Raw genomic sequence first — 99,008 nt, 5'->3', positions numbered from 1 at the left:
TCCCATTCAAGCAGGAGAAATTGCATGAGCTGGAAGCCACGTATCATTCTTCCCCACCTCAGCGCCGCGCATCTTCTGCGCAATAAGGCGCAGCGAGTTCTCTTGACTTGCCTGGTTCACCATTATCCCGAACCGGTACTACCCAACCACATCCTGATAGATACGCAGCTCACGCTTGAGCAGTTTTACGGTGCGGTGGATGCCTTGAAAAATCGCGGTTGGCTGGATCACTCATGGACGGCGTACAAGCGTCATCGCCGACGCACTTACCGCCTCACCCAGCGGGGCTACCAGTTAGCACGCGTCATCTGCTTCTTCACACGTGGATCTGTAGACGATCTTCAAGCGCCGCAGCGTAGAGATCGTCTGGACGAGTCTCCGCCGACTCACGTACCTCCGAAACCGGCAGCGGCCACTACGGAGAGTGCTGAGGTCCTGGTCAACGCGGCCCACCGGCGCTTAGAACTGCAACATCAACTGGGACAGATTCTGTCAGAACTGCTCTTGATCAGTGAGGTTGAGCAGAGGCATCGAGAGGGCCACGAAGAGAACCCGTCGGAGCCCGAGCGTGAGCAGCAGTGGAATTGACAGTCAGGTCTGCGACCATCTCATTCCCGAGCTGACTTTAGGCCTGCCACACCTTCCCCGGCAGATTCACTTCATACTGAAAGAGCCAACCTCCTGCACCCACCCCAAGGCTGGTCCCGGCAAGTTCTCTTTCCTGGAGGAAGCTATGCTGACTGCCCGATTCCAGCCTTTTGCCGCCCACCGCCGCCTCTTCCTGTGGGTGGTTGTCGCCCTCACCGCTGCATCACTGGCCCTGTTCGCCCCTATTTGGCTTCCTATGGCCCTGGTGTTGACCGTGGCCGCCATCCTCCCTGTACAGACCGAAGCGCAGCGGGTGGCAGGCATCGTAGGCCTAGGGGTCCTTGCCCTGATGGGGAGCGGCACCCTGGTCATCGGTGCCGTCTGTGCACTGCCCAGTGTCAGCACTCTCGGCTTTCTGGCCGCCACCTCAATTCTCTTGGCACGCAACCGCTAGTCCAGAACCTCATCCCTTCTACAGTCAAGCCATGATGCATGGAGCTCTGGTCGGCCAGGTCACGTCAACACCACTTCCGTTGACAGGCGCTGGCGGCCTTTTTTTTGCGGTGGATGTGAGTGGCTGTTCCTTAGAGATTGTTGTGACGCACGAACTGGCGAACAAAGCCGCTCGGCAGGTGAAACCTGGGAACATGGTGCTGGTACAGGTGCAGGGCGCCGCCACACACCGGCTTGTGGCAAGCGCGTTCGAAGTTCTTGCACCGCACCACGGTTCCATGAACATGTTCAGTGTGTCTGGCACAGTCAGCGCCTGGCCCACGGATCATGACGGTGAGCCACAGGTGCACGTAACAGTGAACGGCCTTACGATGGTCGTGATGGCACCGCACCTTCGGGAGTGGCTGACTTCCCTACGGTGTGGTCACCGCGTCTACGTTATGGGTGCAGTGTCATGCGCTGGAGCAGGCCTGACGCTCCAGGCACACCGGCTTGAGCGCCTCTTGACCTGACACACGGCCAAGCGCTGACGGCGTATAGTTGGGGCAACACTGCAGCGACACCCACTGCGCACAGTGTATTGCCTACCGGCCTTGGTCGGTCTGCTGACCGTCAAGGTCATTGCACAACCTTCGGCACTTCGCATCTCACACGCCTCTGGCGTCGTGAGACGCAGGGGCAGGGGGTTTTTTTGCGTTTGGTTGACCTGGACGTCTTCACGGACGTATTCAGGGCACCCCGACGGGTTCAAGCGGCGCATCTCGATGTGCAGAGCGAAGGAGGGCAGGACCGTCACCGTCTTCTGGTGTACGGTCAGGTGCACAACGTTATCGTTGCGCGCCCTGCTACTACAGCGTTCCGCCCGCAGATGTACCAGAGCAGTGACCATCCCCATGGCCGCCTTCGCAGCGAGCCACGGCCGGTTGTTGCCGTGCCTGAACCCGGAGCCTTCCAGTTGTTTCTAACTGGAGAGGCTTCCCGGGAGTTTCTCTACGCCTATCACCACCAGTGAAGGCAGAAAGACCCTCCATGGTTTGAAGACAGCGCCAGCATTTCTGTTGGCAGCTGACGGATTCATCCATTTGAAGGGGCCTTGAGTTCGTTCAGTTTCGTCGGCGATTCGGAAACGCAGCCTCTCCGCACACTCTGTGCCCTCACCGCTCGCGCGGCTGAGGGACCCCCCACAGCCGCGCGGAAAGGAAATACCCATGACCAGTACCCTGACTTTGCTTGCACCGCTGATGGCCCTCCGCACCCTTCGTAACGCCCTGGCGGACGAAATGGGACGTTCACTCGACCTGCTGGCTGACCTTGTGGCAGCGCAGCGGGTGAAGGTGAATCACCCGGACCGCGCCTTCAAGCACGCGGTGTACACCCTGAGTCTGGAGCATGTGGTGGTGAAGACGTGGATCGAGCGTCTCATCCAGTGCCAGCAGCAGGCTTCTAGCCCTGTCGGTGCTCTGCGTGGAAAGGTGCCGTTTGCCAATAACGACGCCTATCTCATGCGGGTGCGCGACGCTGTCTACGCCACGGTCCGTCTCCTGACTTCAGAACGTGAAGAGGCACTGGGTCCTGTCGGTTCACCGCGGATGACGATGTCCTTCCGGACCCGTCTCGCCCGCCTGACGCCAGCAGACCGTCTGTCTCCCAGTGTCCGTGAACTTCTGGTGGAGTCTTACCAGGTAGATCCGAGATCAGAGGAGGCGCTGGACTGGCTGGATTCCTTAGGTGTCATGCAGGTCATTGACCCGCAAGACGCTGTCGTCAGTAGCCACGACGAAGCATCGCTCATCCCCATGAGCCTGTTTCAACTGGCCGTTCGCGAAGCCCAGCACTTTGGTCTTGTGGACGTATATGACCCGGCTGATCCAGGACACATCATGGAACTGGCTGAGCATCTGGAGCGTGCCTATAACCCGACCCTGGCCTTTCAACTAAGGGCAGCGTTGCAGGTCAGTGGCACTGCACACCAGGCGCGAGCGTACTACCTCCCACACAGTGATATTCGTGTGGCAGAAGAGGTGGCCTGGCATACATCCAGTCACCCCGGTGAGTACGTCGGATCCACGCATCTGCCGTGGAAATCCGCCATGCACTGACGATGTCAGTGTGCGAAAGCAGTTTGCTTTCGCGGCCCTTATTGCCTGAACCGTTTGGTTCTCGCTTTGAGGGTTATTTTTTTGGCCTTTTTGGGGCCAAACCAGGGGTCGCCTACGCTGAATCCATGATTCTTCCCGCCAAATTTGGCAGTATGGTCGACCTGATCGGGTGTGTGGCCCAGATGCCGGAGCCCAGAGGTGACTGCTTGAGCTTCGTGGTAGCCGGCGAGGAACTCGTGACCTTCGCCGACGGCAACACGAAACCGATGGCCTTTTACCAGCGCTGTCTCATTGAACGTTCTCACCTTGACGCGGTGCACGTCATCAAAGGGCAGGCCCTAACTGTGGCCGGCTTTCTACACCAAACCCGCAACACCATCACGCGGGCCCCACGCACAGAGGTCAAGATTCTCAACGTGATGCCGATTGAACGGCACGCCTCGGATCTGGTTCGGGACGTAGGTCAGGGCTTCCGACTGCGAAACGGTTTCCAGCGGGTGGTGTTGAGCGGGCGCGCCGGCGCAGATGCCCAGCGGGGTTTTGTCGACCACACGGCCGTGCTGAACGTCAGTCTAGCCGTCAGTCATCCTGAACGCGCCGAGGTGAACTGGGTGGACGTCTGTAAGTACGGTGACGGGAGTGACGTGACTATCGCTCGGGGGCAGTTGGTGGGTGTCGAAGGACGCATCTGGAACCGAAACAAAATCCTCGCCAGCGGCGCGCGCACGACGTTCACAGCTGTTGAAGCCGCCCATATCTTTGTCGCCCAGGGCAAGGTCAATCGCCGAACAGATCTTCCGGCACTGACGGTGACGCCCTGAGAAGGTCTGCCACAAATGCCTATACCCACCCCCGGCCTTTTCGTTTAAGCTGAATTTGGAAGGAGGCCTTATGTTGACCAACCGTACACGTACCCAGTCGCTCTACGCAGCACTTCGCCCAATGTTCACGCCCTGGGGGCTCTGGGCAGGCGCGCCTGCTCGGTGGCACCGTACGGAAGGCGGCATGAGGCTGCTGCTGGCATGCGGGTATCTCCTGTGCGGGGCACTGGACCTCCTGCGGTATCTCGTGGCGACGGGTGTAGTGATCTTGACGCTGGCTCTGGCCGCAGTCATTGGCGTCGGCTACGTGGCTGTCATGCTGGTGGCCATCGTGGCGATGGGCGTGCTCGGCCTGAACTATTACGCGCCCGAGGGGGGCTACTGCGCGCCAGGCACGCGCCGAGGCGTGCTTTGAAATTATCGATTCAGCGTGAGCGCCTCCTGCGTGAAATGCGCCGCACAGACGTTCCGCATGTGGCACTGCTGCTGGGTCCGTCAGGGTACGGTAAATCGGTGCTTCTGGGCCAAGTGGCGCAGGCCGCGCTGGAAGCTGGCGAAATCGTGGTGCGCCTTGATCTTCGGGAACTCGACAATGACGTGTACTCACTCATTGAAGACCTCGCGCACAGCCTGCAGGGCAGGGCGCCACAGGTCAGTGCCGATATCACGGCCGCCAACGAAACACGTCCGCTCTCTGCGCGTCAATTGGCGAAGCACCTTGCCGCCCTGGAGCGGACGACTTTCTTGCTGGACCATGCCGAACGGCTGAGCGCCGAGAGTGAGGCGTGGCTGGTGGGGTTCATCCGGGCGCTTCCTGAACAGCACCGTCTGCTTATTTCCTCGAGGCAGTTGGATTCGGTCGAGGTGGCCTACTTGGTGGCCACTCAAAGCTTGATGGTTCTGGGGCCGGAGCAGCTGGCCTTCGACGAAGCCGAAGTCGCGCAACTGTCTACGCAAGCTGAGGCGACAGCGGTCAGCGACCTCACCCCTTTGAAAGGGTGGCCGATGGGCGTTGCCCTGACGGTCGCCGGCGCGTACGGCCACTCAGCCCCTGACTTGATCAAAGCCGTGTTGCGGTCGCTTCCTCCGACCCTGCAGCGTGCCCTGCCTCAACTGGCGCCGTACGACACATGGACGTCGTACCTGCCTCATTCGTTGGGGCTGGATTTGCCGGACGACTGGTTGGGGCAGTTAATCCTGCACCGCCTGCCTCTCCTGCATCACTCGGTGGGCGCACAACCACATGATCTGGTGCTGAATGTTCTGAATGAGCAGCTGCGCCAGTCGCCTGACCTGTGGACCGACAGTTACCGCGAAGCCGCGCAGCGGGCCCTCACCGATGAGCGGCCAATCCACGCACTGGATCTCTTGCTGCACGCAAATCTGATAAATGACGCCTTGGACATGGCCGAGCAGGTGATTCCGCCCCTGTTCCGCCGGAGCCAGTTCCTCGTTATTCGGTCCATCTTGGACCGTCTTCCGAGTGAGGCGGTCCAGGCATCGCCTTCCCTGGCGCGCATGTACGGCATCAGTCTCATGGAAACCGAGCAGTTGCAGGCTGGTATGGCCATCCTGCACACCTTGGCAGAACGCCCCGACACCCGGATGACGGTGCTGCCGCCTTTGGCCCACGGTCTGTTCCTTCAGGCCAGAGTGGACGATGCAGCTCAGCTGCTGGACGAAGCCTGGCAGCACTGGAACGCTTATCCAGCCGAACAGCAAGTCATTTTGTTGACCATGGCAGGCAATGTAAGCCGGGAGCGGGGAGACAGCGAAGGAGGCCTTCAAAAGCTCCTTGAAGCGACCAGGCTGGCAGAACAGCACCACCTCGATTACGTCATGGGGGTGGCCTTGATTGGCCTCAACGTGTCCTATCTGCGGCTGGCCCGGCTTGACGAAGCCATGATGGCGGTGCGCCAGGCCCATGTGATTTTCGAGCAGCTGGGCATGACTGCTCGGCTCCCCATTCCCCTTTTGAATGCGGCGATTCTTCACGGCGCCGCAGATGAACTGACTCCAGCCAACGACCTTCTCCAGCGCGCCCTGTGTATTGCCGAGGAGGCGCAGGTCAGAACAACGACCTCCATTCACTTTGCGCTCGGCCACCTGAGGATGAAAGAGGGCAAGTTCGACGAGGCCGTGACCCACCTGATGCAGGCGGTCGAGCGCGCGCGGGCCAGCAGTCGACCAGACCGTCAGTACATGGCTGAGGCCCTCTTGTCTGAGGCTCTCCGTGCGCAGTTTCAGCACGTTGAGGCGGACCGGCGGCTGGCGCTGGCCGAAAGCCTACTGGAAATCCATCCGCAGCTGGCCCAGAGCACTATGTTGGTGGATCTCCTGAAATTTCATCGGGGTCAGCGAGACCTCGCCATGGGCAATCTGGCTGAAGCGCGCGCATGGTTTGAACAGGTGCCGACCGACCTGGGCGAGTTGGCCGAGTGGGCGGTCAGAAGCCGCGCCTACCTTGCTCAAATTCACGCTGAGGAAGGCACCCTGGCTGAGGCGCACATCCGGGATTTCATGACGCTTCATAGCAAGATCAAGTCGCGGCGATACCTCACCCCAGACCTGACCATGGTGCGCCAAGCCCTGCGCGAAGCCGTCAGGCAGGGATGGTATGCAGGGGAGCTGCAGGAGTATGCCTTTGGCCGGTCTGACACCCGGCAGCGGCTGTCGATCCGTACACTGGGCAAGTTAAGTGTCTCGCTGGACGGCAAGCCCTTGCCTCTCAGCGGATCGAATGTCACGCGGGCCCAGGAACTGATCGCCCTGATGGCGCTCTTGCCACCAGCCACTTCCCAAGAACTGCAGCGCACGCTGATTGGCGAGGGTAAAGGCGATCACCGCAACGCCCTTAACACACTGCGGGCCAGCCTGACCAAAGCCACGGGAGTAAACGACGCCATCGTGCAGGACAGCACACGCCGCTATGTGTTTTCCGATGATCTGGACGTGCGGACGGATGTTGACGAGCTGCGGCGGGCGGTACGCACGAACAACCTCTTGCAGATCCGGCAACTCCTGAGTGACGGCACGGATTTTCTGCCTGGCGTCAACAGTGTATGGGCAGCTGACCTCCGCGATACTGAGATCCCAGGCGTCCTTTACAGTGCGTACGGTGTCCTGGGCAAATCAGCGCTGGAGCGGCGCGCCCTCCCCGAGGCGCTGCGGCACTTCGAACATATGCAGCTGCTCGCGCCTACCGAAGACGTGCTGCGCACCATTGTCGAAATCCACCGCAGCATGGGCAACGAACCCCAGTTGGCGCATGCCGAGCGGGACATCCAGCTCCTTTTCGCTCGTTGAATGGTCAATCTGTAGCCGCGGCCTGCCGAACCATCAGCACCTGAATGAAAGGACCGTAGGGTGAATCAGGAGCGACCTGACCGATAAGGCCATGTGGCGGCAACAGGGCGGTGAACGCCTCCAGATCAGATGGAGCTGCATAGGACTGATACACCATCCAGAAGGTGCCCCCCTGATCACGGCAAGGCGCAGCGTGACCCAGATAGACAGCGCGCCACGCTTCAGGCCGACTGTCACGTGCACCTTGTAGCGCACGAGTGACGTTCCGCCGATCTGCCGCCCGGGGGTGGGCATCACGCTGCAACTGCAAAGCGGCCAACGCTGTCTGCTCAGCACTCTCCATTTGCCAGGTAACACTGGAGCGCAGGTCGAGCGCAGCGTGGATCACGTCAGTTCACGGCGAGACAGGAATTGAGAATGGCTCAGGGCTTTCGTCCGGTCCACCTCAAGAGCCAGTCGGCGATTGAGACGGCCAGGCATGAGCATGGTAAGCAGCATAAGACCCTCGGCTTACGTTGTCGTCACAAGCCTACGCTTCAACTAATCACGGCATAGTCAGAACTAAGCAGGCGGGTCTCTAAGGTGCGCGGCATGGGAGTCGCCAGCCTTCAACGCCAAACAGAGCACCGCAGTCTGGTGCTGAATCTCCTGACGACGCATCCGTCCCTCTCACTGGCCGAGATGCGTGAACTCACGAAGTACCCTGCGCCTGTCGGATACGACACACTGGCCGCTGTCACCAAAACGCTGTGTGCCGAAGGCCTGATTGAGCGCCGTGGCGGCAACGGAGGACGCTTCCTTCTGCCGGGACGCCTGGACGAAGCGCAACGCGTTCTGCAAGCGCGTGTGCTCAGCTTTTTACAAAGCCATCCCCATCCAGTTACCTACAACGACATTTACACAGGCTTGCAACTGGACAAAACCTCTCTCACCCTCGCGCTGTCTCAGCTTGTCGAAACGGGCGTGGCCTGGCCCGTGGACAGCACCCTGGGCAAGCGGCTGTATCAGGCGACCTACCTGGAACCGGCAGCGCCGCTGGCGCCAGCCTTCTGCAGTGATCTGGCGCGCCGGATCATCAAAATCCTTCAGCGGCTCCGCAATGCTCTAGCCAGCCACGCTGACTTGACTCGACTGGGCGACCCGGCGGATATCGCTCTCGCACTCCAGCGTCTCGCCGACTACGGTCTGATCGGCCTGCGAACCAGTGATCGTCAGGGGGTCACCTACGCCATCTACAGCGACCTGGCTCACCACAGCAATGTAATCGAGCAGGTGTTGTCACTGATGACCGCTGAACTGAATCAGCCTGCTTCCCCTCTCCCCACCCAGGAGTGCCCCACCCATGACTCAATCTCCAGCGCCGAGCCCATCCAAGCCTCGAACACCCTCTCTTCAGCACCTGTGGTTGAACCTGAAACCTCTGACGGAATCAGCAGAGATGGAGGTAACGGAACTGATCGTGCTGAACGGAGTGGGCCGGAGTTTCCAGTACTGCCTGCCGGCCAATGTGGACCGGGAGACCACCTTGACGGTCGCGTTGATTCAGGCGCTCAAACGGTGCACGGTCAACACGACCGTCAACCTCCACACCCCGCACACCGAATATGTGCGGTTGGCCGACCGGCGCAGCAAGCGACCCCCTCAACTGACCCAACTGCTGAACAGCCGAAACCTCGAATTGTCACTCGCGCGCCGTATCAATGGCGTCGCGCTCTTCGCAGAATACGCGGAGGCGCTGAACGCCCATACCGTACCGCCGCTGCCACCGATGATCGACTACCGGCTGCACACCAGCTGTCTGACCGACGGTCTACAGACCTACGTGGGGGCCGTTCTGGTGGGGGTCAACCGCATTCACACCTGGCGCAACACCGTTAAAGGCGACAGCCTTTTACACTCTGAGCTGCAAGCTGCCCGCTGGGCGTTCAGCGCTCTACCTGACGGCAGCAGTATCGAGTTGCACAACCAAAGTCCGAAAACGCAGCAGCTCTGGCAAGAACCAGAAACCATTCCAGACAGCCTGAAACCGTACATGCTCAGAGTCGCGCAATTGATACAGGGAAAGCAGTTGCGCTTTCACACGCCGAAGCAGGTGATGACCACCGGGCTTTACCGGCGGCACGCGTGCCTCTTGGCTGGAACGCAGTTTGCCGATGTGGCGCGAGAGCGGCCATGAGCGGACAGGTAGACCGGGCCCTGACCGTTGAACGCCAGCAGGCCGCCAATGCCTATCAGGCTGTTCATGGTGGGGACTTTCTGGGCGCCCTGGAGGCGACCTTGAGTGCTGATGAGGTGCAGGCGGTCTGGAGCGAGTTGGCCGCCGAGCGCGGATGGACGTTCTATTCAGACCACCGAAGTCTGAGCAGTATTGAAGGCCACCTGCTGAGCCGGAAGCAGGCCCTTCACCTGGGTATCACCCCTCACCGGCAGGAATACACCGATTGCTGCGTTTTGACTCCAGACCCGGACGTGCCACTGGACCCGATCTACGCAGCCCTGGGGCCACAGGTCAAGCTCTGCCTGGTCCCCCCGTCAGTCTATGACCGGGTGTCACAGTTGACCTACCCGACAGCCCTCTGGGGCAGGCTGACTGAAACCGAGGCGCTGGCACTCGCCACTTCCAGGCACATCGGCCTGTACCTCGGGATGACCATTCAAGGGTGTCTGGAGAGCAAAGTCATTACCCATGACCAGGCTGCACGCGCACAAGCGACCGTGCTGCGGCTGCCTTACGCCGATGTGCGCCGGAGCCCACCTGACCCCACCCTACGGGCCCTTCTGCCTCCTGAAACGCAGCGCCACCTCCGGGTCTATCCGTACCAGTTGATAGACGGGACCCTGACGGTCCTTATGGAGCAGCCTGACCCCGGTGCCCTGCGGCTTCTCGCTATGACCATGCAGCGGGAAGTCCGGCCCGTCATCACGGCGGCCACCACCATCCGGGACCTCCTGAAAGAAGACGCAGATGAGGCGGCCCCCACCCACGCCAAGGAGACGGAGCTTGCCCGGACGTGACCTGATGGACGAGGCGTTGGAGGCGCGGGCTGCCGGCTTGTCGGTTATGCCGGTGAATGCAGGCGGCCTCTACGACAAGCGGCCCCATCTGGTGCTGATGGAGACCGGTCACCGCCGACCCAAGGAAGGCGTGCCGGGGCGCTGGGTTCCCGCCTGGCAGCCCCTAATGGATACGCCCGCCACAGACGACATGATTGCAGTGTGGTTCAGGCGGCCGCTGGGGAAAGGACTCGCTTTCGTCACCGGCCGGTGTTCTGAACGCATCGTCATCGATCTGGACGGTCCGGCCGGCGACGCACTCCGGATTCTATGGAACATTCAACCGCATGTCCGGACAGGCAGCGGCGGCTGGCACCTCCATTTGCCTGCACCAGCTTGGCGCGTTCCTACGCTCAATGGCAAAAGTGCACGCGCCCTGGGCCAGGCTTATCCTGGACTGGATATTCGCGGCGACGGCGGCTACGCCATCCTGCCCCCAACGGTCAGCTGCGCTGGGCCTTACAGCTGGGCGCGTCCGTTAGCAGAACTGGATGACCTGGCAGTCTTGCCACTGCCAGCACGCGTCATGCTGGGCCTGATCGAACCCGTGACCAGGCCATCCTCTATCCCCAAACTGTCGCCGCGGCCGCCGGTCATCTCCACCCCCCTCCGTTCAGCCGACTGGGCGCCGGCCATTGACGAAGCTGTCCAGCGCGCCCATGCCGGACTGGGGCGCAACGCGACTGGATTCTGGCTGGCCTGCCGACTGCGAGATCTAGGCGGCCGTGTGGAGGACGTCAAGGCCATTGCGTTTGACCGGCGTGTGCCGCCACACAACACCAAGGGGGAGCCTGAACCCTACACGGCCAGAGAATGGGCGGCGAGCGTGGACAGCGCGTTCACGCAGCCTGCATGGAACCCGCCCCCGAAGCCTGCGCCTGTGAGCGTGATGGAGAGGTTGACACGGCTGTGGCCAACCCTTGGCGATGGGGAGCGGGCCCTGGCAGTGGCATGCATTGTGGCAAGCCGGGGGGTGTCCGCGACGACACTGGCTGAGCTGTCCAGCCTTGGCGTGTCCGCCGATGCCGTAGCGCAGGCAGCGCGGACAGTTGCGGTCCAGCGGCAACTTGGCCTTTTCCCGCCTGGACTCACAGCGCTCGCCAACCGGCTCCTGCCAGCCTGGCAGGGAGTTGACGGCCGCACGACAATCGGTCACACTGAACCCCACCAAAGGGATTAGCTTGCTGAGCCTTTGGAAAACGCACCTCCCACGTGAGTGGGAGGATTTTTTTGTTATGCTGACCGTGCGTTTTCCAAATCTCAGGAGGTTAATATGAAAGACCTAGTGCGTCGGCCCTTTGGTTTTGCTTCTGCTGTTGCAGTGGAGGCTCTTACGTTCACCGTTCAAGGGAACGTGTCCCCTACGTCGGAGCTGGTCGTTCGCGATCAGTTGCAGCTGACGCGGGATGAGATTCGTCGGCAGTACGTCGCCCTGACCCAGACCGATGTGGTGTGGCAAGCCAATGTGATGGCCACCTACAAGGGTGTGCATGACACTTGGTGGAATGTCTGGTCGGCCACGCCGCCTTACTTGCTTTACCTCGCGTGCCTGAACTGGTATCAGCACGTGCAGGCCTGGCACACGGAAGCCCAGGCTGCTGCAGACAACCTCTGGAGGTTTGCAGCGCCGATTGCTTTGAAGCTCAGCGTGGAAGCTGCGCCGCAGTTCTCAGGGTGGTCGGAGGCCTTCAGCTTCATTGCGAGTAACAGCGTGGATATCATTCACCGCTGGAAGCCCGCCGGAGGAATTGCATTCCTGAAGTACTTCGAAGAGGCCAACCGCGCCGAACTGCCGAAGGGGGTTGCATTTCTCAGAGGACGTGGTCAACACCTTGACCAGCGTCTTCGCACCATTTGGGCTGCACGCGCTTCGCTGTTGGCATATGGAGTTGATCAGGCCATGATCACTCCAGATCTGATTCTCAGTGAGATCAGAAGCCAAGCCAAAGCACGTGGAGAGTCTGTGGCGAAGTTCTGGACGCTGGACAATGTTGCCGAACTGCTTGAAGCGCAGTACGAGCCGGTGTGGTCTTTGAACTACAGCGGTGAGGACGACAACAGGATGTACGGTGAAACCCTTCCTGCCAATGCAGACGTCGAGAATGATTTCGAGACGACCAGCATGCATCAGGAAGCCGGACGAGCTGCGCGCGCTTTGGCACGCGAAGGACTCTGGCCTTTGGCGATGTCTCTGCCTCTCAATGAACTGCTGCAGGCAGCGGAAGCAGGCACTCAGCCTCTTTCTGTGTTCTGCCAGCAATTCAACCTGAAGCAAGACGTTGCCCTTGAGATCGTCAGTCACATTGGCCACCTGCGCCTGTGGAGTGACATCTGAGAGACAGCGGCGCTGTCTGACCGTTCCGGTCACCTCATTTGACCAACACGTTGTGTTGCCAGATGAGGTTCTTTTTTTGGCGTGAACCTGCCTCCACCTAGGGTGAAGGTATGAAGAAAATCCTCCTCGGCCTCTGCCTGCTTTCGTCCGCCTCCCTCGCCGTTGCCATCCCTGCGACACCTGCACTGGGGAACAACATCACCAGCACGTTCAACGCGCTGGACCTTAAAGACCGGCCCCTGATGCTTCAGATCCACCAGGGGGAGACTTGGCAGCTTCAGATGCCCGATGCTGTCGCAAAGATCACGTCGGGTCGTGATGACCAGCTTGACGTACAGGTCGACAGCAACGTCATCTTCTTGAAGGCCATTACCAACTCTGGCTGGGGCAGCATGACGGTGCGACTGGCGAACGGTGACCTCATTCAGGTGGTCTACAGCCTGGCCAGCGCCAGTGGCCGCCAAATCCGCCGGGTAGTGGTTGAATATCCGGCTCCTACCGACACCTTGGAGGCGGACGGCGAGATCAGTACGCCGGCGGTGAGCACCAGCGCGGCCACGCCTACGCCGGAAGTGACTGGGCCGCAGACGGCTCCAGACTGGCTGCGCTTCGGTTTCCTGAACGGCACCCGTTCGGGCAATCAAGTCACCTTGGGCTACCGCATCACCAATGCAGGAACCGAAGCCCTGGTGTTCGACCCCAAAAATGTCCGCATGCAAGCGGGCTCGAAGCCCATGAAAGTCAATGTGACAGGCGAACAAAACACCGTCATCCGGATCAACGCCGGACAAACGGTGTACGGCCAGTTGACGATTGACACCACGGGCAGTGAAGTGGGCACGCCAGTGAGCTGGAGTTGGATCGGTGCCACCCTGAACACGGCACAGCAGTACGAAGTAGGTGGGCCCTTGACACTCGTGCTGGCCGGAACAGGCAATGACCGGTAAACATCTGATCCTGCTGGCGGCGGTCCTGAGTGGTGGGGCCGCCGCACAAGGCATCGTGTCACTGATCGACGCGCGCGTCCGGCCAAATGCCCAGGTGTACCGCAATAGGTCCCTGATCGAAGTCATAGACCTGGCGCAGCTGAAGACATGGCGCGACAACAAGTGCGCCCTGGGCAGCAAGGCCAGTTCAAGCTGTCCCACCTTCGAGTTCAGTGTGCCTTTCTTACTTGATCCGACCAATCCGTTGCGTTCCTCCCTCGACGTGAGCCGCGACGTGGCCGGTGCGCTTCAGTATGAATGGCAACGCTTTCAGGACAAGACTCGGTGGGCGGTGAGTGTCGATCTCAACCGCAGCGTCTCGGCGGCCACTGTCTTCCCCCTTCTGCCTTACGCGACTCGGCCCTTGGGGTGCACCCCCATCTTGAACAGCGCTGGGGAACTGGCTATCGCCGCAGCCAAGGTGCTGGCTGGCAATCCGGAAGACATCACCAAGAAACTGGCGACCTATCAGCTCAGCGTGCCCTCAGGCGTGACCCACAAAGACTTCAAGCTGCCAAGCGGCCTTAAGTTCGAGATGAAGGCTGATGGCGTCGAGCTGCCGAACTACGTTTACCCCCGCGTGCCCCGGAGCGAATACTGCGCGGGACGGGAAGCACCCGATCTGATTCCAGACTCGGCATATCCCCTGCCGGGCACCGTCTACATGCCAAGCTCATCGTTCTACGGCATCTCCGGCCCCAATTACCCCATGCCGGCATACTTTAACTGGGATGAGGTGCGCAGCCGCATTCGCAATACCTGCAACGAGGCCGTGAAACAGTACTACCGCGAATACCAGGAAAACGTTCTGAAGCTGTTGGCCACGAAAATGCCTGAGGCGATGCACTGGAACGGCTACACCAACTGGTCAGGCAACAAGAGCGGGATCATTTTTGCCCCGGTGGCTGGACTGATTCCCAACATCACCAAAGTAGCCAGTGTGGCTCAGAAAGCCCAACTTCCTCAGTTCGCCACCTACCTCACGGCCCAAACAGCAGCGTCGCAGCTGATCAGCAATCAGTCGCGTTCAGGCGGCAAGCTGGTGCAGCTGGAGGAACTCAAGCGGTGGCTGGAGGTGGGCTCCTTGGCCGACGCCTCTACCCAAGGAGCTGTCAATCTGTTTCAGACCTGGCAGCAACTTGAACCGATGCTCGACAAGCGGCCACAGACGTTTTTCGCTCATGCCCGCTACTGCACCTTACAGGGGTGCGTGAATGTGCCCGTGCCTATGCTGATGCCAGACACGGTGGTCACCCCTGCCGGCTGCACGGTCTCCCCTGCCAATGGCGGTCTCGGCACCATGACATTCGCCCTGCCCGCCGCGCACTTCGCCTGGGTTGCTGTCCCGGAAGGGATGCCTATTCCGGGGCTGGCAGGCAGCCCCACGCTGAGGGCACCGTGATTCGGTTCCCCCTCGGGGTCCTCCTGGTCGCCAGCATGTGGGCCGCGGTGGCCGGCGCACAGACCTCAACGAACGCGCGGCCACTGACCTCGGCTGAACGCGCCGCCGCCACACAGCTGTCCAAGCAGTACAACGCGCCGCCCCAGAAACTAGCCGTGCAGGCACCGCAACTGTACGCCAGCCTGAGCCGCGTCCAGGGCGAGGTTCTGGTGATCACATATCAGATGCCCCAGGCGCTGGCCGACGCCCTAGTCAAGGCGGCGCGCGGCGGCGCGCGGGTCACCGTCCTGACGGACCAGCGCGGCGCGCCGCTTCTCCTTCCCTTGAAGAAGGCAGGGATTGCGCTTTACAAGACGGCCTCACCTGTTGACCAGGGGGTAGTGGTGTACGGCTCCACCGTCCTGACTGGCACACTGGTCAATAAGGTTGAACGGCAAAGTGCGGCCTACACCTCGGCGACGACCGCAGAAACCTTTCGGGCCACCTGGCCGACCCTCCTCAAAATCAGTGTCAAGCTATAACCATGAAGACTGCGGCCTGGTTCTCCTTCCTCCTCCTGTGCGGCTGTGCCGGAACGCCTGAAGGCCAGACCGGCACGTGCAGGCAGAGTGGTGAGCACGCGGCCCGGCCCAGCGAAGATGACGCCGAATGCGCCATCACGACGTTTTTGACCACGATGTCGACGTGGACGATGGAAGATCTGAAGGCGGCCGTACCGAACGAAACTGAGCCTGGAAAATACGAGGTCATGCTGGCCACGCTCCAGGCTCCTGGTTACCGGGCCACACCCCAAAGGAACAGCGAAGACGGAACGGTCATCGTGGTACACCGCGCACAGGCGTGGCCCCTCCTGAACGCGAGTGGGCGAGCCGCAGCAGCAGCCCGCCTAGGACCAGGAGCCACACCGGAAGCCATCACACTGGAAAAGAACCGGTACGCCAAGGCTCAGATTGAAACTGGGCAAGTCGAGTCTCTCAGTTTCATTCTGGACCACATTCCTTTTTCTTGGGAGGGACAGCAGTGGGCAGTCAAGTCCGGACCAACGCTGATCGGGTCATTGACCCAGCCCTAATTCCCTACACCACCCATTACCGTGACCTGTCACGCCCACCGAGTCGCCCGGTGGGCGATGATCATGTAGCCCTTTTCCGTGAAATTGACCGCTGGTCGGCTGTCAGCATTCGAGATGTGGCGCAGGCCTTGGGGACAGCGGAGACCCGACTGCTGATTCAAGACCACTACCTCCTGCATGCTCCTACCTTGATCGGCGGCGTCGTCACGCTGGGTCCTGCGGCGCAGCGCCATATTCACCCCGAGCAGCGGCCTTGGGTACAGAGCACCACCGAAGCCATCAACCATGTATACGTCCGCGAAGGTGTGAAAGGGCTGCTGGCGCAGGGCCACGCTTACGACCAGGCGGCCGCCCACCACCGACATTGGATGGTGTCGCCAGAGGGGCAGTCACTGCTCGTTATGGGCAAGTGTGTCGGTGGCGGCTTCAGTCCGAGGGCGATCCGGACAGTCCTCACTCAACACCGATCCTACCTACTGTCGAAAGAGGCTCGCCTGCTGGTCCTGACGCCCCAGTTCGTGCGGCTGGGCAAGGTGGCGCAGGCCGAACCACATCTGGTCACACTGGCCCGGCTCTCGGTAGATGAGGTGGCGGCGCAAACGGCCGTCACCCTTGATCCGACCACCAGTTCAAGTGCAGCACCTGAACCCCATGGGCGCCCAGACGGTCCTGGAGGCGGCGGGCCCGCACGCCGCTGGTAACCCCCCAGACCAAACCAGCGTAGTCCCGAGAGAACTGCTCCAGCTTCTGCTCAATGACCCGCGCACGGTACGACCCGGCGTCGTATTCGATGGCCACCCGGTGCTCCCCCAGCAGATACACTGCATCGGGCTTGTTCGACCGGCCGAGGGCCGCCGCGCCAGACTGCCAGTCCTGAGGCGCGGCGGCCAGCTGAAGCCGAATCTCAGCTGTGCCAGCCAGGTGCCCCACCTGCTCTGCACTCAGCCGGCGCTCCATCGACGCTTCCAAGGTAACGAAAGGGACGACAGTCCTAGAACGCACACTGCGGTAGACGGGTTGCAAGGTCGCACTGAACTGGGTGAAGTCTTTTAGGGGCTGCAACTGCGAGGGGCTCAGGTCAAAGTGGCGCTCAAGCTGCGCGCCGCTCAGCACCCGGTCGGTGCGAAGAGCGGCGCGCAGGCGGGCCAATTTGGTGAGCAGGGGGTTACCGGCCCCCATCAAAGCCTACGAACAAGATGTTCAGGGGTGCGCCGCGGTCGATGTGACCCAGAGTGACCACTGACGCCGTGCTTTCCGGCAACTTGAAACTATTGACAGCGCCGCCCAGCAGGGTCATCCAAAACGGGGGGGCTGTTTTACTCACGGTGGTCTGGCCGTTGGCGATCACCGTCGTCCCCGCCTGCAACTGAGCGTTGGCAGCCTGCTGAACTCCGGTCAAAGTCCCACGGACCGCGTCAATGGCCGCCGAGGGAGCAGATGCACGGTAGGACGGCGTCAGGCCGATGGTGCCGTCTGCCGAGACTCCAGTCGCTCGGATCCGAAGGGCCTGCCCGGTAGGGAGGGCCAGTTCGGTGAAGGTCATCTGCACCCGTTTGGTGGCGTCCAGGGTCGCCGTACCTTTCCACACAAAATTGCCCTGCGCGGCTGGGGTGGTCACGAAAAACTCGACCGTTCCGCCTTCAATCAGATCCAAGGCCACCACCATGCGCGCAGGAATCAGTTGGCCCATTTGAAACGGCGCCTCTACGCTTGGTCCAGCCGACGGCTGGGTTCCTGCAGCACTGACCTCCACTGGCGCTGCCTCCCGCGCAGGTGCAGCGGGGGCGGCGCTGAACAGAACCCGGGTGCCGCCCCGTGCCGTGACATTCGGCGCTTCCGGAGTCGAACCGTTCGCCTGCTGCTGAACTTGCCGCGCCTCTGATGGGGCAGCGGTACCCGACTGACCGAGAGATTTGAAGCCAGCACTGGCCTTCGGATCATAGATGACCTTCAAGGCTGTTCCTGTGGCCGGGCGTACCCCGGTCGCACTCGGGGCTGGGGTATTACTTGCCGGAGCTGATGCTTGAGTGGACGGTTCAGCAGCGCCGGCATTCGACGAATCAGCCGACTGCCCTGCGCCACTTGACCAGACGGACATCCGTCCAGTCTTCTGAACCGCTGGTGACGCCGAGGCCGCGTAAACGACGTTGATGCTGGGCTTTGCAGGCGCTGCCACCGCTTCACGGCCTGGCTGAGTGGTCGGCACGGCTGTTGACGGCGCCGCAACTGTGGCAGTGGACGGCTCGGCCACGTGAACGGGTACGCCGGAAGCAGCTGTCTGCCCGTAGATATCGTCCCAGTTCACGGCGGTCTGTGGTGGTGTCGATGTAGAGGACGGAGGGGTCGCCGCCGTTACGGTGACCGGCGCGACCGGATCAGGCATCCGGGCACTTGAAACGTCGTTGTAGCTGCTGTCTGGCACCGCAGCGCTGCTGGGGGGGGGCGTGTAAACGGAAGTGGGCGGGGGCGCATAGGCCGTCGAAGCAGCAGGAGGGGTGTAAGACGAGCTGGAATCATCGTAGGCCGGTGAGGAATAGGACGGTGTGTTCAAGTCAGATGCTGTAGGTGCCACAGCGGACGCCGTAGGCGCGGTGCCCTGCCCCTGTGGAGGTGGCTGGAGTGGACTGGTGGTCTGCGAAGGATACTGCGGTAGTCCAGAGGGTGCTGTCGCGGTCTGACCTGATTCTCCTGAGGGCGTCTCTGCGGTCTGGGGCATAGGTTTCGCGGCGGTCTTTGAAGCCGACTTGGGCAGAAACATCAAGGCACCCAGCCCAAGAATGGCCACGCCCGCGGCGGCTGCCCCGACCATTCGCATATCGACGACTGGCGCGCCATTCGTGGTTTTGCGGGAAAACCGTCTGGTGACACGCTCAATGAAATTCTCCCGGCCCTGAAGCGCGGCCGCCTGTTCCTGAAGCAGCACGGACGAGTGAAGTTCGGCATCGTCTACCCGGGCCAGGGAGGCCTGGATAGCCAGCTGAGGATCACGGCCTTTGAGGGCTTCGATAACCGTTGCGAAGTCCGGGCTGTTGGGATCTTCAGGAAGCTCGAGCCCGTGAGCGGCAATCTGAGGCCGGAGCGTGTTGATCTGCTCCTGGTCGTAAACGAAATGCGGCTGCGTGTCTTCTGTCATACCGGCAGCCTAGGTGCGGCCAAGTTCTGCCCACCGCTCACCCTTCTTCGGCAATAGAGCGGGAGGGTGACGCGGCGGGAACCTGAATCCTCCTACGGTCAGGGAGTTCGCCTCGGGCGCGAACGTGGAGGAAATATGTACGCACACATGGTTCGCAGTCGCTTCACCCAGTTCAGCCAGAAGTTGGGCGTCTCTCCCCTTACCCTCGTCATCTGGCTGGGCATTTTGTCTATCTTGTTGATGGTGTGTGTTGCTGGAGCAAGCAACACTGGGGGGCCCACCAACCCTTTCGACAGCACCTTTGAGTCACAGGGCAAGATCGGCTGTGGCTGGGTCGCGTCTTTCGTCAGCTCAATTCTGGTGCGGATCATCTTCTTCGGGATGGCGATCATCGGCTTCGTGATGGGTCTAGCCCGCATGCGCAACGGCTGGGCCACCTGCGCGGTGGGCATCGTGGGGGGCATTTTGTCACTGCAGGCTATTCCGCTGGGCAAGAACCTCGGCATCGTGCCCCCCCAGTGCGGGCTGTAATTCACCGTAAGTAGAGGGCGTTATGGAATATGACCGGATCTACCGCTTTGATCAGGAGCCCGAATGGCGGTTTGGCATTACCTGGCCCAAACTTGGAAAATCCGCTGGCGTCGGCACGGTGGTCTTCCTGCTGATTGGCGGCGTGGTCCAGGGCATTCCACTGCTGGCTATCCTCCTGGGGGTGGTCGTGGCGACCTATCTCGCCATTGCCACGTATGAGCGGGCCGTGCCCAAACGTTACATCCAGAACCTCTACTACTACATGACGACGCCGATGGTTTTCTCGGTCACCAACGACAGTCATCCCCTGCCACTCGCGGTGCCCAGGCACCTGGCCTCACCTCAGCGCCCCAAGGCGTTGCACCCCGCCCAGCCTTAAGTCCAACAGTGCAGCCGACCCGTTACCAGCAACGGGTCGGCTTTGTTCTTGGGGCCAACCAGAAAGCTCCTACGGTAAATCCATGTCTCTAATTGCGATGCTCCGAAGTCGGCTCGTGCCCCATCGCCCGTCCAGCTGGACTGAGAAGTCCGTCATGCTGGGCATTCATAAGAACGTGCACTTTGCCCGGAACGGTACATCCGAGATTGGCTTTGAGGTGTTCCTGCCGCCATCACTCTTGGTGGACGGTGTTCGGCGTGACGCCATCAAACACACCCTCAACGTGCTGCTCAGCCGGGCGCTCCCCGTAGGTGCACGGGGACGGTTCATTGTGGACAACGCCGATCTGGAGGAGTGGGAACTGAGGCGCTGCACCTTGGCCGTCCCCCAAGACGCCAGCGTCCTGAGCGAAGTGATCGAGGCCGACAATGCGAGCCTTACCCGCGCCCGAAAGGCCGGAGAGCTCAAGGTGCTGCGCTACTACCTTCTGGTCAAGCTCGACCGCAAGATTCCCAAGGGGCGGAGTTTATCGGAACGGGAACGAGACCTGATGACGGACTACGCCAATGCCTTTGCCAATCGTCTGGGCACGGCCTTGGACGCGGCCGGCTGGAGCCCTCTGCGCATGCAGTCCCAAGACATCGCCGACCTCATCTACAAGTACCGCAACCGGCAATTCGGGCGCATGGCAAAGCCGTTCCGGAGTGTGGTCCCCACGGGCGCCCTGGGTGCCCGCGAACTCCAAGGAAATCCCAATCATGACCTGCCGTCGCCCCGACGCCAGATGTCTGAATCTTCGGTCGACAAATCCAATCCCGGATTTCTCGTCGTCGGCAGCCACCTGGTCAATGTGGTCAGTTGGACGGAAATCGAGGACGGTGGCACCCAGAGCGGGATGCTGGAGCACCTGCTGACAGTCATGCGTGAAGTGGATTTCTTCCTCATGATCGACTTCGTGATGGTGAACCCCACCACCAAGAAAGCAGCACTGTCTTACAAGGCAGAAGGCGCCAAAAACAGCATTGAAGATGGCGGCGGATCGGCCAATCAAGCCATCAACGACGAGATGCAGGAAGCGCTCTACAACCTTACGCGTGGTCACGACAAGATGGTGCTGTTTGGCGTGGCTATGGTGATTTACGCCAAGACCATTGAGCAGCTTCACGACAGCACCCGGCGGGCGCGAACTGAAATGGGTCAGGTGGGCGGTGCCATTGCCCGCATTGGCAACGTGGAAAACATCAAACAGTACGAACTTCTGGAGCCATTCAACGGCCAGAACAACCAGTATCTGTTTGACGGACGCACCCTGAACGTCGCAGCGCTGATCCCGCAGGTTGGGTCCTGGATCGGCACAGAAGACCCCCTGGTGGTCTTTCGCAATCGTCAGGGCGGCTTGACTCCAATCAATCAAGCCGTGGGCACGAACAACTCGGGCACGTTCATCCTCGGGGGCGCAGGCAGCGGCAAATCCAACCTCAACATGACGATGCTGCTCAATGTTTGTGCACTCAAGGGCCGAGTCTATATTCTCGACCTCAAAGAGGATTACAAGACGCTGGTACAGGCCGTTGAAGGCGAAGTAATCACCATTCGACCTGGGGCCAAGCTCCCCAACGGCGATCATGTCCGCATCAACATGTTCGACTTGCCTGTTGGCGAGGTGCGGCCGTCATCCGATAAACGCAACCTGCTGATGGGCATGTTCAAAGCCATGCTGATGTCCAGTGGAGGCCTGGGACCTCTGGACTACACCATCCTCACCAGCGCCATTGAATCAGCGTATGCACTGGCCGTGGGCAGCATTCCAGGGATGGAAGAACTGACGGAGTATTACAAGCCTTTTTACCTCTCAGACTTCGTGCGCATCATGCGGAACCTGCCCACTGTGGCCGGCGTCGCACCCGACGACACCATGCAGCAGGCCATCAAAACGCTGGCCGCTCGCCTGGGGGCCTTCACCGGCAATTCGCCTCTGGGCCCTTTCATGGACGGACCGACGACCGTTCGCGTTCAGGCCGACGTCACCTGCTTTGACATCTCGGCCATGCGCGAGGAGTCCGCACGGGAACTCCGGCGAATCGGCATGATTCTGCTGGTTGACCTGATCTGGCGCAGCGGTCTAGAGAGCCCAGGGGTCATCAAGTACCCCGTCTTCGAAGAGCTGGGGGCCATGGCCGAGATCGAAGAGGCCGCCACTTTCGTGGCAAACATGTTCAAAGTCGGCCGTTCGGCTGGCTTCTGGCCAGTTGCCATAACGCAGGAAATCGGCGACCTGATGAAAGTCAAAGGCATCATCAACAACAGTGCCCTGCGCCTGATCGGCAACGTGTCTGAGGAAGAGGCCGAAGAAATTGTCAAGGCCTTGAAACTGAGCCCGGCGACACACGATGCAATCAACAGCCTGGGCGGCGGCCGCGACTTCCGAGAATACGTGGCGCTTCTGGAGTTGAGCAGCGGCGTTCTGGTGGGCGACGTGATTCAGAACCATTTGCACCCTTTCAAATACTGGCTGACAACCACCAAACAGGAAGACACCACCCGGCTGGCCGCGTACGCAGAGCGGCTCGGCGGCAACCGAGTGGCTGCGGCCAAAGCGCTGGCCGGCATCGTGGCCGCCTAAGGAGAAACCCTATGAAAACGACCCGGCTGTTTATGTTGACCGCTGCTCTGCTGGGCAGCTCCGTGCAGGCGACAGGGATTACCCCACCCACACAGATCAGCAACGCCTACGACTTTTACAAGCGGAACAAGGCCTGGCTGACCTCGCTCACTGACCTACAGTCCATCAGCGACCGCATCTTCAACGAAGACAACATGAAAAATATCGCTGGCGTGATGCTCCAGCGCCTGGCCGATCAGGGCTTCAATACCTTGGGCATCAATCCAGATGGCTTTTTAAATGACATGCAGGCCCAGATTGACGCCATCAAGGCAGAAATCAATAAGGGGCAAGCATACATCGCTTCCGGCGCGTTCATGAAACCGGGCACCAAGGATGTCGACACGTCCATCGCCTTCAACCCTACGTTGCAACAGATGAAGCGCGACAGCGCCGTGCAGCGTCTCCAGGCCGATGAACAGACCAAAGTCCAGCTTCAAAACACGGCTGACAGCGCCAAAACTGTGGAAGAGACCCTTAAAACCTCCGAAACACTTCAAGACCGTGCCAAGGACGTGGCCAGTCAATCGCTTGAGCTGGGCAACACCCTGAACGGGGTCGACAGCACCCGTGACGGCGTCCAGGTGCTGGGCCAGATCATCCTGGAAGACATGAACAATCGCGCCATGAGCGACGCGGCCCTGGCCGCTCAATTCGCCCAGCTGGCCCGCAGCATGGACATCACGAACCAGACCATGGGCGCCGTGGTCAGCGACATCATCGCCAAGAAAAAAGGTGAGGCTCAGGCCCGGCAGCAGATCGTCGAGGAGCAGGTAGCGCAGTCGGTGGCCCGCGCTGACCAGACGGCCCAGACCATCGAGTCCACCGGGGTCACCATCAGCAATCTGACAGCGCCTACGACACCAAGTTCCACCTCTGTTGGTGACCTTCTGCGGGGCAACTGATGTCCCGCAGGACAGCGGCGATCCTGGGCCTGCTGCTGGCCATGTGGGCAGGTCAGGCCCATGCAGTCAATGCCACGCCCGGCCTCTCTCTGGATCTCAGTGACTACATTCAGAATCCGGGCGACTGGCTCAGATTGATTGCAGCAGACATCGGGAAATATCACATCTACGGCTCCCTGGCCCTGTTTGGCCAGTACCTAATCGGCGGCTTGGGCCTATACACGATCTTCTTCAAAGGCATCCTGCGCAGCAACTGGGGTGTTGTGGGCATGACCATGATTCGGACCCTGATCGTGCTCGCCCTCATGAGCAGTACCCGCGCTGGCAATGGCCCCGTATGGGCCGCCATCGATCTGTCTTCAAGCGGTTGGGTGGCGATCTACGACAAGGCCTCAGGCCTCGCAAACCCTCTCATTAAAAATGCGATTGAACCTGGAACAGCTGCCATGGCGGAGGCGGCCCACAAGTACCTGATGGCCGCCGGTGCCGCATCTGGTATTGCGGAAGTCATCACCACCGCCCAGTGGCACAATCCCGGCAACCCCCTCGACGACGCGACGGTGCAGAGCCTCGTCACAGCCGAAATGCAGGCCCGCAAAACCTCTCCGGTGGATCAGGCCAGTTGGATCGTGCAACTGGGCTATCTGCTGATTCTGGGCTTCTTCTCCCTTTACGTGGCGATCATCATGGGGTCGGCGCTGACCCTGGTGCTGACCGGGTTCACGCTGGTGCTGGCCGTGGTGGCCTGGGGCATCAGCGACGGCAAGATGCTGAAGTGGACCCTGATGGCCGTACTTGGAACGTGGCTGACCGCCCTCCTGACGCCCTTTGTCATGGTCTTGGCCGCCAAAACGACGGTGCAATTCCCCCAACACGTGCTGACACGTCAGGTCGAAAACCACACGGCGCAGTTGGAAGCTCTGGCCTACCAGTACCGCGACGCCATGGTGCAGTGCATGTCGAATGTCACAGGCACCGGCAACGAGCTGGGGGTTCCGAAATGGCTGGGCGGTGACTACACCTGTAGCGGCATCAAGGCTTTCTTCCTGCAGATCAATTCCGGGTTGCAGAGCTTCTTCAATATGATTCGGGGCTTCATCATCTTCGTGATTTCCCTGATCATCGGCCAGGCGATGGGCGCCATGTTCTTGCGGCGTGTACCGGCGTATTTCGCCACGGCACTCAGTACGGGCATCGACTCAGCGGTCTCCGGCATTCAGGCCGTTGGGGCCGCTGCGGTGGCCCGCGCCATCGGCGGTCCAGCATCGGCAGCGTCCAGACCCGCAATGGCCCTGGCAGCGTCTGGCGGCCGCGGGCTGGTGGGCGCGGCGACTGCGGGCGAGCGCGCCGCGACCGCAGCAGGCGCGGCAGGCCGTAAAGCTTACGGCACTGCCCGTCTGGCCAACGCCATGAGCAACTCGGTGGACAATGCGCCGGGCCGCACGGCCGCTGGCTCCTACTCTGACGCGGCGGCGCGCCTCCACCCCAGCAACGGCCGCCAGACTGGCCCAAAGGCCGCCTACACGGGCAACCAGGGCACGCACGGCGATACCAGGGGCACCACTGCCGCTGTCGGCGCCAAAGCAGGGCAAACCGGCCGGAAGAAATAACCCCAGCGCAGAGAGGCGGGTGGCCTGTAACCAGGGCCCGCCTCCTTGCTTTGAAAGGAGAGGGAGATGCTACAAAAGCGCCACAACGTCGAGAACGTGCTGCTCAAAAACCTGCCAGCGTGGCTGGTCGCCTGCATGATTGCCTGCGTGCTGCTGTTTCTCGGCGGCTTGATCTACAGCTGCGCAGAACTGGTCCGCGCCATGGCAGAAATCGGGAAACAATTGGTGGAGCTGGGCTGGGGACGCACCTACAATGTCACCCACCCCCTCCTGGTATTTGGCGCTTGCCTGGGCGACGGCACCTGCGCGCCGGGCGCCAATAAAGCCCTTGAACGGGCCATTCCCTATGTCCCTTTTCTCGCCAGCGTCATGCCTCTGGCCCTGGCGGCTGGCCTCTTCGGACGTTACGCCACCAACCCCAACGTGAAGATGCCCGGACAGCAGCGCTGGGCCGTGGCCGAAGACGCCAAGATCAAGCTCTACACCGAGGGGGATCAGGAGCGCCCGGAAAACCGGCGCAGTGGCTACATGGGCTATTTCATGGCGCCTGCAGGCCCCGAAAAATTTGACCTTTCCAAGCTGAAAATGATGATGCCGCCGGTTGAAGACCGGTGCACCAACACCATCATCATTTCGGGGGTTGGCGGCGGGAAGACTTCAGGCCTGTTTATTCCTCAGCTGATGACAGACGCGATCCAGGGCAACAGCGTCATCCTGTTCGACCTGAAATACCCGAACAAGCGCGGTTTCTACAACATGATCGCGTTCTGGCACCGGCTGGGGCGCAATATTCAGCTGTTCACCCCATTCAGCGAAGACACGCTCCATATGCCCCTCCTAGACGCGGTGGTGGACCGGAAAACAGCGCTGGAAGTGGCCGAGAGTCTGATCACACCGCCAGAGCACCAAAACGAGGTTGGGGCGCACTACAAGAACGTGGCGCGCGACACGCTGGCGTCCATCATGCTTGCGGTGGCCAATCACCCTGTGCCGTCCAAACGGACCTTCCGCGAAGTGCTGCGCGTGGCCCAGTCCACCAAAACCGAGCTCGAGCACTGGTACAAGCAAGAGAGCGCCAACAACCCAGAAATCAAAGAGGCCATGAAGGGGCTGTTTGACCGGAGTGCGGCTGCCAACGCGGACATGCTCCGCAGTCTGGTGGCTGACTTGAAAATCTTCTTTGACCCCATCTTGGAACGGGCCACCACAAGCAGCGCAGGACGAAATCTCAACCTGCATCAGGTGTTCCGGGAACCCACGCTTCTGTATATCGGGATCGAGCAGGAGCACATTGAAAACGGGTCCGGCGAGGCCCTGATCAAGTTGATCAAGCGCCTGATTGACCGCATAGGGCAGCAGGAGGCGGCGCGGGTGGGCGGCGTACTCCCTATCCATGTCGAATACCTCTTCGACGAGTTTGCATCGTTCGGAAAGATTGGCAACATGCTCCGTTCGACCGGCACAAACCGTGAGCGCAACATCGGTATGACCTTGGGGGTACAGAACAGCAGCCAGGGCCGCCTGGTCTATGGGGAACTCTTGTATGCCGCCATGACCGACAACGTCATGGGCCACACCATCCTGCTTCCCTACGGCATCACCGGGAAAGACGCCATTTACTGGTCGGAGCTTCTAGGGACCACCACCCGCGTAGTCCCGACGGAAGGCGTGACCCGTGACGCCCTGATGCCCAACCCGTTCAACGCCCGGCGGACCCAGGGGGTCAAAGTCGAGAAGCAGGCGTTTTTGCCGCCAGAAGAGTTCGCCACATACACCAAAAACGAGGGCGTTCTGATCATGATGGGGTGCCCGCCAGTCCGCATTAAATTGCCGCGTTACGACGCATTGGAGGTGGTCAAAGGCGGGCGCTGGGGCCGCAAGTCCGTGCCCAACCGCATCGCGCAGGTGTACCGCAACGTGATGGGAGACACTGCACCAGGCGTCCTCACCGATCAGCTTCTGGCCGACCCGACCTTCCGGCTCAAAGGGCGCGCCATGACATCAGAAACGCTACCCGATACACCAGAGGCCATGCTGCACGCCTGGGCCGATGCCGCCTTGGAGCAAGGGGCCAAGGTGCGTCTGGTTCGCGCGTCCACACCCCATAAGGTGTACATAGAAATCGCCTCATTCTCCAGCCCTTTAGCCGAAGACCAAGTGACTTTCCTAGTCGATCAGAGCAAATGGCTGGCTCGGGGGGCTGCAGGCACAGAGTTGCGTATTACAGACACTGGTCAGGCCCTCCTGGGCGAAGCAAAGATGCAGCGGTTCTTGGATTCGGAAGTCGTGGGCCCGATTGTCCGCTGGATGCGCCAGCGGGCTCAGAATATTGAGCACCACCCTGTTCGTGAATCACTTCCAGATGATCAGCGGCAAGAGGCTATGGCCTACTACGAATTTGAAACTCTGGCCATGCCGTCGACCGATCTGCGCGAGCTCTTGGGCGTAGTGCCTGAATTACCCACCCGCAGGGTAGGAACCCGGAACCTTGTGGTGGTACCCCTGAACGATCCTGCGCGCCTGCGAGAAGCCGTGGAAAAAGCCCGAGAGAAGGCGGCGCAACAGAATGCCGGCGAAGCCACCGGATGGGGCAAAACCCGCGAAGTAGCGGCAGCACAACTGCCTCTGCCCAAGCACCGCGTCCTCAACATCAGCAAGGGCAGTGGCAAGAGTCCGAAGGGGAGCAAGCCCAAAAGCAGGGGCGCTACTCTTCTGCAAGAAGCCGCGCACCGTCAGCAGCAGGAGGCCGACGATATCGCCCTGACGGCCGCGCTAGACCAGGCTGCGCCCGTTCCGCCACCAGTCAGCAAGAAGCGGAACAACACTCCTGCAGCACCCTTGACCCTGTTTCTGCCGCTGCCTCAGCTTCAAGCTGAAACACAACCCTTGGTGCCTGAAGCGCCAGCCACTGCGCCGCAAGCCCCTGTCTCCATTCAATCTCTGGAAACCTCCGAAGAGGCAGGAACCGTCAAACGCAGAAGGTCAGGGCCTGCGCCGAAAGGCGACAAACCGAAAGCAGCCAGAAGTCAAAAAAAGGCCTCGAAACCCGCCGACCAAACCACATCTCCCCTACTGTCCAACGAGGGGCCGAGCAGTGAGGCAGTCACCCCTGACCAGGAAGCGGCCGACGCCTTCGATGTGTTCAAAACCCACCGCCTGAGGAGTGAAGAATGAAGCGATTTGGTGTTGTCCTGACCTTGCTGCTGAGTCCTACCGCCAGCGCCCAAACCTCTATGCAGGTTCCCGTTTTGCAGGCTGCCACATTAATTGAACGGGCGCAAAATTCCCTGCTGATCTACGCCCCGACGATGCAGAACAGCGATGTCACTTCGGCATACCGGAAAGCCTTGGTGCGCCAAGTGGCGACCGTCATCATTACGACCCCACAAGCCGTCCAGAAGGGTGGACGGAATGAGCGGGTGGTGCAGGTGGCCTTTGCCGGGTACGACACCCAGGTGGCAAAGTTGTACGCACCTAAGATCACCAATGCAGCTGAGAGTGTGCCCTTTGTCGTAGTGGACGAAGCCTTCGCTCTTGTTGGCACGAACCTGACACAGGTTCCCCTTCCAGGCGACCCGGTCAGCGTCAGCCTGGTTCGTGATCCCAAGGTGGTGGCTTCGCTGGCTCAGTGGGTCAAGAGCAACGCGCGGGCCAACCCGCCTGTAGACCTCCAGCAGTGGCTGGCGCAGCGCTTGAAACGCCCATGAAGGCGCCTGGGCGGAACCAGGAACCGCCTACGGTGAAAGCGAGGTGATGCAATGAAACGAAGATTTTATCTGGCAGACGTCTTCTGCGCCCTATGCGTGGTCCTTGCCTTTCTGGCCGCTTTTTCAGGTGGAGCGCTGGGGGTCCTGATCGGGATGGTGGTGCTGGGCACAGGATTGGGTCTAAGTGTCGCTCACCGCATCTTGGTCGGGGTGCGGCTCCTGAATATGCCGGCACCGCATATGTCGGCTTTGTCTGGAGACCCCTCCTTGCGTACAGCACGCTCACCCCGAACTGTGCTGACCTCGGATGACCACGGGTAAGGTTCCCGTACGCCTGAGCAGGGCACTGGTCGCGCTCCTGACCAGTGCCCTGTGCGCGTCTGCGTCGGCCTGTGGTGTGGTTCCAGAAACGCTGCACCGCATGACCGTTTTCCAGGCCAGGGCCTTTGGCCTGGATCCGGATTTACTGGTCAGCCTGATCTGGGTCGAGAGCCAGTACTGCGCCCGCGCAGTGAGCGAAGACGGCGCACTCGGGTTAGGCCAGCTGATGCCCGCGACCGCCCAGGAAATGGGGGTGCAGGAGCCCTTCGACCCCAATCAGAATCTCTACGGCGCCGCGCGCTATCTCCGCCTCCAGTGGGACACCTTTCACGACTGGAATTTGGCCCTCGCTGCCTACAACGCAGGACCTGGCCGCGTTCGTCAAGCTGGTGGAGTTCCACCCATTCCCGAAACTCAGACCTACGTCGCCAAGGTGCTAGGCACCTACACCGCACTCAAACGAACCCCACTGCGGTTCTGATTTACCGAGGCCATTTATGACAGTGCTTGACCTGACCACACCGCGCGAATATCAGATGATTCTCGACGCCTTGCCTGATGAACTTAAGCCCTACCTTCAGGGCCGAATGCACTTGGTGGATGACATAGCGCTTGATGTGGGACAACACTTTGCCGTCCTGATGGACGACTTGAGCGTGACCTTTGACCGGGTGATTACGGCACCAGATATCGAGCTGGTGCTGAACAACGTGGGGCGCCCAAGAGCCGATGGACGGCAGGGGATCGGTGGTACCCTGCACCGGTTCAGTGCGGCTACCAACGCAGGGGGCGAGTACACCTCTATTTCCATCCGTGTAGGCCGGTATCTCATGGGTATGCTGGAGCCGCTGCGGCCTGTCATCAGGCAGGCCAGAGGTGTAGCTATTGTCGGTGAGCCGTTCAAGGGTAAGACGGCCACCCTCCGTGACCTGATGCGTCTGCGAGCTGAACTTCAAGGCAAGCGGCTTTCTGTGGTGGATACCAGCGACGAATTGCTGGGGCCAGATGTCAAACCTCACCCCTGCGTGGGCGCTGCTAAGCGGGTGTCAGTCGGTGACCCGGCGCGGCAGAAATCCATGATCGCTTACGCGCTCCAAAACAACAGCCCACGGGAATTGTTGACGGATGAGATCGGGCCTCGCGACGATGTGCCACTGGTGGTGGAATATGCGAACAAAGGCGTGTTCATGAATGCAACTCTCCACGCCCGGGACGCTGGCCAGGCGTTCGCTAACCTCACCTACCGTCCTCTCTGGGGCCTTGATGCCCAGCGGCAACAAACTGGTCTGCCCATTTTCAGCATGATCATTGAAGTGGTGGACAAAGGGGTCTACAACGTCATTGAAAACGTGCCAAAAGCGGTCACATCATGGCTGGAAGGGGAACCCATTGAGCACTACTGTGTCGACACGCGTACGCCTCAAATTACCCCCAGATCGGCCTAATCTTGCCAGCCACAGAGCCGCCCGTCCTGGGCGGTTTTGTCATGGTTTGAGAGACCAGCATTCAGCGGAATAGCGCAGCACGTTGCGTGATTTAAGCGAAGTGTTCGCACAGCAACCCGACTCATCTCTATCTCATTTTAAGCGAATGCGGCTAGAGGCGGGGATGCGAGGCCAGAATGCGAGTTTTACATTTAAGCGCTAATCCTAGAACTCAAGAGATACATGGACTGCACCGACACCGCGCCTGTGCATGCCCTCTTCACTCCACTTTCCATTTCACTTCGCCAATCAGTTGACTTTATAAAGCTTTATCTCTCATGGCTTGCTCATCGCCAGACGATCCTGAGCGCTCGACCATTGGGAAGAACCACGTCCAACGTACTGTCAGGCCATGAAGATTGACGGCAAAGACTATGTGCGGCTGAGTGAAGTGCTGCAACCAGTGAAGAGTGACGCTGGACGGGTCAAGCGCCTGCTCTCGGCCTACGACGAGGCATACCGGAGCAAGGTGTTCGAAGCAGTGTATCTGCGGGACGCACTGCCCAGCGCACAGGGCGGGCGCCGTGACGAGCTGATTGAAGTGACGCCTGGCTTCACCCTGTGGCGCAGCAGGGCCGTCGCCGTGGTCAACGACGAGGGGCCGCATTCAGAGTTGGCCGCTTCTGTCGATGAGTTGACATCCGGCGCGGTCAGATTCGAGCAACTGTGTAAGGCAAGGCGGGCTGGTGGTCACGCTGCCCGCACCACTGGAAGGTCCCCCCGAAGCCGAAAATCGAAAGGGGAGCCTAGCGCTCCGGAAGTGTAAGCAGCGCGCCGGCCTCACCAGAGGTCGGCGCCCTCCATTCAGGGTCGCGCGCTCCGCGCGCGGAGTAGGACTATGCGGAAACAGTTCGAAGTGCAGTACGCCACAGGACGCTCCATCACAGTTCATGACCCCCTGGCCCTGGCAGGCGCGGTGTTTCGGCAAGCGCCCGAGCGGGTGCTGGTGTACTGCGGCTCCACTGGCGAGGTGCTGGAAGAATTGGACGGTCGCCTGCGCTGTGTGTGGTCGGCGCAGCAAGCCCCTGCCCTTGAAGTTGTAGCCAGTCTCTTGAACGGCGTGGCCCTCTTGTCGCCCAGCGCCGACGTTCAGCTGACTTGGGCCGAAGGGGTCACGCTGCTCATGCTGCTCTCGGTCCCAGACAGCGGCCGCCGCGACCGCTTGGCCCAGGGCACGCTGGAAGTGGCGACCAGCGACCAATGTGTCACCCTCACGCTCCACGGCGGCCGCGACACCCTCTTCCTCAGCGCACCTGAAGTGCGGGCGATAACGCGCGCGCTCCGCACCGTCCTTCAGGACTCGGCGACTGGCGCAGCGCTGCTTCAGTCCGCACAGACCCCCCTGGGCTCCTGGGAATACAAGTTGCCCTCGCCCTTTGCCCGGCGCAGTGCGCCGGCGAACAGCTCGGTCGGCGCCGGGCACTACGTGCGGCCGGAACGCAACCGTGGCCGGGTCGGGCGGCGGTGAAGCCAGCAGAGGTCGGACGCGTACCGCGTCCAAGGGCGGAGAGAGGGTGGGCAGCAGCTCACCCCAGGAGGTCATCATGGTGGGACTGAATCGAGTGACATTGGCCGGGCGGTTGACACAGGACGTTGAGATTCACGAGACCCCAGGCGGCCTGACGATCTTGCGGGGCACCATTCACGGGCAGGAGGATCTCTTCACGGAGGCCGGGCCGCGCACCGTGGAGTGGTACCACCGGTTCGAGTTGGCCGGTGGCGCCGCCAAATACGCGGCTCAACGCGCCTGCGGTGCGGGGACAGCCGTGATGCTGGACGGCATGCTCGACTATCAGGAGTGGCCGACGGCAGAGGGCATCCGGCGGGCGCTCCGGGTCAAGGGCCTTCAGCTCTCGGTCCTAGACGTCACGCCGGACGGCCCGTTCGGTATGAACCAGGTCATGGTGGCCGGTCACCTGGGCCGCAACGCGCAGATGCGGGGGCAGGGTGAGCCGGTGACGGAACTCCGACTCGGCGTGTCTGACCGGTTCACCAACAGGCAGGGGCAGGCCCAGTCGCAGACGCACTGGGTCAATGTCACCTTGTGGCGGCAACTGGCCCGCCGCTTCCAGCACCTGCAGAAGGGAGCAGGCGTGGTCGTCACCGGCAAGCTGGTCAACGCCAGTTGGGAGGGAAGTAGCGGTCAGCGTCAGACCGAAACCAAGGTGGAGGCGCAGCGGGTGATGCCCCTGGCGGCCAACCGACAAAACGCCGTGGCCTCGAGCGAAGGCAACCTCGCTCGCGTGTCGTGAAGCGGCGCTGGACAATGACACCAGGGGCAGCGCTCCACCAGGTGTCTTCAGGACTGGAGGTCACGTGACGACAGCGAAAGTGTTCCACTCCGAGCAGCCCGGAGCCGTATGGCCCGCAGGGTTCCGGCAGGTGGCAGAAATTGAGGCGTGTCTCGATGCTGACATGGCATTTCGCCTGACGCAGCACGGCGCACTTGGCCTGCGCCATTGGGCAGAGCAGCCTGGGGTGCACTGCCTGGTCTCTAAGGAACAGGTGCGCAGCACCCGCACTGGCGATGTGGTGGTGCTGGGTGACCAGGCCCTGCAGTGTCTCAGCTTCACGGAAGGCTGGGCAGTTCTGGGCTGAGAGCGCGTCAAGGGGTCCTCCGCGCAGAAAGTCGCGCACAAGGTGCGCTTCAGGTGGGCATGATTCACGACGAGCCCGAGCAGGTTATCGCTGCCTTTCGCGGCACGGACTTTCGCCTCACGCATTCCAACCCCAACTTCCACGAAACGCATTACCGCATCGTCGGCCGCCCCAACACCATGGTGGCGGCCGTCGACGTGCGGTTCAACACACTGGCCGAAGTGCGTGACCTGGTATGGGAGAGTCCGGCACACGCCCTCATGCCGGGTGTCCTGCACTACGCCACCCAGCACCGGGTGTTCAACGGCGGTGTGCTAGGGGGATACGCCGCCGTGCAGACCTACTTCCGGCGCAAATGGTGGGGCATCCGCCGCCTCAATGTACTGGCCCTCTGCCGAGAACTGGACATCGCACCGGACCAGCGCAGCGCCTGGCTTGAAGGTGCACGCGCCTATATCGCGCTGTTCTGGCAGACCTGCGAACACCGAAGCGCGTCGGCCGCGGACTGACGGCAGAGGGCGCGGCGGACGGGGCCGCCGCAGGGGCCGCGCGAGGAGGTGAAGATATGTGGACGTGGCTTAACTGGATGCCCTTCTGGTCGCCGCCCTCCGAGCTGAACATCGGCTCGGAATGGCAGATGCTCTAAGCGCCCGAGGCCTACAACAGTGGGCCTCTCTTTTTTTGAGGTGCGCATGCGCGGAATGTTGAAGTTTTATCGGTTCCTCCTGGCACTGCTGCTGTGCAGCGGCCTGGGCCTGATCGGTCTGGCAGTGTGGCAACTCCATGCGGGGCCGGCCAATGTCGAGTTGATGCTAGGCAAATTCGCAGGCGGCATGGCCCTGGTGCATGTTTGGGCGCTGGGCGTGCCGGTCGTGAAGCGGTTCGAAGGTCGCGCCGTCCCGGCGCAGAGGTAGTGCAGGAGGCGTAGATGCAACCACTGTTTGTCCAGTCCGGCGAGCGGCACCTCTGCACGGTGCCGCTCGCCGACATTGAGCCCCCGCCGCTGCGGGGCACGCGGAACCCCATCGGGCCGAGTGTCAAAGAATTCGGCATCCTCACGCCACTGGAACTCTACGCGGCTCCTCCTGACTGCGCCTTCCGGTACCGCGTCTCCGCGGGGACACGCCGCTTCCATACGGCGGTGGCCGCTGGCTTGGAGACAGTACCTGCTTTCGTCAGCACCGATGCCCAGACCGCGGCCGACATCACCGGCATCGAGAACCTCGGCCGCTCCAACAATCCAGTTGCAGAAGCCCTGGCGCTGCGGGAGAAGCTGGCCCAGGGCTATGACCTGAAGGCGGTGGCGCGGCTATGGGGCGCGCCGCAAGGCACCTTGAAGAAACGGGCGAAGCTCTTGGAGTTGCCAGACTGGGTGCTCCTGGCGGTGGGCGAGCAGGTGGCGGTCAGTGTGGTGGAGGCTCTGGCGGCTATGCGAGAGCCCTACCGGACCGAGGCCGTCGAAGCGTTGCAGCGGAAGCTGGCCGACCCCAGCGCCCAGTTCACGGCTGATGATCTGAAAGCCACCCGCGTCGCCGAGGAACAGGACTTGAGTGCACTCCTCGGCACGGCGCTGCTGGACGCGCCGGCCCCGTTGGTCCAGGTGAATGCCGCCGCCGATCTGGCTGCCCGCGTCCAGGCCATGGCCCGCAACGAGGGCGTTGCACTTGAAGACTTGCTGCTGGCGCTGCGCCCCAGCCCCCCAGTGCCAGAACCGGAAGGGGTGAAAACTCCTCTCCCGAGCACCCTCACTGTAGGCGGGCCGCCGTCACGCATTCGGATGAACCGCCCAGGCGCGGCGTAGGGGCCAGGAAGGGGCCTGGGCGCGTCTGGCCCCTCCCTGCCCGCCGGGCACCATTCTTCCGCCTCTTCCTGACCCGCACAGGCGGCGCCAGTGACCGCACCGGAGCTCTGCATGACCGGACCTTCCCAACTTCCAGTAGAAGCGCACGTAGACCTGCTCAGCGGCCCGCTGGCGACCCTACTGGCGACTGTGGCCGCGCTGCCCATCTCTGCCCGTCCAGGGCTGACCCTGACTCTGCACGGGGCGTGCCTGAGCTGGCAGCAGACGCCGACCCACAGATCGCCGTGGGTGATGATGACCTACCTCAATGCGGACGAGGCCGTCAGCGCGGTGCTCGCAGCCCGGCCACCAGAGGTCTGCGCCACGTGGTCACACCGGTTTGAACCTCCGGGGCTCGCCGCGCTGCGCCGCGCTTCAGCTCTCCGCCAGCTGCTCGGGCCCTGGGCGGCGGTTGAACTGCGAGGCGACCTGGCGTACCACCGTCTCATCCGTGGCCCCTGTTCCGTCCACAGAACCCTCTTGCCCACACTGAGGTTGGACCGGGCACCACGAGGCCCAGTCGCCGCCCTTCACTGGTGCGACTGATCTCGGCCAGGGTCGCGCGCCCAGCGCGCTCGTGAAGCGCCGGAGGGCGACATGAACGGACAGGCTCAAGGCGGACGGCGGCTGTGTGGCCAGGGACGAATTCTCGGAGGCTGGTACCTGGAGTGCGCGGTGAGCCGCAGCGGCACGCACCCACTGGATCACTTTCTGGTGGACTTCCCCACCCTGGTGCCGGCGAATCTCCATATCAGTCCCCTGGGCGTGACCCTCTGGACAGATGCCCAGAACGTCACGCATGTGATCGACGTGGTCGGTGAGCAGCACTATCCCTTTGTGCCGGATTTCTGGGAAGAAGCGCGGCGCATGGGCTTTTCCCGGAAGGTCTCGCCGACTCTTCAGGTGGGCAAACTCAGTGCAGCCAGCCGGTTCCTCTTCATCCATGCCAAGGCCCTGATCGCCAATCCAGAGGACTTAGCACCTTACCTGGACGGCACCCACCTGTGTCCCACCCACAAAGGGCACGCCCACGACACCAGCTGCACTGGGCTTCATTGGCAGGTCACACCTGGTGCGGGGACAGACGGCCGCACCCGGTTCCTGGCGGAGGGCGAATACACCCTCCGCGGACAATTGCGGGCCGGGGCACCTGCCCCCCGGTATGCCCGCGCCATCTTTGCCTCGGTGCCCATCACCGGTATCAGCCATGTGGTCGGCCAGTCGGGCCTTCAGGGCGCCCACCAGGGACAGTTTGCGGCGGCGCAGCACAGTGGCCTCCCGGTCTACGCGGTGCCGGTATGACGCTGACCTCCATGGCGGCGCTGCGCCTCACCGCAAGCACGCTTCGGCAGGAGGGCGCCCGGCCAGACAGCCAGCGGCTCAGCGCCTTTGTGCAGGAACTCAGTGCGTTCTTCCACAACGCGCCGCTGGACGAGCTGGCCGCCGCCGCCTGGCCAGCGGTCGGTGATTCGGTGGCCTCCTTGGGCGAGGTCCTGCAGCACACGCCCGAGCCCGAGGCCCAGCAGCGCGCTCTCCGAACCGAAGCGCGGCAACGGATCTTGCACGAGCTTCTTCCGCTCCCCTGACCGGGAGTGCGCCTTCACAGGAGGCGCGCCCAGTGGGCGCGGCGTCACCGCATGCCCTTACACACTGACGCGGCCACTGCACCACCAACCTCATCCCCACAAGCCGCGCGGTCCTGCCGCAGCTGTGGCGGGGCGCAGGACTACTCCTTTGACCTGTGTGAGGTCTGTGCCGAGCAGGCGTACGAGGCCGAAACCTGGCGCCTGCTGGACGAGTATCAGGCGCAGCTGGACAGACGGAGCGAACCGTGACGGTGGATGGTCTCACCCGATTTGACCGCGCGTTTGACGCGGCCGCGGCCGTCTGTGTCGCTGTCAGGGTGCCGCTTGCCAGGGAAGGCGTTTGGCTCGAGGCCCTGCGCGCCAGTGGACTCTCCGCCGAGCAGTCGGAAGCTGACGACACACACCTGACCTGTTACGTCCGGCCCAACATCGCATCCCACCTCATGACGGCGCTGCTGTTCCTGGGCACCCACCACGGCACTGTAACTCTCCCGAACACCGAGCGGGGCCAGCAAATTGCCGCTTGGTTGCCCCGCTCTCAGTTGAGTCGCCAGGCCGTCAGCCAGATCCTGTCGCCCTCACCCCATGGCCAGAGAAGTCGCGCCTGACGGCGCGGCCTGAAGGCAACAGGAGGATGTTATGTCTGAATCAGCGCTGTCCGTCTCCACTGCACCCGCTTTCGTCCTGGTCACCCCGCACACCACCTACCTCGCCCACTGCGCCACCGAGGGCCTGGCCGAACGCGCCGCCGCGGTGCTCAACACGCACTACGGGCCCGGCAGCGTTTTGGTGCAACCCGCAACAGGCCAGGAGCGTGACGCTCAGGGCTGCGCGCTGGAGCTGCTCTCCCGTGACCAGGACACGGAGCTGGTGGTGGCCGCCCAGGCCACGCTGGACGTCCACGCGGCCGTCTTCGTGCGCAACGTTCATACCTTGCGCGGCCTGGTCTGGGACGGCCTTCGATTGATTCAGGGCATTCCCGTCGCCTCTACCCTGTGTGCTGAGAAAACACTGGCCCTGATGGAGCAGTACTTGCCCTTCTGACCCCAGAGTCGCCCCTGACGGGGCAGGGGACGGCCATGATGTATCTGGCCGCCACGTCCAGCAGTCTGCACGGGGCTCACCCCCGGATTCACGTCATGACCGGGCCACGCACGGGCGGCCTGCGCCCACTGGGAGAAGGCCGCCTCTGGGCCTCGGATAACGATGCCTACAGCGGCCGCTTCTGCCCTGAGCGCTTTGGGCGTCACCTGCAGCGGCTGCTGCCCCATGCCCAGCGGTGCCTGTTTGTCGCGGCCCCCGACTTTCCGGGTGACCCGGACAGCACCCTGGCCTGCTGGCGGGCCTGCATGCCCCACCTGGCCCTTGAGTTCCCATATCCCTTTGCGTTCGTGGCCCAGACCGGCTGCGTGCCCGAGGATATTCCAGGCGACGCAGGCGCCCTGTTTCTGGCAGGCCACGACGCCTGGCGAGAAGGCCAGGCTGGCGCCGACTTGATCCAGCACGCCCGCGAGGCGCTGGGGCTCCACGTTCACATCGGGCGGGTCAACAGCGCCTCGCGACTGCGCCACTTTGCTGGTCTCGGGGCGCACAGTGCAGACGGCACGTACTTGAGCTACCAGGGCGTCACGCGCGGCCTGGCCGTCATTGGCCGGTGGCTCGATCAGACGCCAGGCGTCGCCCCCTGACGGGGGCACCCGGGCAGGCGGAGGAACTTCATGACCAATTTCTGGGGTGCCGTGACCCGTATCGCCTACAGCCACACCAAATCGCAGGCCGTCTGGCCCTCGCTCGCGCATCAGGCCCCGATTCCAGACGCGTGCCACTCCAGGTTGAAAGACACGGACCAGCCCAGTGTGGTCGGCTTGGGCGTGGTTGTGGGCATCTGTGCCCTGCTGCGGGGCGAGGTGTTCCTCAGCCAGGCTGCCGATGAGGTCACCGTCTGCTACATGTCAACGGCAGCGTCGTCGGCCACCAGGCGCCGGATGCGCGCACACCTGGCGCGGCCCTCCGGCCTGCACCTGCAAGGTGGCGTCGGGCGCACCGGCCCTTTCGTGCTGGCCGTGGCCACCGCGGTGCTGGCCCAGCCCCCGGCCCTCCAGGAGATCACTGAACGCTGGTGGGCCCTGATCGGCGAACTGACGCGCGTGCGCGGCGCTCGCACCACTGCCGAGCCGAGCTTCAGCGCCGCCGACCTGCGGCACGCCAGCAACGATCCTCAGGCCACACAGGCCTTGATGGCCCTGGTGGACAGCGTTTACTACGGCCTGAAGGCCGTCTATATGGCGGGCGATCTCACGCACGAGGACAGCGAGCCCCCTGCACCCATCACCGAGGAGCCACTCGGCCGCCTGACGGTGCTCGGCGTCCCTGCGCCGTCTGGTGGGCGCACCCTGGTGCCGGGGAACACCATCACTGAGCAGCTGCAACGGGCCGCGCGCCGGGGTGGCCGCGTGCTGCTGGTGGGGCCGACTGGCACCTTCAAGACGGAGACGGCCAAAGCCACCGCCGTGGCGCTGGCGCGGCCCATGTTCGTGGTCAAAGGCAGTCCGGACATGGAGGACCGCGACTTTCTGGGGGGCTACCAGATGCTCGACGGCGCGCCGCAGTGGGTCGACGGTCCCTTCACCCAGGCCTTCGTCCGTGCCCAGCAGGAAGGGGTGGTGCTTCTGTTCGACGAGCTGCTCCGAACCGACCCGATCAACCTTTCCAGCGCCGTGGGCTACTTGGATCATGTCAGCGCCCAGGAAGCCGCCCTGATGGGCGTCTCCGGACTGCCGGACGGGCGGTACTACGTGCTGCGCCTCAAAAACGGTGAGCTGGTCTGGGCCCCTGTCGTCAACGTCCTCCTGATCGCCACCACCAACCTCGGGGACGGCTACCTGCAGGCCGGCCAAGGCATTGATTCGGCGCTGTTGGGACGCTTCTCCCGCATCATCGATATGGAGTACGCCGAAGCCGACGTGGCCCTGGCCCTGTACGGGCGGTTGTTCGGAGACGCCGCGCTGGTGGCCAGTGCCTACGCGGTCGAACTGGACACGCGGGAAAACCATGTCAGCCGCTCAGGCCTGCTGGAGCGCGAGGCCAACCCGCGTGTGGTGATCAGCTGGCTCGAACTCGTGCAGGCCCTGATGGAAGATGGGTGGCCCCGGCACGAGGCCTTCCGTCTCGCCGCCGAATCCACCCTGATGCCGTTTTGCGTGGCCCGCGATCCAGGCGGCCGCCTGGATCCGTCGGCCCTCGCCGATCTGCGCCGGGTGGTGGACGCCCAGGCGCTGCCCCTGGTCTAAGCGCGGGTGCCGGGCGCGCGGTCCGGCACCTGTAAGGCGATCAACACCCACAGCCCCACCAAGCCCAGCAGCCGGGCCAGAACCGCTGGCACCACGGGCACGCTGACCTGAAGAAGCTCGGCTGTCAGGGCCAGCCCACCCACCCCTGCCGCCAGCAGGGCAGGCACGGTGTGCTCCGAGTGCCGCTGAAAGGACTTTCCCGCGCGCCAGAAGTACGCCAAGGCGCTCAAGCTGATCAGGAGATCCAGCACCAGGCGACCAACCGGCGCGCCCAGCGGGGCCAGGACGGCCACTTCCCAGATGTAACTGACGGAGAGGCCCGCCAGACCGATCACACCCAGGACGCGAAACGCGGCGTCCTGCCAGGCCTGCGTGAAGAAGTTCTGCATCCCTTCAGGCTAGGGGGCCTCTGGTTGCCGCCAGCAGGGGCGCGCCGGTCGGGGCCGGCGCAGCAGGGGGCCATCAGGAGGCGTCATGCGTGTACCCCAGAGTTCCAGTTCCCTGCCCTGGCCCCAGCAGAGCCGGTGGCGAAGCTTCGTCAACGATCTGTTCCGCTTCTACAGCCGCCGCAGCACCTACGCCGTGATGATGACCACGCAGTACGGCACGGCGGCCGTCGATCCGCAGCACCAGGTGGTCTACCTCAGTCCGGAGCTGCTGCCCACCGCCCCACCTGGCACCGTGCGCCACGAGCCGGATGACGAGTTAGGGGTGCGCGCCCTGCTCATCCGGGGCCTCATGGCCCATGAGGCCGGGCACGTCCAGTTCAGCCTCGACAAACCGGCCGCCCTCTTGGGGCAGCTGTGGAACGCGCTGGAAGACGAGCGCATGGAGCGGCTCATGGCGCTGCGGTACCCCGAGCTGGAGGCGGCCTTTGCCTTCCTGGGCGACACGCTGGCTGAAAAGGTGTCCAGGGACTGGACCGGCTCTTCACTGGAAGGGTGCCTGGCCATGCGCTTCGAACACGACCGGCCGGAGCCCAAGTGGCACCCCGCCCAGCCTGACGAGTGGGCCGACGTCTGGCCGCTGGTTCAGGCGGCGTGGACCGCGCCAGACAGCGACCGCGTGGTCTGGATTTCCCGCTGCATCCTGGGGCTGCTGAGCAAGGCCGAGGACGCCGACGAGCAGCCATTTCCCCTGATCCTGCGTGCCGATGGCGCGGGCGATCAGTCGGCTGAGCCCAGCGGCGCGGGTGGCCCCCCCGGTGCAGGCCCAGCCGGGGCACCCGCGGACCCCGCCCCGCCTGCGCCCCCTGCTTCCACGGTCCAGGCCGATATTGAAGGCCCGGCCCGCGTCCTGGCCAGCGTGCTGCGCGAGCAGACGAAACTCGCCCGGAGCCGCGCCCACGACTCGAGGGGCCATCTGGACTTTCACCGCTATCTCGAAGGTCGCCAGCGGCTCTTCCGGCAGAAGGAGGTGCCGGAGCAGGCCCGCACCGTGCAGGTCACCTGGATTGTGGACCGCAGCGGCAGCATGGACCATGAGGGCCGCATGCAGAGTGCGGTGCAGGCGCTGCGCATGGGCGTGCGGGCCGCGCAGCTCGCGCAGGTGCCCACGCGGGTGCTGGCCTTCGATGACCAGGTCGAGGACGTCGTGACTCTGCGGTGCCGGCCCGAGCAGGCCATGACCCAGGTGGGCCAGCTCTCTGCCCGGGGCTCGACCCTGCTGGCGCCCGCCTTGAAGCAGGCGCTGAGCACGCCGCGGTTTCCCGGCGATCAACACGTCCACATCGTCATCTGTGACGGTGGCCTGGAACCGTCCGACATGCAGGCCTGCGGGCGACTCATCCGGGGACATCCAGACGTCACGGTCCTGCCGGTGCTGATCGGCGACGCGACAGAACCGGAATTGCTTGAGCAGTGGCGGCGCACCTTCGGCGTGCTGCTGGCCGCCCACGACCACACCCAACTGGCGCCGGTGATCCGCGCCCGACTCCGCGCCCTGCGGCGCTGACCCCTTTGGAGGATGTATGCAGCCATCTGTACTTAGGCACGACCACCTGGACGCCGACGTTCTGAGCCGACTGCGGCACGTCAACGCCCGCCTGACGGACTACCACGGTCTGCGGCTCACCGGCGCGGAGTACATGCGCCTGTGCCGCCTGATCACCCAGCGCCGCATTCCCTACCAGGTGCTGCGCCGTGACCACCAGAACCGGCAGATTCTGCGGCTGCGCTGGCGCGGCGTCACCCTGCTCCTGGTGTACTCCCCCGCGCGCGGCCTGCTGCACACCGCGCTGCACCCCCTGCGGGGCCTGAGCCCCAAACGTCGGCCCACCGGCCCGCAGGCCCGCCAGGTCGGCCGCGGGCACGCGTTCGCCCGGCGAGACCGTGCCGGGCGGCAGCGCCACGCAGACGCCAACATCGCCCTGATTCAGGTGGCGCGCCCTGCGGGCGCACAGGGAACGTGGAGGTCGAAATGACGCACATGAACGTGTCCAAGAGCAATTTCGGGAACTTCTTCAAGGCCACTCCCGCCCCGGTGGCGCCCGCGCCGGTCCTGTCAGCCCCTGTGCCGGTGCCCGCGCCGATAGCCCCCGCCGCGCCGCCAGAACCCGTGGCGGCCCCGACCACGGCTGTCATGACCTCACCAGAGATCACGACCACGCCTGTGCCGGTCCCCGTGGCCGCCCCCGCCCTGCCCCCAGCGGCTCTGCCCGCACAGGACGCCGCAGTGGTGCTCACACCACTGGCGGTGCCCACGCCTCCCGCCGAACCGGAGGCCGACGAGGACGAGCCTGGCGAAGATGACACCCAGGAAGAGCTGGATGAAAGCCCCGAACCCCCAGCCCTGCCGGTGGAGGAGCCTACGGAGACGCCTCTTCCTGCTGCGGCGGACGTGGAGCTGCCGGAGCCGACCGGTGAGGTGTTCGGGCACCTCGCCAGCCTGATGGCGCCGGGCAGTGCCCTGGCGTTCACGCTCAGCCTGCACGCGGACGGGCAGCTGACCGCCCAGGTCAAACCCCTCAACCTCCCAGCCCTGCCTGAACTGACCCTCACCGGCACGGTGGCGGAGTTCGATTCAGCAGAGTTCCTGCACTCGCTGCGGGATTACCGTCCTGCCGTTCAGGGCGGGCTGCGCGCCCAGGCCCAGCAGCAGCGCACAGCCGCCCAGAAGGCTCCCCCGGCGCCCGCTGCCGCTCCCGCCAAGCCCGCCAGCAGCGCGGCCACGCGCAACAAAGGCAGCCTGAAGATTACGGCGGATGTACCGGACGCCACCGTGAAAGGGCTGCTCGCCGGGCACCATGCGCCGCTGACCCTCGGAACCCAGGACCTGGATGCGGGCAAGTACAGCGTGGAAGTCTCGGCGCCCGGCTTCAAAACCGTCAAGCAGACCGTGCGGGTCGAACGCGGCAAGTCGGCCGAGCTGACCTTCACCCTGGGCGGCCGCCTGGACGTGCAGGCGCCCGAGGGAGCCGTCACCACCGTATTCGACGCGGCGGGACAGCCCGTCAACCCGGCCGGCCCCCTGCCCGAGGGCAGCTACAAGGTGATGGTCGAAGCTGAAGGCAAGAAGCCCTACACCTGGCACGGTTCCGTCAAAGGTGGCGTGGTGACCGTCACCGCCGCCCTGGAGGCGCTGCCACCCAGTCTGTTCACGTGAGGCGTCGGAGGGGCGCGGCCCCTCCAGCATGCCCAGCCACATTCGTTCCTTCAGGAGGACCACCATGGAAGCGCAAGCCATCAAACGCCAATTCGTGTATGACGATCTCAACGGCGGCACCCCCGTCGCCGACCCCATGCCGAGCGGCAGCCCCGACGACGTGCGCAAGCTGCTGGCCGTGCAGACGCCGTCCTTGACCAACGCCACCATTGAAGGCCCTGAAGTGAGCGGGGCCGTGCACACCTACCGGTTTCGCCGGGCCGTGGGCACCAAGGGCTGACGCACTGGGCCTGAGTGTCTCAGGCCCTTCTCCCTTTCGAGGTTTGCATGCTTGTTCACGCCGCGCCGGCCACCGTCCACACCCACCTGTCGCGCGAAGCGCTGAGCCTGAACGTCCGGCCATTGGCGGCCGCCCTTGCGCAGCGCGATCTGATGGGCACGACCACCACCGTTCTGGAGTACGTGCTGTCGGCGGTCCAGGCCTCGCTGCGCGCGCTCCCCTACGAGTTGGAAGCCGTGCTGGATCTCTACGACCACGGCGGCCAGTCCACCCTGCGCCTCCAGCTCCATTACGACCCTCAGCAGACGTTCACCGCCCTGTCGCTGGGCCCCGTCCGCAAGCGGCTTCACCGCATTCACCCGCAGGTCTTGCCCGCCTTCCTGCGGCGCGCGTCCTTGGTGGGTCTCCATGGCCTGCCCCTGTTCACCCCCACGGAGGCCCTCGGTCTGTACTCGCAAAACCACCTGTGCGGGGCAGAATCCGACGACGACTTTGCGGACAACATCACGGACTTCGGTATATGGGACGCGCCCCCGGACCTGCCGCGCGAGGAGGCCCTCGCCCTGGCCCGCCAGAAAGGCCTGCGAACGTTCGACGACGTGCAGCGCCTGGTGCCCGCGTTCGACCTGCACCTGAGCCCCGAGATGCCCGGCGTGACCTTGCCGACCGACGTGCAGGCGCTTCACGACCAGCTCTGCCGACTTGAAGCGCAGGTCAAAGCCCTGCCCCCATACACCGACGCCGAGTGCGAAGCGTCCTGTGAGCCTCTCTGGCCATACTTCCGCGAGAGCCTGCTGGTCGACCCCTTTCCCACGGCCACCCCGCGCCTCAGCTTTACCCGCGAGATGCAGGGAGAACTGGGGTACTTCGAAGGCGACTGTGTGCCCGTCCGCACTTTTCTGCTGGCAGACAGTGCCGATCTGGACCGCCTGGACCAGTACCTCCAGGCAGTCCCCGACCTTCAGCGCGGCCTGCGCCAGTGGCTGACCGACCTGAGCCGGCTGAGGAAGGCCACGTGAGGCTGCATGCCGCCCCGGCTCACCTTCAACTTGGCGGCACCAGCCACCTCCGGGAGCTGGGGGCGCTGTGTCTTGAGGGAGGCGTGCCCGTCAAGCGCCCGCCCACGCCCCAAGACACCCCGGACGCCTACATCCGAGCGGAAATCCTGCCCGAAGTGCACGCCCTCAAACTCCCTCTGAGCCTGGGCCTCCTGCGGCACGACGGCGGCCTGGCGGCCTACGTGATGGCCGACGATTCGAAAGGGCCAGAAACCGTGCGGCTGGCGGGCGCGGTCCAGCGCTGGGGCGCCCCCTTCCTGGCCGGGGTGCTGCCGCACCTGCACCGCGTCGCCCGGCCTGTCTTCCCCCTGCTCTCGCCCCTCACGGCAGGCGACCAGCTGCTCGGCATGTACGGCAACGTCAGCGCCCCTGCGGAACATCCAGAGATCGTCGAAGGCCTGGCCGATTGGCATGGCCTGGCGTTCACCACCCTGGACGACACCCAGACCCTCCTGGAAGGCGCCGGAAAGCCCACGCCGCGCGCCCTGCTGCGGGAATTCGGGCCGTTCCTGGGCCACACCGTCGCCCTGAGAGACCTGGCCGATCAGGCGCGCGCCCTGGACCACGCGGCGGTCGCCCTCATCCGTGACCTGATGGAGGGCGACACCCTCTTGGGCCGGTGGCCACTCATCACGCCGGACCACTGGCCCGATCTCCTGCACGCCCCCTGCAGCGTCGACGGTGAAGACCCGGTCGCCGCCCTGCTCGATCCGGCAGCCACACCGACGGACGTCAGCTGGTGCGCCCACGCCCTGCACGAGTGGCAAGACCAGACCAACGAATGTGGGACTCGTCCCCTGCATGCCTGGGACCTGACCGAGCCCGACCACCGGGCCAGTGCACTGGCATTTCTGCGGGTCGCCCCGGGGCTCACCCGTCATGTGCGCCGGGCCCTCCGTACCCTGCACCACGTCTATTAAAGACCAGACGAGTGGAGACCAGCTCTGGTCTATCATCTGGCGCCCTGACTCGCAGTGTTAAATTCGCACAACCCTTCAATCCCCCTTGACCTATCGCGTCCTCAATGGACTATGCAAAGATCAGCAGATCATCAATCCAATTTCCTGCGCACTTGCACAGGAGATTGGGTTTCTTCATCTATTACTACTTGGTAATTTTGAAAATTTGCCATTCTTACGTATGGGTGATCTTGACCGGGCATATTCTTTCGTACTAGATCCATAAGGATGAAAGGATCTCCACCGTTAAAATCTTCCCATTGAATCTGCTCTCCCAAAATGGGCCAGATACAGGCTGCATAACTTCTTGGTGGAGTACCGCCCATGCCCCTTGACACAACTCCACAGACACGACCTTGAGGATTACGCACAGGACCGCCGCTCATTCCTGGCATAAAATCGGCTTCCACATCGAAGTATGGAAAGGGACGCAACGAACCAAAGCCTTGCTCGTTGACTTCTTTTACGTTACCGCAGGCCTCTCTTGGATCATGAGCAAGCACAAACAAACCTTCAGTCAAGCCGTCATGAGCCAAAGAAGCAGCATAACCAAATGCTCTCATTCTCTCATTGATAGAAGGCGGGTTGGCTTCCAGTGAAGCAAACTCAATGGGAGTAGTTACTGGCACATCTTCATCACGCCAGACGCGTAATATGGCTATGTCATTACTGAAGCTTGATCGGTGTATCTGCCGCACGTTACGCCGCAAGCCATAACCACCTTTGATAAATTGTAATACAGAAATGGTCATAAAGTCTAAGTTTTCTGATTCGGGCCACTTAAAGGAATCTCGTTCAACATCAGGGTTATCTACAATTTTTGCAATAAGTGACGGAATATTATGCCAAGCAGTTAATAATATATCAGGAGCAATGAAAAAAGCAGTACCCACAGCATGACGCTTCTGGGTTTCATTATCTGTAGCAATTAAAGGTACAACCCAGTGCGTTTCAGGGGCGTCAAGGGCAGCAGGAACATTCACAGGACGGGTCAGCATTCTTTTCCTTGCCTTCTCCACCTTGCGTTTCCTGGCAGCCTTCAAAACCGCCTTAGTTTTTTTGGGCTTTGGCACAGTTCAGATTCTATTGGTACAGACCAGCTCTCCTCCGTCGTTTGGCGCCCTAAAGCACGGGCGTGGATCCACGCAGGTCCTCAATCCACCTTGGACTTACACCGCTTTCGATAGGGGTCGCCCGCCCTGCGGGGCGGGCAGCCGGCCCGCATGCAGATTCACCAGGCCGCCTCCAGGTTCACCACTCCCCGCCCGGTGCCTCTGTGCGGCATCGACCATCTCCTTCAGGCGGGGGCCCCCGCGAGCGCGCCCCAGCCCGGCGACACGCCTGCCGGCTGGGCGGTGACTGGGCTCCTGCGTCCCAGCCTCATGCCCCTGGTCCCGCTGGACTGCACCTGCCGCGTCTACCGCGCCGACTCGGCCGCCGACACCCTCTCGGTCAGTTTTGAGCGCGACACCTACGGCGTGCGCAAACGCCACATCGGCCACCTGCCCGACCTGTACGCTGGTCTCCCGCCCGACACCCTGGGCAGCGTGCTGCACCACCTCAACGCGGCGTCCATGCGGGTGTGGCCCATCTTCACCCCCGAAGACGCCCTGCACTACCTGCACCCCATGGCCGACCTCTGGACCGTGCACGGCCAGGCCGACGCCGTGCGGCAGGTCGCCTGGGATTACGGCCTGGAAGGTGAAGACGTGGACGACCTGGAAGCGGGCCTGGCCGACGAAGGGGTTACTTCGCCCCGCGCCACCGCCCAGACCCTGCGGCCCTACTGCGCGCCTGAACCCCTCAGCCTGGCGGCCCTCATGCGGCTGGGCCAGGACCACGCCCATCTGGGCCGGGTCCTGCGGCCGCTGCAGACCCTGGTGGCGCTGGACGCGCAGCTGCCCACCATGACCTGGGCCGACCGGGAGGCGGCCGAAGCGGGGCCGCACACCTCTGCGACCGTGGTCGGCGCCACCACCCTGCTGGCACTCAGCAACCCCGGTGATGAGGCCTTGTGCACAGTCGAGCACGCCCTGTCCGAACTGGGCGATCAGGGCATCAACACCAGCTTCGCCCCGCACTGGGCGGTGCACCTGAACAGCCTGGCCGCCGCCGAGCGCCTGCTCACGTACATCAGGGTCGCGCCGCGCGTGGCCCGCGCGGCCCAGGCGGTCGTCACCCAACTTACCTGGAGGCCTTCATGACCCAAGCTGAACTGCTCCGCTGGCTCCGCTCCGCCCCCGCCAATCCTCAGGAAGCCGGAGCCAAGCTCCTGACTGAAGACCGCTCGCCTCAACACCAGCACCTCGCCAAAGCGGTGGGGAACCTCACCCATGCCGGGCCACCTCTGCACCGCCCCCTGGCCGAGGACGCCGAGCTGCTGCCATGAAATTGCACGGCGCCGTGCCCCAGTGGCGGAGCGACCTGCCCGCCGTCCAACGGGACGCCTTGCGGCTGCTGGCCCGGCGCGGCCTCCTGCCCGGCCAGCCCGAGCCGGGTGACACCCTGCCCACCTTTCTGGAAGCGGCGCTCCAGCGCCGCCTGACATCCCGGTTCCCGGCCGCGGCCTGTCCCCGGCTACACCTCTCCATGGGCGCTGTGCACGCCACCTTGACGGTGACCTACGAAGCCCCGCTGGACTTCCGCACCATCTCTCAGGCCATGCAGGCCGCCACACCCCTGCCCTGGCTGCACAGCGCCCTGGCCCATCTCAGTGTCACCAGCTGGCTCGCCCAGGCGGTCTGGACGCCGTACGACACCTGGCACCACTACTTGCGCCACTGGGGCGACGTCGCCAGTTTCCGGCAGAACTGCGCTGCAGAGCTTCAGGTCGCGCCGAGCAGCTTGAGTGACACCGAGGTCGAGGCCTGGGCCGAGACCCACAGCCTCCTGCACCCCTGGGCCGTCGCCCGCCAGTTGCGCCTGGACCCCGACGCCCAGGTGCTCAGTCTCCCCACCCTGGCTGCACAGGCCCCGTCGCCCCTGCACCGCCGCATCGTAGAGGGGCTGACCACCCTCAAGGCCCTCGACCGCCGGGTGCCGGCCCGCTTCAGTCCCCCCCACCGGCCCCTGCCCCAGGTGATCCTGGCCCTGGACGGCGACGAAGACCTGACCCTGGAGCTGGCCAGCGAATTCGTGGAGTACGGCCGCCCCCTCTCCCCCACCCTCAGCGTGGCCGTGGAAGGGCACCCCCTGCGCGTCTTCACCACCTACGTCCGGTCGGCCCATGAGCTGTTCCGGACCACCGACGACCTGCTCACGCAGTTCCAAGACTTATAGGTCGCGCCTCTTCTGCTCACGCAGTTTCAAGACCTGTAGGTCGCGCCCCTTCAGGGCGCAGGGGCCCGGCAGGAGGACCTCATGCACGTTGATATCCAGATTGATGCCGGCCGCGACTACCAGCCCCACAGCGCCATCCTGGTCTACCGCGACCGGCAGTCCGGGCACACCATCGCCGAAGCCCACCCCGCCTACCGCCAGGGCACCGAGTTCCACGTGGCCGAAGCCCATCCCCTCACCAGCGGCGACGTCGTCGACCTGCTCAGCCAGCTCGGGGCCACCGCCCTGCAATTTGTGCCCGCGCACGCGGTGGCCGCCAGCGCCCTGGCGGTCGCCTGGTGGGTCCCCGCCCAACCCCGCGCCCTCTTCTTCCTCAGCCACACCGACGAAGCGGTCAACGCCCTCAGCGGTCAGGTCTTCCCCCAGCCGCCCCTGCTGTTCATCGCCCGCCAGGGCCACCTCTCGGTCTACGCCCTGGCTGAAGATGAACGGCCAGGCCCCGACACGCCGCTGATGGCCGCCCCTTACTTCAACATCTTCACGGGCCACGGGGTCTGCAAGGGCAGCACGCCTTACCCCGGGCATGTGGACGCCACCCGCACCGCCGAGTGGGAACAGGCCTTCTTCGGCTCGAACTTCACCCACCACGCCTCCGGTACCCGGAAGATCACCCGCTTCGGGGGCTCGCACGCGGAACTGTGGCAGGCGGCCGCTCAGGCGGGCCGCTTTGACCCAGCCTGGCTGGTGGCCACCGGCACCACCCTCAAGGAGGCCCTCGGATGACCCGACGCTACCTGCCCAACCTCAAGACCCCCCTCCGCATCGCGGTCGTCGGCTGCGGCGGTACCGGCAGCCATGTCCTGTCGGGCCTCACCCACCTGCACCACGCCCTGCTGGCCCTGGGCGGCGCAGGCCTCGACGTGGTGGCCTACGACCCCGACACCGTGGAGAGTCACAACGTCGTGCGCCAGCGCTTCTACCCCAGCGACGTCGGCCGGGTCAAAAGCGAGGTCCTGATCACCCGCATCAACCGCGCGCACGGCCTCCAGTGGCGCTCGGTGCCCCGCACCTTCGCCGAGGGACCCAATCACCGCAAATGGGAGGTCGTCATCGGGTGCGTCGATTCGCGGGCCGGGCGCGCCGAGATCCGGCGCCTGGTCACGTCGGGTCCCTGTGACCACACCCGCTTCTGGCTCGACATCGGCAACGCCCGCTTTCCCGATGGCCGCTTCGGGGGCCAGGTGGTCCTGGGCGAGCCCTGCAACAACCGCAACTGGCGCTCCCGGCGCGCGGGGCGTCTGCCCATCGCCAGCGAACTGTACCCCGAGCTGGTCAATACCCGCCTGCCGGAGGACGACCAGCCCTCGTGCAGCGCCCTGGAGAGTCTGAAGCGCCAGGACCTCTTCCTGAACGCCCTGCTCGCCCAGCACGCCCTGAACATCCTGTGGCGGGTCCTGCTCGACCGCCGGCTCGATGTCACGGGGGTGTTCCTAGACGCCAGCAGCCACGTGGTCATGCCCGTGCGGGCGCCCACCGCTGAGGCACTCGCTGAAGCAAGTTGACCTCGGCCAATCACTGGAGAGGCCGCCTGGCCTCTCCCCTGCTCTGGCGGGAACCAGATTCCAGCCACCGTGAGGTCATCCATGACTGTCCTGCCTTCTGCCTGGGTGCTCGGCACCCCCAGCGGCCCCCTGGCCGTCAGCCCGTCCAAGGCCCTCGCCGAGGAGGCGGCCCACCACCTGTCGAGCTGCGCGCACCTCGACTTCACCGTCACGCCCTTGCGCGGCGCGGCCACCGATGCTTGGGACCATCCACTGCCCTACCTGACCAGCACCACAGCCCTCACGCCCATCTTGGCGGTGCAGGTGACCTTCGACTTAGAAGACCGGCAGCGCCACACCGAACTGGTCTGGCGGCTGCCCCTCCTGATCTGGGAGGACGCGCGGCTGTGGGGCACCACCCTGCGCGCCATGTCCCAGTGCCGCGTGCACGCCATGCAGCTGCTCGACACCCACCTGCCCTTGCTCCAGGCCAACCTCAAGCACGGCCAGTAGCAGAGGGCGCGGCCCGCGGGGCCGCAGGGGAAGTGGCGGAGGTTTCACATGACTCAACACGCCCCCGAGAAAGCCGCCGCCCTGCTGCGCCGCCGCGCCGCTGGCCTAGAAACCCGCGCCGCCCGCAAGGAAGAACCCCGGTACGTGGGCCAGAACATGACCCGCCGGCGCGCCGCCGAAGCCGACAGTGTGGCCGCCGATGCCCGGAAACTCCGGCTCCTGCAAGGCGCGTATCTCGCCGTCGCCCAGGGGCTGGAACAAGGCACCCTGCCCGAGGGTCTGCACGGCGTCACCGCCCCGCCCCTCATCGAGCGCCTGATCAGCCGCCGCCCGGACCTGGCCGCCGACCTGCTGGAGGTCCTGGTGTCCAACGAGGAGCTGGCCGCGCTCCAGGCGCAGTGCCCAGGTGAAGAAGTCCTGCACGACATCGAGGCGCAGCCCACCCAGTACGGGTGGCGGCGCGCGGTACCGCTGTCCCTCATTCCAGAGCTGCTCGCCCTGGTGGATGGGCTGACCGACCCCTTCGCCGGGCTTCCGCCCCATCAACCGTGCCTGCTGCCAACCCTGGTGACCTGGCGTCAGGTCACCGACGCGGGGCTGACCACGCCCGCGCATTTAGTGCTGGCCGCCGAATGCCTGCATGACCTGAGTCAAGGCCGCCTGAACCCAGTCACCGCCCAGCGGCAGCACCTCGCGGCCCTGGAGCGGGGTTTGATCGGGGTGCGGCTGCCGGGCTTCTTCCCCACGCCACCTGCGCTGGCCACCCAGATGGTGCGATGGGCCGAGCTCCACCCTGGCCTGACCCTTTTGGAGCCGCAGGCGGGCAAGGGCGACCTGGTCGACGCCGCACTGGCGGCCGAACCTACCCTGCAAGTCACCGTCTGTGAGCGGTCAGGCCAGCTGCGCGACATCTTGAGCGCCAAGGGCTATGCCCCGGTGGGTGACGATTCGATGGCGCTCCGGGGCCGCTGGGAGCGTATCCTGATGAATCCCCCTTTTGAGCAGTTGGCGGATATTGACCACATCCGGCACGCCGCTTCCCTGCTGGCGCCGGACGGCCTCCTCGTGGCGGTGGTCAGCGAGAGTCCGTTCTTCCGGCGCGAGACGAAGGCCCAGGCCTTCCGAGACTGGCTGACGGCCTCCCAGGCGGACGTGATCCAGAACGACCCGGACGCCTTCCGGGTCTGCACCACCGGCCACAGTGCAGGGGTTCAGACGCGCTTGATTCGCCTGCGCGCTACGCAGCTGCCTCTATGAAGGGCAGCCCAATCGGCCAACCGGAGGAAGGGCGCCCTGGTGACCTGGTGGAAGCAGAGGGGACAGATCAGCACGCAGTGGCCCCTGCTCTGCCTTCAGATCCAGAGTTGGAGCGGCAGGTCTTCCACCACCTGGCCCAGGCGCTGCGCGAGGTCGCCCCCGATCTCTGAGGACTCCAGAGGTCGCGCAGGCGCACAGAGGGCAGGCATGACCTCAATCACGCCTCCCCTGACCCGCCTGGACATCATCCACGGGGCCTTTCGCCTGCAGGCTGAGCCAGGCGCGGACGGCCTCGACACCATCACGGTGACCCACGTCGCCTCTGGCCTGACGGCCACCCCAGCCGAGGCCAAGCTGCGCCGCGTGGCGTTCCTCTGCGGCCCGGACGGCTGGCGGCGGGTCCCCCGCGCCACCACCCTCGACATTGAAGCCACGCTGCTGGCCTTCAATGGCCGGCCCACCACAATGGCCGACCGCCTCCGGATGGACGCCATTTTGATGCCATAGGGCAAGGGTCGCGCGCTTCGCGCGCGGCAGGGGGCACCATGAGCGCACCGCAACGGTTCAACCCCGCCCTGTGGCAACGCCCGGTGCCGGACACGCCTACGCCCCCCCCAGCGGCCCCTGTGGCGGTCTCTGTCCCGCCGGCCCCCGCACCGCTAGACGCTCCACCTGCCCCCGCACCTGAGCCGCTGCCGCGCGCCGCCTGGGCGCCCCCTGTCACCCCCAAGCCAGCTGGTGGCCGTGAGTACCCGGTCAAGTTGGCCCTGCCGCCCGACATGACCCGGGCGCAGTGCGAAGCGGCCTATCTCCAGCTCAGTGATGAGATTCGGGCGCGCTTCCCTGGGGCCTACTCCGCCCAGGTGATGGCCCAGCCGGGTCGCCACGGGCGGCCGGGCAGTGACCATCTGCTGATTCGCAACCGGCACGGGTACCCCCTGGTGCTAGAGCGGGGCGACGGTGCGCTGCCCTTCGATCTGCTGGACCGCCTGCTGCACCTCACGGGGCATGGCGACTGGGTGCTGGCTACCCACGACTAAAACCCCCCCCAGTGCCGCCCTGGAAGGGATGGACTCTCTAAGGGTCGCGCCGGGCGGCGCGGCGGATGAAGCGGAGGTTGCCCCCATGACCCAGACCCCCCTCTGGCTGAAGAAGGTCCAAGCCCTGGAACACCATCACGGCGACGTGTTCCGCGATTTCGTTCGAATGGCCGCGTGCGTGTGCAGTTGCGGCGAGCGCGAAGACGAGTACCGCCGCACGGTGCAGCGCTATCCCCGTGCGGAACTGGAGACGCTCTGCGAGGCCTTTGGCGATGTGCTGGGCCACAAGCTGCGGAACCCCTTTGACGACATCTTCGGCGAGACGTACATGGCCCGCGTCAGCCCCACGACCCGGCAGCGCCTGGGCGAGGTCTACACCCCGAGCGCCGTGGCCATGCTCATGGCCCGGATGAGCGTGCACCCACCCGAGCCTGGCCGCACCTTGACGGTCGCAGAGCCCGCCTGCGGAAGCGGCATCCTGGTCCTCGGCTTTGCCGAAGCGCTGGAAGGGCTGGGCGTCAGTAGGCTGCACCTTCAAGTCCAGGCCACTGATCTGAACCCACTGGCCGCCGATATGGCGCTAATCAACCTGGGCCTCGCGGGCATTCCGGCCATCGTGAGGCACGGCAACACGCTGACGAACGAGGTGTTCCACGCCCACCAGACACCTGCCTGGCGTTTCGCCCGCCCCTACAGTGGCGAGCCGCAGCTGGAGCAGCTGTCGGGTGGAGACCTGCTGACGATGCTCCGCGTCACCGTGCCCCCTCCGACACGCCTGGCAAGCTGAACGCTGCTCCTGGCAAGGCGGTTAGAGATGAAGTCTCTAGCCCTCTCAAAGCGCGGCGGGTGCCCAAAGCACCAGGACACGGTGAGTCGCCCACAGGAAAACGCGCGCATCCTTTTGAGGCCTTAGAGATGAAGTCTCTAACTCAACAGGACGCACAAGGTTCACAGGGCATCGTGCAGAGAAAGGGGAGAACACTATCCACAAAGACAGGGCTCAGCAGCGGTGATCGGAGACGAAGAGGTTAGAGATCAACTCTCTAACCGCTCTGGTCTGGACCATCTCCTCTCTAGGCCATGCGGAAGAGATACCAAATGCGCCGACGAGGAAGCGACACTCAGCTGGAAAGGGCAGCCTGTCCGCCCAACACACTCCTGAGCTTGTCCTCCAATCCAACCTGGGAGAAAGTTGACAATGTTTTAAACATTTCAGTACGCTGCCGAACATGCCGCCCAAGCCCGCGCCGGGAACCACACAGGTCACCAGCGCCGAATTGCGGTCCCGCTTCCCCGAGCTCCTGGAGCAGCTGGGGCAAGGCACCCGCGTGGTCGTCACGCATTACCGCCGGCCCATCGGCGCACTCGTCAACCTGGATGATCTCCAGCGGCTGCGACGTGCCGATGTGACCGAGGCCCACACCGGGCAGGGGAGACCTATGCAGATCATTGGCACGCACAACCAGTCCGGCGGGGTGGGCAAGACCACTTGCGTCGCGGAACTGGGCTACGACCTCAGCACGCGCCTCAATCCACGCACCGGGCAGCGCAACCGGGTGCTGCTGGTCGACACCGATCCGCAGGCCTCCTTGACCAAGCGCTTCGGGCTGCACGACGACCCCGCGTCTCCTGCCCACCTCATCACCAGCACCCTGTTCATGAGTGTCATGGACCCCCAACTGCCCCTGCCGGCGCCGCTCCCATCACCTACGGTGCCGGAGCTGCACCTGATCCCCTCCAACCAGCACTTGATTCGCCTGGACGCCCTGCTGTACAGCGACGACGCCCTGCTGCCCCATCTCGGCCAGGTGCTGCGCCGCTACGACACCTACGATTACATCCTGATCGACACCCCGCCCAGCCGGGGCATGATCACCCGCGCGGCCCTCATTGCCAGCGATCACGTCATCATCCCCGTGAACAGCAGTCTGAAGGCCATGGAGAATTTCGACAGCGTCTCGGAAATCATCGGTCAGTCCCAGCGGCACAACCCCGCGCTGCGGGTGGCCATGTTCCTGCTCACCCATTTCCAGAAGAACACGCTCCATGACCAGGACGTGCAGCGCATCCTGCACACGCAGTACGCCGGGATTGCCCCCACCAGCAGTCCACTCCCTCACCGCAAGGCCCTGTTCAATGACGCGGGCCTCGCCCGCCTGCCGGTGGCGCTGTACCGGCCCAAGGACCCGGTGAATGCGGATCTGCGCCGCATCACGGACGAGTTGCTCGCCTACATCGGTGAGCCGGTGGTGGCATGACCCGTGGACGGCCCAGCATGGCGGCGCGGACCCCAGCGCCCGCGACCGTCCTGGGCAACCTCGATCTCCAGCGGGCCCGTGTCATTCCCTGCGCACAGATCCAGGTCATGGACCGGCACAATCCCAGGGGCCGCTACTCGAAGGACCAGGCCTTCACCGACGAGGGCCTGCAGGCGCTGGCCGCCTCAATCCGGGAGCGGGGCGTCTTGCAACCGGTGCTGCTGCGCCTGGCGGCCGACGGCCGTTACGAGCTGGTGGCGGGCGAGCGCCGCTTCCGCGCCGCCCAGCTGGCTGGTCTCAGTGGAGTTCCAGCCATCGTGGAACAGGTGGCCGACGCGGACCTGCTGGAATACGCCTTGATTGAAAACCTCCAGCGGGAGGCCATGAATCCGGTCGATCAGACCTTCGGCATGCTGGAGTTGCTCAGCCAGCGCACCGGGCATCCCCTGCGCGACCTGCCGCCGTACCTCAACCGTCTGCGCAACGGCACAGAGGCCGACGAGCACCGCGTGGAAGAGACCCTTCAGCAGGTGGGCGGCTGGACCCTGCTCACGTTCGCCACCCGCAACGTCAAGTTCCTGAGCCTGAACGACGCCGAGTTGGAGGCCGTCGCGGCCGGCCGACTGACCAGCACCGCCGCCTTTGAACTGTTGCCGCTGGGCGAGCATGAGGAGCGCGCCGCCTTGCTCGACACCACCATTCGGGAAGGCTGGACCGCAAAAGAGGTGCGTCATCAGGTCAAGCAACTCCTCCAGGCCACGGACGCCCCCTCCGAGGCCAAGATGCTGGTGGACCGCGTGAAAACCGCCTTGACCGAGCGGCGGGTCGGCGACCTGAGCGCCGAAACCCGGCACCAGCTGGCCCAACTGGTCGAGCAGATGGAAACGCTGTTGAGCACCCAACAGGAGGCGCGCGCACCGCGCCGGGGTCGACGCGGCAAGGGAGAAGCTCCGGCCTCTTGATCTGGCTCATACCTGAGGGCAGATCAACAGGGGAGGGGAGAGGCCACGCGGTTTCTCCCTTTTCCTTGGCGGGAACCTGAATCCTGGCAGGCTGGCGGCATGTTCAGCCTGCTGCTCGCGCTGCCCCTGCTGCCCGCCGCGCCTCCGCCTCTTCACCGCCTGATCGCCATTGGGGAAGCCGCCGCCTGGCCCCAGGCCGGGGCGGCCACACTGGAACTTCAAGTCCACCAGGCCGGCGTGGTGACGCTCACCGTGGACCAGCCCGGTTTCAATGGCGCGGCCTACGCCGCCCGGCGCCCCGGCGTGATCGGGGACGAGCAGTACCGCGCCGGCACCCCCAACACCAGCTATGTGCTGCGTGACGCGCAGGGCACGGTGCTCTTCACCCGCATGTTCGCCCCAGGGGTGCTGGGCCAGACCACGCTCTTTTCCGGGCCGCTGACCCCTGGCCGCTACACCCTCAGCATGACCGTAGCGAGCTTCGCCAAACGCACGTCCGGCGTGCGGATCAGCGGGCCCGTGGCCGTCCAGGCGACGAGCGTGAACACCACGGTCCAGGGTTCGGGCTGGCGGCCGGCAGGCACCTTCACGTTGGCGCGGCCCGCCACCCTGCGCCTGTTCAACGGCGACGCGCCAAGTGAACTGGAGCTGCGCCTGCGGTACCAGGACGGCCGCGTAGTGGCGCTGCCGTCCGGCACACGCGCCCAGTGGACGCAGACAGCGGTCGCGGCGGGGCAGGGTCGGGTCGAGGCCCGGCAGGGGGTGAAGGCCAAGCAGTGGAGCAAGACCTTCACCCTGGCCTTCCTGGACGGCCTCACGCCCCTGCCCCAGGTGCTCCAGGCCTGGACTCCACCCGCCTCGCCGATGGCCCTGCCCAGGCCACAGATCGTGGAGATCCGCGACCAGCCTGTCCTGGTCCCCCAGCCGCCACAGACGGTCGAGGTACAGGACACCCGGCGCCAGGCCCAGGCGGTCACCGTTCAGCCGGTCACACAGACGCCCGTGGCCACCCCAGAGGTCAGCAGGGTGCCCCAACCGGGAGACCCTGACTTCATCGGGCCGCTGCTCCCTGACGTCCAGGCCCGGGCGACGCCCCCCCAGCTGACCCTGCTTCCAGCCCTCCAGCCTGCTGCACAGGGCACCCGTCTCCAGCCCTGACAGCGGGCCTGACGGCCAAGAAGGCGACACAGACACTGTGCCGAAAAGGTCAGACAGCACCCACCAACCCGCCACCCGTGGTCAAGTGACGCCTCGCCCGCCCACCTGGTCCAGTACAGTCCGAACGCCACGCCCTGTGGCGCCACAAGGAGGTGAAATCCACCATGTCCATCTGGCACCTGCTCCTGACGCTGCTGTTCCCCAGCCAGGCGACCGCCCAGCACGCCGCTGAGCGGTCGTCGGCCCCCCCAGCCGCGCCGGGGATCGGCTCCGAAATTATGTAGCGCCCCCTGGTCCGCCTGCCCCTGCCCACCCGGCAGAGGCAGGCGTTGTCTATGATCAAGTCCTCTCACCCGCCCGCTGGGCCAGGAGCTGCCATGACCTTCACCGAACTGCTTGCCGCGTACACCCAGGCCATCGACACCATGAAAGCGGCCATTCAGGACAGCCCCCTGCAGCCTGTGATCTTCGCCCTGAACGTCGAAGCGCTGCGCCCGCACAGCGCGCCGCGCCTGCACGTGGTGCTCGACGGCCACCTGCCCGTGGCCGCCCTGCTGGCGGACCCGCTGTTCCGCGACCGCCTGGCGCCGCTGCTGACGCCCGCCGACGTGGAGCGCGCGCAGCTGCACTTCACCGCGGACCCCGCCACGCTGGCCACCACCGTCGAGGTGCTGGGGACCGACCTGGGGACAGCGTCACTGCTGGAGCCTCTGACGCTGGACTACGTGCGTGCGCGGCGCTTCCTGGCGGAGCAGCTCGCAGGCCTGCACCCCAAGGCGCAGCACACCGAAGCGGAGATTGCCGCGAGCAGCCCGCTCAACCGGCAGTGGCGGCCGCCGACTTTCGTGGGCGACGCCATCGTGCACCAGCGCCGTTGAGTCGAGGCGCACCCACTGATCCAGAACTGTTGGCACAGGACAAGGCTGATGCCATCAGAGCTTAACCAGACCCAGTCGGTGAGGGCCCGGATAATCTGATCGCTGACCTGAGGTGTTATTCCAACAAGTGGAAAGCCCCAACGTCATCTTCAGAGGTCGCACTAAACAAGGAACAGAAATTGGCCTCAAGTGAGAGTAGGAACAGAAACTTACCCTAAGAGGAAAAACAGCGTCTTAGACGAAGAATTGCGCTTACCGTACAATTTTGCGCCAATCGTGAATTCGAGTCGAAAAGACCGTGTGCGAAGAAGAGAGCCACCGCCATCGCGGGTGTCAAGTTGACATCCAGATATCCCCTGACACCTGTCAGATTGACCGAAAGGGGACCCTAACTTGACACCTCAATACCCTGTTCATCAGCGCGCTGCCGTGTGGGGCTGGGGTATACCCCAACTGGACACGTCGACCCTTAGGGTAAGTTCCTGTTCCTACTCTCACTTGACCCCAAATTCCAGCCTTGAATAGTTCTCCCGTTAAGGTCTCAAATCGATGTGCGCGTCTAGAGTCCTCAAGTCCACCTGTCCTGAGTCAGCTCCGCGTCGTCATCATGGCGGCGGGCCTCCTGTTCGTACATTTGAGCCAACTCCCGTAGACACTGCGCTGTACGGGGCCAGCGCGCCTCTACAGTTTGCGCCTGCTGCTGATATTGGGCCACCAGTTCCCTTTCCAGATCACCGCCAGAGTCGAGGTCGCGATTGGTGCCTCCCCTGAGGTTGTACCGACCCAGCCGAAAGCCGTCCTCTAACGCTTCACTTTTGGCGAACTCAATCAAGGTGCACACCACTGGTGGCGGCCATTGCCCATCTTGTGCGGGCGCAGTGGCCAGCAATTGCCCAATCTGGCTGTCGCCTATGCGGCCTCGGTCTTGCGCTTTGAGCCGTGCCTGCACTGCGGTGTACCACGCGTGCAGGGTGGCCTCATCGGGAAGCTGACCGTTGGCTGTGCCTGGCACGCCCCGAAGCATCCAGAGCAAATGTGCGGCCCGTTCTCGGCGCTTTTTCCCCTCCTGATCTTCGTCGCTTTGTCCAGCTGCGCCAGGAAACGCGGTAAGGAATATCGTGGCGTACAGCTCTGGATCCGCGAGCAAAGCTTGATTGAGCGCGGCAGGAGCTTGGCTGTAGCCGTATAGGGGAAGGTACGCCCATGCTGTTTGGGCCAGTTTCGATTGGTCCACGTCAGTCCGCTCGGCTAACTCTTCCAGCAGCTCGCGAATGTGGTGGGCCTGATCTCGGACGAAGGCAGCGTCTTGCTCCTCGAAGGCCTCCAATAAGCTCAGCCATTCATGCCCCGGTAGATCGAGGGACCGCAGCTGAGCTAAATAGAAGGCAGTCGTGTGCTGTTCGTAGGTTCGGAATTGGCGGTAAGCCTCTTCAGCCGCTTCTGTCGACTCGCGGCCGACCTCAAAGACAGAGACTTGCTGCCAGTAAGCCTGCGCCACCTCCCCGCCAAGGCTCTGAACGAGTGACCACGTCTCTGTGTCAGCGGGCAACGCCTGAAGCAAGAAAGCCTGCTCCGCCGCTGCTCTGGCAGTGAATTCAGGTCGAGTGAGCAGCGCCGTGATCTCTTTTCGACGTTGCGAAAAACGCCAAGCCAGGAGCAGGCCTGCGGCAAAGCCTGCGCCCTGTGGACTGGTCTGAATGAAGGTCAACAGGCTCTGTGGGTCATTGAACAGGGTATGAGGTAGTCGGCCAACGGCCTGGCCGATGGCTTGCGCCGCACTAGGGTCGCTGTTCTCCAACAGGCTCTGAATGCCGTCTGCTTGTGCGCTGGCCAAGACATCGGCAACAGCTGTCGTTTGTGCCTGCATCCACAGCTCGTGGTGCTTGCCAAAATCTATGGGATGAGTTTGAAGACCTAGTGTCGGGGATTGACTGAAGACCCACTTGTTCTTGGCGATCACATCCGTTGGTTGGAGTTGGTCCCGCAACTGTTCCAGTTTCTGCAGTGGCCCGCCGGTTATAGCCCAATGCGCCGTTGGAAATTCATACTGAGAGGCGACAAATTCCCGAAGTGCCTCCCAAATGACTGTCTGGGCGTCTGGGGCTTGGGCTGCCGTGTGAATGGCCTGGCAGAGAGTGTCTTGCTGGAGGGGGTCGAAATGCCGATACTCCTGAAGCAATCCCAACAGCCGGTCACTGCAACCCCCAGCATCTTGCAGAAGTCGGTTTCTGATTTCGGCAAGCATCTCGATGATCTGTTCTTCCGGGAGTTGCCACGGCAGATCCTGTCCCCAATCACGCCAATTCGGCGTCCTGGTTCGACCACTCACCCCGTCAGTGACCACCAGGGCCAGCATGAGGCGCCAGCCAACGTCTGGCAGTTGTTCGCGCAGGACATCTACCCCTCTCAATTTGTCTGCGACTCCTACATCCGTGTTTCTGAGCCAGGGACTGAATACCTCGGCCAGGCTGTTGGACGGCCGATTGAGGGTTTGGCCTCCTGGGTCCAAGTCACTCAAGCGGCCGAGGAGCAACGTCGCGCGGCTGAAAAAGGTTGGCAACCAAGCGAGCCCTTCTAACGCCAACAGCAAGAAAATGTGTGGCGAAGAATGGCCGAAGACTTGCGATTTGGCATCTTGAAAGAGGTCGACCAAAGAGGGCGTGCCTGAAGCCAGCGCCTGCTCAACAGCCGTCAAAAACACGTCTGGAGCGGCCTCGGCCAATTGAGGGAAAGCCGGCGCCAGGGAAGTCCAGGCATCCGTTGTACGGGTGCTCAGGAGGGAGCGAACAATCTGATCCACGTAGGTTTGAGGCGATTCGAGAAGGTACCAGGACGTGTCAGCGGAGCGGGCCCCCATCAAAGCGAGCGTGTCGGCCAACTCTTCTCGCAGCAACTCCGAGTAAGGATGAACCTTCCCATAGAGCGCCGCCATAGGTCGTTGTTCAGCAGGCAGAGCCAATGCTGGGTCAACAGTGCCTAAGACGGTCTGGACAACGTTTACGAGGCGGTTGAGGTTGGCTTCCATCAGGGTAGGTGCCAGAAGGGTCCAGGCGTCCTCCTTGGATGTCAGGAGCCAACTTGAACCGGTGCGCCGGAGCGGGGGCTCATTCTGCTGTGCCAGGCCGATGACCGCTCGCTGAACTGCCGCGTAGTCTTGCTCACCCGCCAGTTGTGCCAGGGCCTGCTGGTCGCCGGATTGTGTATCGATCCAAGCGCCAGCCAGCATAGGGGCGACTAGGTTTTGGCCGGCCCAGGGAGGGGTATGAACCGCTTCAAGATGGGCCAAGCGCCGCCGAAGGGCCAGGAGGCTTCGGCGGCCGAGTGTGGCGAGGGATTCGAGTTGAGTTTCAGGCACCCCCATACGGACAAGCGCCTCTCGAAGGACACGCCGCTGTTGACGGCTAAGCACGATCACCTGCCTGATACTGCCGTCACGCCGTCCAAGCGGCACGAGGACATGATGGCCCTGGTGAACCGCAGAGGTAACGTGCGAGCGCTGGGGAAAGAGAGGCACCAGGATAGAGGATTTACCCTGGACGACGGCATTTGTCCATGCGCTTTCCTGACCGACGAACAGCGTACGGGCACGGACCTGTTCACCTTCAACACCAGGCCACGCCATGAGGGTGGCGGCGATGAAGGCCTCGGCCATCTGGGGCGATTCGCCTGATAGGCCGCGCGCACCAGGCTCAGCCGCGAGAAATGTGCGCAGTGTAGACACTGGGTCGTCTTTCCAGCCGACAGTCAGGACTTCTGGGGTAAAAGGCGGGTTGGTGGCCTCGGACCATTGAGACCAGAACTGCTCGACCGTACTGACACCGACCGTCAGGTGACCGACCAAAGGGGCCAGCCAGGTGTCAACGGCTGGCGCGGTGCTGAGCCAGCTCTCAAGATCGTCAGCGTCGAGGACGCGCACGTCGCGCCAGACGTTTTCCGCAAGTCGGCGCTGAATCCATTCCCCTTTCTCTGGCCACCGTCTTGGAGTCACAAAAACGAAGGTGGTTTCCGCCGGGGTGACCGTTAATGGCTTATCCGTGCGGGTTCTGTAGTCGCCATTAGCTTTTCGGAGAGGATCAGCGTTGACGCCCATTTCCCAGACCGAGTCACCTTGAGGAATAAAAGAGTGCGGCGTATCAAGGTGGACGATACCGTCAAAGCCCACTTCGCGAACGCCGTCGCCAGCACGCATACTCACCTGCGCGCGACTCGTGGCCAAGATGAGTCTGCGCACCAGCTCAGGAAGTTGAGTCGTTGCGGCTTGGCCACCAGCCCAAGTGACGAGGTCTGTGCCTGAAACACCCATGCTCTGGTGTACCACGTTCAGCGAAGCAAACGCCCTGTAGCCCTGCAAGATAGGACGGCCTTTTTTGGGTGGCTGGCGGGAACCTGACCTTTCCTAAGCTGCGTCGTGCGCCCCACAGCCTTGGGGCGCGCGACGTTGCTCTGGAGGCGCCCCCATGTCCACCCCACACCCCCGTGTGCTTGCCTTTGACGGTCTCCGCGGCCTGCTGGCGCTCGCCGTGGTGCTCAGCCACGTCGCCGCCCTCACCTTTCTGCCTGGGCGCACCCAGCCCAGCTCGTTCGACTATCTGCTGTGGCACTTCGGAGCCCCTGCCGTCGACGTCTTTTTCGTCCTGAGCGGCCTGGTCGTCGCCCGCAGTTATGTGCGCCGGCCGGCTCTGTGGCCCTACCTGGCCGCCCGCCTGCGCCGCCTGGCCCCCCTGGGCCTGCTGGGTGCTGTGCTTGGCCTCGGCCTGGCCCGGCCGCTCGCCGCCAGTCTGCCCGCTGATCTGGCCCCGCACGGGCTCTTGCCCATCCTGACCGAGCCCCTAACCGGCCTAGACCTCCAGGGCGTGCTGACGCTCGGCCTGGGGGGCTGGTTCGAGGCCAACCGCGTCAACCCCCCCCTATGGACCCTGGCCATCGAGCTCTACGCCAGTGCGCTGCTGCCCCTGATGGTCTGGGCGGCGCGCCGCTGGGGCTGGACCGCCCTGCTCATCAGCCTGCCTTTGGCGTTCGGCATGGTCTTCGTGTTCTGGCCCCTGATGGTCATGCCCCTGTTTCTGTTGGGGGTGCTATTGGCCCTCCAGCCGCCTCAAGTGCCGGCCCGGCTCCTGCCGCTGGTGGGTGTGTTGGGTGCAGGCGTGCTCCTGTGCCGGCATGTCCTGGGCAGTGACGATGCGTATTTGCGCTGGCTGACCGCGCTTGGGGCCGCTGGAGTGCTGCTGGCCCTTGAAGGCCTCCAACCTGCCTTCTTCCAGCAGCGCTGGGCCCAATGGCTGGGGGAGCGCAGTTACGCCCTGTATGCCACCCATTTTCCCGTGATGGTGGCTGCTGTGTGGCTGGGCTGGAACTCTATTGGAGTCACCGGAAGTGGCCTGCTGGCGGTGCCCGTCTGTTTGCTGGTGGCCCACCTGGCCCATCACCTGACCCAGGGCCGGTCGGCCCAGCGGGTCCCTCGACTGCTACCTGAGGTGTCTCATGACTGATCCACAGTGGACTGACCGCCCTACGCTTGACCAGAACGTGCCACGCTTCTCGCCTCAACTCTACGGACAGAGTCCGTGGGGCACGATCCTGGAAGTGGAAGCAGTGCAGCCGGGCGTGACCTTTGTGGTGACGGGCCGCCACGGCGGGTATCACTTGACGCCGGCGGCGAACGAGGCCATTCCGGTCTCGGTTCGTCACGAGGACGGCTGGTATGAACGGGATGTGGCTGCGGCGCTCTGCGCGCGCTTCGTGCCCTTTCCCGATGCCGATCCGGCGTATGTCGCCCTGGTGCTGGAACGCTACTACCCGGACCTGGACGTCAATCCGTCAGCGGAATGTACGGCGCCTGTGGAGAAAACGACACGCGCCGTACAGTGACTGCATGCCTGCCTCGTTCGCCCAGCGCCTGTGCCTGACCTTCGGGCTTGCCACCGCGGCTTTCATCGCGGATGGGCTTCTGGGGCACCCGCCTGTGCTTACACCCCTGGTGCTGAGCGTCAGCGCGGCGCTGCTGGGCGCCCTGGGCTGGCGCGACGGCCACCTGCGTATCCGGACACTGGACGCTTCCACTCCTCTCGATCAGGGCGTCGCGGCGGTGCTGTGTGGGGCCGGTGGGGCCTTGTGTGCACTGGCTGCCCAGCACAGCGTGGCTCTGATAGCTCTTCAGTCGCAGTGGCCGGCTTCCACTCAGATTGAAGGAGTCAGCTGGTCAATGGTGGGCGCAACGCTGCTGTGTGCGGCAGGCATCGCTGGCATGGTCGGCGTCCGTCCAGCGGCATCTAGTCAACAAGGAGATTGAGATGTACGCCTGGCGAGAGCTGAGTTGGTGGAGCCTCACACTGACGGGAGGCTGGATGTGGGGTTGGCAGACGCCCGTAACGACCGTAATGCCAGGAGCAGCCCAGGTTGGCGTCTGCCTGCTTCATTACCGTCTGCCGCTCTTCGCCTTGGTCTGGCTCTGACTTGGCGGAGCGCTCTGATCCCGCAGGTGCAAATGCCTGTTCATCCTCTCTGGACCGTCTTGCCCATCAGCGCCCTGGTCTTCGGGCTGGGGATTGCCGGTGGCCTGGCCCTGAATGTGGTGTTCAGCGCTGGGCTTTGAACCGTCAGCGCAGGAGGTGCTCGCGCAACGTGTTGATGAAGCCCTCGCGATCCAACCGGCTGACGGCGGCGAGGGCCTCTGTGGCCACCTCCCCTGCATTCAGACGCTCACACACGACGGCATGCCGCAGCGCATCAAAGTCCGAGGGAAGCAGCAACCGGCGGTAATGGGGACTGAGGTAGCTGATCAGGCGTTCCGCTGCGGCTTCTGGCGTCAGATCTGCGAACTGGGCCGCGGCATCCACAGACCCTGGCTCATCCACAGGAAGCCGTGCTGCAGGCTTGGGGCGCTCCGGCGGCGTGTTGGGGTAAGGATATTCATCTGGATGCTGCAACAGATACATCAGGGCCGCGGCCTTGGTCTTTTTGACCACCAGGAGCTTCGTTCGAACGAGTTCGTCAAAGCGGTCCATCTCTTTCATCAAGGTGACGCGGCTGTGCGTCTGAGACAGACGGCGAATCCCACCATCGGTAATGCCGTACCCCTTGAGCCGCCGGGCCACCGCTGGATCGATGGGCACAAATTCCCGCGCGAATTCATACCGCAGACGCTGGTCGCGCCCTCGGCCGGTGATCTCCACGGCACGCAAGTAGCCACGTTTGGTCAGCTCTTCATGGGGTCCTTTCAGAGCCTTGATGACCCGCCAGGCTTCCCCCTGCGAAGGAATCTTGCACTGATCTGCCCAGGCCAGCACATTGACATCCAGGGTGTCGTGGGAGGCGCCCACCCGCTCCAGTTGAAATCGTGCAGCGTCCAGCACCCGGTAGAGCACGCGTGTGCGGGGGCGCTTGAGCTTACCCATGAATGTGGTATCGAGCGGTTTGACGTAGCCGCTGCGCAGGCTGTAAAGGATGTCTTCGGCCAGGCGCAGCGTGATCATCGACCGGAGGTCAAAATTGGAAGCTTCATCAGCCGTGGAAAACCCCAGGCGCTCAATGAAATGAAAACTGGCGTGCGCCCACCGGCGATTTGGCTCATCGCGCCACCCACCAGAAATGGTGAATGAACTGGTGTGCAGCCGGCGCAGGGAGGTCTTCAGGGCAGAGATATACCGGCCGTTGTTGTGCCAACCGCACAGTTTCAAAAGCTGAGACACACTGATGACCAGCACACCGTCATCGGGTTCGCCCTGCTCGAAGAACAGGTTGATCAGGGCGGTTGTGACATCGTTGTCCAGGCCATGTGGCACCTGGTATTGCGGCATGGCCTCACAACTGACCTTCACCACCCGGCCCGCCTGCTCGGTGGTGATGGACCAGTAGGTCATTTCCACAGCATCAAGCGCAACGATCAGGTTGAGACCTGCGAGGTTCAGGTCGTCGTACCGGGAGGGGGGGGAGGACGGGCTGCTGATGGTGACAGTCTACCGTCCCTAACAGCAAAAAGAACTGTTTTAAAAATTGAATGTCATCATCAAGGGAAAATGGAGAACATCGGCCCAGACGTATTTTTTAGTCTAAAGCCTCCCAGTGTGTCGTGCGGTTTCCTCCCAGTGTGTCGTCGGCCAGCGCCCTGAAATCTCCTGGTGTATCGCTCAGGGTGTTCAACACCCTCCCAGTGTGTCGCCAGCAATCCTTCTGGATGATCGTTCGCAAACCTCCTGGTGTGTCGTTCGCGTACCCTATAAGCCTCCCAGTGTGTCGCTGGAGAAGAACCGGTTTTCCTCTCAGTGTGTCGCTCGATTTCGACAGCTTTCCTCCCAGTGTGTCGTCCACTTCCTCCCAGTGTGTCGCTCCAACACAGTTCACAGTCATTCTTCTAAGCTGGATGGTGGGTCTGCAGGCACGCCGTAAGCCAGAGGGTATTTCTCAGCCAGCCAAGTGTCCTCTCCGCGTTGCCAAGTGAGGGCCTGGCCGGCGTGGTCAGCGGCGGCGAGCCGCGCGTTACGGGCCGATTCGTACGGCCCGAGATGAGCCACGACCTCCCCTGTCTCCACGTGCGAAATGGTCACCGTGACGTTCATGCGCGGAACCCAGTCAGCGGAGGCCGCAGCACCGTCTGCCGCTGTGCTGTGACGCCCATCCGGTCCCCAATGACCAGCTCTGGAGGAAGGGCGTCGCAGTGCCACGTCTCCACACGGGTCTCCGGCAGCCGAACGGTTGCCAAACCGCCCGTAAGCGCCAGGACTTCTCTGACCTCCATCTCGCCGTCACGCATGACGGCACTTTGGCATGTCGATTCCAGACCTGGCAGGGGAGCGGGTTCACCGTTTCGCTGGGCTTTGGGGTGCCTACGATGCTTGCGCAGGTCTCTGGCACGTGTACTCCGTCGCAAATTTCGCCATCGGCACGGGGGCCAGGCCGTCCAAATAGACCAGCGTGGGCGTCCAGCGCTCGATGCGGACCAGGTGCCCCGTCCGGTCCCGCCAGATCGCGCCCGGCTGGAGATCGCCGGCCGCTTCGACCGGTGCCACCACGGCTGGCCCGGCCACGGCCTGCAGGGTTGCCAGCTGGGTCTGGGCGGTGCGGTCGACGTACACGTCCTCGTCATGGGCCAGGCGAATGGTGTAGCGGGTGGAGGAGACTTTCAGGACCACGCCCGGCTGCCCCTTGACGGTGCACGGTGCGCCCTCGCGCAGGCCTGGATCCATGACCGTTCCTGCGCCGCCTTCCTGGGGCCCAGCACCGATCAAGCGGTCGAGGGCGCGGTAGAAGAGGGTCTGCACATTGCTCATGGTGCGCTCGGCTTCTCGCTCCGCCGTGCGGCCGGCGTGGTGGATCTCGCCCAGCGTGAGGCGCAGCCACCCGTCCGCGCGCGGCAGATTGCCGGTGCGGGTTTTCTCCTGGATGGCTTTGCGAAGCAGATCGCCGCCGTAGGACACCAGCAGGTCAAAAGCCGGGCTGCGTTGGCCGGCCAGGGGCCGAGCGGCCAGTTCGGCCCGCGGCACGGGGCGCAGCTCCGCGACGGCCGCCGCGCCGCCCGGAACCTCTTCAAGGCCATGGACGTGTTCGGGTGGACGTGTGGGGAACGAAGGTTGTTCCTGGACAGGATCAGCCTCCCCGCTGGCCGCGTGAGCGGCCCCGCCGACAGGCGGCACCACCCCTGCAGGCCCAGGACCTGGAGTGTCATGGGCGGCCGCCGTTGAAGTTCGCGCAGCGACTTCTGAGGAGGAGTCCAGCGAAACTGAAAGGGCGCTCTCTCCTTCTCCTCTTTTCTGTTCTGTCTTTTCTATGTCTTTGAGTGTGGCGACACGTGACACAGGCCTGTGGCGGGTGTCGCCACACCCCTGTGGCGCGTGTCGAAACAGGGTTTCGGCCCCGGCGGCCAGGAACTGCGAAAACCCTGTGTTGGGTGTCGCCACAGGGTTTTCGGGGCTGGAAATACCTGTGGCGGGTGTCGCTACAGGTTTTTTCGGCCGCCCTGGCCCCCGGCGCTGGGCCTGTTCTGCGCGCACTTCTTGCAGGTAAGTGGCATGCCGCAGGCTCAGTTGGTCGAAGTCCACGAACCAGGTTTCCGGGCGACTGGTGGGCGCATCCCCAGGCAGGTGGTCGAAGACATCGGGCCAGGCCGCCAGCAGCGCCGCCTTGGCGTCTTTGAGGCGTTTGGGTGACCAACGGGTGAGGCCTTTGATGTAGCGTGCGGACAGGCGAGCGCCCCGGGTTCCTTCCGCGGCCCAGGACAGGATCAAGTAGGCCAGGGTGCAGGCGTCAGTGCCGGCCTGGGGCATGAGGCGGTCGCGTAGGACGTTGGGGAGGATGGTGAAGCCGTAGGCGTAGTGACCCTTGGATTGAATGCGGACCGAGGGGTCTGGGGCAGGCGGAACCGTCACGAGGGGACTCCTGCGCGGGATTCAGGGGGGAAACCCTGGGGGCTCCGGTCGAGGGGCTGTGTTGACCGGGGGTGTTCAGCCGCGTACCATGAACACAGACGAAGGCCTGCGGGCCGGGTCGACCCACAACACCGAGTTTGTCCGCTCACACCCTTTCTGCGACGAAGTTTGGCGACTCTCAGACGCAGGGGGGTGTGCCCTTTTGGCTGTACATGTCGGGCCAGCCTCCGGGGTAGATGCAGCATAGCGGAATGGAGCAGCAAGGGAGCACAGCTTTCGAGGGTCAGCGCCGTCCCTTGGCCGCTGGGAGGCTGGCCAGGACTTGCTGCCCAGCGGGGGTGAGCTGACGGTCACGGGTCCACCAGCCACGGCGGATGAAGAGCCAGGCTTCATCGGGCGCAGCCTTGTACTTCTGGGCCGTGACGTCCGCGAGAATCTTGGCGAGCCCCGCGTCGCGTTGATGATTGATGCGGGGCAGCATAAAGCGGGCGATGAGGGTGATGCCGCCGACCATGCCGCCCAGGGAGAGGATGAATACCGTCTGATCGGCCGAGAGCCAGCCTTTGAGGAGGGCGGTGATGACGGCCACCAGGAAGAGGAGGGTGGCGGCGACGAAGATCAGGGAGTGGATGAAGAAGCGCCGCAGGCGTGATCGCCAAGCAGGGTGTGGAGGGGATGGAGGCATGGGGGGCAGTGTGAGGGAAAGCAGGTTTCGGCCAACTGCCTGTTCAGTACATGAAAATGGATACGAGAGCTACCTCACCAATTCTCTTCGCTTCAGCAGCCCTTTTCTACGGACACCAAGCATCCTTTGCCTTTCCAGGCGTAGGGTGCGAAATGGTGTTGCGCCTAATTGACTGGCCGAGCCCATTGGATGCGCTGTCCATCCCGGGTGATCAGTGTCAGGTGTGGACCACTCAGTTCCAGACGCGTGACCTGCTCAAGCTGCCCCAGCACCCGCATTTCCTGCGCCTGCTGCGCCGAGGTCGCGCAGGCCCGGCGCGTCGTGACCAGTGGGCCCACCGACAGCGCCAGGTCATCCACGGTGTAGCGGCCCATAAACGTATTGCAGCCACTGAACCCGCTCACCCGGCCATCGGCGGTGAAGCTCAGGGTCACTGGGGGCTCGCCCTGGCCCCCTACCAGCCTCCAGGTGGTCACCAACTGCCGCGACGCCTCACTGCCGTACACGAAGATCGCCTGGGCACGTCCAGTGGTGAGCGTCAGGGTCGTGCCCTGGCGCACATACACCCGCGCACCCTGAAGCACCTGAAGATAGCGCTGCTCCAGCGCTAACTGCGGCGCCGGGCAGGCCCGGCGCGTCGTGATCAGCGGGCGGAGTTTCAGGGTCTGGGCCGTGAAGATCGCCGTGGTCTTGAACGTATTGCAGCCGGTCGACCCCGACACTTGCGTCCCCTCGTCCGTGCTGATTCCCGTTCCCAGCAGCCGCAGGGTCGGCGCGTCCAAGCCGCCGAACGATTGGGTGCCGGATGCGTCGCGGAGTTCGCGCAGGGTCCAGGTGCCGTCGGCGATCTGACCACTCTGGGCCAGGGCAGGTGAAGTGAGCAGGGAGGTAAGGGCGGTCAGCAGGACGGGCCAGGCACGAAAACGGTTCATAGATCACCTCGGTGAAGAGAGAGGACGCACAGAAGGAAGACGAGGAAATCAGCGTCAATCGGGTGTCGTGATCGCTTGGGTACGGTGTAAGTGTAGGGGCAGCGGGCGCGCTGAAGGCGCTGTGGTATACCCGAACTCGCTGGCAGCCCCGAGCTGCTGATGCGTTCTTCTGGAGGTGGTGCCATGAAAGCCGCGCTCGTTACCCTCACTCTGCTCCTCACGGCCTGCACGCCCGCCCTGTCTAACACCCCCCGCCCGGACGCCACGCCCTTTACCCGTTATGTGGCGATGGGCGACAGCATCACTGCGGGGTTCCAGTCTGGTGGTCTGACCGCCGAGTCTCAGAATGCGTCCTACGCTCACCTGCTGGGGCAGCGGGGCGGCCTCGAGACGCCCATGCCTGAGGTGCTTGCCCCAGGGTGCCCCCCACCCATTGGTGTCAGCGGTGTCAAGAACTGCCAGCGGGCACACCCGGACGTTCAGGCGATGGTCGTGGCCGTGCCCGGTGCCAAGGTGGGCGACGTGCTGAGAAGCACTGATACGCAGGTCAAGGACCCCGACCCCCTGCTCTATGACGCCGACCTGTACCGCGCAGTCCTGGGCCCAGGCACCACGCAACTAGAGGCCGCCCTCAAGCTGCGACCGCAGTTCGTCACCGTGTGGATTGGGAACAACGACGCGCTGCTGCCCACCCTACGCGGGCAACCTGATCAGGCCACCCCGCTGGCTCAATTCCGGGCAGACTACGCTGAACTGATCACCCGTCTCCTGGACGGTGGGGTGGAGCACCTGGTGCTGATGACGCTGCCGGACATGACGCGGGTACCAGCCCTGGTGCCGGTTCGGCTGCTGCGCTTGGGTGGCCTGGTGGATGCCAGTTGCCAGGGGCAGGAAACGTACTTTGGGACCTTGACTGTGGCCAAGGCCAGTAAGGAGAAGCCTCTGTCCTGTACCAGTCCAGACGCGCTGACGGCTACGGAGTACACCCAGGCGCAGCAGATCGTGCAGGGATACAACCAGGCAATCCGGGAACTGGCGGCGGCCAACTCCATTCCAGTCTTTGATGTCAATACGGTGCTGGACAGCTTGCCGGGGCGGCCGTTGATTCCGACGGCGGCGGCTCCGTTCGGGCGGAGCTTCAGCCTGGACGGGATTCATCCCAGCAGCTTCGCGCATCAGCGGTTCGCGCAGGCCCTGGCCATCTTCCTGAATCAGCAATTTGGCACGGACCTCAACACCCGGCCGTAATGGCGGGATGTCAGTGCACTAAGAGTCCTCAGAGGGTGGTGCGCATGTAGCGATCAGTGGCAGTGAATCTGCCACTGGTCTAACGGAAGGAATGGGGACGAGGCGGTTTATGGAGGTACTTTGTGCGTGCATCAACGGCGTGAAGATGTGCTAGACGAGGGAACGAGAGTTGAATTGCTCATATCCGTTATCAGATAATGCTTCATGCCTGAGGAACTCTCCACCGACGAACTCGCCCGCAAAGTCACCCAGGCCCTGCACGAGTTGGAGCTCGACACTTTGATTTCCGCCCTCCACGAACGTGACCGCCTCCCCGGCCGAGCCCCCCAGCTGATCAGCAACCTGCGTCCCATCTTTGAAGCCGCCCGCCGCGACCACGTGTCGCTGCTGCGGCCACCGGCGGACTTCCAGCCCTGGCTTCAACGGGTCATCCTCACCAACATCGACGGCACCGAGGCTAAAGGCAACACGCGCATCAGCCGGGTCACCGCCCTCCGCGCCCTCTACCGCGCCCTGCGAAAGCTGGAATTGCTACACGGTGACCCCCTGGTGGACTTCCAACTCCCCTCGGTTGAACTCCGGAGCGACCCGCTGCCGCCCAAAGCGGCCATCGAAAAGCTGCTCAAGGCTGCCAAAAGCGATCCCAACCTCTTCGCTGCCCTGCTGTTGGTCTGGCACCATGCGCTGCCCATGACCACCCTGCTGCGTCTGAAGTGGAGTGCCTTCAATCCAGAGAAGCGGACCCTCCTGCGCGACGACGTGGTCACGCCGCTCACCGCCCAGGCTGCCGCTGCCCTGGAGCGGCTGCTCCACCAGGCTGGGTATGACCCTCTCTATCCAGAGACGTTGGCCGGCACCCAGAGCAAACGAATGTTCCCCTATGACACGCTCGATGCCCTGCGGCTGCGGGTGCTTCAGACCTGCACCAAGGCGAACCTGAAATTCATTCCGCCGGGCCTAATTAAAAAGTGCGCACTGCGTGACCATGCACGCAGCGCAGCACATTTAGGCTACCGAGTGAACAAGCATTACAAGAAAGTGATAGCGCTGGCGCAAGGCATAAGCGTCAACGACGCCAAGTAAAGCCAGCCCACCAGTCCATTATCCGCTCTCCGTGAGTGATACGAATAATATGGCCCAGAAAGAACAACGGGAAGACTTTTAACCACCAAGGGGCCGTAAGCAGCAAAAGAATCAAGCCAAAAATGCCAATCTTAAGCATGAAGACCTGTCGAGACTTCACTAAACGAGGAAGGTTAAAGCCGTAAGGATCGCTCGACCATCCGGAATACATCGTTGGGGACATGCTGACCAAGACCAGCAGGGCGGCAAACCAAGCCAAGTATCCATGGATTACATCGTTGACGGCCAACGAGGTCACCACGAGAATATTCAATGTGTAGTAGGCACGGGCACCTAAACTAATGAGAGAGTATCTGTGCCTCTCGCTCAGATCGGGCCAACGACGGAGTTCCCAAATGGTGTGCAGTAGGATGCCCACACCATATTGGAATGGTGTTTGCTCCCCCCTTTCCAATATGAGCTCATCAACTTCGTTATCCCAATTTTGTCGCAAGCTCTTTGCGAAGTCGGGATCGCTGAGTATAGTCGACAAGTATAAAGTAGAAGTAGCCCGTTTCATATCAGTTTTCCTCTCAGAGCAGGCGATGTCAGGGCCTGCAAATTGGTTTGGTAGCCAGTAATTCCAGTTTCTGTGAGGCGAAAATATTTGCGAGCTGGGCGTCCAGCACTGACTGGATCAATATCCTCCCAGCGAGCCACGACCCATCCCATCCGTTCCAAGCGGGCCAAAGAGGTGTAAAGGGCCGCGGTGCTCAGGCCCGACTTACGACCGAGTGCCAGCCCGTAGTGCTCAGCCTCCAGATCGTCATACAGGTGGCGCACCAACTTCATGTCGTTCAGTGTTGCCCGCTCAGTACCCATACTCCATATCTTATATAGGGGTGTCCTGTGCGTCAAGGTGAGAGTGAGCTTCCTGCCGCACCCTCACCAAAATGACCGCTACGGACGCTGGGGCAACTGCGTTGTCATGAAAATGGACGGCGCCCAACGGTCACTGAGCAACGTGGCGCCTCCAGGCAACTCGCGCAGACTTTCCACATCCTGTGCGTAGGCGCCGACGATGACCTGGACCTCACGGGCCGCCAGTTCCACGATGGCGCGGGCATGGGCCTCCTGCACCGCATCGTCATACATCACCTGGGTTTCCACGATGGCCACCGTGCGGCGACCAGCGCGGGGTGACAAGGTGCGCAGCGCTGCCCCGAAATCGTCTGCTACCACGCGCCGAATGCCTTGGAGGCCTGGGCCCGGTGCTGCTCCTGCACCCGTCAGACCACCTGTCCATTCGAACGTGTGCACGTCGGCACCCTGTTCCAATGCGGTCCGCGCCACATCGCGCAGGCGCGGCCCCAGATAATCGTGGGAGGGGCCAATGATCACTGCATGGCCAGCAGGCCCTAAACGCTGATAGAGCGTGCGACCCACGCGGCCATGGTCATGGTTGAAATACAGGGTCAGTTTGTCGGGTGCGATGTCAGCCCCCCGAGCGATCAGGAAGGTGCCCGGCAAGCCGGCGCGCTCCTCATGCAGCCCACCAAGCCCCTCCACCATGTCATCAATGTCCCAGGCTGTCACCCGTTCTGGACTTAAGTCCAGCGCCGGGCGACCCAGTCGCGTGAGGGACAGAGGGCGGTGCTCATCGACAATCAGTCGGTCAAAACCAGAAAGCGGCAGAGGACAGTCCTGCCAGCGGGCTGGCAGGATCTGCCGCAAGGCCGTCTCAGCGTCCAGGCCAGGCTCACAACACAGCACGTCGTCAGGGATCAGCAGGGGATCAATCCGGTGGTGCAGCTCCGCCAACCGGGTCACGGCGGCCGCGCGGGCCTGAGACAGCGGGAGCACAGGGTGGTCAGGGGCAGCCCGCAGAGCCGCCCAGCGATAAACGCCGTGTGCAGCAGCAATGGCTTCCAGAGCGTGGCTGCGGGTGAGCGCTGGAGACTGTAGATGCAGGCAGGCGTGGAGTCGCGTCGCGCGACGCTTGTGCAGTGCGAGTATGTTCATAGACCGTCCTCAGGCGACGGGCGGTGCTCCCCGGTTCCACCACCCCTCAGCTGAGAGCGGGCGATTGTATGAGCTGTACCTCATGGCCTTCACCGGGCGTCGGGGAGGGTGGGTGACCACGGACCGGCCGTCAGCATAGGACCACTGCTCCAGCAAGGTCAAGGGGAGCGCATCCCCTCCTTGACCCCCCAACCTGAATTTGAAGGGCCTTCCTGGGCCTCCTGTGCGGTCGTCAGTTTTACGCAACTTGAGCGCGTTTTACGCAATTGCTTCTTTGAAGGCCTCTTCGCTCCAGATTGACTGAAACCCGTAAGCCCTGATAGCAACGGATAAAGTCTCACCATCTGGTCCCATCACTCCTAATGAATAAAATTAATATTTTACGTAATACGAAACTGATTGTGATATTCTGCCAATAGAGAAGGAGGTGATCGCCCATGAAGGAACAGACCGAACTGATGCTCAACGCGATGGCCGAGATGTTGGAGCGCTGCGGCCATTCCCCCGATGAAGCCCGTCTGATCGCCGCCGAGATGCTCCGCCGCCAGGCTGACGTTGTGGCCGGCTGCTCCTGGGGTGGCGTCCACGCCGAGTTCCTGGCGCAGCTGTGGGCGCAGGCCACCCACGGCGGCAACAAACGCCGACTGCTGCTGGAGGTCACGGCGGAAGGCGACACCTCCGACGAGTACCACGGGCGCATCCGCGTTGAAGTCAAAGAAGCTCAGACCTGGGCGGACTTCGAGCGCGAGCAGCGCGAAGTCCGCGACCGGGCGGTGAACTGAGATGCCGGTGCTCCAGCAAGACGACCTCACCCTGTCCTATGGCTGGGACGCCCCACTTGGCTACTATTTCCTCATCGTGGAGCAGGAAGGCAAGCTGGTGTACAGCAACCTCGATGATCCGCAGGCTCTGGCCGGCCCCTACGGCGGCGGGCTGACCCTAATGCACCTCCAAGCCAAGCTTCAGGGGTTCGGTGTCGTTCTGGATCTTCCCGAGCTGGATGCTCTCGCCGGCCACACGCCCGCCTCTTCCCCCCGTGCGCCGGCGCTGACTCAGTTGCTCGACGCCTTGAACCGACCCGCCCCCGAGGCGACCGACCCGGAGCCCACATGACCCGTACCGCAGACACCTGGCACGCGCTGCCCCAAGTCACCCGCCACTTGGCCCACAGTATTGCCTCCCTGACAGACCAGCTGTCCCGCGCGCCCAGCGCGGAGGAACTCAGCGAGACCCTGTCCGATCCCCCCGACCTGCCCACGACGATGGTCCATCTTCAGTCCCTCATGGACGGGCACTTCGTGCAGCACAGTTGCGGCAGCTACCAGGTGCATCCGGAGACGCTGCGCCTCCTCGCCAGCGAACCGTGGCCGTCGCCGCCTCTCCCCGTGCTGAAAAACAACCGGCCACATGAGGGGCACTCCACCGAGCTGGTGCCGTGGTGGTATGGCGATACAGTCCGCATTATTCAAGACACCGATGACTTCCAGGTGCTCGGGGCGGTTGCCGGCGACATCGTAGTCCTCAGAACCGTACAGGACGGAGCGGAGGGCTGCTTCACCCAGGCGTTCCACTATCCGGAGGGCGGCTCAACCCTCAAGCCCTGGACGGCCGACCGCACCAACTTCGATCTGGTGGTTCTGATCGTGGCGCACCTTCGGCCGCTCCACACGGCACCCTGACCCAGTCTGATGGCCGAGCCTCTGAACGACCGACAACGCCAGTACCTGCTGGCCGCGCTGGAGGTGGACCAGCATCAGGAGCGCTGGCACAAATTGGCCTTCGGGCGCGGCGACTTTGACGAGTCCCGCCGACCGGCGAGCGACTGGCGGGCCCTGCCGTTCGGGGTGCTGCACGGGTTGGGCGGCCCCATCCCGACCATGCTCAGAACCGAGTGCCAAGGCGCCGACGAGGGCAGCGGGTCCACCTGGTCTGCCCTGGCCCGGCGCGGCCTGCTGACCGTGCAGCACCGGCCGACCTACCGCCACCCCGATCAGCCCTTGCCCCACATCACCCTGACCGCTGCAGGCCGGAAGCACGCCCGCGAGTTGAAGGGCGAGAAGCCCGCGCCCAAGCCCAAAGGCGCGCTGTCACGGGCGACGTGGAAGGCCCTGGCCGCTGGCTATCGGGCGGGGGACCAGGGCCTCTGGGACGAGCGAGGCGGCAGCTGGTACGGCGGGGTCAGCTGGGACATGTGGCTGCTGCTACTGCGCTTCCGAGGGTCGCGCCCCCGGTGGTTTGAGGAGGTCTCGCGGCTCTTGACCGAGGAGGAACGGCGGAGCGCGCTAGTCCTGGGCCACCGGCTGCACGGCGTCCAGATCACCGAGGAGGGCCGCTGGAAATACGAGCAGGCGTGGGCCGTCAACCACCAACTGCACCCGGACATTGAGGCCCCCAACCCGAACGCTTCTGTACCATCAGCAAAAGGGGGAAATGCCGCTGAGTCTGTTTGATGCTTTACCCGCCTTTGAGGGTTACCTGCTGCACGAGGAGGCCCTGAGCCCGGCCACCGTGCGGCAGTACCGCGCGGATACGGAAAAGCTCGCCAACTGGCTCCTGACCGAGTACGAGCACCTGACCGGGTGGGAGCAGATCGGGGCACGCGAACTGCGGGTCTACATGCAGCAGGGCCGCCCCGCCCCAGCGCGGGCCCGGCGACTGGTCAGCAGCTGGAAGAAACTGTGGCGTTACCTGGAAGACGTGGAGAAGCTGGCGATGCAGCGCGGGCCAGCGGAACTCAAGAGTCCCAAGCTCCCATCGAAGTTGCCACAGCCGCTCAGCCAAGAGGAATTGTCTCGCCTCCTGAACGCCGCCCGCGAGAACGCCAACGACGACAAGGGCCTGAGAGACTGGGCGATCCTGGCCTTTCTGTACGGCACCGGCCTGCGAATCAGCGAGGCCCTGAACCTGAAGCTGAGCGACGTGGAGCACCAGGGCGGCGACCCCCTGCCGACGGCGGTGCGGGTGGTGGCCAAGGGGAACGAGGAGCGGCTGATTCCCCTCAGTGCCACGGCGCAGCGGGCGCTCTACCAGTGGCTCCGGGTGCGGAAGATTCAGGCCAGAGGGCATAGTCCGCTGGTATTTGTGCATCTATCGAATGGCAAAGCGATTCCGGTTCGCACGGTGCAGGCGATGATGCACCGGGTGGCGGTGCGGGCGAATGTGCCGGCGGCGCGGGCCACCCCTCACAAGCTGCGCCACACCTTCGCCACGAATCTGGTGAATGTGGGCCGCTCCCTGGAGGAAGTGCAGGAAGCCCTGGGCCACAAGAACAGCAACGTCACGCGCCGGTACGCCAAACTGAACCGTTCTCGATTGAAGGCGGCCGCTGACGCTTTGCCAGATGTGGATTGATAGCCCTCTGGAAGGAAAACGCTCTGACCCTCTCGTTCAGACGACGTTGACACTCAACATAGATCCTTCGACCCTCTCCAGTACAGTTGAGGTACAAAATGGAACTCAAGGAATACACTTTTGAATTGCACGAGAGAACCACGCAGATTATTTACGGTCTTGCACTGACATGCGACGTAAGCCCTTCTCGCGCACTTGAAATGCTCTTGCTTGCCAACAACAACAGGCGATCAAAGGAAGAATGGGAGGTTTGGCGTCGCATCGCAGAAGCTGCGCCTCAAGCAGCACAATACGAAGAGGAGAAGGGCGGTGAAGATTTGGACTATGGGGAGGAGGCGGCCATTGCTGATCTTCCGATTGAAGATTTCACGATGGCTTTTGAAACAACGATTGTGTGGCCTTGGCCCCGTGCGGCGGGCGACACCATTACCGTTCTTGACGCCACTTCCGAAATCATGCTGGAGTCGTAAAGCGCGTCATTCCTGTCTGTGAACGGCTGCTTGTCATTTGAGAGGCGTAAATCTCCCGATCAGTCGGGCATCTAAGTCAAAAGGAAGCCCGCAATGACCAGGGCCCAAAGCCGCTGACGCAGCTGGTGGCCACCGAAGTCCTGAGCCTGGCGGCCGAGCTGAGAGCCGTTCATGGCTAAGCACGCGCAGGCCTTCACGCTGGTCGGGATTCAAGACACAAGGGCCCTCCGCTGACCTCAACGCTTGACGCGGAACCTGCCCAGCGCCACGCTGAAGGCATGACTGTTCGAGGCGCCGCCCCATACCCCACCGCCTCTGTGCACAACCAGCAGACCTTCGAGACCTGCATCGCCACCACCCTGCGCGTCCTGGCCTGCATCGAGTTCAACCCCGTCGTCGGGGAAGCGCCCCTGAACCAGGCACTGCTGCTGGCCACCGCCGACCAGATCGAGCGCCATGCCCAGGATTTGGCCGTCCTGGCGGGCTTTCCCCACACCGACGTGGTGGGCTACGGTCAAGACTGGTATGCGGAAGTCAGTCGTGCGCGCAAGGCCCCGCTGCAAGCCGCTTACCATGCCCTGCACTCGGCGGCCTGGCTGGGCCTGGAGCAGGGCGCCACCACGGCGGGGATGCTGGCGGGCGTGGCGGCCGCCGTGCGCGACCTCGCCGGTCCGGTGGGCCGCGTGACCCATTAGGTGGCGGCCACGTCCGCCCTTGATCCTCTGGTGTTCGGGTCCGACCCGACGCCCGGTATCGTGTCGGTCCATGCCGACCTGTCTGGGCGTGCGCTGATTTGGCGCCGAGACGGTTCCCAGGTTCGGCTGGAGCGCGCGCGGTTCCGCCCCTGGCTGTATGCCCGCGATCTGGCCGACATCGAGCATCTGGGAAAGAGACTGACAGACGATGATCAAGCCGCCTTCAGTGCACGGGAGGTGCCTGGCCCGGAAGGCAGCCTGCGGTACCTCCTCAGTGCTCAGGATGGCCGAGCATTGCGACAAGCGGTGCTGAACGGGGCGCAGCGGCGTTTGGGACGGCGGGTGACCAGCCTGCACGATCTCTCTGGCTATTACACGGTGGGCGCGACCGAGCAGTACCTGATGGCCTCCGGGCGCACCTCCTTCAAGGGCCTGACCTTTGACGATGTGCACAGGCTGCAATTCGATTTGGAGACGACCAGTCTCACACCAGAGACGGGCCGCATCTTCATGGTGGCGGTGCGCGACAACCGAGGCTTTGAACAGGTGCTTGAGGCCGCGCGGCCAGAGGACGAGCCAGGGTTGATTCAGACGCTCATGGCCGTCATCACCACCCGCGACCCGGACGTCATCGAGAACCACAACCTCATGCGATTCGACCTGCCTTACCTGCTGGGGCGGGCCGCAGTTCATGGGCTGACGCTCAACTTCAGCCGGCCTGGTGGTCCAGCAGGGCTCTGGCAAGTCCAAGACGGCCGCTCTTCGCCGCACTGGGCCTGCGTGGGGCGGGAAATCGTGGACACCCTGGACGCCGTGCGCCGACTTGATCTGCCCTCCATGGGCCTGAAGGCCGTGGCCCAGCATCTGGGGATTGCGCCACCTGACCGTGTGTACCTCGAAGGTGCGCAGATTGCACAGACCTATGAGGCCGATCCTGACCTCGTGCGGCGCTACGCCTTGCAGGATGTAGAAGAAGTCGACGCCCTGGCCCGCCGAGTCCTGGCGCCCTCGTTCGCCTTGGCCCAGATGGCCCCGCGCCCCTACCACCGCTTGCCGTACGCCGGCACCGCGACTGGGATGCTCGAACCCATGCTGGTCCGGGCGTATCTCCAAGCCGGGCACGCCCTCCCGGGGTCGCCCGAACGGACCTCCACGCCTCATCAGGGCGGCTCGGTGCAGCTCTTTGCGGAAGGGGTGCTCACGAACGTCGTCAAGGCCGACGTCGCCAGCATGTACCCCAGCATCATTCGCCAGGACCGCATCGGGTCGGCCGCCGATCCACTCGGCGTGTTCCTCCACCTGATGGACCATTTGACGGCGCTGCGCCTGCATCACAAAGGGGCGGCGAAACGGGGTGACCCTGGTGAACACGACGCGATCCAGAGCGCTATGAAGCTCGTGGTGAACTCTGGTTACGGGTACTTGGGCGCCGGGCGCCTAGCCCTGTTTGGCGATCAGGCCGCGGCCGACCAGATCACCGCCCGGGGCCGCCAGCTGCTGGCCGAAGTGGTGCAGGCCTTGCGGAAACGGGGCGTCACCCTGATCGAGGCCGACACGGACGGCGTGTTCTTTGCCACCCCAGGGCCCTGGACGGAGTCGCAAGCGCGACACCTGATTGCCGAAGTGGACACCCTGTTGCCCGAAGGCATCTCGCTGGAATTTGACGGCCGCGCACAGGCGATGCTCAGCCACGAGATCAAGAACTACGTTCTGCTGCGCCACAACGGCCGACTTGAACTGCGTGGCGCCTCGTTCGAGTCCAGCCGCACGGAGGCGTATGGCCGGGCGTTCTTGTGGGCCGCGCTGCGGTGTCTTCTCTCCGGCGACGTGCCTGGCGTGCGGCAGGCTTACCTGGAGGCCCTGCACGCGTTAGAAGCACGCACCTGCACCAATGCCGATGTGGCGAGTCGGGTGCGCCTGACCAAAACGCCCGAGCAGTACGTGAGCACGCGGGTGACGCGTAAAGAAGCGGCCTACGAAGCGATGGTCGGGCGGAGCTGGCAAGCCGGCGAACGGGTGACGCTGTACCACCGCCAGGGACGGGGTCTCTCGCCGCTGGACGATCCAGACGCCCGTGACTACGATGTGCGGCACTATGCGGGCGCGCTGGTCAGCGCCTACGCGACGCGGCTACGCAAGGGCCTGAGCCCAGAGGACTTTCGGCAAGTGTTCGACCACGCCGCCCAACCTGGGCTCTTTGACCGGCCCTTTGAAGACATGCAGCCCCGCTGGGCTCAGCTCTCGCCCCCTGAGCGCGTCGAGTGAGCCTGGCGGGTCGCTGAGCAGCCAATCTGACCATCTGGCGTAGTGCGGTGCCCCGCCACCTGGCCGATGCCCCAGCGCATGGCCTCCCATAGACTGCCAGGCATGAACACGACCTGCCCCCTCCATCCCCATCTCGCGCCGCATCCTGCGGGCCGCGTGGAGGATCTGGACCGGCTGCGCGTGTGCCCCCCAGAGCGCGGCGACCATCCAGGTCCAGCCCGAGATCCGCGAGAACCGCTGCTCTGAGCCTGCCCCTGTGCGGCTCTGGCTGCCCTAACCATCAGTTCTGGCAACGTCTGGTTGCCACCCCTTGGCCTCATGGTGGAGTGGTTCAACACGTCTGACTTTCACTCAGAAGAGCGCCGGTTCGAATCCGGCTGAGGTCACCACACGGTTCCGTAGCGCAGTGGAAGCGCACCCGGTTGTCAGCCGGACGGTCGCGGGTTCGAATCCCGTCGGGACCGCCAACTTTCTCGAAACGTGGCGCAACTGGTAGACGCGCATGATTAAGGATCATGTCGTTGAGGGTTCGAGTCCCTCCGTTTCGACCAAAGGAAAGGCTGAGCCTTTCCGTGTATGGTGGTCATCGTCCAGCGGCAGGACGCCTGATCGTGTCTCACGAGTCTGGTTGATCACCCTAAGCATCGGGAAGTAGCGCAGGCCGGTAGCGCACCTGGTTTGGGACCAGGGGGTCGCAGGTTCGAATCCTGTCTTCCCGACCATCAGATGCAAGAAGCGCGTCCCTGTAGGGCGCGCTTCTCTTAATCTGCCGCCTGCGCTTCGCCATCCGGCCGCAGCGGCAGTTCGGCCAGCCGGTCCACTCGCAGCGTCACCGCCCGCCCCTGCCGCGTCACGGGCCCCTGCACAATCAGCGCCCGCGCGTCCCGCAACAGGACGCGGTGGACTTCCCAGAGATCAGGGCTGATCACCGCCTGGAGCCGCCCAGTCGCATCTTCGAGCACGTAGAAGGCAAAGCCCTTCGCGGTCGGCGGCCGCTGCCTCGCCACGATCAGCCCCGCAGCCCAGCTGGTCGCCCCCTGTTTCAGCCCCGCCAAGGCCTCACAGCCCAGGTCGCGCAGCCTCGCCCGGTGCGCGTCTAGTGGATGCCGTCCCGTTTCGCTCAGCCCTTTGGTCTCCAGGTCCAGCGCTGCCAGGGCCTCAGGCGACAGGTCCGGCAGCGCCGGCGGCTCCAGCGCAGGGGTCAGCAGCGCGCGTGTCCCTGGCGGCCGGGCCTGCATCAGAGTGGTCAGCTCATAGAAAGCCTGCCGACGAGTGCGGTCCAGGCCGTCGAAGGCGCCCGCGCGCACCAACCGGTCAAAGCGGTCCTGGGGCAGTGCCAGCCGGTCATAAGCATCGGCCACCCCTTGAAACTTGCCCGTCATCAGCCGTTCCTGCACGATCTGACGCGCGGCGTCCTCACTGATCCCCTCCACGGCGCGCAGAGGCACACGGACAACTTGCGCCGTTTCGGCCCGGTAGGCCAGCCCCGACCGGTTCAGGCACACAGGAGCCAGCCGCACGCCACGCCGCCGAGCTTCCTGCGCCGCAGTGTGGGCCGGCCACAGGCCCGGGGCCTCACTGAGAAAGCCCGCGAAGTATGCCGCCGGATGGTGACGCCGCATCCAGGCGCTCGCGTAACTGTGCGCGGCAAACGCCCAGGCGTGGGACTCGGCGAACCCATAGCCCCGGAAGGCCGCGCACTGGTCAAACACGGCCTCCGCTTCCCAGGGAAACGCGCCGCACGTCTGGGCCGCGCCGCTCACGAAGGTCTGCTTCAGTGCCGCCCGCTCGGCCTCATCTTCAACCCGGCTCAGCGCCGAGCGGAACCGGTCGGCCGCCGGCCAGTCGAGCCCTGCGTACTGCACCGCCAGCCGCAGAATCTGCTCCTGAAACAGGAGGGTGCCGTGGGTCGGAGCCAGGATGGCGGCCAGAGGTTCAGGCAACTCGGGGACAGGTTCCTCTCCCCTGGCCCGGCGCACATAGGGATGCACCGTCCCGCTCTGAATCGGCCCTGGGCGGATCAGGGCGATCTGGTGGGCCAGATGCGTCATGGTCCTGGGCTGCAAGCGCGCGGCCAGCTGGGTCTGGGCTGGACTTTCAATCTGAAACAGGCCCAGGGTGTCGCCCGTACCGATCTCTCGCCACACGGCCAGGTCATCGGGCAGCTCGCCGTACGGCACCCACTGCCCGGTCAGCCGCAGGACCTCTTCCCGCGCCCGCTCCAGTGCCGACAGCATCCGCAGGCCCAGCAGGTCCAGCTTGATTAGCCCCAGCGCCTCGACATCATCCTTGTCAAAGGTCAGCATCCGGATGCCGCCGCTGGACCGCGTCAGGGGGCTGTATGTGGTCAAATCCTCACCGCTGAGCACGACCCCCCCACTGTGCGGCGCAAGGTGCCGCACGAAGCCTGGCTCGATCCGCTCCAGCAGGCCCAGCAGGGCTTCTTTCACCGGGGCCTCGCCCAGCACTTCGCCGAAGACGGCCGCCGCGTCCCGGACACGGTGAGGCCGCAGGTGCCCAAAATCTCGGCCCAGCGCTCGGCTCAGACGGTCTCGCAGCTCCGGCGGCAAGCCCAGGGCGCGTCCGAGATCCTGAAGGGCACTCTTCAGGCGGTAGGTCATGCGGTTGGCCACCATGGCCTCGCCCGCGCCCGTCAAGCCCCAGCGCGCTTCAACCCAGGCCAGCACCTGGTCGCGGCGACTGGAGGCAATATCGATGTCCACGTCCGGCATGCTGGTCCGGCCGGTGTGCAGAAAACGTTCAAACAGCAGGTCATGCCGAAGAGGGTCTGACAGCGTAATGCCCAGCAGGTAACACAAGACGCTGCCCGCTGCACTGCCCCGGCCCGCCGCCAGAATCCCATGCTGCCGGCAGTAATCGGTGACTTCGGCGGCCGTCAGGAAAAACCCGGCCAGGTCCAGTTCAGCCACCGTGCTCAGCTCGGCCGTCAACCGGGTCAGCGCGGCGGCCTGTTGACTGCCGGGGTACTGGGCAGCCACGGCGGCCCTGGCCCGGTCCTCCAGAGCCCCCTGTGCGGTTTGGAAGGGGCGCAGTCTGGGCACGGGGCTGTGCAGCCGTTCCGGCAAGAGGGGCCAGGTGCAGGCCTGCGCGAGGCGCGCCGCGTTCAGCGCCCCATCGGGAAAGGGCAGGAGGCCACCCCAATGGGCTGGGGTCTCCACGCTCAGGGCGTCATTGCGGGGCCGCTCAGGGTGGGGCGTGTGCACATCAATGCCCAGCCGGGCACAGGTCAGGGCGTCCAGCAGCGGGTAATCGGCCCGGTGGGCCAAGCGCACCTCCGGGGCGGCCACCACCGGCAGGTCGAGGTCTCGCGCCAGCCCGCGCAAAGAAGCCAGTCGGCGGCGTTCCTGGGGGGCCTCGCCGTGGTACAGCTGCACGTAGAGCTGAAATGGAAAGATCTGGCGCAGTTGGCGCAGGTACAGCGCCGCCCGCGCCAGATCACGCTGTTCACCCAGCACCGTAGGAAAGCCCTCGCGGCCCCCAGTCAGGCAGACCAGGTGCTCCTGGGCCTGCCCCCCGACTTCTCGGAGGAGGTTCAGCGGCACGCCCTCAGGGTGTTGAAGGTTCACAGCCGTGATCAGCTCGCACAGGGTGGCGTAGCCGGTTCTGGACTGGGCCAGCAGCACCAGAGGGAAGACCTGAACCGGGGTAGATGAGCGGGGTGGGCTGGGAAATTGCACCGGCAGGGTCACCCCGATGATGGGCGTCAGACCAGCCGCGCGCGCGGCGGTACTCAGCTCAACGGCTCCAGCGACACTGCACCAGTCCACGAGACCAACCCCCGTGAACCCCGCCGCATGGGCCACCTGCACCAGGCGCCGCGGCGAGACGGTGGACCGCCCCTCACTGAAGAAGCTTTGCGTGGTCAGCAGCACAGAGAGTGGGGGCATGGGTCAGTCCTGCAGCCGGGCCAGCCACCAGCGGCCAGGTGACGCGGCCTCCTGATGCAGTTCCAGAGTGAGAGTCCCTGCTTGCACGAGAAAGCAGGCGCGCGGCTGCTCACCCAGCCACCAACGGCCACCGGCCCGCCAGCGGTCGAGAACAGCCTGTACGCGGTAGGGCCGCCCCTGCCAGGTCAGCTGCACTGGCATCCCAGTCTCACTGCTCACCACGGTCACCTCCTGCTGAACTGCTTTCATGGCGACACCCCGTCGAAAAAGGCCAAGACCTGTGCAACCGCCTGCTGGCGGCGCTGCGCGGGATGGGCCGGCCAGACCAGCCGGGGGGTGAGGGCGGTGACCCTCACCTCGCCGGTGTGCCAGTCAATCCATTCGTACTGCTGGTCTGCGGTGTAGGCCCAGGGGTCCAGCCAACGGACTCGCACCAAGGCGTCAGGGAAGCGCGAGAGCACGGTTTTGGTCACCTCCAGTTCAGCGAGCCCAGCCCACAGACCGACCATCCGACCAGGCGTTGCCAAGCCGCCCAGCTGGACAGTCAGGCGGTCGATGCCCAGTGGCAGGGCGCGGGCATCGGCTAGAGCCAGCCCAGCCACCCGCACGAGGGCCGCCTCATCCAGAGGCCATTTCAGGGGTCGGGTCGCCTGCAGGGTGCCGCCAATGGTCTCGGCCTGCACGGTCAGGGTAGCCGCGAGGCGGCCGCGCAACTCGACCACCAGTCCCGGCAGCAAGTCGCGGAGGGCCGCGCCGGCCTGAGCCGGTTCGGCCAGGGGCGCGTCAAACACCAGGCTGGCCGTCAAGAGCGGGCCGGGGTGATACCGCTCGACGCTGCGGGTGCGTTCGCCCCTGAGAAAGCGGTTGAGCCGTTTGCCGACATCCACGCCCAAGAACTGTTGTCGCTGGGCGGCGCTCCAGTCCATCAGCCCACCCAGATCGCGTACCCCCAAAAATTGCAGGCGTTCAGCCGCTCCGGGCGGCACACTGAGCGCGCCCAGATGGGCCAGCGGCGCCAGCATCAGGAACGCCTGCTCCGCACTGGTGCTGACTTCATGCACTTCGCCGGGAACCGCTCGCAGCGCGGCCAGGTGCGCCAGTTCACGGCTGGCTGCCAGGCCCACGGGCGCATGCAGCGCGGCCGCCAGGTCACGCGCCGCTGGAGCCGACAGGACCAGAAAGGCCGTGCCCAGGGTCTGCCCCTCAACCCGGTCGCTGTACCGCGCGTAGAGCTGATCCAGCACCTCAGCCCACGCCGCGCGTGCTTCGGCGGCGGGGACGAGGGTGGTGTGCAGGTCTGGACAGCGACTGAGTGCAGCCCCCTCGCGCATCCCGAGATGTATGCCAGCGCCCTGAGCCAGGGGACACGCTTGGATCACCCGTCTGGTGTCACCCAGCAGGGCGACCGGCACGCCGGGATGTTGCCGCTGCACCTGCACCAGTGGCCAGGGGGACAGCAGGACGCAGGCGATGAGACTCGGCGCGCGTCCAGGCGGCATCGTCAGCCTCGGCCCTTGGCTGGCAGGCTCGCTCGGCCAGGCACCATGCCCAGGCGCCCCACCATCCGGCCCTGCACCTGAATGTCGGCCGCCGAATAGCTCTGACGGGGATGCTCTGGATTCTCACTGAGGAGGACCACTTCATCATGCAAGTGGTACAGGCGCTTGAGGGTCGCCGCATTGTCACCCGGCACCAGCACGACCGCCACTTCCCCATCGGTGACGGTGGTGGCCGGACGCACGAGTACCCAGTCCCCGTTCATGACCCCGATGCCGATCATGGAGTCGCCGCGCACTTCCAGGAGGAAGTCCCCCTCGCGCACACCCAGAAGCGCGTCCAGGCTGGGGGTGGTGTGGTCGGGTTCCTGTTCAGCCAGAATCGGTCGCCCGGCGGCAATCTGGCCGTAGATCGGAATACCCAGGCCCAGACTGACCTTGGCCCGTTCGGTCAGGACCAGTGAGGCAAAGCGGCTGTCGGGTGGTTCAAGGTAGCCCAGATTCCGCAGGATCTTCACTTGCAGGCGCACAGCTTCATGGCTGAGGTGAACTTTCTGGGCCACGGCGCGCAGGGTAGCGCCGGCCCCGAGGGTGAGGGCGGCACTGAGAATGCGGGTCCGGGTAGGGGTGAGGTCTGGGGGCATGGGCTCCTCGGTGCTCTTGGCTCTTGGGACGCTCCAAGAGTGTGCCTTAGATTGCGCTGTAGGCTTGGAATGTGTCAAGATTCCTGGGAGGTGAAATGGAATGATGGAATCCGCTCAGGACGTAACCGAAGCGCCCTCGTCCCCATTCGTGCGTCAAATCGAGATTCGGCTGGCCCAGCCCACGCCCCGCGTCCGCTACGAGAAGGGCAAGCCGATTAAGGAGCCGGCGCCGGACATGAACCGGGTCATTCGCGCGCTAGAGGACGAGGTCACGGCGGCCGTTCAGCAGTTGTACGGTCCGCAGACCGAAGTGACCTTCGCAGCCGCCAAGGCAGGTGACATTCGGTTTGCTGGAGCGTTCACCGAGAAACCAGGCGTCATGCGCGAAAGGGTGAGCGAGATCCTGGGAATAGCGTTCGACAACCTTGACCTGAGTGGGGAAGAGACCTGACCCCCAACCCTGCTGGCGGGTTAGGGTGAGGAGGTGAGCGACCTCAACACGGCCGCAGGGTCACCGCTGATACCGGATGTGGCCCTGCGGTTTATGCGTCTTCAAGAGCAGGCAGAGAGCGTCCAAGGCTGGCTTAGTGCCGAAGACAACGCTCAACGCCTTTCACTTCTCGCCACGGCGCCCGGCATTTGGCGGGGGTTTACCCCAGCTGTGCAATTCACGGTGATGCAGATCGAGCAGAGGATTGGACCTGATCCCTTACTGCACTTTCTGGCGGCCGCTGGGCAGCCACCCACCCTGGTTGATGACTGGCCAAGCCACTTGATGCCAGAAGCGGGCTATGTGGTGACCCGCCGTTGGCTCAATCCAGAGCGGTCGATTGGGCTGTATCACACCTACCGCGCAGCGGTCGAGCGAATCCACCGTTCGACCAACCAACCTGAGCCCATCTAGGGACGGAAAACCTTGGGTGCTGAGGGAGAGCGGGTGGCCAGGCCTAGGTCCATTCCATCCGAGCGGACCAGCAGCACCAGCGGATGCTGGTCGTCAGGATCACGGGGCACGAGCTGTGCGAACCGGTGGAACTCACGGGTGCCGTCCGGCCTCTGACAGGTCGCCGTGACCTGAACAACCTCTCCGCCGACCAGGAAGGTGCCACCAGTACGTTCATAGGGCGCTTCTGATAGCTGGAGCGGTGAAAGCGTCAAGTTCAATACACGGCCCAAGGCCGGTCCCGAACCATCCAAATGCACCGAGGCGCAGTAGGTGCCAGTCATCTGGGTGTACCAATACTCGAAGGTCACCAGATCCGTCGACTGGAGCGGTGGCTTAGACGCCCCATCACAGGCATTTAAGGGCAGGAGTAACGCGAGAGCCATGGAACACAGACGAATCATGCCAATGACCCTATGGAAGTTGAACTTCACGCCACTGCTGAGGCGACGGCATCAAGCAGATTCAGCTTGACTGCTCGACAAGGCCTGAAGCATTGGGCGTGCGCGACCGAGGGAGCAGGTCTCTACCTCAAGCGTCTTGAATCACTGATCGCCAGTGGGCTCAGGATGCGAAGTTAGGAGGATCGACAGACCATTCGCTCCCGAGGCTGTCGCACGGGGGAAAGGCTGTGCCTGTGCTGGCAGGCAAGGTGAACTGACGCATGCCTCTAGCATCAGGTCTAGGGACTGCGCTGCGGTCAACATGGGGGTGACAGACCGCGAACAAAACTGCAACATTTGTGCGACAAGTCAGCAACGCCGTGATAAATTTCATACTCAGCACGGATGGAAAACAGCGGTGGCATCGCCAATTTGCTGTAAAGCCGTGTCGACCCGGAGGTCGGAAATGAAGAAAATCCTGATGTTGGCGATGACCCTACTGATCACAGCAGCCTCGGCTGCCCCATCCCTTCCTGGCAACCAGCCCGACTCAATGTGGGACTGCCGCGTGCGTTGCCCTGATCCTGACGCTTGAGCGATTTGAGGAATTTCTTTCGGCCTTACACCACGGTTTAACTCATGAACAGGCTGCGCGAATCGCTTGATAGAGGATCAGGTGGTTCGCGCAAACTCTATATGGAGGGAATCATGCAGATCCTGACTGACGAAACTTTTAACGCCAGCATTCAGCAAGGTGTGTGGGTGGTTCACTTCACCTCACCCACTTGTGCACCCTGCAAAGCCGTTTACCCAATCTTGGAGGAGATGGAACGTGAGCAAGGGCGAACCATCTCTTTCGGCGTAGTAAATACGAGGGAAGAGTTTGCTACAGCCATCAGTAACCGCGTAACCTCAAATCCAACTGTCATCATATACAAAGATTCCGAACCGATGAATATTATTAATGGCGCATACAAAAAGACTGTTTATGAAGAAGCAGTCCAACAGGTACTCGCCCTTTAATGAGGTGAACACAGCTTATGACTTCACGTACCACGATTACAGAAGAGCAACTCTACTCTCCCGAAGCGTGGAACGCATGGCGGCGGCAAGAGGCGCTTGACGGCTTTACACATCTTCAGTCGGCCGAGTACGTCCTAGCTTATGATTCGGACATTGCTCATCTCAGAGCATCCCTCGTTCTATATTACGCAGAACAACTTCCCGATGGCCTACCTAGTTTACGCCGCTGCCTAAAAAGCAAAGATGTTTCTATCCGAGCCTGTGCGATGGCGATTTTGGTTCATAACGAGTGGGGAGCCAGAAGTCATGTCGTTGACGTCAAAGTTGACCGCTTTCACCCTGCCATCGACTCACTCAATGAACAGCTCAAGCTAGTTCGAGAATCCGATAATCGATCAGACTTCTCTCTAGAGGTGGAAGTTTGGATCCTCTATGGATTGGCGAATCTGTTTTACGGACTAAAAGTCTATCATAACGCTGTGAAGTACGCAGCAGAAGCAATTTACCTCAGCATTCCTCTTAGCATTCCGGCACTTACACTTTCGGCACGAATGCTCTATGGTTTAGCTTCTACTATGATGGGCAATATTAAGCAAGCGCTTAATGAATATCAAAGTGTACTTGACGAGCCCACAAGAAACAATAGGCAAGCGCTACTTTCTTCGCTGAACATGTGCACCATTTATTTTATGCAGGGAAACTTCAAGAAAGCACTAGCCATGGGTGAATCTGTTTGCGAGGAATATCCAACGAGCATCCAGGCGACACTTACTCTTCAAAATATTAGGGCCATGTGCGGCATGCTGGTTGAAGACGACTTTGTCAAAGGTCCATATCCAGAGCTCGAAATTACGCATGGCGCCCTACTACGGCTTAGCGAGTGCGTGCGCAACAACAAAACAGAAGAAATCGGCGACATTCTCTCATCACTGAGTGGTGTCGTCACAACCGACGAGCATAATGAAGCAACAGTGAGTTGGATTCGGGCCTACATCTTACTGAAGACAGGCAAATCTTACTTAGCAGCGCAACGCCTCTACAAAGACCCCGCTTTTCCACTTCTATCCATTCTGACCAGCTGCTTAAAGCTGGAAATCTGTCTGGATGGGAATGGTTTTGAAATTGAATCTACAGCCCAACTCTGTAGCGAGATTCGAAGTGCCTTTGAAAAGCTGCCGACTAGAGATGACCGAATGGGTATGGCCGAATTGATCAGCTTTTGGCATCCGCTGGCAGCTGCATTCATCGCCGTTTGTCCTCAGACAATTTCTGAGCTTATGGACGTTGCCCTGCCAGCCATTTTTACCGACGATAAACCCATCACAGTTCATGGACGCGGTGTGTCAACCCGAGTTCCATTCGTTCAGATCACGTTAGAAAGCTTTGGAATAGACGCCACGGTTTCTAGAAATCAGCATACAGAACAGATGCGGTTACGGTCGGCCCTGCTCTCCGATTGGGGAAAAACGCAGCGAATCCTGCCAGTGATTGCGCCCGCTGTGATTATTTTCCATCTCCTCCGTGTCTCTGAAGAACAAGGTGCCATGTGGCGCATGGCAGCTCTGAACCTTGCCAAGTCCAATGGGGTCATTCCACGGACCACGACAGGGGAGAACCTACGCGCAGAACGTCTTGTGTTGGCTAAAATGCTTGACGATTACTTGGCCCGTCGCCTCACTTCGCAGGGATTCAAAGACCAGTTGGAGGACGTAAAGATGGGGAAACTCACCGCATGACGCAAGTTCGCTTTGCACGCCATCTGGCAGCTCTAGATCAGCTTGAACCCGACGCTACCCCCAGTGAGCAGAGCTACTACCGTTCTTTGAGAGAGCAGTACACCAGCGCCCCACCACGGTCAGCGGCGTCAGATTTAGGGGAAGCGACGTTGGAAGAACGAGCAAGCACCATTGATGAAGGTCATGATGGCCTTCACTACTGGCAATATGAATTAACAAAGCCGGATTTGGACCCCATCTGGAAAGGCTGGCTTCAAGACCGCTTTGACGAGCGGCAGGCCATTCTCAACCAGATGATCACCGAACTGACTGAAGAGGGGTACAAGTATGAACCCCCAGCCTTTGATCTCGACAAGCAACGGCGCATCACGGAGCTTGACCACCTTCAATCAAGAGCGGCGAGCCTTAAAGATTTGATTTTTCTGAAGCAAGCTTGGGCAGAACGCCATGGCAAGACTGATCAACTCGCCACTCTCACAGCACCCTATACTGCCGAGCTTGAAGAGGTCGAGGCTCAACTAAAGGCGCTGGAATAAAATCCCAATCTTCCTAGGCGCGTGCCGGCAACGGCACGCGCCTGCCTTTTGCCGTTTCTCTAGGCACAGTGATGGCGGGAAGCAGACCCCCACCACACTGCGGCTATGAACGGTCTGCCTCGTCCACCGGACGCCACCCCCGCACCACACGTCAGCCGTGACTTCGTTCATTGCTCTGCCGGGCCGGGGGCAGAAGAGCCGAGTTGGTGGGAAACCCGATTGTTGGACGGCACTTGGTCCTCTCGGAGCGCCGCGCCAGTCCTGGTACAAGACAAGTCTGCTTGGCACCGCCAGTTGCCCCGAGGTGTTTCTCCGCTGGCGTGCAGCCAAGCTCACGGCGGCCTGGTGCTCTGGACAGACGGCGTCGTGTTGTCTGCTCCCCCGGTCCCCGGACTTCAGCTGCTCAGCGACACCTGGCTGAACACGTTGGCTGCTCTTCAGGATCCAAGGACGGGCACGGCACCAGACAATCAGCGCCTCAGACACGCCCTGCTCGCTGTGGCGGCAGCCGAGCCCGAGCCCACTTGGTCAGCCCCCTGGCGCTCAGACGGATATCTCTTTGAGACGGCAACGGTCCGGGACTGGACACTCTTCCGGGGCAGTGGAGCGGCAGGCCGACAAGTGGTGTACCCGATGACCGTGCCGCATTGGGCCTATGAAGACCTGACGCTCTGTCCTGTCCGGCTGTGGGCTCTTGAGGAGCGTGCTCTTCCGTACGAGGCCGCACCTGTCGTGTTTTGGCCCGTAGACCGACCACTGTCGGCCCTGCTGACCATCATCCACGGTCTTCCCCCCGCAAACCGGCACAGTCTGCTTCAGATCGGTCAGTGGCTTGAAGAGCAGGGCGAACCTCTTGTTGCCGAACACCCAGCACTGATTGAGACCCCAGACGTTCTCTGCGTGGTGCTGTGTCCTCCAGACGCACCTCACGCCACACACCGGAGTGCCACATGAACACGCCTGCCGCTCTGCTTGACGTCTCACGCCGCTTGTCTCTTCAGACCAAGGTTCAAGTCCTGACCCTCACCTACGACCACCCACAACTGACCACCCGAGTGGCCCTGGCAGGGGATCACGTCTGCGGCGTCCAAGGACCGGTTACACCAAGCTGGCAAACCACTTTGCGGCATCACGGCGTCCATCCAGCTGAATTGCAGAGAGCACAGCAACAAGCCCAGTCTCTGGACGAAGCCCTGGCCCATCTGCTGAAGCGGGGCGTTGTCAGCGCGCAGGAATTGCAGGGCCTGGCCCGCGACCGACTGATTCACGCCCTCATACCGCTGACGCATCACCGAGTGAGACCGGCCCTCCAGCCAGATTCAGTGGGGCAGCAGGTGCCACCGGCGACCCCATGCGTTCCACTGCGGGACAGCGTGTCAGCAGTAATGCGTCTGTCGGACAGAAGCACAGTGCCCTTGTCTCAGGCCTACGCCGCCTCGCCAGCCCACGTGCCCACTGGCCCAGACGAGAGTTTTGAATTGATGGTGTATCGGGCTGCCTTGCAAGGGCAAACCCTTCAGACCATGGCACAGCGTCTGCCGCTGCGCTTCGATCAGCTCTGCCAGGTTCTGACCACCCTTGAGGCAGGCGCCTACATCTGGCCCACCAGTGAGCAAGCCCCGTCCCTGCTCACTTCGCGGCCTCAGCTCCAAGTCGGAGACTATGCCCCCGACTTCCTCCTCCCTGCTCTGGGCGGGGGAGAGGTTCGCCTTTCCGCATTGCATGGGCAACGCATCTGGCTCAGCCTGAACAGGCAGTCAACCTGCGCCATTTGCAACCCGCGGCATGCAGAAGTCATCGCCGTCCAAGATCAGCTGGTGCCGCTGGGCGTTCAGACCGTCAGCATCTGGGGCAGTACCCTAGACGACCTGGCACGCGGTATTGGCAAACAGCGTCCTCCCTATGCTGTTTTGGCTGATCCAGACGACACGACCTACACGCGCTATGGGCTTTCATTCAGCCTGTCGGGCACTTTGGATCCCCGGAATCTAGGCACCATGCTGCGCGGCTTCCGGATGATGGGTGCGGCGGCGCTCAAGTCGGACGGAGAACTCTTCAGAATGCCGGCCGAGTTCCTGATTGGTCGAGATGGCCGCATCGAGCGTGTACGCTACGCGACCTATGGGGCAGACTTTCTCGCTGTAGAAGAGGTCCTGGCATGGGCGCGGCGACCCTAAGACGGTGGTGGCGCCGACATGACACCCGACGCCGAACCCAGGCGTTGGGTTTGACACAGATTCAGGGACTTTCCAACCTGGCTTGGGACGATCTGGGCACCGTTTTGCAAGACTGGGAAGGGTTGCACGCCCTCTTAAAAGAACCAGTAGACGACCTGTGGCGATGGTGGGCAGGGCTGGGGCCGCCACATCACCAACTCCCTGCCCTGCGTCTGGCTGCACTCGGTCCTCGGCTGACGGACGTGAGACCCGACACCCTGTACGTCCTGTGGCGGGCGCTCCTGCTCACGGATCTGCTGCTGCTGCGGTACTGGGTGACTGGTCCCCATGTCCTTCAAGGTCGCCAAGCTGTGCTCGGCGGCATCGCACTCGGTCTGCGGGAGCGGAGCAACCTGCACGCCCCAACATTCGGTCAGCTGTTTGACGCCACGGCGGCCAGCGACGATGTGCTGCACCAAGAGGGGCGCCGGCTGGCCGAGGCCCTCGCCTACTGCGGCGCTGATTTGAGTGTTATCCGGCGCAAGGTGCCAGCTCTCATCCCTTTACTGGACCACCCATGACCACAACTCGACTTCCAGCAGCCTGGTTGACCACTGTCTATACCCTCCGCCCTGCTGGGCTGCCGACCGGAGAGGCGCCGCCCATCGACGTGAACAGCGTGTTGGCCGACCTACAACCTCTGCTCACCGTTCGCATGGGGTGGGAAGTGTTGCAGGCTCAGGCCCGGCAAGAAGCGCTTCCGCACACTGCTGCCCAGTTGCGCCGTACGCAGGAGATGGTACGCCAGACCCTCCGCCGTGCTCAACGGCAGCTGCGGTGGGCGGCCCAGAACCGACCAGAGGGTGAAACGCTGTGGGCGTGGGCTGCGGTGCCTAGAGTCGTCTCAGTGCCTGACAGCGACCACTCCTGGGCACTCTTGGTGAATGCGTTTCAAGGCGGTGAACGCCTAGCCCTGCGCACCGTCCAACTAGCGCCAGGGCGCTGGGCCCTGTACCGGAGTGAGGCCGCTCCATACACCTTCCGAAACGTCACACTGCCAGTTGGCGCCGCCCTGACAGTTGACCAAACAGCCACGCGCCTGGGGCTGACCCCGGCCCAACTGGAAGCAGTTTGGCCATTCACCGGCGTACAGCGGCTTCAGAATGGCCAGTACGTCAGCGCCTTGACCCACTGGTCTAGCGCCCATTGGTTGAATCTCCTGATTACGGCTCTCGACCAGGCCGGGGTCTGCGCGTGGGATGAAGTACTTCTCTTCAGGGCCTACCGAGCCTTGCCGAGCGCACCTGACGTTCTGGATGACACGTTGCGAGCGGGCCTGCGCCGCTCACCTCATGTGGTCAAAGGACCTCATGCTGGCCTCTGGGTCGCGGCTCACACGCGACCTGTAAAGCAGCGGGCCTCTGATCGTGTCGAGACCATGACCCCGCGACCCATTCCACCCAGTGCGCCACTCCTGCTGTCGCGCAGGAGGCTCAGATGACGGCGCCACCACTGGACGCCACTCGACCACCGCTGACGCTGGCGCCGTTCCACCAGGAGTGGCGACATCCGCGCTGGTTGGAGACGCGGTGACACCCTCTTGGCTGCACCGTCTCCACGCTCTTTTTGGGCAGTCAGGCGTCGTCACCTCGGCCCCGTCCGACGCCGTAGTCGACCCGTGCTCCACCGATCAGGCGGCGCCTGAGAGTGGGCTCTTGGATTTTCATCTCAGTCCCCACCTGTTGCGCCTACTCATTGATCATCAGGCCACCAGCCTGCCACGCGCCGTGGCCGAGTGCGTCATGAACAGCGTGGACGCTGGCGCTGGCCGCATCGACGTCACCCTGCACACCGACCAGCATCACCGGATGCACGCCCTGACCGTTCAAGATGACGGCCGCGGCTTCACCACCCGCCAGGATGTCGAGCAGTATTTCCGCACCTTCGGCTTCGACCACGACACCGACGCTGAACGCGGCCGGCGCCAATACGGCCGGTTCGGCATCGGGCGCGCGCAGCTCTGGGCCTTCGGCGCCGTCCAGTGGCGCACCGGCCCCTTTGAGCTCGGCGTCAATACCCAAGAGCACGGCGTCGCCTTCACCTTGACAGCGGACCTGCCCCAGCAGGCCGGCACCCAGATCCACGCCACCCTCTTCAAGCACGCCCCCACCTTTACCCTTCAGGAGCATCTCGAAGACCATCTGCGCTATGTCGACGTTCCCCTGTTCGTGAATGGCGCCCAGATCAACCAGCCGCCCAGCCAGGCGCAGTGGACCTTTGAAGATGAGGACGCGTATTACGACCTGCGGCCCGGCGGTGGCGTCCACCTCTACAACCTGGGCGTCCTGATCGGCGAGGTGGACGAGAAATTTGCCGGCGGCGGCGTGATCGTGAGCAAGAAGGCCCTCCGCCTCAACTTGACCCGCACGCGCACGATTGAACGGGACGAGCTGGGCACCCGCATCCTGGCCACCATGCACCGCTTGGTCCTGGCGCATGTCAAAGCGCAGGCCAAGCTCTCGGAAGGTGAGCGGGCCTTCCTCGCGCGCGCGTATCTGAAGGGTGAAGTGGCGTGGGCCGAGGTGCAGGGCCTCAAGCTCATCACCACGGTTGACGACCGCGACCACACCCTGAGCGCCTTTGCCCATCTGGTCGCGCAGCGGGGGCTGGTGGGGGCCGCCACGCGGGGCGAGGCGCTGGCGGACAAGGCCTCCCAGCACGGGCTGGCGGTGGTGCTCGCCGAGCGCACCCTCACCCGGTGGGGCGTGTCCAACGTGACCGGATTCAAAACCGCTCTATGCCGCGCCGTTCTCCCCAACGACGAGGCCACCCTGGCTGACCAGTGGGACGCGAGGGACGCAGCCGAGCAGGACTTCTTTGAGGCCATCCAGCACGGCGTCTGGACGGAGGACCTCGCTCAGCACGTGGATGACCGCGTGTTCCGGCACGCCCAGGTGCCCCGCGGAGAGTGGACCGTCGAAGAGCGCGCCGTGCTGGCGGGCTTGCAGAAAATCGTGCCGCGCGCGGCCCAGGCGCTGCGGCTCCGGAACGGCAAGCGCAAGGTGGTCCTGGGCGACAGCACGGGCGCTCAGGCCTGGACCGACGGCCGAAGCTTTATCGCCCTGGACCGGCGCCTGGTCCCGCTCGCCCAGCGAGGCTTGCCCGGCTTCACCCGCTTAGCTTTGCTGATCCTGCACGAGATGACGCACGCGCAGGAAAACATGGGCAGCGACGTGCACGACGCGGCCTTCTACGCGGCTTATCACGACGCGGCCTTCTACGCGGCTTATCACGACGCGAGCCTGACGGACACGTTTGGCCCCGCACCGCAAGACGCCCTGGACGTGTACGTCACCCGGCTACTGGACAAGCGGCTGCCGCTGAGTCGGGCCGCTCTCCAGACCTCCAGCTTGCAGTACAGAGTGCGGAGCCTCCCCGACTGGCTGGCGCAGCATGAGCGGAGGAACCGTCCCTGGGCCTGCACCGTGCGGCACCACACTTGGGCGGGACGGGTCCTAATGATTCACGAGTTGCGCCGAACCGAGGAACGGCGCTGGTGGGGGCAAGCGTCTCTGGTGCGTGGCACGTTGTATGCCCAGGATGGGGCCTGCCTGGGCGAGCTCATCTTGACCGAGGAGGTGGACCTGGCCGTCTGGGTTGAAGAGTCACCGCCCAAGACGCTTCAACCAACACCGCCAGTCCACCTGCCGAAGGCGCTGTCTAGGGCGGTGCAGGGGCGGCTCAGGACGTACACCCAGGGGAGAACTGGACCTGTGGAGGTGCACGTCAGCTGCAAGGTCCAGGGCGCCGGTCCCCGCTTCCGGGTGGGCCTGCACATTCCCTCCGCCCGGGACGCGTACTGGAGCGTGACCCCGACCCACCTGACGGCCGCGCCGACTCTCGCGGCGGCTGAACGCCTCGCTGAACTGGCCCGGGCGTGGCTACACGCGCAGGGCCGTGACGCGGCAACCGCTGACCCAGAACCGCTAGAAGAAACGCCGCTGCTGGGTCAAGACGACCCACCACCGCAGAACCTGGCCCAGATCGATACCTCACCACCCTCTTCGACAGAAATTCTCGCATAGGCGAGAACCTAAATACCCCACCCAGCTGGAAGTCATTCTGGACCGACACACGATCCGCG

99 protein-coding genes and 4 tRNA genes are annotated in these 99,008 nt (G+C 63.4%); 85 read left to right on the top strand and 18 right to left on the bottom strand.

All coding sequences use genetic code 11. The annotated features are described in order from the left end of the window. From GO986_RS12400 to GO986_RS12375, 6 genes are all read left to right on the top strand, one after another. On the top strand, positions 1-588 hold a 588-nt coding region (locus GO986_RS12400), incomplete at its 5' end, for a hypothetical protein (RefSeq protein WP_232337765.1). A 145-nt stretch (positions 589-733) separates the two neighbouring features. Next, complete coding sequence (locus tag GO986_RS12395; RefSeq protein ID WP_157459621.1) at positions 734-1,042, top strand: hypothetical protein; 309 nt, start codon at positions 734-736, stop codon at positions 1,040-1,042. Positions 1,043-2,249: 1,207 nt separating this feature from the next. Then, positions 2,250-3,140 carry a hypothetical protein gene (locus GO986_RS12390; RefSeq protein ID WP_157459620.1) on the top strand — a complete coding sequence of 297 codons (891 nt, stop codon included), beginning with the start codon at positions 2,250-2,252 and terminating at the stop codon, positions 3,138-3,140. A gap of 125 nt (positions 3,141-3,265) precedes the next feature. Further along, positions 3,266-3,961, top strand: coding sequence for a single-stranded DNA-binding protein (locus tag GO986_RS12385; protein WP_157459619.1), 696 nt, complete (start codon positions 3,266-3,268; stop codon positions 3,959-3,961). Between the two features lie 184 nt (positions 3,962-4,145). Next, on the top strand, positions 4,146-4,376 hold the full coding sequence (locus GO986_RS12380; protein WP_157459618.1) for a hypothetical protein: 231 nt from the start codon (positions 4,146-4,148) through the stop codon (positions 4,374-4,376). Continuing rightward, positions 4,373-7,267 (top strand): AAA family ATPase, encoded by a 2,895-nt coding sequence (locus GO986_RS12375; protein WP_157459617.1) that lies wholly within the window; start codon positions 4,373-4,375, stop codon positions 7,265-7,267. Before GO986_RS12380 ends, GO986_RS12375 begins: the two co-directional genes overlap by 4 nt. A gap of 1,104 nt (positions 7,268-8,371) precedes the next feature. Here GO986_RS12375 and GO986_RS12370 read toward each other — a convergent pair. Then, on the bottom strand, positions 8,372-8,518 hold the full coding sequence (locus tag GO986_RS12370; RefSeq protein WP_157459616.1) for a hypothetical protein: 147 nt from the start codon (positions 8,516-8,518) through the stop codon (positions 8,372-8,374). 91 nt (positions 8,519-8,609) lie between these two features. Between GO986_RS12370 and GO986_RS12365 the strand changes: the two genes are divergently transcribed. The 9 genes from GO986_RS12365 to GO986_RS12330 all read left to right on the top strand — a co-directional run bounded on the left by GO986_RS12365 (position 8,610) and on the right by GO986_RS12330 (position 16,817). Then, on the top strand, positions 8,610-9,443 hold the full coding sequence (locus GO986_RS12365) for a hypothetical protein (protein ID WP_157459615.1): 834 nt from the start codon (positions 8,610-8,612) through the stop codon (positions 9,441-9,443). Beyond that, positions 9,440-10,282 carry a GspE/PulE/PilB domain-containing protein gene (locus GO986_RS12360; protein WP_157459614.1) on the top strand — a complete coding sequence of 281 codons (843 nt, stop codon included), beginning with the start codon at positions 9,440-9,442 and terminating at the stop codon, positions 10,280-10,282. Before GO986_RS12365 ends, GO986_RS12360 begins: the two co-directional genes overlap by 4 nt. Beyond that, positions 10,269-11,501 carry a bifunctional DNA primase/polymerase gene (locus tag GO986_RS12355; protein WP_198170638.1) on the top strand — a complete coding sequence of 411 codons (1,233 nt, stop codon included), beginning with the start codon at positions 10,269-10,271 and terminating at the stop codon, positions 11,499-11,501. Before GO986_RS12360 ends, GO986_RS12355 begins: the two co-directional genes overlap by 14 nt. A 93-nt stretch (positions 11,502-11,594) precedes the next feature. Then, on the top strand, positions 11,595-12,656 hold the full coding sequence (locus GO986_RS12350) for a hypothetical protein (protein WP_157459612.1): 1,062 nt from the start codon (positions 11,595-11,597) through the stop codon (positions 12,654-12,656). A 110-nt stretch (positions 12,657-12,766) separates the two neighbouring features. Beyond that, entirely contained in the window at positions 12,767-13,603 is an 837-nt protein-coding gene (locus tag GO986_RS12345) for a hypothetical protein (RefSeq protein ID WP_157459611.1), read from the top strand. Then, the gene (locus GO986_RS12340; RefSeq protein WP_157459610.1) at positions 13,593-15,044 is read left to right on the top strand and encodes a hypothetical protein; all 1,452 of its coding nucleotides are present in this window, start codon (positions 13,593-13,595) and stop codon (positions 15,042-15,044) included. The genes GO986_RS12345 and GO986_RS12340 overlap by 11 nt, the downstream gene beginning before the upstream one ends. Continuing rightward, the gene (locus tag GO986_RS12335) at positions 15,041-15,565 is read left to right on the top strand and encodes a phospholipase D-like domain-containing protein (protein ID WP_157459609.1); all 525 of its coding nucleotides are present in this window, start codon (positions 15,041-15,043) and stop codon (positions 15,563-15,565) included. The genes GO986_RS12340 and GO986_RS12335 overlap by 4 nt, the downstream gene beginning before the upstream one ends. A gap of 2 nt (positions 15,566-15,567) precedes the next feature. Next, positions 15,568-16,116 carry a hypothetical protein gene (locus tag GO986_RS22590; RefSeq protein ID WP_198170636.1) on the top strand — a complete coding sequence of 183 codons (549 nt, stop codon included), beginning with the start codon at positions 15,568-15,570 and terminating at the stop codon, positions 16,114-16,116. Next, positions 16,065-16,817 (top strand): hypothetical protein, encoded by a 753-nt coding sequence (locus tag GO986_RS12330; protein WP_157459608.1) that lies wholly within the window; start codon positions 16,065-16,067, stop codon positions 16,815-16,817. Before GO986_RS22590 ends, GO986_RS12330 begins: the two co-directional genes overlap by 52 nt. Here the strand turns inward: GO986_RS12330 and GO986_RS12325 are convergent. Beyond that, positions 16,723-17,295 (bottom strand): replication-relaxation family protein, encoded by a 573-nt coding sequence (locus GO986_RS12325; protein ID WP_157459607.1) that lies wholly within the window; start codon positions 17,293-17,295, stop codon positions 16,723-16,725. The genes GO986_RS12330 and GO986_RS12325 overlap by 95 nt on opposite strands. After that, on the bottom strand, positions 17,282-17,806 hold the full coding sequence (locus GO986_RS12320) for a hypothetical protein (protein ID WP_157459606.1): 525 nt from the start codon (positions 17,804-17,806) through the stop codon (positions 17,282-17,284). Before GO986_RS12320 ends, GO986_RS12325 begins: the two co-directional genes overlap by 14 nt. Before the next feature lie 1,578 nt (positions 17,807-19,384). Here GO986_RS12320 and GO986_RS12315 point away from each other — a divergent pair. From GO986_RS12315 to GO986_RS12205, 23 genes are all read left to right on the top strand, one after another. Then, a complete protein-coding gene (locus GO986_RS12315; protein ID WP_157459605.1) occupies positions 19,385-19,780 on the top strand; it encodes a hypothetical protein in 396 nt (131 codons plus the stop codon). Positions 19,781-19,802: 22 nt separating this feature from the next. Next, the gene (locus GO986_RS12310; RefSeq protein ID WP_157459604.1) at positions 19,803-20,159 is read left to right on the top strand and encodes a hypothetical protein; all 357 of its coding nucleotides are present in this window, start codon (positions 19,803-19,805) and stop codon (positions 20,157-20,159) included. Between the two features lie 154 nt (positions 20,160-20,313). Continuing rightward, positions 20,314-22,782, top strand: a complete 2,469-nt coding sequence (locus GO986_RS12305; protein WP_198170634.1) for a VirB4 family type IV secretion system protein — start codon at positions 20,314-20,316, stop codon at positions 22,780-22,782. An 11-nt stretch (positions 22,783-22,793) separates the two neighbouring features. Then, positions 22,794-23,726 (top strand): hypothetical protein, encoded by a 933-nt coding sequence (locus GO986_RS12300; protein ID WP_157459602.1) that lies wholly within the window; start codon positions 22,794-22,796, stop codon positions 23,724-23,726. After that, positions 23,726-25,336 carry a hypothetical protein gene (locus GO986_RS12295; protein WP_157459601.1) on the top strand — a complete coding sequence of 537 codons (1,611 nt, stop codon included), beginning with the start codon at positions 23,726-23,728 and terminating at the stop codon, positions 25,334-25,336. The genes GO986_RS12300 and GO986_RS12295 overlap by 1 nt, the downstream gene beginning before the upstream one ends. A 66-nt stretch (positions 25,337-25,402) precedes the next feature. Next, positions 25,403-28,510: a type IV secretory system conjugative DNA transfer family protein gene (locus GO986_RS12290; RefSeq protein ID WP_157459600.1), complete on the top strand. Its 3,108-nt coding sequence runs from the start codon at positions 25,403-25,405 to the stop codon at positions 28,508-28,510. Continuing rightward, positions 28,507-29,043, top strand: a complete 537-nt coding sequence (locus tag GO986_RS12285; protein ID WP_157459599.1) for a phospholipase D-like domain-containing protein — start codon at positions 28,507-28,509, stop codon at positions 29,041-29,043. Before GO986_RS12290 ends, GO986_RS12285 begins: the two co-directional genes overlap by 4 nt. 421 nt (positions 29,044-29,464) lie before the next feature. Further along, entirely contained in the window at positions 29,465-29,845 is a 381-nt protein-coding gene (locus GO986_RS12280; RefSeq protein ID WP_198170632.1) for a lytic transglycosylase domain-containing protein, read from the top strand. 16 nt (positions 29,846-29,861) lie between these two features. After that, on the top strand, positions 29,862-30,809 hold the full coding sequence (locus GO986_RS12275) for an AAA family ATPase (RefSeq protein ID WP_157459597.1): 948 nt from the start codon (positions 29,862-29,864) through the stop codon (positions 30,807-30,809). Between the two features lie 391 nt (positions 30,810-31,200). Then, positions 31,201-31,614, top strand: coding sequence for a hypothetical protein (locus GO986_RS12270; protein WP_157459596.1), 414 nt, complete (start codon positions 31,201-31,203; stop codon positions 31,612-31,614). A 72-nt stretch (positions 31,615-31,686) separates the two neighbouring features. Beyond that, positions 31,687-32,316, top strand: a complete 630-nt coding sequence (locus GO986_RS12265; RefSeq protein WP_157459595.1) for a hypothetical protein — start codon at positions 31,687-31,689, stop codon at positions 32,314-32,316. A gap of 76 nt (positions 32,317-32,392) precedes the next feature. Further along, entirely contained in the window at positions 32,393-33,100 is a 708-nt protein-coding gene (gene ssb, locus GO986_RS12260) for a single-stranded DNA-binding protein (protein ID WP_157459594.1), read from the top strand. Positions 33,101-33,263: 163 nt separating this feature from the next. Continuing rightward, positions 33,264-33,446, top strand: coding sequence for a hypothetical protein (locus tag GO986_RS12255; RefSeq protein WP_157459593.1), 183 nt, complete (start codon positions 33,264-33,266; stop codon positions 33,444-33,446). A gap of 59 nt (positions 33,447-33,505) precedes the next feature. After that, positions 33,506-33,955, top strand: a complete 450-nt coding sequence (locus tag GO986_RS12250; RefSeq protein WP_157459592.1) for a hypothetical protein — start codon at positions 33,506-33,508, stop codon at positions 33,953-33,955. A gap of 183 nt (positions 33,956-34,138) precedes the next feature. After that, a complete protein-coding gene (locus GO986_RS12245; protein WP_157459591.1) occupies positions 34,139-34,360 on the top strand; it encodes a hypothetical protein in 222 nt (73 codons plus the stop codon). 14 nt (positions 34,361-34,374) lie between these two features. Beyond that, positions 34,375-35,247, top strand: a complete 873-nt coding sequence (locus GO986_RS12240; RefSeq protein WP_157459590.1) for a ParB/RepB/Spo0J family partition protein — start codon at positions 34,375-34,377, stop codon at positions 35,245-35,247. A 636-nt stretch (positions 35,248-35,883) separates the two neighbouring features. Continuing rightward, the gene (locus GO986_RS12235) at positions 35,884-36,588 is read left to right on the top strand and encodes a hypothetical protein (protein ID WP_157459589.1); all 705 of its coding nucleotides are present in this window, start codon (positions 35,884-35,886) and stop codon (positions 36,586-36,588) included. Beyond that, positions 36,585-36,872 (top strand): hypothetical protein, encoded by a 288-nt coding sequence (locus GO986_RS12230; RefSeq protein ID WP_157459588.1) that lies wholly within the window; start codon positions 36,585-36,587, stop codon positions 36,870-36,872. Before GO986_RS12235 ends, GO986_RS12230 begins: the two co-directional genes overlap by 4 nt. Positions 36,873-36,923: 51 nt before the next feature. Further along, a complete protein-coding gene (locus GO986_RS12225) occupies positions 36,924-37,121 on the top strand; it encodes a hypothetical protein (protein WP_157459587.1) in 198 nt (65 codons plus the stop codon). Next, positions 37,118-37,480, top strand: coding sequence for a hypothetical protein (locus GO986_RS12220; protein ID WP_157459586.1), 363 nt, complete (start codon positions 37,118-37,120; stop codon positions 37,478-37,480). Before GO986_RS12225 ends, GO986_RS12220 begins: the two co-directional genes overlap by 4 nt. Before the next feature lie 31 nt (positions 37,481-37,511). Further along, on the top strand, positions 37,512-37,916 hold the full coding sequence (locus tag GO986_RS12215; RefSeq protein WP_157459585.1) for a hypothetical protein: 405 nt from the start codon (positions 37,512-37,514) through the stop codon (positions 37,914-37,916). 35 nt (positions 37,917-37,951) lie between these two features. Continuing rightward, positions 37,952-38,560 (top strand): hypothetical protein, encoded by a 609-nt coding sequence (locus GO986_RS12210; RefSeq protein WP_157459584.1) that lies wholly within the window; start codon positions 37,952-37,954, stop codon positions 38,558-38,560. 30 nt (positions 38,561-38,590) lie between these two features. Continuing rightward, a complete protein-coding gene (locus GO986_RS12205) occupies positions 38,591-40,162 on the top strand; it encodes an AAA family ATPase (protein ID WP_157459583.1) in 1,572 nt (523 codons plus the stop codon). On the opposite strand, the gene GO986_RS12200 is transcribed toward GO986_RS12205, so the two are convergent. Further along, a complete protein-coding gene (locus tag GO986_RS12200; protein ID WP_157459582.1) occupies positions 40,159-40,551 on the bottom strand; it encodes a hypothetical protein in 393 nt (130 codons plus the stop codon). The two genes, GO986_RS12205 and GO986_RS12200, sit on opposite strands and share 4 nt — an antisense overlap. Before the next feature lie 85 nt (positions 40,552-40,636). Between GO986_RS12200 and GO986_RS12195 the strand changes: the two genes are divergently transcribed. From GO986_RS12195 to GO986_RS12170, 6 genes are all read left to right on the top strand, one after another. Beyond that, a complete protein-coding gene (locus tag GO986_RS12195) occupies positions 40,637-42,115 on the top strand; it encodes a vWA domain-containing protein (RefSeq protein WP_157459581.1) in 1,479 nt (492 codons plus the stop codon). 16 nt (positions 42,116-42,131) lie between these two features. Then, positions 42,132-42,584: a hypothetical protein gene (locus tag GO986_RS12190; RefSeq protein ID WP_157459580.1), complete on the top strand. Its 453-nt coding sequence runs from the start codon at positions 42,132-42,134 to the stop codon at positions 42,582-42,584. Continuing rightward, positions 42,581-43,765 carry a PEGA domain-containing protein gene (locus GO986_RS12185; RefSeq protein ID WP_157459579.1) on the top strand — a complete coding sequence of 395 codons (1,185 nt, stop codon included), beginning with the start codon at positions 42,581-42,583 and terminating at the stop codon, positions 43,763-43,765. Before GO986_RS12190 ends, GO986_RS12185 begins: the two co-directional genes overlap by 4 nt. 64 nt (positions 43,766-43,829) lie before the next feature. Continuing rightward, the gene (locus GO986_RS12180; protein WP_157459578.1) at positions 43,830-44,045 is read left to right on the top strand and encodes a PRTRC system protein C; all 216 of its coding nucleotides are present in this window, start codon (positions 43,830-43,832) and stop codon (positions 44,043-44,045) included. 47 nt (positions 44,046-44,092) lie between these two features. Further along, positions 44,093-45,064, top strand: coding sequence for a hypothetical protein (locus GO986_RS12175; protein ID WP_157459577.1), 972 nt, complete (start codon positions 44,093-44,095; stop codon positions 45,062-45,064). Beyond that, a complete protein-coding gene (locus GO986_RS12170; RefSeq protein WP_157459576.1) occupies positions 45,061-46,023 on the top strand; it encodes a hypothetical protein in 963 nt (320 codons plus the stop codon). Before GO986_RS12175 ends, GO986_RS12170 begins: the two co-directional genes overlap by 4 nt. Positions 46,024-46,154: 131 nt before the next feature. Here the strand turns inward: GO986_RS12170 and GO986_RS12165 are convergent, their stop codons facing one another. Next, complete coding sequence (locus tag GO986_RS12165; RefSeq protein WP_157459575.1) at positions 46,155-47,135, bottom strand: S1 family peptidase; 981 nt, start codon at positions 47,133-47,135, stop codon at positions 46,155-46,157. Between the two features lie 150 nt (positions 47,136-47,285). Between GO986_RS12165 and GO986_RS12160 the strand changes: the two genes are divergently transcribed. The 15 genes from GO986_RS12160 to GO986_RS12090 all read left to right on the top strand — a co-directional run bounded on the left by GO986_RS12160 (position 47,286) and on the right by GO986_RS12090 (position 58,948). Next, a complete protein-coding gene (locus tag GO986_RS12160; protein WP_157459574.1) occupies positions 47,286-48,266 on the top strand; it encodes a hypothetical protein in 981 nt (326 codons plus the stop codon). Beyond that, on the top strand, positions 48,263-48,451 hold the full coding sequence (locus GO986_RS12155) for a hypothetical protein (RefSeq protein ID WP_157459573.1): 189 nt from the start codon (positions 48,263-48,265) through the stop codon (positions 48,449-48,451). Before GO986_RS12160 ends, GO986_RS12155 begins: the two co-directional genes overlap by 4 nt. Next, entirely contained in the window at positions 48,448-49,341 is an 894-nt protein-coding gene (locus tag GO986_RS12150; protein ID WP_157459572.1) for a hypothetical protein, read from the top strand. Before GO986_RS12155 ends, GO986_RS12150 begins: the two co-directional genes overlap by 4 nt. A gap of 81 nt (positions 49,342-49,422) precedes the next feature. Continuing rightward, the gene (locus GO986_RS12145; RefSeq protein WP_157459571.1) at positions 49,423-50,124 is read left to right on the top strand and encodes a PRTRC system protein B; all 702 of its coding nucleotides are present in this window, start codon (positions 49,423-49,425) and stop codon (positions 50,122-50,124) included. Next, positions 50,121-50,903 (top strand): PRTRC system ThiF family protein, encoded by a 783-nt coding sequence (locus GO986_RS12140; RefSeq protein WP_157459570.1) that lies wholly within the window; start codon positions 50,121-50,123, stop codon positions 50,901-50,903. The genes GO986_RS12145 and GO986_RS12140 overlap by 4 nt, the downstream gene beginning before the upstream one ends. Positions 50,904-50,984: 81 nt before the next feature. Beyond that, complete coding sequence (locus GO986_RS12135) at positions 50,985-51,395, top strand: hypothetical protein (protein WP_157459569.1); 411 nt, start codon at positions 50,985-50,987, stop codon at positions 51,393-51,395. Positions 51,396-51,443: 48 nt separating this feature from the next. Beyond that, complete coding sequence (locus tag GO986_RS12130; protein WP_157459568.1) at positions 51,444-52,652, top strand: class I SAM-dependent methyltransferase; 1,209 nt, start codon at positions 51,444-51,446, stop codon at positions 52,650-52,652. After that, positions 52,649-52,822, top strand: coding sequence for a hypothetical protein (locus GO986_RS12125; protein WP_157459567.1), 174 nt, complete (start codon positions 52,649-52,651; stop codon positions 52,820-52,822). Before GO986_RS12130 ends, GO986_RS12125 begins: the two co-directional genes overlap by 4 nt. Before the next feature lie 37 nt (positions 52,823-52,859). Continuing rightward, entirely contained in the window at positions 52,860-53,159 is a 300-nt protein-coding gene (locus tag GO986_RS12120; RefSeq protein WP_157459566.1) for a hypothetical protein, read from the top strand. Positions 53,160-53,197: 38 nt separating this feature from the next. Further along, a complete protein-coding gene (locus tag GO986_RS12115) occupies positions 53,198-53,692 on the top strand; it encodes a hypothetical protein (protein ID WP_157459565.1) in 495 nt (164 codons plus the stop codon). 85 nt (positions 53,693-53,777) lie between these two features. Then, on the top strand, positions 53,778-54,479 hold the full coding sequence (locus GO986_RS12110; RefSeq protein ID WP_198170630.1) for an N-6 DNA methylase: 702 nt from the start codon (positions 53,778-53,780) through the stop codon (positions 54,477-54,479). Positions 54,480-54,921: 442 nt separating this feature from the next. Further along, positions 54,922-55,950, top strand: coding sequence for an AAA family ATPase (locus GO986_RS12105; RefSeq protein WP_157459563.1), 1,029 nt, complete (start codon positions 54,922-54,924; stop codon positions 55,948-55,950). Next, positions 55,947-56,912, top strand: coding sequence for a ParB/RepB/Spo0J family partition protein (locus tag GO986_RS12100; protein WP_157459562.1), 966 nt, complete (start codon positions 55,947-55,949; stop codon positions 56,910-56,912). The genes GO986_RS12105 and GO986_RS12100 overlap by 4 nt, the downstream gene beginning before the upstream one ends. A 99-nt stretch (positions 56,913-57,011) precedes the next feature. Next, positions 57,012-58,070, top strand: a complete 1,059-nt coding sequence (locus GO986_RS12095) for a hypothetical protein (RefSeq protein WP_157459561.1) — start codon at positions 57,012-57,014, stop codon at positions 58,068-58,070. A 377-nt stretch (positions 58,071-58,447) separates the two neighbouring features. Next, on the top strand, positions 58,448-58,948 hold the full coding sequence (locus GO986_RS12090) for a hypothetical protein (protein ID WP_157459560.1): 501 nt from the start codon (positions 58,448-58,450) through the stop codon (positions 58,946-58,948). Between the two features lie 568 nt (positions 58,949-59,516). Here GO986_RS12090 and GO986_RS12085 read toward each other — a convergent pair. Next, on the bottom strand, positions 59,517-63,137 hold the full coding sequence (locus GO986_RS12085; RefSeq protein WP_157459559.1) for a hypothetical protein: 3,621 nt from the start codon (positions 63,135-63,137) through the stop codon (positions 59,517-59,519). Between the two features lie 268 nt (positions 63,138-63,405). Between GO986_RS12085 and GO986_RS12080 the strand changes: the two genes are divergently transcribed. The 3 genes from GO986_RS12080 to GO986_RS12070 are packed head-to-tail and all read left to right on the top strand — an operon-like array spanning position 63,406 to position 65,237. Then, complete coding sequence (locus tag GO986_RS12080; protein ID WP_157459558.1) at positions 63,406-64,437, top strand: acyltransferase family protein; 1,032 nt, start codon at positions 63,406-63,408, stop codon at positions 64,435-64,437. Continuing rightward, complete coding sequence (locus GO986_RS12075; RefSeq protein ID WP_157459557.1) at positions 64,430-64,816, top strand: DUF7007 domain-containing protein; 387 nt, start codon at positions 64,430-64,432, stop codon at positions 64,814-64,816. The genes GO986_RS12080 and GO986_RS12075 overlap by 8 nt, the downstream gene beginning before the upstream one ends. A 4-nt stretch (positions 64,817-64,820) precedes the next feature. Beyond that, positions 64,821-65,237, top strand: a complete 417-nt coding sequence (locus tag GO986_RS12070; protein WP_157459556.1) for a hypothetical protein — start codon at positions 64,821-64,823, stop codon at positions 65,235-65,237. Positions 65,238-65,544: 307 nt separating this feature from the next. On the opposite strand, the gene GO986_RS12065 is transcribed toward GO986_RS12070, so the two are convergent. The 4 genes from GO986_RS12065 to GO986_RS12050 all read right to left on the bottom strand — a co-directional run bounded on the left by GO986_RS12065 (position 65,545) and on the right by GO986_RS12050 (position 70,926). Continuing rightward, positions 65,545-66,807 (bottom strand): replication initiator protein A, encoded by a 1,263-nt coding sequence (locus GO986_RS12065; protein WP_157459555.1) that lies wholly within the window; start codon positions 66,805-66,807, stop codon positions 65,545-65,547. 963 nt (positions 66,808-67,770) lie between these two features. Then, the gene (locus tag GO986_RS12060; RefSeq protein ID WP_157459554.1) at positions 67,771-69,309 is read right to left on the bottom strand and encodes a hypothetical protein; all 1,539 of its coding nucleotides are present in this window, start codon (positions 69,307-69,309) and stop codon (positions 67,771-67,773) included. A gap of 283 nt (positions 69,310-69,592) precedes the next feature. Further along, entirely contained in the window at positions 69,593-69,994 is a 402-nt protein-coding gene (locus GO986_RS12055) for a hypothetical protein (RefSeq protein ID WP_157459553.1), read from the bottom strand. 164 nt (positions 69,995-70,158) lie between these two features. Beyond that, positions 70,159-70,926, bottom strand: coding sequence for an META domain-containing protein (locus tag GO986_RS12050; RefSeq protein ID WP_157459552.1), 768 nt, complete (start codon positions 70,924-70,926; stop codon positions 70,159-70,161). Positions 70,927-71,109: 183 nt separating this feature from the next. On the opposite strand from GO986_RS12050, the gene GO986_RS12045 reads away from it, so the two are divergent. Further along, positions 71,110-72,174 carry an SGNH/GDSL hydrolase family protein gene (locus GO986_RS12045; RefSeq protein WP_157459551.1) on the top strand — a complete coding sequence of 355 codons (1,065 nt, stop codon included), beginning with the start codon at positions 71,110-71,112 and terminating at the stop codon, positions 72,172-72,174. A 204-nt stretch (positions 72,175-72,378) separates the two neighbouring features. Next, positions 72,379-73,257, top strand: coding sequence for a site-specific integrase (locus tag GO986_RS12040; RefSeq protein WP_157459550.1), 879 nt, complete (start codon positions 72,379-72,381; stop codon positions 73,255-73,257). Here GO986_RS12040 and GO986_RS12035 read toward each other — a convergent pair. The 3 genes from GO986_RS12035 to GO986_RS12025 all read right to left on the bottom strand — a co-directional run bounded on the left by GO986_RS12035 (position 73,241) and on the right by GO986_RS12025 (position 75,258). Next, the gene (locus GO986_RS12035; RefSeq protein WP_157459549.1) at positions 73,241-73,789 is read right to left on the bottom strand and encodes a hypothetical protein; all 549 of its coding nucleotides are present in this window, start codon (positions 73,787-73,789) and stop codon (positions 73,241-73,243) included. The genes GO986_RS12040 and GO986_RS12035 overlap by 17 nt on opposite strands. 23 nt (positions 73,790-73,812) lie before the next feature. After that, positions 73,813-74,088, bottom strand: a complete 276-nt coding sequence (locus GO986_RS12030; protein WP_198170629.1) for a PadR family transcriptional regulator — start codon at positions 74,086-74,088, stop codon at positions 73,813-73,815. Positions 74,089-74,196: 108 nt separating this feature from the next. Next, positions 74,197-75,258, bottom strand: coding sequence for a hypothetical protein (locus tag GO986_RS12025; protein ID WP_157459547.1), 1,062 nt, complete (start codon positions 75,256-75,258; stop codon positions 74,197-74,199). 437 nt (positions 75,259-75,695) lie between these two features. Between GO986_RS12025 and GO986_RS12020 the strand changes: the two genes are divergently transcribed. From GO986_RS12020 to GO986_RS11960, 13 genes are all read left to right on the top strand, one after another. Beyond that, positions 75,696-76,040: a hypothetical protein gene (locus GO986_RS12020; RefSeq protein ID WP_157459546.1), complete on the top strand. Its 345-nt coding sequence runs from the start codon at positions 75,696-75,698 to the stop codon at positions 76,038-76,040. Between the two features lies 1 nt (position 76,041). Further along, positions 76,042-76,371, top strand: coding sequence for a hypothetical protein (locus tag GO986_RS12015; RefSeq protein ID WP_157459545.1), 330 nt, complete (start codon positions 76,042-76,044; stop codon positions 76,369-76,371). Continuing rightward, positions 76,368-76,937 (top strand): hypothetical protein, encoded by a 570-nt coding sequence (locus GO986_RS12010; RefSeq protein ID WP_157459544.1) that lies wholly within the window; start codon positions 76,368-76,370, stop codon positions 76,935-76,937. The genes GO986_RS12015 and GO986_RS12010 overlap by 4 nt, the downstream gene beginning before the upstream one ends. A 9-nt stretch (positions 76,938-76,946) precedes the next feature. Beyond that, positions 76,947-77,708, top strand: a complete 762-nt coding sequence (locus tag GO986_RS12005; protein WP_157459543.1) for a hypothetical protein — start codon at positions 76,947-76,949, stop codon at positions 77,706-77,708. Further along, positions 77,689-78,609 carry a tyrosine-type recombinase/integrase gene (locus tag GO986_RS12000; protein WP_157459542.1) on the top strand — a complete coding sequence of 307 codons (921 nt, stop codon included), beginning with the start codon at positions 77,689-77,691 and terminating at the stop codon, positions 78,607-78,609. Before GO986_RS12005 ends, GO986_RS12000 begins: the two co-directional genes overlap by 20 nt. Before the next feature lie 98 nt (positions 78,610-78,707). After that, positions 78,708-79,079 (top strand): hypothetical protein, encoded by a 372-nt coding sequence (locus GO986_RS11995; RefSeq protein WP_157459541.1) that lies wholly within the window; start codon positions 78,708-78,710, stop codon positions 79,077-79,079. A gap of 278 nt (positions 79,080-79,357) precedes the next feature. After that, positions 79,358-79,774: a hypothetical protein gene (locus GO986_RS11990; RefSeq protein WP_157459540.1), complete on the top strand. Its 417-nt coding sequence runs from the start codon at positions 79,358-79,360 to the stop codon at positions 79,772-79,774. A gap of 30 nt (positions 79,775-79,804) precedes the next feature. Then, positions 79,805-82,039 (top strand): DNA polymerase domain-containing protein, encoded by a 2,235-nt coding sequence (locus GO986_RS11985; RefSeq protein ID WP_369409341.1) that lies wholly within the window; start codon positions 79,805-79,807, stop codon positions 82,037-82,039. A gap of 102 nt (positions 82,040-82,141) precedes the next feature. Then, positions 82,142-82,285 carry a hypothetical protein gene (locus GO986_RS11980; protein ID WP_157459539.1) on the top strand — a complete coding sequence of 48 codons (144 nt, stop codon included), beginning with the start codon at positions 82,142-82,144 and terminating at the stop codon, positions 82,283-82,285. Between the two features lie 66 nt (positions 82,286-82,351). Further along, positions 82,352-82,428, top strand: a tRNA-Glu gene (locus GO986_RS11975). Positions 82,429-82,431: 3 nt separating this feature from the next. Next, positions 82,432-82,506 (top strand) — tRNA-Asp (locus tag GO986_RS11970). Between the two features lie 7 nt (positions 82,507-82,513). Further along, positions 82,514-82,590: transfer RNA gene (locus tag GO986_RS11965), tRNA-Leu, on the top strand. Positions 82,591-82,684: 94 nt separating this feature from the next. Then, positions 82,685-82,761: transfer RNA gene (locus GO986_RS11960), tRNA-Pro, on the top strand. A 39-nt stretch (positions 82,762-82,800) separates the two neighbouring features. On the opposite strand, the gene dnaE is transcribed toward GO986_RS11960, so the two are convergent. From dnaE to GO986_RS11940, 4 genes are read right to left on the bottom strand one after another with little or no spacing between them, the layout of a single operon-like run. After that, a complete protein-coding gene (gene dnaE / locus GO986_RS11955) occupies positions 82,801-85,947 on the bottom strand; it encodes a DNA polymerase III subunit alpha (RefSeq protein ID WP_157459538.1) in 3,147 nt (1,048 codons plus the stop codon). A 3-nt stretch (positions 85,948-85,950) separates the two neighbouring features. Then, a complete protein-coding gene (locus GO986_RS11950) occupies positions 85,951-86,196 on the bottom strand; it encodes a DUF6504 family protein (protein ID WP_157459537.1) in 246 nt (81 codons plus the stop codon). Beyond that, complete coding sequence (locus GO986_RS11945) at positions 86,193-87,446, bottom strand: Y-family DNA polymerase (RefSeq protein WP_157459536.1); 1,254 nt, start codon at positions 87,444-87,446, stop codon at positions 86,193-86,195. The genes GO986_RS11950 and GO986_RS11945 overlap by 4 nt, the downstream gene beginning before the upstream one ends. A 2-nt stretch (positions 87,447-87,448) precedes the next feature. Then, positions 87,449-88,087 (bottom strand): LexA family protein, encoded by a 639-nt coding sequence (locus GO986_RS11940; protein WP_157459535.1) that lies wholly within the window; start codon positions 88,085-88,087, stop codon positions 87,449-87,451. 100 nt (positions 88,088-88,187) lie between these two features. Between GO986_RS11940 and GO986_RS11935 the strand changes: the two genes are divergently transcribed. Then, positions 88,188-88,538 carry a hypothetical protein gene (locus GO986_RS11935; protein ID WP_157459534.1) on the top strand — a complete coding sequence of 117 codons (351 nt, stop codon included), beginning with the start codon at positions 88,188-88,190 and terminating at the stop codon, positions 88,536-88,538. Positions 88,539-88,571: 33 nt separating this feature from the next. After that, entirely contained in the window at positions 88,572-88,991 is a 420-nt protein-coding gene (locus tag GO986_RS11930; RefSeq protein WP_157459533.1) for a hypothetical protein, read from the top strand. Here the strand turns inward: GO986_RS11930 and GO986_RS11925 are convergent. Continuing rightward, positions 88,988-89,434 (bottom strand): hypothetical protein, encoded by a 447-nt coding sequence (locus GO986_RS11925; protein ID WP_157459532.1) that lies wholly within the window; start codon positions 89,432-89,434, stop codon positions 88,988-88,990. The two genes, GO986_RS11930 and GO986_RS11925, sit on opposite strands and share 4 nt — an antisense overlap. Before the next feature lie 618 nt (positions 89,435-90,052). On the opposite strand from GO986_RS11925, the gene GO986_RS11920 reads away from it, so the two are divergent. From GO986_RS11920 to GO986_RS11895, 6 genes are all read left to right on the top strand, one after another. Then, the gene (locus GO986_RS11920; RefSeq protein WP_157459531.1) at positions 90,053-90,436 is read left to right on the top strand and encodes a thioredoxin family protein; all 384 of its coding nucleotides are present in this window, start codon (positions 90,053-90,055) and stop codon (positions 90,434-90,436) included. A gap of 17 nt (positions 90,437-90,453) precedes the next feature. After that, positions 90,454-92,172, top strand: a complete 1,719-nt coding sequence (locus tag GO986_RS11915; protein WP_157459530.1) for a tetratricopeptide repeat protein — start codon at positions 90,454-90,456, stop codon at positions 92,170-92,172. After that, a complete protein-coding gene (locus tag GO986_RS11910; RefSeq protein ID WP_157459529.1) occupies positions 92,169-92,708 on the top strand; it encodes a hypothetical protein in 540 nt (179 codons plus the stop codon). Before GO986_RS11915 ends, GO986_RS11910 begins: the two co-directional genes overlap by 4 nt. 950 nt (positions 92,709-93,658) lie before the next feature. After that, positions 93,659-94,885: a redoxin domain-containing protein gene (locus tag GO986_RS11905; protein WP_157459528.1), complete on the top strand. Its 1,227-nt coding sequence runs from the start codon at positions 93,659-93,661 to the stop codon at positions 94,883-94,885. Between the two features lie 242 nt (positions 94,886-95,127). After that, positions 95,128-95,445 carry a hypothetical protein gene (locus GO986_RS11900; RefSeq protein ID WP_157459527.1) on the top strand — a complete coding sequence of 106 codons (318 nt, stop codon included), beginning with the start codon at positions 95,128-95,130 and terminating at the stop codon, positions 95,443-95,445. Positions 95,446-96,579: 1,134 nt separating this feature from the next. Then, the gene (locus tag GO986_RS11895) at positions 96,580-98,949 is read left to right on the top strand and encodes an ATP-binding protein (RefSeq protein WP_157459526.1); all 2,370 of its coding nucleotides are present in this window, start codon (positions 96,580-96,582) and stop codon (positions 98,947-98,949) included. Positions 98,950-99,008 lie beyond the last annotated feature (59 nt).

Origin of the sequence: Deinococcus arboris, from assembly GCF_009755355.1 — a bacterium.
Taxonomy (GTDB): Bacteria; Deinococcota; Deinococci; order Deinococcales; family Deinococcaceae; genus Deinococcus; species Deinococcus betulae.
This window is presented reverse-complemented; position numbering and strand designations above follow the sequence as displayed.

Bases quoted from the DNA above. Each gene is read 5' to 3' on its own strand.
- GO986_RS12395 (WP_157459621.1), top strand. From the start codon at position 734: ATGCTGACTGCCCGATTCCAGCCTTTTGCCGCCCACCGCCGCCTCTTC.
- GO986_RS12390 (WP_157459620.1), top strand. From the start codon at position 2,250: ATGACCAGTACCCTGACTTTGCTTGCACCGCTGATGGCCCTCCGCACC.
- GO986_RS12385 (WP_157459619.1), top strand. From the start codon at position 3,266: ATGATTCTTCCCGCCAAATTTGGCAGTATGGTCGACCTGATCGGGTGT.
- GO986_RS12380 (WP_157459618.1), top strand. From the start codon at position 4,146: ATGAGGCTGCTGCTGGCATGCGGGTATCTCCTGTGCGGGGCACTGGAC.
- GO986_RS12365 (WP_157459615.1), top strand. From the start codon at position 8,610: ATGACTCAATCTCCAGCGCCGAGCCCATCCAAGCCTCGAACACCCTCT.
- GO986_RS12360 (WP_157459614.1), top strand. From the start codon at position 9,440: ATGAGCGGACAGGTAGACCGGGCCCTGACCGTTGAACGCCAGCAGGCC.
- GO986_RS12350 (WP_157459612.1), top strand. From the start codon at position 11,595: ATGAAAGACCTAGTGCGTCGGCCCTTTGGTTTTGCTTCTGCTGTTGCA.
- GO986_RS12345 (WP_157459611.1), top strand. From the start codon at position 12,767: ATGAAGAAAATCCTCCTCGGCCTCTGCCTGCTTTCGTCCGCCTCCCTC.
- GO986_RS12340 (WP_157459610.1), top strand. From the start codon at position 13,593: ATGACCGGTAAACATCTGATCCTGCTGGCGGCGGTCCTGAGTGGTGGG.
- GO986_RS22590 (WP_198170636.1), top strand. From the start codon at position 15,568: ATGAAGACTGCGGCCTGGTTCTCCTTCCTCCTCCTGTGCGGCTGTGCC.
- GO986_RS12325 (WP_157459607.1), bottom strand. From the start codon at position 17,295: ATGGGGGCCGGTAACCCCCTGCTCACCAAATTGGCCCGCCTGCGCGCC.
- GO986_RS12320 (WP_157459606.1), bottom strand. From the start codon at position 17,806: ATGGGCCAACTGATTCCTGCGCGCATGGTGGTGGCCTTGGATCTGATT.
- GO986_RS12315 (WP_157459605.1), top strand. From the start codon at position 19,385: ATGTACGCACACATGGTTCGCAGTCGCTTCACCCAGTTCAGCCAGAAG.
- GO986_RS12310 (WP_157459604.1), top strand. From the start codon at position 19,803: ATGGAATATGACCGGATCTACCGCTTTGATCAGGAGCCCGAATGGCGG.
- GO986_RS12305 (WP_198170634.1), top strand. From the start codon at position 20,314: ATGCTGGGCATTCATAAGAACGTGCACTTTGCCCGGAACGGTACATCC.
- GO986_RS12300 (WP_157459602.1), top strand. From the start codon at position 22,794: ATGAAAACGACCCGGCTGTTTATGTTGACCGCTGCTCTGCTGGGCAGC.
- GO986_RS12295 (WP_157459601.1), top strand. From the start codon at position 23,726: ATGTCCCGCAGGACAGCGGCGATCCTGGGCCTGCTGCTGGCCATGTGG.
- GO986_RS12290 (WP_157459600.1), top strand. From the start codon at position 25,403: ATGCTACAAAAGCGCCACAACGTCGAGAACGTGCTGCTCAAAAACCTG.
- GO986_RS12285 (WP_157459599.1), top strand. From the start codon at position 28,507: ATGAAGCGATTTGGTGTTGTCCTGACCTTGCTGCTGAGTCCTACCGCC.
- GO986_RS12280 (WP_198170632.1), top strand. From the start codon at position 29,465: ATGACCGTTTTCCAGGCCAGGGCCTTTGGCCTGGATCCGGATTTACTG.
- GO986_RS12275 (WP_157459597.1), top strand. From the start codon at position 29,862: ATGACAGTGCTTGACCTGACCACACCGCGCGAATATCAGATGATTCTC.
- GO986_RS12270 (WP_157459596.1), top strand. From the start codon at position 31,201: ATGAAGATTGACGGCAAAGACTATGTGCGGCTGAGTGAAGTGCTGCAA.
- GO986_RS12265 (WP_157459595.1), top strand. From the start codon at position 31,687: ATGCGGAAACAGTTCGAAGTGCAGTACGCCACAGGACGCTCCATCACA.
- ssb (WP_157459594.1), top strand. From the start codon at position 32,393: ATGGTGGGACTGAATCGAGTGACATTGGCCGGGCGGTTGACACAGGAC.
- GO986_RS12255 (WP_157459593.1), top strand. From the start codon at position 33,264: ATGGCATTTCGCCTGACGCAGCACGGCGCACTTGGCCTGCGCCATTGG.
- GO986_RS12250 (WP_157459592.1), top strand. From the start codon at position 33,506: ATGATTCACGACGAGCCCGAGCAGGTTATCGCTGCCTTTCGCGGCACG.
- GO986_RS12245 (WP_157459591.1), top strand. From the start codon at position 34,139: ATGCGCGGAATGTTGAAGTTTTATCGGTTCCTCCTGGCACTGCTGCTG.
- GO986_RS12240 (WP_157459590.1), top strand. From the start codon at position 34,375: ATGCAACCACTGTTTGTCCAGTCCGGCGAGCGGCACCTCTGCACGGTG.
- GO986_RS12235 (WP_157459589.1), top strand. From the start codon at position 35,884: ATGAACGGACAGGCTCAAGGCGGACGGCGGCTGTGTGGCCAGGGACGA.
- GO986_RS12230 (WP_157459588.1), top strand. From the start codon at position 36,585: ATGACGCTGACCTCCATGGCGGCGCTGCGCCTCACCGCAAGCACGCTT.
- GO986_RS12225 (WP_157459587.1), top strand. From the start codon at position 36,924: ATGCCCTTACACACTGACGCGGCCACTGCACCACCAACCTCATCCCCA.
- GO986_RS12215 (WP_157459585.1), top strand. From the start codon at position 37,512: ATGTCTGAATCAGCGCTGTCCGTCTCCACTGCACCCGCTTTCGTCCTG.
- GO986_RS12210 (WP_157459584.1), top strand. From the start codon at position 37,952: ATGATGTATCTGGCCGCCACGTCCAGCAGTCTGCACGGGGCTCACCCC.
- GO986_RS12205 (WP_157459583.1), top strand. From the start codon at position 38,591: ATGACCAATTTCTGGGGTGCCGTGACCCGTATCGCCTACAGCCACACC.
- GO986_RS12200 (WP_157459582.1), bottom strand. From the start codon at position 40,551: ATGCAGAACTTCTTCACGCAGGCCTGGCAGGACGCCGCGTTTCGCGTC.
- GO986_RS12195 (WP_157459581.1), top strand. From the start codon at position 40,637: ATGCGTGTACCCCAGAGTTCCAGTTCCCTGCCCTGGCCCCAGCAGAGC.
- GO986_RS12190 (WP_157459580.1), top strand. From the start codon at position 42,132: ATGCAGCCATCTGTACTTAGGCACGACCACCTGGACGCCGACGTTCTG.
- GO986_RS12185 (WP_157459579.1), top strand. From the start codon at position 42,581: ATGACGCACATGAACGTGTCCAAGAGCAATTTCGGGAACTTCTTCAAG.
- GO986_RS12180 (WP_157459578.1), top strand. From the start codon at position 43,830: ATGGAAGCGCAAGCCATCAAACGCCAATTCGTGTATGACGATCTCAAC.
- GO986_RS12175 (WP_157459577.1), top strand. From the start codon at position 44,093: ATGCTTGTTCACGCCGCGCCGGCCACCGTCCACACCCACCTGTCGCGC.
- GO986_RS12160 (WP_157459574.1), top strand. From the start codon at position 47,286: ATGCAGATTCACCAGGCCGCCTCCAGGTTCACCACTCCCCGCCCGGTG.
- GO986_RS12155 (WP_157459573.1), top strand. From the start codon at position 48,263: ATGACCCAAGCTGAACTGCTCCGCTGGCTCCGCTCCGCCCCCGCCAAT.
- GO986_RS12150 (WP_157459572.1), top strand. From the start codon at position 48,448: ATGAAATTGCACGGCGCCGTGCCCCAGTGGCGGAGCGACCTGCCCGCC.
- GO986_RS12145 (WP_157459571.1), top strand. From the start codon at position 49,423: ATGCACGTTGATATCCAGATTGATGCCGGCCGCGACTACCAGCCCCAC.
- GO986_RS12140 (WP_157459570.1), top strand. From the start codon at position 50,121: ATGACCCGACGCTACCTGCCCAACCTCAAGACCCCCCTCCGCATCGCG.
- GO986_RS12135 (WP_157459569.1), top strand. From the start codon at position 50,985: ATGACTGTCCTGCCTTCTGCCTGGGTGCTCGGCACCCCCAGCGGCCCC.
- GO986_RS12130 (WP_157459568.1), top strand. From the start codon at position 51,444: ATGACTCAACACGCCCCCGAGAAAGCCGCCGCCCTGCTGCGCCGCCGC.
- GO986_RS12125 (WP_157459567.1), top strand. From the start codon at position 52,649: ATGAAGGGCAGCCCAATCGGCCAACCGGAGGAAGGGCGCCCTGGTGAC.
- GO986_RS12120 (WP_157459566.1), top strand. From the start codon at position 52,860: ATGACCTCAATCACGCCTCCCCTGACCCGCCTGGACATCATCCACGGG.
- GO986_RS12115 (WP_157459565.1), top strand. From the start codon at position 53,198: ATGAGCGCACCGCAACGGTTCAACCCCGCCCTGTGGCAACGCCCGGTG.
- GO986_RS12110 (WP_198170630.1), top strand. From the start codon at position 53,778: ATGACCCAGACCCCCCTCTGGCTGAAGAAGGTCCAAGCCCTGGAACAC.
- GO986_RS12105 (WP_157459563.1), top strand. From the start codon at position 54,922: ATGCCGCCCAAGCCCGCGCCGGGAACCACACAGGTCACCAGCGCCGAA.
- GO986_RS12100 (WP_157459562.1), top strand. From the start codon at position 55,947: ATGACCCGTGGACGGCCCAGCATGGCGGCGCGGACCCCAGCGCCCGCG.
- GO986_RS12095 (WP_157459561.1), top strand. From the start codon at position 57,012: ATGTTCAGCCTGCTGCTCGCGCTGCCCCTGCTGCCCGCCGCGCCTCCG.
- GO986_RS12090 (WP_157459560.1), top strand. From the start codon at position 58,448: ATGACCTTCACCGAACTGCTTGCCGCGTACACCCAGGCCATCGACACC.
- GO986_RS12085 (WP_157459559.1), bottom strand. From the start codon at position 63,137: ATGCGTGCTGGCGACGGCGTTCGCGAAGTGGGCTTTGACGGTATCGTC.
- GO986_RS12080 (WP_157459558.1), top strand. From the start codon at position 63,406: ATGTCCACCCCACACCCCCGTGTGCTTGCCTTTGACGGTCTCCGCGGC.
- GO986_RS12075 (WP_157459557.1), top strand. From the start codon at position 64,430: ATGACTGATCCACAGTGGACTGACCGCCCTACGCTTGACCAGAACGTG.
- GO986_RS12070 (WP_157459556.1), top strand. From the start codon at position 64,821: ATGCCTGCCTCGTTCGCCCAGCGCCTGTGCCTGACCTTCGGGCTTGCC.
- GO986_RS12065 (WP_157459555.1), bottom strand. From the start codon at position 66,807: ATGACCTACTGGTCCATCACCACCGAGCAGGCGGGCCGGGTGGTGAAG.
- GO986_RS12055 (WP_157459553.1), bottom strand. From the start codon at position 69,994: ATGCCTCCATCCCCTCCACACCCTGCTTGGCGATCACGCCTGCGGCGC.
- GO986_RS12050 (WP_157459552.1), bottom strand. From the start codon at position 70,926: ATGAACCGTTTTCGTGCCTGGCCCGTCCTGCTGACCGCCCTTACCTCC.
- GO986_RS12045 (WP_157459551.1), top strand. From the start codon at position 71,110: ATGAAAGCCGCGCTCGTTACCCTCACTCTGCTCCTCACGGCCTGCACG.
- GO986_RS12040 (WP_157459550.1), top strand. From the start codon at position 72,379: ATGCCTGAGGAACTCTCCACCGACGAACTCGCCCGCAAAGTCACCCAG.
- GO986_RS12030 (WP_198170629.1), bottom strand. From the start codon at position 74,088: ATGAAGTTGGTGCGCCACCTGTATGACGATCTGGAGGCTGAGCACTAC.
- GO986_RS12025 (WP_157459547.1), bottom strand. From the start codon at position 75,258: ATGAACATACTCGCACTGCACAAGCGTCGCGCGACGCGACTCCACGCC.
- GO986_RS12020 (WP_157459546.1), top strand. From the start codon at position 75,696: ATGAAGGAACAGACCGAACTGATGCTCAACGCGATGGCCGAGATGTTG.
- GO986_RS12015 (WP_157459545.1), top strand. From the start codon at position 76,042: ATGCCGGTGCTCCAGCAAGACGACCTCACCCTGTCCTATGGCTGGGAC.
- GO986_RS12010 (WP_157459544.1), top strand. From the start codon at position 76,368: ATGACCCGTACCGCAGACACCTGGCACGCGCTGCCCCAAGTCACCCGC.
- GO986_RS12005 (WP_157459543.1), top strand. From the start codon at position 76,947: ATGGCCGAGCCTCTGAACGACCGACAACGCCAGTACCTGCTGGCCGCG.
- GO986_RS12000 (WP_157459542.1), top strand. From the start codon at position 77,689: ATGCCGCTGAGTCTGTTTGATGCTTTACCCGCCTTTGAGGGTTACCTG.
- GO986_RS11995 (WP_157459541.1), top strand. From the start codon at position 78,708: ATGGAACTCAAGGAATACACTTTTGAATTGCACGAGAGAACCACGCAG.
- GO986_RS11990 (WP_157459540.1), top strand. From the start codon at position 79,358: ATGACTGTTCGAGGCGCCGCCCCATACCCCACCGCCTCTGTGCACAAC.
- GO986_RS11980 (WP_157459539.1), top strand. From the start codon at position 82,142: ATGAACACGACCTGCCCCCTCCATCCCCATCTCGCGCCGCATCCTGCG.
- dnaE (WP_157459538.1), bottom strand. From the start codon at position 85,947: ATGCCCCCACTCTCTGTGCTGCTGACCACGCAAAGCTTCTTCAGTGAG.
- GO986_RS11950 (WP_157459537.1), bottom strand. From the start codon at position 86,196: ATGAAAGCAGTTCAGCAGGAGGTGACCGTGGTGAGCAGTGAGACTGGG.
- GO986_RS11945 (WP_157459536.1), bottom strand. From the start codon at position 87,446: ATGCCGCCTGGACGCGCGCCGAGTCTCATCGCCTGCGTCCTGCTGTCC.
- GO986_RS11940 (WP_157459535.1), bottom strand. From the start codon at position 88,087: ATGCCCCCAGACCTCACCCCTACCCGGACCCGCATTCTCAGTGCCGCC.
- GO986_RS11935 (WP_157459534.1), top strand. From the start codon at position 88,188: ATGATGGAATCCGCTCAGGACGTAACCGAAGCGCCCTCGTCCCCATTC.
- GO986_RS11925 (WP_157459532.1), bottom strand. From the start codon at position 89,434: ATGATTCGTCTGTGTTCCATGGCTCTCGCGTTACTCCTGCCCTTAAAT.
- GO986_RS11920 (WP_157459531.1), top strand. From the start codon at position 90,053: ATGAACAGGCTGCGCGAATCGCTTGATAGAGGATCAGGTGGTTCGCGC.
- GO986_RS11915 (WP_157459530.1), top strand. From the start codon at position 90,454: ATGACTTCACGTACCACGATTACAGAAGAGCAACTCTACTCTCCCGAA.
- GO986_RS11910 (WP_157459529.1), top strand. From the start codon at position 92,169: ATGACGCAAGTTCGCTTTGCACGCCATCTGGCAGCTCTAGATCAGCTT.
- GO986_RS11905 (WP_157459528.1), top strand. From the start codon at position 93,659: ATGAACACGCCTGCCGCTCTGCTTGACGTCTCACGCCGCTTGTCTCTT.